The 112,594-nt window shown below is 71.2% G+C and carries 95 protein-coding genes, 10 tRNA genes, 6 pseudogenes and 1 riboswitch (2 of these 112 only partly in view); of the genes and pseudogenes, 54 read left to right on the top strand and 57 right to left on the bottom strand.

The window, feature by feature from the left end; translation table 11 throughout:
* Together ACH4SI_RS14615 and ACH4SI_RS14610 are read right to left on the bottom strand one after the other, a co-directional pair.
* Nucleotides 1-3,845: the 5' portion of a BTAD domain-containing putative transcriptional regulator gene (locus tag ACH4SI_RS14615; protein WP_398296066.1), read on the bottom strand. 397 nt of this gene lie to the left of the window's left edge; 3,845 of the gene's 4,242 nt are visible here — the first part of the coding sequence; it begins with the start codon at nt 3,843-3,845; the stop codon falls past the left edge of the window.
* Nucleotides 3,846-4,117: 272 nt separating this feature from the next.
* On the bottom strand, nt 4,118-6,205 hold the full coding sequence (locus tag ACH4SI_RS14610; RefSeq protein WP_398296040.1) for an asparagine synthase-related protein: 2,088 nt from the start codon (nt 6,203-6,205) through the stop codon (nt 4,118-4,120).
* Nucleotides 6,206-7,107: 902 nt separating this feature from the next.
* Here ACH4SI_RS14610 and ACH4SI_RS14605 point away from each other — a divergent pair.
* The 4 genes from ACH4SI_RS14605 (at nt 7,108) to ACH4SI_RS14590 (ending at nt 12,726) form a co-directional block, all read left to right on the top strand.
* Complete coding sequence (locus ACH4SI_RS14605; protein ID WP_398296039.1) at nt 7,108-8,568, top strand: MFS transporter; 1,461 nt, start codon at nt 7,108-7,110, stop codon at nt 8,566-8,568.
* A gap of 260 nt (nt 8,569-8,828) precedes the next feature.
* Nucleotides 8,829-10,034, top strand: a complete 1,206-nt coding sequence (gene lhgO / locus ACH4SI_RS14600) for an L-2-hydroxyglutarate oxidase (RefSeq protein WP_398296038.1) — start codon at nt 8,829-8,831, stop codon at nt 10,032-10,034.
* A 243-nt stretch (nt 10,035-10,277) separates the two neighbouring features.
* Nucleotides 10,278-11,087 carry a tRNA (guanosine(46)-N7)-methyltransferase TrmB gene (gene trmB / locus ACH4SI_RS14595; RefSeq protein ID WP_398296037.1) on the top strand — a complete coding sequence of 270 codons (810 nt, stop codon included), beginning with the start codon at nt 10,278-10,280 and terminating at the stop codon, nt 11,085-11,087.
* A gap of 64 nt (nt 11,088-11,151) precedes the next feature.
* Nucleotides 11,152-12,726: a PrsW family intramembrane metalloprotease gene (locus ACH4SI_RS14590; RefSeq protein ID WP_398296036.1), complete on the top strand. Its 1,575-nt coding sequence runs from the start codon at nt 11,152-11,154 to the stop codon at nt 12,724-12,726.
* A 40-nt stretch (nt 12,727-12,766) separates the two neighbouring features.
* On the opposite strand, the gene ACH4SI_RS14585 is transcribed toward ACH4SI_RS14590, so the two are convergent.
* Nucleotides 12,767-13,558: a hypothetical protein gene (locus ACH4SI_RS14585; protein ID WP_398296035.1), complete on the bottom strand. Its 792-nt coding sequence runs from the start codon at nt 13,556-13,558 to the stop codon at nt 12,767-12,769.
* Between the two features lie 201 nt (nt 13,559-13,759).
* Here ACH4SI_RS14585 and ACH4SI_RS14580 point away from each other — a divergent pair, with 201 nt between their 5' ends.
* Both ACH4SI_RS14580 and ACH4SI_RS14575 read left to right on the top strand, forming a co-directional pair.
* Nucleotides 13,760-14,755: a NaeI family type II restriction endonuclease gene (locus tag ACH4SI_RS14580; RefSeq protein ID WP_398296033.1), complete on the top strand. Its 996-nt coding sequence runs from the start codon at nt 13,760-13,762 to the stop codon at nt 14,753-14,755.
* 25 nt (nt 14,756-14,780) lie between these two features.
* On the top strand, nt 14,781-15,236 hold the full coding sequence (locus ACH4SI_RS14575; protein ID WP_398296032.1) for a very short patch repair endonuclease: 456 nt from the start codon (nt 14,781-14,783) through the stop codon (nt 15,234-15,236).
* Here the strand turns inward: ACH4SI_RS14575 and ACH4SI_RS14570 are convergent.
* Nucleotides 15,171-16,328 (bottom strand): DNA cytosine methyltransferase, encoded by a 1,158-nt coding sequence (locus tag ACH4SI_RS14570; RefSeq protein WP_398296030.1) that lies wholly within the window; start codon nt 16,326-16,328, stop codon nt 15,171-15,173. The two genes, ACH4SI_RS14575 and ACH4SI_RS14570, sit on opposite strands and share 66 nt — an antisense overlap.
* Before the next feature lie 174 nt (nt 16,329-16,502).
* On the opposite strand from ACH4SI_RS14570, the gene ACH4SI_RS14565 reads away from it, so the two are divergent.
* Nucleotides 16,503-17,240: an HNH endonuclease gene (locus ACH4SI_RS14565; protein ID WP_398296029.1), complete on the top strand. Its 738-nt coding sequence runs from the start codon at nt 16,503-16,505 to the stop codon at nt 17,238-17,240.
* Nucleotides 17,241-17,271: 31 nt separating this feature from the next.
* Here ACH4SI_RS14565 and ACH4SI_RS14560 read toward each other — a convergent pair whose 3' ends face one another.
* Nucleotides 17,272-17,784, bottom strand: coding sequence for an ATP-binding protein (locus ACH4SI_RS14560; protein ID WP_398296028.1), 513 nt, complete (start codon nt 17,782-17,784; stop codon nt 17,272-17,274).
* A gap of 347 nt (nt 17,785-18,131) precedes the next feature.
* On the opposite strand from ACH4SI_RS14560, the gene ACH4SI_RS14555 reads away from it, so the two are divergent.
* Both ACH4SI_RS14555 and ACH4SI_RS14550 read left to right on the top strand, forming a co-directional pair.
* The gene (locus ACH4SI_RS14555; RefSeq protein ID WP_398296027.1) at nt 18,132-18,977 is read left to right on the top strand and encodes a helix-turn-helix domain-containing protein; all 846 of its coding nucleotides are present in this window, start codon (nt 18,132-18,134) and stop codon (nt 18,975-18,977) included.
* Entirely contained in the window at nt 18,977-19,189 is a 213-nt protein-coding gene (locus tag ACH4SI_RS14550) for a DUF397 domain-containing protein (protein ID WP_398296026.1), read from the top strand. Before ACH4SI_RS14555 ends, ACH4SI_RS14550 begins: the two co-directional genes overlap by 1 nt.
* A 75-nt stretch (nt 19,190-19,264) precedes the next feature.
* On the opposite strand, the gene ACH4SI_RS14545 is transcribed toward ACH4SI_RS14550, so the two are convergent.
* The 3 genes from ACH4SI_RS14545 to ACH4SI_RS14535 form a co-directional block, all read right to left on the bottom strand.
* Nucleotides 19,265-21,112, bottom strand: a complete 1,848-nt coding sequence (locus tag ACH4SI_RS14545; RefSeq protein ID WP_398296025.1) for a DEAD/DEAH box helicase — start codon at nt 21,110-21,112, stop codon at nt 19,265-19,267.
* Nucleotides 21,109-22,524: a transcriptional regulator gene (locus tag ACH4SI_RS14540; RefSeq protein WP_398296024.1), complete on the bottom strand. Its 1,416-nt coding sequence runs from the start codon at nt 22,522-22,524 to the stop codon at nt 21,109-21,111. The genes ACH4SI_RS14545 and ACH4SI_RS14540 overlap by 4 nt, the downstream gene beginning before the upstream one ends.
* A gap of 90 nt (nt 22,525-22,614) precedes the next feature.
* Complete coding sequence (locus ACH4SI_RS14535; RefSeq protein WP_398296023.1) at nt 22,615-23,304, bottom strand: hypothetical protein; 690 nt, start codon at nt 23,302-23,304, stop codon at nt 22,615-22,617.
* Nucleotides 23,305-24,138: 834 nt separating this feature from the next.
* On the opposite strand from ACH4SI_RS14535, the gene ACH4SI_RS14530 reads away from it, so the two are divergent.
* From ACH4SI_RS14530 to ACH4SI_RS14520, 3 genes are all read left to right on the top strand, one after another.
* Nucleotides 24,139-24,339, top strand: a complete 201-nt coding sequence (locus ACH4SI_RS14530; protein WP_398296022.1) for a hypothetical protein — start codon at nt 24,139-24,141, stop codon at nt 24,337-24,339.
* A 140-nt stretch (nt 24,340-24,479) separates the two neighbouring features.
* Complete coding sequence (locus tag ACH4SI_RS14525; protein ID WP_398296021.1) at nt 24,480-24,647, top strand: hypothetical protein; 168 nt, start codon at nt 24,480-24,482, stop codon at nt 24,645-24,647.
* 15 nt (nt 24,648-24,662) lie between these two features.
* Nucleotides 24,663-24,836: a DUF397 domain-containing protein gene (locus ACH4SI_RS14520; RefSeq protein ID WP_398296020.1), complete on the top strand. Its 174-nt coding sequence runs from the start codon at nt 24,663-24,665 to the stop codon at nt 24,834-24,836.
* 67 nt (nt 24,837-24,903) lie between these two features.
* Here ACH4SI_RS14520 and ACH4SI_RS14515 read toward each other — a convergent pair whose 3' ends face one another.
* Entirely contained in the window at nt 24,904-25,419 is a 516-nt protein-coding gene (locus ACH4SI_RS14515) for a hypothetical protein (protein ID WP_398296019.1), read from the bottom strand.
* Nucleotides 25,420-25,566: 147 nt separating this feature from the next.
* Here ACH4SI_RS14515 and ACH4SI_RS14510 point away from each other — a divergent pair.
* Together ACH4SI_RS14510 and ACH4SI_RS14505 are read left to right on the top strand one after the other, a co-directional pair.
* Nucleotides 25,567-25,873: pseudogene (locus tag ACH4SI_RS14510) on the top strand (hypothetical protein).
* Between the two features lie 306 nt (nt 25,874-26,179).
* Nucleotides 26,180-26,440 (top strand): hypothetical protein, encoded by a 261-nt coding sequence (locus ACH4SI_RS14505; RefSeq protein ID WP_398296018.1) that lies wholly within the window; start codon nt 26,180-26,182, stop codon nt 26,438-26,440.
* 141 nt (nt 26,441-26,581) lie between these two features.
* On the opposite strand, the gene ACH4SI_RS14500 is transcribed toward ACH4SI_RS14505, so the two are convergent.
* The 5 genes from ACH4SI_RS14500 to ACH4SI_RS14480 form a co-directional block, all read right to left on the bottom strand.
* Nucleotides 26,582-27,526 (bottom strand): aldo/keto reductase, encoded by a 945-nt coding sequence (locus ACH4SI_RS14500; RefSeq protein ID WP_398296017.1) that lies wholly within the window; start codon nt 27,524-27,526, stop codon nt 26,582-26,584.
* A gap of 187 nt (nt 27,527-27,713) precedes the next feature.
* Nucleotides 27,714-28,892 carry a M23 family metallopeptidase gene (locus ACH4SI_RS14495; protein ID WP_398296016.1) on the bottom strand — a complete coding sequence of 393 codons (1,179 nt, stop codon included), beginning with the start codon at nt 28,890-28,892 and terminating at the stop codon, nt 27,714-27,716.
* Nucleotides 28,893-28,903: 11 nt separating this feature from the next.
* Nucleotides 28,904-29,034: riboswitch (cyclic di-AMP (ydaO/yuaA leader) on the bottom strand.
* Nucleotides 29,035-29,306: 272 nt separating this feature from the next.
* On the bottom strand, nt 29,307-30,539 hold the full coding sequence (locus ACH4SI_RS14490; RefSeq protein WP_398296015.1) for a PP2C family protein-serine/threonine phosphatase: 1,233 nt from the start codon (nt 30,537-30,539) through the stop codon (nt 29,307-29,309).
* A gap of 200 nt (nt 30,540-30,739) precedes the next feature.
* Nucleotides 30,740-31,102 carry a hypothetical protein gene (locus ACH4SI_RS14485; protein WP_398296014.1) on the bottom strand — a complete coding sequence of 121 codons (363 nt, stop codon included), beginning with the start codon at nt 31,100-31,102 and terminating at the stop codon, nt 30,740-30,742.
* A gap of 120 nt (nt 31,103-31,222) precedes the next feature.
* Entirely contained in the window at nt 31,223-31,993 is a 771-nt protein-coding gene (locus ACH4SI_RS14480; RefSeq protein WP_398296013.1) for a DUF6227 family protein, read from the bottom strand.
* Between the two features lie 485 nt (nt 31,994-32,478).
* Between ACH4SI_RS14480 and ACH4SI_RS14475 the strand changes: the two genes are divergently transcribed.
* The 3 genes from ACH4SI_RS14475 to ACH4SI_RS14465 all read left to right on the top strand — a co-directional run bounded on the left by ACH4SI_RS14475 (nt 32,479) and on the right by ACH4SI_RS14465 (nt 34,284).
* Entirely contained in the window at nt 32,479-32,832 is a 354-nt protein-coding gene (locus ACH4SI_RS14475; protein ID WP_398296012.1) for a hypothetical protein, read from the top strand.
* A 182-nt stretch (nt 32,833-33,014) separates the two neighbouring features.
* Complete coding sequence (locus tag ACH4SI_RS14470; RefSeq protein WP_398296011.1) at nt 33,015-33,524, top strand: hypothetical protein; 510 nt, start codon at nt 33,015-33,017, stop codon at nt 33,522-33,524.
* A 268-nt stretch (nt 33,525-33,792) separates the two neighbouring features.
* Nucleotides 33,793-34,284: a hypothetical protein gene (locus tag ACH4SI_RS14465; RefSeq protein ID WP_398296010.1), complete on the top strand. Its 492-nt coding sequence runs from the start codon at nt 33,793-33,795 to the stop codon at nt 34,282-34,284.
* Between the two features lie 78 nt (nt 34,285-34,362).
* Here the strand turns inward: ACH4SI_RS14465 and ACH4SI_RS14460 are convergent, their stop codons facing one another.
* The 5 genes from ACH4SI_RS14460 to ACH4SI_RS14440 all read right to left on the bottom strand — a co-directional run bounded on the left by ACH4SI_RS14460 (nt 34,363) and on the right by ACH4SI_RS14440 (nt 39,401).
* Nucleotides 34,363-35,403, bottom strand: a complete 1,041-nt coding sequence (locus ACH4SI_RS14460; RefSeq protein ID WP_398296009.1) for a right-handed parallel beta-helix repeat-containing protein — start codon at nt 35,401-35,403, stop codon at nt 34,363-34,365.
* Between the two features lie 229 nt (nt 35,404-35,632).
* Nucleotides 35,633-35,705: transfer RNA gene (locus ACH4SI_RS14455), tRNA-Lys, on the bottom strand.
* Nucleotides 35,706-35,812: 107 nt separating this feature from the next.
* Nucleotides 35,813-38,059 carry a DEAD/DEAH box helicase gene (locus ACH4SI_RS14450; protein WP_398296008.1) on the bottom strand — a complete coding sequence of 749 codons (2,247 nt, stop codon included), beginning with the start codon at nt 38,057-38,059 and terminating at the stop codon, nt 35,813-35,815.
* A gap of 273 nt (nt 38,060-38,332) precedes the next feature.
* Nucleotides 38,333-38,920 (bottom strand): hypothetical protein, encoded by a 588-nt coding sequence (locus ACH4SI_RS14445; protein ID WP_398296007.1) that lies wholly within the window; start codon nt 38,918-38,920, stop codon nt 38,333-38,335.
* A gap of 130 nt (nt 38,921-39,050) precedes the next feature.
* Complete coding sequence (locus ACH4SI_RS14440; RefSeq protein ID WP_055545487.1) at nt 39,051-39,401, bottom strand: metallopeptidase family protein; 351 nt, start codon at nt 39,399-39,401, stop codon at nt 39,051-39,053.
* A 118-nt stretch (nt 39,402-39,519) separates the two neighbouring features.
* On the opposite strand from ACH4SI_RS14440, the gene ACH4SI_RS14435 reads away from it, so the two are divergent.
* The 6 genes from ACH4SI_RS14435 (at nt 39,520) to ACH4SI_RS14410 (ending at nt 44,002) form a co-directional block, all read left to right on the top strand.
* The gene (locus ACH4SI_RS14435) at nt 39,520-41,010 is read left to right on the top strand and encodes a metallophosphoesterase (RefSeq protein ID WP_398296006.1); all 1,491 of its coding nucleotides are present in this window, start codon (nt 39,520-39,522) and stop codon (nt 41,008-41,010) included.
* A gap of 81 nt (nt 41,011-41,091) precedes the next feature.
* Nucleotides 41,092-41,164, top strand: a tRNA-Glu gene (locus ACH4SI_RS14430).
* Nucleotides 41,165-41,323: 159 nt separating this feature from the next.
* The gene (locus ACH4SI_RS14425) at nt 41,324-42,568 is read left to right on the top strand and encodes a glucarate dehydratase family protein (protein ID WP_398296005.1); all 1,245 of its coding nucleotides are present in this window, start codon (nt 41,324-41,326) and stop codon (nt 42,566-42,568) included.
* Nucleotides 42,562-43,713, top strand: coding sequence for a hypothetical protein (locus ACH4SI_RS14420; protein ID WP_398296004.1), 1,152 nt, complete (start codon nt 42,562-42,564; stop codon nt 43,711-43,713). Before ACH4SI_RS14425 ends, ACH4SI_RS14420 begins: the two co-directional genes overlap by 7 nt.
* Before the next feature lie 136 nt (nt 43,714-43,849).
* Nucleotides 43,850-43,924: transfer RNA gene (locus ACH4SI_RS14415), tRNA-Asp, on the top strand.
* Nucleotides 43,925-43,928: 4 nt separating this feature from the next.
* Nucleotides 43,929-44,002, top strand: a tRNA-Phe gene (locus ACH4SI_RS14410).
* 84 nt (nt 44,003-44,086) lie between these two features.
* Here ACH4SI_RS14410 and ACH4SI_RS14405 read toward each other — a convergent pair.
* From ACH4SI_RS14405 to ACH4SI_RS14395, 3 genes are all read right to left on the bottom strand, one after another.
* Nucleotides 44,087-44,425 carry an XRE family transcriptional regulator gene (locus tag ACH4SI_RS14405; protein WP_398296003.1) on the bottom strand — a complete coding sequence of 113 codons (339 nt, stop codon included), beginning with the start codon at nt 44,423-44,425 and terminating at the stop codon, nt 44,087-44,089.
* Complete coding sequence (locus ACH4SI_RS14400; RefSeq protein WP_398296065.1) at nt 44,422-44,808, bottom strand: type II toxin-antitoxin system RelE/ParE family toxin; 387 nt, start codon at nt 44,806-44,808, stop codon at nt 44,422-44,424. Before ACH4SI_RS14400 ends, ACH4SI_RS14405 begins: the two co-directional genes overlap by 4 nt.
* A 157-nt stretch (nt 44,809-44,965) precedes the next feature.
* Nucleotides 44,966-45,568 carry a cadmium resistance transporter gene (locus tag ACH4SI_RS14395; protein ID WP_398296002.1) on the bottom strand — a complete coding sequence of 201 codons (603 nt, stop codon included), beginning with the start codon at nt 45,566-45,568 and terminating at the stop codon, nt 44,966-44,968.
* Between the two features lie 146 nt (nt 45,569-45,714).
* Between ACH4SI_RS14395 and ACH4SI_RS14390 the strand changes: the two genes are divergently transcribed.
* Nucleotides 45,715-46,068, top strand: a complete 354-nt coding sequence (locus tag ACH4SI_RS14390; protein ID WP_398296001.1) for a VOC family protein — start codon at nt 45,715-45,717, stop codon at nt 46,066-46,068.
* A 21-nt stretch (nt 46,069-46,089) separates the two neighbouring features.
* Here the strand turns inward: ACH4SI_RS14390 and ACH4SI_RS14385 are convergent.
* Nucleotides 46,090-46,814 (bottom strand): annotated as a pseudogene (locus tag ACH4SI_RS14385) (ferritin-like domain-containing protein).
* A 153-nt stretch (nt 46,815-46,967) separates the two neighbouring features.
* Entirely contained in the window at nt 46,968-47,522 is a 555-nt protein-coding gene (locus tag ACH4SI_RS14380) for a hypothetical protein (RefSeq protein WP_398296000.1), read from the bottom strand.
* A gap of 201 nt (nt 47,523-47,723) precedes the next feature.
* Here ACH4SI_RS14380 and ACH4SI_RS14375 point away from each other — a divergent pair, with 201 nt between their 5' ends.
* The 5 genes and pseudogenes from ACH4SI_RS14375 to ACH4SI_RS14355 all read left to right on the top strand — a co-directional run bounded on the left by ACH4SI_RS14375 (nt 47,724) and on the right by ACH4SI_RS14355 (nt 50,415).
* Nucleotides 47,724-48,194 (top strand): GNAT family N-acetyltransferase, encoded by a 471-nt coding sequence (locus ACH4SI_RS14375; RefSeq protein WP_398295999.1) that lies wholly within the window; start codon nt 47,724-47,726, stop codon nt 48,192-48,194.
* A 156-nt stretch (nt 48,195-48,350) separates the two neighbouring features.
* Nucleotides 48,351-48,461 (top strand): annotated as a pseudogene (locus ACH4SI_RS14370) (LysE family translocator); the annotation flags it as partial.
* Between the two features lie 91 nt (nt 48,462-48,552).
* Nucleotides 48,553-48,846, top strand: a pseudogene (locus tag ACH4SI_RS14365) (MFS transporter); the annotation flags it as partial.
* Between the two features lie 354 nt (nt 48,847-49,200).
* A pseudogene (locus tag ACH4SI_RS14360) lies at nt 49,201-49,311 on the top strand (aldo/keto reductase); the annotation flags it as partial.
* Nucleotides 49,312-49,428: 117 nt separating this feature from the next.
* On the top strand, nt 49,429-50,415 hold the full coding sequence (locus ACH4SI_RS14355) for a sulfotransferase family protein (RefSeq protein WP_398295998.1): 987 nt from the start codon (nt 49,429-49,431) through the stop codon (nt 50,413-50,415).
* Between the two features lie 562 nt (nt 50,416-50,977).
* On the opposite strand, the gene ACH4SI_RS14350 is transcribed toward ACH4SI_RS14355, so the two are convergent.
* The 6 genes from ACH4SI_RS14350 to ACH4SI_RS14325 are packed head-to-tail and all read right to left on the bottom strand — an operon-like array spanning nt 50,978 to nt 58,471.
* On the bottom strand, nt 50,978-51,838 hold the full coding sequence (locus tag ACH4SI_RS14350; RefSeq protein ID WP_398295997.1) for a TauD/TfdA dioxygenase family protein: 861 nt from the start codon (nt 51,836-51,838) through the stop codon (nt 50,978-50,980).
* A 13-nt stretch (nt 51,839-51,851) separates the two neighbouring features.
* On the bottom strand, nt 51,852-53,138 hold the full coding sequence (locus ACH4SI_RS14345; protein ID WP_398295996.1) for an FAD-dependent oxidoreductase: 1,287 nt from the start codon (nt 53,136-53,138) through the stop codon (nt 51,852-51,854).
* Nucleotides 53,135-54,850, bottom strand: coding sequence for a prenyltransferase/squalene oxidase repeat-containing protein (locus tag ACH4SI_RS14340; protein WP_398295995.1), 1,716 nt, complete (start codon nt 54,848-54,850; stop codon nt 53,135-53,137). The genes ACH4SI_RS14345 and ACH4SI_RS14340 overlap by 4 nt, the downstream gene beginning before the upstream one ends.
* Nucleotides 54,844-56,361: a UbiA family prenyltransferase gene (locus ACH4SI_RS14335; RefSeq protein ID WP_398295994.1), complete on the bottom strand. Its 1,518-nt coding sequence runs from the start codon at nt 56,359-56,361 to the stop codon at nt 54,844-54,846. Before ACH4SI_RS14335 ends, ACH4SI_RS14340 begins: the two co-directional genes overlap by 7 nt.
* The gene (locus tag ACH4SI_RS14330) at nt 56,358-57,383 is read right to left on the bottom strand and encodes a polyprenyl synthetase family protein (protein WP_398295993.1); all 1,026 of its coding nucleotides are present in this window, start codon (nt 57,381-57,383) and stop codon (nt 56,358-56,360) included. Before ACH4SI_RS14330 ends, ACH4SI_RS14335 begins: the two co-directional genes overlap by 4 nt.
* Nucleotides 57,380-58,471: an aminotransferase class I/II-fold pyridoxal phosphate-dependent enzyme gene (locus ACH4SI_RS14325; RefSeq protein WP_398295992.1), complete on the bottom strand. Its 1,092-nt coding sequence runs from the start codon at nt 58,469-58,471 to the stop codon at nt 57,380-57,382. Before ACH4SI_RS14325 ends, ACH4SI_RS14330 begins: the two co-directional genes overlap by 4 nt.
* Before the next feature lie 244 nt (nt 58,472-58,715).
* Between ACH4SI_RS14325 and ACH4SI_RS14320 the strand changes: the two genes are divergently transcribed.
* Both ACH4SI_RS14320 and ACH4SI_RS14315 read left to right on the top strand, forming a co-directional pair.
* Complete coding sequence (locus ACH4SI_RS14320) at nt 58,716-59,708, top strand: LysR family transcriptional regulator (protein WP_398295991.1); 993 nt, start codon at nt 58,716-58,718, stop codon at nt 59,706-59,708.
* Nucleotides 59,694-59,765, top strand: a tRNA-OTHER gene (locus tag ACH4SI_RS14315). Before ACH4SI_RS14320 ends, ACH4SI_RS14315 begins: the two co-directional genes overlap by 15 nt.
* Nucleotides 59,766-59,814: 49 nt before the next feature.
* Here ACH4SI_RS14315 and ACH4SI_RS14310 read toward each other — a convergent pair.
* Nucleotides 59,815-60,222: an ATP-binding protein gene (locus tag ACH4SI_RS14310; protein ID WP_398295990.1), complete on the bottom strand. Its 408-nt coding sequence runs from the start codon at nt 60,220-60,222 to the stop codon at nt 59,815-59,817.
* A 428-nt stretch (nt 60,223-60,650) separates the two neighbouring features.
* Between ACH4SI_RS14310 and ACH4SI_RS14305 the strand changes: the two genes are divergently transcribed.
* The 5 genes from ACH4SI_RS14305 (at nt 60,651) to ACH4SI_RS14285 (ending at nt 65,916) form a co-directional block, all read left to right on the top strand.
* Nucleotides 60,651-61,028 (top strand): MerR family transcriptional regulator, encoded by a 378-nt coding sequence (locus tag ACH4SI_RS14305; RefSeq protein WP_398295989.1) that lies wholly within the window; start codon nt 60,651-60,653, stop codon nt 61,026-61,028.
* Nucleotides 61,029-61,068: 40 nt separating this feature from the next.
* Nucleotides 61,069-61,140 (top strand) — tRNA-OTHER (locus ACH4SI_RS14300).
* 311 nt (nt 61,141-61,451) lie between these two features.
* On the top strand, nt 61,452-65,402 hold the full coding sequence (gene hrpA, locus ACH4SI_RS14295; protein WP_398295988.1) for an ATP-dependent RNA helicase HrpA: 3,951 nt from the start codon (nt 61,452-61,454) through the stop codon (nt 65,400-65,402).
* Between the two features lie 134 nt (nt 65,403-65,536).
* Nucleotides 65,537-65,611 (top strand) — tRNA-Asp (locus tag ACH4SI_RS14290).
* A 122-nt stretch (nt 65,612-65,733) separates the two neighbouring features.
* The gene (locus ACH4SI_RS14285; RefSeq protein ID WP_398295987.1) at nt 65,734-65,916 is read left to right on the top strand and encodes a DUF6274 family protein; all 183 of its coding nucleotides are present in this window, start codon (nt 65,734-65,736) and stop codon (nt 65,914-65,916) included.
* A 414-nt stretch (nt 65,917-66,330) separates the two neighbouring features.
* Here ACH4SI_RS14285 and bldC read toward each other — a convergent pair whose 3' ends face one another.
* Both bldC and ACH4SI_RS14275 read right to left on the bottom strand, forming a co-directional pair.
* Entirely contained in the window at nt 66,331-66,537 is a 207-nt protein-coding gene (bldC, locus tag ACH4SI_RS14280; protein ID WP_003949541.1) for a developmental transcriptional regulator BldC, read from the bottom strand.
* A gap of 533 nt (nt 66,538-67,070) precedes the next feature.
* Nucleotides 67,071-67,907, bottom strand: coding sequence for a hypothetical protein (locus tag ACH4SI_RS14275; protein ID WP_398295986.1), 837 nt, complete (start codon nt 67,905-67,907; stop codon nt 67,071-67,073).
* 176 nt (nt 67,908-68,083) lie between these two features.
* Between ACH4SI_RS14275 and ACH4SI_RS14270 the strand changes: the two genes are divergently transcribed.
* Both ACH4SI_RS14270 and ACH4SI_RS14265 read left to right on the top strand, forming a co-directional pair.
* Entirely contained in the window at nt 68,084-69,241 is a 1,158-nt protein-coding gene (locus tag ACH4SI_RS14270; RefSeq protein WP_398295985.1) for a Leu/Phe/Val dehydrogenase, read from the top strand.
* A gap of 335 nt (nt 69,242-69,576) precedes the next feature.
* A complete protein-coding gene (locus ACH4SI_RS14265; protein ID WP_398295984.1) occupies nt 69,577-69,837 on the top strand; it encodes a DUF3073 domain-containing protein in 261 nt (86 codons plus the stop codon).
* 102 nt (nt 69,838-69,939) lie between these two features.
* On the opposite strand, the gene purM is transcribed toward ACH4SI_RS14265, so the two are convergent.
* The 3 genes and pseudogenes from purM to ACH4SI_RS14250 form a co-directional block, all read right to left on the bottom strand.
* Nucleotides 69,940-71,010 carry a phosphoribosylformylglycinamidine cyclo-ligase gene (gene purM, locus ACH4SI_RS14260; RefSeq protein ID WP_398295983.1) on the bottom strand — a complete coding sequence of 357 codons (1,071 nt, stop codon included), beginning with the start codon at nt 71,008-71,010 and terminating at the stop codon, nt 69,940-69,942.
* A gap of 72 nt (nt 71,011-71,082) precedes the next feature.
* The gene (gene purF, locus ACH4SI_RS14255; RefSeq protein ID WP_398295982.1) at nt 71,083-72,642 is read right to left on the bottom strand and encodes an amidophosphoribosyltransferase; all 1,560 of its coding nucleotides are present in this window, start codon (nt 72,640-72,642) and stop codon (nt 71,083-71,085) included.
* A gap of 164 nt (nt 72,643-72,806) precedes the next feature.
* A pseudogene (locus tag ACH4SI_RS14250) lies at nt 72,807-73,208 on the bottom strand (sterol carrier family protein); the annotation flags it as partial.
* A gap of 235 nt (nt 73,209-73,443) precedes the next feature.
* On the opposite strand from ACH4SI_RS14250, the gene ACH4SI_RS14245 reads away from it, so the two are divergent.
* Both ACH4SI_RS14245 and ACH4SI_RS14240 read left to right on the top strand, forming a co-directional pair.
* Nucleotides 73,444-73,845, top strand: a complete 402-nt coding sequence (locus ACH4SI_RS14245) for a nuclear transport factor 2 family protein (RefSeq protein WP_398295981.1) — start codon at nt 73,444-73,446, stop codon at nt 73,843-73,845.
* 4 nt (nt 73,846-73,849) lie between these two features.
* Nucleotides 73,850-74,251, top strand: coding sequence for a nuclear transport factor 2 family protein (locus ACH4SI_RS14240; protein ID WP_398295979.1), 402 nt, complete (start codon nt 73,850-73,852; stop codon nt 74,249-74,251).
* A 60-nt stretch (nt 74,252-74,311) separates the two neighbouring features.
* Here ACH4SI_RS14240 and purL read toward each other — a convergent pair whose 3' ends face one another.
* The 3 genes from purL to purS are packed head-to-tail and all read right to left on the bottom strand — an operon-like array spanning nt 74,312 to nt 77,513.
* A complete protein-coding gene (purL, locus tag ACH4SI_RS14235) occupies nt 74,312-76,561 on the bottom strand; it encodes a phosphoribosylformylglycinamidine synthase subunit PurL (RefSeq protein WP_398295978.1) in 2,250 nt (749 codons plus the stop codon).
* Nucleotides 76,558-77,238 carry a phosphoribosylformylglycinamidine synthase subunit PurQ gene (gene purQ, locus ACH4SI_RS14230; RefSeq protein WP_398295977.1) on the bottom strand — a complete coding sequence of 227 codons (681 nt, stop codon included), beginning with the start codon at nt 77,236-77,238 and terminating at the stop codon, nt 76,558-76,560. The genes purL and purQ overlap by 4 nt, the downstream gene beginning before the upstream one ends.
* Nucleotides 77,235-77,513, bottom strand: coding sequence for a phosphoribosylformylglycinamidine synthase subunit PurS (gene purS / locus ACH4SI_RS14225; protein ID WP_398295976.1), 279 nt, complete (start codon nt 77,511-77,513; stop codon nt 77,235-77,237). Before purS ends, purQ begins: the two co-directional genes overlap by 4 nt.
* Before the next feature lie 303 nt (nt 77,514-77,816).
* Between purS and ACH4SI_RS14220 the strand changes: the two genes are divergently transcribed.
* The 8 genes from ACH4SI_RS14220 (at nt 77,817) to ACH4SI_RS14185 (ending at nt 82,499) form a co-directional block, all read left to right on the top strand.
* The gene (locus ACH4SI_RS14220; protein ID WP_398295975.1) at nt 77,817-78,134 is read left to right on the top strand and encodes an Lsr2 family protein; all 318 of its coding nucleotides are present in this window, start codon (nt 77,817-77,819) and stop codon (nt 78,132-78,134) included.
* A 115-nt stretch (nt 78,135-78,249) separates the two neighbouring features.
* A tRNA-Gly gene (locus tag ACH4SI_RS14215) sits at nt 78,250-78,321 on the top strand.
* Between the two features lie 78 nt (nt 78,322-78,399).
* Nucleotides 78,400-78,475: transfer RNA gene (locus ACH4SI_RS14210), tRNA-Gly, on the top strand.
* 137 nt (nt 78,476-78,612) lie between these two features.
* Nucleotides 78,613-79,629, top strand: coding sequence for an ABC transporter ATP-binding protein (locus ACH4SI_RS14205; protein ID WP_398295974.1), 1,017 nt, complete (start codon nt 78,613-78,615; stop codon nt 79,627-79,629).
* Nucleotides 79,626-80,405, top strand: a complete 780-nt coding sequence (locus ACH4SI_RS14200) for an ABC transporter permease (protein WP_398295973.1) — start codon at nt 79,626-79,628, stop codon at nt 80,403-80,405. Before ACH4SI_RS14205 ends, ACH4SI_RS14200 begins: the two co-directional genes overlap by 4 nt.
* 36 nt (nt 80,406-80,441) lie before the next feature.
* Nucleotides 80,442-81,707: a sensor histidine kinase gene (locus ACH4SI_RS14195; protein WP_398295972.1), complete on the top strand. Its 1,266-nt coding sequence runs from the start codon at nt 80,442-80,444 to the stop codon at nt 81,705-81,707.
* Entirely contained in the window at nt 81,704-82,324 is a 621-nt protein-coding gene (locus ACH4SI_RS14190) for a response regulator (RefSeq protein WP_398295971.1), read from the top strand. The genes ACH4SI_RS14195 and ACH4SI_RS14190 overlap by 4 nt, the downstream gene beginning before the upstream one ends.
* Before the next feature lie 99 nt (nt 82,325-82,423).
* A tRNA-Gly gene (locus ACH4SI_RS14185) sits at nt 82,424-82,499 on the top strand.
* 48 nt (nt 82,500-82,547) lie between these two features.
* Here ACH4SI_RS14185 and ACH4SI_RS14180 read toward each other — a convergent pair.
* The 4 genes from ACH4SI_RS14180 to purD all read right to left on the bottom strand — a co-directional run bounded on the left by ACH4SI_RS14180 (nt 82,548) and on the right by purD (nt 88,759).
* Nucleotides 82,548-83,465 carry a phosphoribosylaminoimidazolesuccinocarboxamide synthase gene (locus ACH4SI_RS14180; RefSeq protein ID WP_398295970.1) on the bottom strand — a complete coding sequence of 306 codons (918 nt, stop codon included), beginning with the start codon at nt 83,463-83,465 and terminating at the stop codon, nt 82,548-82,550.
* Between the two features lie 84 nt (nt 83,466-83,549).
* Nucleotides 83,550-85,013 (bottom strand): N,N-dimethylformamidase beta subunit family domain-containing protein, encoded by a 1,464-nt coding sequence (locus tag ACH4SI_RS14175; RefSeq protein ID WP_398295969.1) that lies wholly within the window; start codon nt 85,011-85,013, stop codon nt 83,550-83,552.
* Between the two features lie 301 nt (nt 85,014-85,314).
* Entirely contained in the window at nt 85,315-87,165 is a 1,851-nt protein-coding gene (locus tag ACH4SI_RS14170) for a hypothetical protein (protein ID WP_398295968.1), read from the bottom strand.
* Nucleotides 87,166-87,487: 322 nt separating this feature from the next.
* Nucleotides 87,488-88,759: a phosphoribosylamine--glycine ligase gene (purD, locus tag ACH4SI_RS14165; RefSeq protein ID WP_398296064.1), complete on the bottom strand. Its 1,272-nt coding sequence runs from the start codon at nt 88,757-88,759 to the stop codon at nt 87,488-87,490.
* A gap of 253 nt (nt 88,760-89,012) precedes the next feature.
* Here purD and ACH4SI_RS14160 point away from each other — a divergent pair, with 253 nt between their 5' ends.
* A complete protein-coding gene (locus tag ACH4SI_RS14160; RefSeq protein WP_398295967.1) occupies nt 89,013-89,768 on the top strand; it encodes an SLATT domain-containing protein in 756 nt (251 codons plus the stop codon).
* A gap of 47 nt (nt 89,769-89,815) precedes the next feature.
* Here the strand turns inward: ACH4SI_RS14160 and ACH4SI_RS14155 are convergent, their stop codons facing one another.
* From ACH4SI_RS14155 to ACH4SI_RS14145, 3 genes are all read right to left on the bottom strand, one after another.
* A complete protein-coding gene (locus ACH4SI_RS14155; RefSeq protein WP_398295966.1) occupies nt 89,816-90,466 on the bottom strand; it encodes a hypothetical protein in 651 nt (216 codons plus the stop codon).
* A gap of 108 nt (nt 90,467-90,574) precedes the next feature.
* Nucleotides 90,575-91,261: a GntR family transcriptional regulator gene (locus ACH4SI_RS14150; RefSeq protein WP_398295965.1), complete on the bottom strand. Its 687-nt coding sequence runs from the start codon at nt 91,259-91,261 to the stop codon at nt 90,575-90,577.
* A 181-nt stretch (nt 91,262-91,442) separates the two neighbouring features.
* Nucleotides 91,443-92,813 (bottom strand): aspartate aminotransferase family protein, encoded by a 1,371-nt coding sequence (locus tag ACH4SI_RS14145; RefSeq protein ID WP_398295964.1) that lies wholly within the window; start codon nt 92,811-92,813, stop codon nt 91,443-91,445.
* A gap of 277 nt (nt 92,814-93,090) precedes the next feature.
* Here ACH4SI_RS14145 and ACH4SI_RS14140 point away from each other — a divergent pair, with 277 nt between their 5' ends.
* Both ACH4SI_RS14140 and ACH4SI_RS14135 read left to right on the top strand, forming a co-directional pair.
* Nucleotides 93,091-95,628, top strand: coding sequence for a protein kinase (locus ACH4SI_RS14140; protein WP_398295963.1), 2,538 nt, complete (start codon nt 93,091-93,093; stop codon nt 95,626-95,628).
* Between the two features lie 53 nt (nt 95,629-95,681).
* Nucleotides 95,682-97,496, top strand: a complete 1,815-nt coding sequence (locus ACH4SI_RS14135) for a DUF4328 domain-containing protein (protein WP_398295962.1) — start codon at nt 95,682-95,684, stop codon at nt 97,494-97,496.
* Nucleotides 97,497-97,625: 129 nt separating this feature from the next.
* On the opposite strand, the gene ACH4SI_RS14130 is transcribed toward ACH4SI_RS14135, so the two are convergent.
* The gene (locus tag ACH4SI_RS14130) at nt 97,626-98,909 is read right to left on the bottom strand and encodes an adenylosuccinate synthase (protein WP_398295961.1); all 1,284 of its coding nucleotides are present in this window, start codon (nt 98,907-98,909) and stop codon (nt 97,626-97,628) included.
* Between the two features lie 214 nt (nt 98,910-99,123).
* On the opposite strand from ACH4SI_RS14130, the gene ACH4SI_RS14125 reads away from it, so the two are divergent.
* Nucleotides 99,124-100,164, top strand: coding sequence for a hypothetical protein (locus ACH4SI_RS14125; RefSeq protein ID WP_398296063.1), 1,041 nt, complete (start codon nt 99,124-99,126; stop codon nt 100,162-100,164).
* A gap of 4 nt (nt 100,165-100,168) precedes the next feature.
* On the opposite strand, the gene ACH4SI_RS14120 is transcribed toward ACH4SI_RS14125, so the two are convergent.
* Nucleotides 100,169-100,717 (bottom strand): GbsR/MarR family transcriptional regulator, encoded by a 549-nt coding sequence (locus tag ACH4SI_RS14120; protein WP_398295960.1) that lies wholly within the window; start codon nt 100,715-100,717, stop codon nt 100,169-100,171.
* Nucleotides 100,718-100,785: 68 nt separating this feature from the next.
* On the opposite strand from ACH4SI_RS14120, the gene ACH4SI_RS14115 reads away from it, so the two are divergent.
* A complete protein-coding gene (locus tag ACH4SI_RS14115) occupies nt 100,786-101,742 on the top strand; it encodes an ATP-binding cassette domain-containing protein (RefSeq protein WP_398295959.1) in 957 nt (318 codons plus the stop codon).
* Entirely contained in the window at nt 101,739-103,388 is a 1,650-nt protein-coding gene (locus ACH4SI_RS14110; protein WP_398295958.1) for an ABC transporter permease, read from the top strand. Before ACH4SI_RS14115 ends, ACH4SI_RS14110 begins: the two co-directional genes overlap by 4 nt.
* 136 nt (nt 103,389-103,524) lie before the next feature.
* On the opposite strand, the gene ACH4SI_RS14105 is transcribed toward ACH4SI_RS14110, so the two are convergent.
* The 9 genes from ACH4SI_RS14105 to fbaA all read right to left on the bottom strand — a co-directional run.
* Nucleotides 103,525-104,742, bottom strand: coding sequence for a cytochrome P450 (locus tag ACH4SI_RS14105; protein ID WP_398295957.1), 1,218 nt, complete (start codon nt 104,740-104,742; stop codon nt 103,525-103,527).
* Nucleotides 104,743-104,834: 92 nt separating this feature from the next.
* A complete protein-coding gene (locus ACH4SI_RS14100; protein ID WP_398295956.1) occupies nt 104,835-105,515 on the bottom strand; it encodes a response regulator in 681 nt (226 codons plus the stop codon).
* Complete coding sequence (locus ACH4SI_RS14095; protein ID WP_398295955.1) at nt 105,512-106,849, bottom strand: sensor histidine kinase; 1,338 nt, start codon at nt 106,847-106,849, stop codon at nt 105,512-105,514. The genes ACH4SI_RS14100 and ACH4SI_RS14095 overlap by 4 nt, the downstream gene beginning before the upstream one ends.
* 102 nt (nt 106,850-106,951) lie before the next feature.
* On the bottom strand, nt 106,952-108,109 hold the full coding sequence (locus ACH4SI_RS14090) for an alpha/beta hydrolase (RefSeq protein WP_398295954.1): 1,158 nt from the start codon (nt 108,107-108,109) through the stop codon (nt 106,952-106,954).
* A gap of 3 nt (nt 108,110-108,112) precedes the next feature.
* Nucleotides 108,113-109,333 carry a kynureninase gene (kynU, locus tag ACH4SI_RS14085; protein WP_398295953.1) on the bottom strand — a complete coding sequence of 407 codons (1,221 nt, stop codon included), beginning with the start codon at nt 109,331-109,333 and terminating at the stop codon, nt 108,113-108,115.
* Entirely contained in the window at nt 109,326-110,189 is an 864-nt protein-coding gene (locus ACH4SI_RS14080; protein WP_398295952.1) for a tryptophan 2,3-dioxygenase family protein, read from the bottom strand. Before ACH4SI_RS14080 ends, kynU begins: the two co-directional genes overlap by 8 nt.
* 213 nt (nt 110,190-110,402) lie before the next feature.
* On the bottom strand, nt 110,403-110,816 hold the full coding sequence (locus ACH4SI_RS14075) for a DUF3151 domain-containing protein (RefSeq protein WP_063735524.1): 414 nt from the start codon (nt 110,814-110,816) through the stop codon (nt 110,403-110,405).
* A 70-nt stretch (nt 110,817-110,886) separates the two neighbouring features.
* Nucleotides 110,887-112,443, bottom strand: a complete 1,557-nt coding sequence (locus ACH4SI_RS14070; protein ID WP_398295951.1) for a DHA2 family efflux MFS transporter permease subunit — start codon at nt 112,441-112,443, stop codon at nt 110,887-110,889.
* 109 nt (nt 112,444-112,552) lie between these two features.
* On the bottom strand, nt 112,553-112,594 hold the 3' end of the coding sequence (gene fbaA, locus ACH4SI_RS14065) for a class II fructose-bisphosphate aldolase (RefSeq protein WP_398295950.1). Its footprint extends 981 nt past the window's final position; 42 of the gene's 1,023 nt are visible here — the last part of the coding sequence; its start codon lies off the right edge, out of view; its stop codon occupies nt 112,553-112,555.

Here is a 112,594-nt window from a genome sequence, read left to right as displayed (position 1 = left end):
ACGACCCAGAACAGCGGCGGCGGCGTCGCCTTCACCGCCCGCCGCCGGGCGTCCTCGCACCACGCCCGCGCCTTGGCCGGATCGCCCCGCAGCAGCTCGATGTGGCCGAACAGCAGTCGGTTGAAGCCCTGGACGTCCAGGACGCCCCAGCGCTCGGCCTCCCGCTCGGAGTCGTCCAGCAGCTTCACCGCGCCCTCGATGTCACCGGAGTTGAGGGCGAGGTCGGCCAGCCGGGTGATGAGGAACGGCACCTCGGTGTGCGCGCCGATCTCCCGGGCCAGCCGCCGCGCCTCCTCGAACGCGGCCCGCGCCTCGGTGAGCCGGCCGCGCAGCGTGGCCATCTCGCCCCCGGCGCTCTCCACCTGGGCGAGCATCCAGCGGTCGCCGACGCGTGCGCTCAGCTCGCGCAGTTCGGCGTGGTCGGCCTCGGCGCGCTCGATACCGCTCGAACTGTCGATGGCGAGATGCATGCGGAACATGAGCGCGACGCCGTGCGACCAGTCGTCGCCGTACTCGCGGCAGTTGGCCGCCGCCTTGCCCATCAGCGGGAGCACCGCGGTGGGGCCGTCGAGGATGTATCCGGCGAACGGCCACAGCAGACCGGGGAAGCGGGCGCTGCGCGGGCCCGGGTGGTTGCTGTAGGCGTCACGGATGCGACGGGCGATCAGCCTCGTCTTGGGGTCCTTCACGTCCGGGCTGTGGCCGGTGTCGGCGAGCATGAAGAACTCCAGCAGCCTCAGGTCCATGGCCTGCCAGTAGCGGGTGGCGGCGGGGTCGTCCCCGTCGGTGCCGCCGGGGGCAGTCGGGGGCGGGATGTCCACCGACCGGCCGCCGTCCGGTTCGTTGGCCCGTTCGCCATCCGGTTCGTCGTCCGGGCCGCTGTCGAGGGCCAGGGCCCGGTGGGCCCAGGCGGCGCCCTCGTCGCGGTAGTTGCGCAGCCACCAGAACCAGCCCATCGCGAGGGTGATCGCGAACGAGGTGTCCTCGTCGCGGGCGGTCAGGGAGCGGTGCAGGGCGGCCCGGATGTTGTCGAGGTCCGTCTCGACGCGGCGCAGCCAGGGCAGCTGTTCGGCGGAGCGCAGCCGGGGCTCGGCGGCGCGGGTGAAGTCCCGGAAGTGGGCGATGTGCCGGGCCGTGGCGGCGGCGTGGTCGGCCTGGGCGGCACCGTCCTCGGTGGCGCGCTCGCCGACGTACTCGTGGATCGTCTCCAGCATGCGGTAGCGGGCCTCGCCCGCCGGTCCATCTGCCGTCTCGGCTGGTTCCGCAGCGGACCGGACGCCCGGCGGGTGGTCGACGGCCAGGAGCGACTTGTCGACCAGCGCTCCCAGCAGGTCGAGCACATCCGGGGGCGCGATGGGCTCGCTGCCGTGTGCGGGGGTGTGCGTCGGGGCGCATGCCCCGGCGCGTATGGCCTCACGCCCCGGCGCGTCCGCACAGACCGCCTCCGCCGCGGCCAGGCTCCATCCGCCCGCGAAGACCGACGCCCGGCGCAGCACGGTGCGTTCCCGCTCGTCCAGCAGGTCCCAGGACCAGTCGACCACGGCCCGCAGGGTCTGCTGGCGCGGCAGGGCGGTCCTGCTGCCGTTGGTCAGCAGGTGGAACCGGTCGTCGAGACGGTCGGCGATCTGCCGTGGGGTCAGCAGCCGCAGCCGGGCCGCGGCCAGCTCGATCGCCAGCGGCAGTCCGTCGAGGCGGCGGCAGATCTCGGCGACCGCCGCCGCCGTGTCCGGGTCCCCGGCCGGGTCGAAGCCGGGCCGTACGGTCGCGGCGCGCTCGGCGAACAGCTGGTGGGCGGGGACGGGCGGCAGCGGCTCCACGGGCCGTATGGTCTCGCCGGGCACCCCCAGCGGCTCCCGGCTGGTGGCCAGCACGGTCACGCCCGGACAGCGCGCCAGCAGCGCCTCGGTGAGCCGGGCGACGGTGTCGATGACGTGCTCGCAGTTGTCGAGCAGGAGCAGCAGGCGGCGGTCGGCGCAGTACTCGACGAGGCGGGTGGCCGGGTCGACGGGGTCCGACCCGCCGGTCCGGCCCTCGATCCCGGAGGCGAGCAGCGTCGTCTCGCGGCGGCCGACGGCGCTCAGGGCGGCGCCGGGGACGGCGGAGGCGTCGTCCAGCGAGGCGAGTTCGACCACCCAGATGCCGTCCGGATAGGCGGCCGTCACGGTCGCGGCGGCCTCCTCGGACAGCCGCGTCTTGCCGGAACCACCTGGTCCGGTGAGCGTGACCAGCCGGGAGCCGTCCAGGTCCCTGCGGAGGGCGCCGATATCGCTCTGCCGGCCGACGAAGCTGGTGAGGCGGGCCCGGAGGTTGCCGGGCGGCGGCGGGGCCGGGTCGCGGTCGGGGCCCGGGCGGCGGCCCCGGCCACCGTCGCGGTCGCCATCCGCGTAACGGTCCCGGTCACCGCCCGGGGCGCGGTCGCTGCCCGGGGCCGCGCTGCCGTCGCCGTCGCGGTACCGGTCGCCGTCCGGGCGGGGGTCCCGGCCGTGGCCCCGGCTCGGGGCACGGTCACCGTCGCGGTCGCGGCCCGGGGAGCCGTCGCGGTCGCGAGCCCGACCCGAGGCGCCGTCGCCGTCGAAGGCGCGGTCCGCGTAGCGGCCCCGGTCACCACCCGAGACCGGGTACCGGTCGCCGTCCGGGCGGCGGTCCCGGCCACCGTCGCGGTCTACGTGGCGGTCGCGGTCGCGATTCCGGCCCGACGCGCGGTCGCCGTCGTTGTCACCGTCGCCCTCGGGGCCGTGGTACCGGTCGCCACCCGCGTAACGGTCCCGGTTGCCGTCAAGGCGGTAGTCGCGGTCGTCGTCCGGGCCGCGATCCCGGCCAGGGGCACGGTCGCCGCCGCCGTCGAGGGCGCGGTACGGGTCGCGGCCCGCGTAACCGTCCCGGCCACCGTAGCGGCCCCGGCCCGAGGCACGGTCGCCGCCACCATCGCCGTCGGAGGCGCGCTCCCGGTCACCGCCCGAGGCGCGGTACCGGTCGCCGTCGAAGGCACCGTCGTCGTCCGGGCGGCGGTCCGCGTAACGGTCCCGGGCACCGCCCGGCGCGCGGTGGTCGTCGCCGTCGCGCCCGGCGGGCGGTGGGCCCGGCCGGGGCGTGGGGACGGTCGGGGGCGCCGGCTCGCCCGACAGCAGCTGCCGGTGCAGCTCCCGTAGCTCCGTCCCCGGGTCGGTGCCGAGGCGGTCGGCGAGGAGGGTGCGGACCGCTTCGTACGCGGCGAGGGCGTCGGCCGAGTGCCCGGCGGCCCGCAGGGCGCGGATCAGCTGCGCATGGAACGTTTCGTCGAGCGGGTGGTCCGCGACCAGTTCGCGCAGCTCCGGAACGACGTCCGCCGGGCGGTCGCGGGCGAGGTCGGCGTCGATCCGGCAGTGCAGCGCGGCCAGCCGCAGCGCCTCGGCGCGGGCGGCGGCCGCGTCCCGCTCGGGCAGATCGGCGAGCGCCGGTCCGCGCCACAGCGCGAGCGCCCGCCGGAGCGTGGTGGCGGCCGTGTGCGGGTCACCGGCGTCGAGGGAGCGCATGCCGTCGGCGGCCAGCCGCTCGAAGCACAGCAGGTCGATGTCGTCCCGGGGCGCGGCGGTCGCGAGGCGGTAGCCGCCGGGCGAGGAGACCACGGCCTCCCGCCCGACCGCCCGCCGCAACCGGCCCACCAGCGCCTGCAGCGCGGCGGGCGCGTCCTGCGGCGGGTCGGCGGCCCACACCTCGTCGATGAGCACGTCGACGGGTATGGGCCCGGGACGCGCCGCGCGCAGGGCGAGCGCGGCGAGCAGCGCGCGGATCCGGGGGCCGCCGAGGGGCAGCGGGTTCCCGTGTTCGTCGCGCGCTTCGGTGGTGCCGAGGATGAGATACCGCACGGCGGTCATTCTCCTAGGTTTGCCGTGGAAGGGGACGTTCCACCTCGAGCGGGTCGCACACACGGACGACTGCCCGGCGGTCCGCACCCCGGCAGGTTGGGGGGCTGGCCGATCATGCCGGGCTCCCGACGCCGCTGTGACCTCAGCCGCTGCCGCGGCGGGCGGCACCCCGCGGCCCCGCGCTCGTCGCTCCCCCAGCTACCGCTGGGAGGTGCCCCCTGCGCCAGACGCCGCTCGCTGATCCGGCCTGATCGGCAAGACACCCCCGGCCGTCACAGGCTGGGTCGGGGCACCACTCCGCCCGCCACCGCGCGCTGGCGGGGGGCTGCCGTGCCGGTCCAGCAGGTGCCGCGGCGGGCCAGGAGGCGGCGTAGCCAGACCTCGGTGGAGACCAGTTCGGCCAGGCCGTCCAGGGGAAGCCGCTCGCCCTCGGCCGCCGCGCGCAGCGCCTTCCGCACGACGCGGGCCTCGATCAGCCCGGCGTCGGCCAGCAGCGGGGCGTCGAAGAGGCCGACGAGGTCGCCGAGCCAGGTGCGCATGCCGGCCCGTACGGAGGCCGCGTGGGCGGCGTGGGACGTGGCGCCCCAGCCGGTGGGGAGGTCGCGGATGCCCGCTCCGGCGAGGACCGTACGCAGGACGGAGGCGCGCGCTCCGGGCTGGACGCGCAGGGCTTCGGGGAGCGCACGGCAGGCCCGTACGACCTGGTTGTCGAGGAACGGCGCGTGCAGGCGCTGGCTGCGTACCTCCGCGGCCTGCTCGAAGACGCGGTGGTCGGCGGCGTAGCGCGCGAGGGCGGCGTCGGCGCGGCGTTCGCCGGGGCGGCGCAGGAGGACGGGCCGTAGCGCCGCCTCCTCGAGGCGGACGGACACCTCGGCGAGGGCCTCCCCGGTGAGCCAGCGGGCGGCGGGGCCGGGCCGGCACCAGGCCAGGGAGGCGAGGGAGGCGGAGACGGCACCGGCGCCGCCGCCCGCGCCGTCGTCGGTGAAGCGGCGCTCCAGGAGGGACGCGGCGGCCTCCTGGACGCCGTCCCGGTAGGAGGTGCGGGCCAGCCGGCGGGCGGCGCGGTAGACGGTGAAGGGGACGAAAAAGGAGTGGGCGCTCGGCCCGTCGGCCTTGGCGAGGGCGGTGGCGGGGCGCAGCAGATGGCGCCTGCGGCGGTCGAGCAGCAGGTCGGCGAGGCGCGCCGGGTGGGCGTCGAGCACCTGGCGGGCGCCGTGGCCGACGAAGTGGTCGGCGCTGCCCGCGGCGAGGCGTCGCCGGTGGCGTTCGGCGATGACGAGGGAGGGGCCGGGTTCGTCGGTGAGGGCGCCGATGTCGAGGGCGGCGTACGGGAGGGCTTCTTCGCCCCCGGCGACGACCACGTGGTGCAGCCGGGGATTGGCGGCGATGGCGCCCGCGCGCTCCAGTTCGGCTTCGCGGGTGCGGGCGCCGCCGGTGGTGGCGAGGTCGTTGAAGGTGACGGCGAGCAGGCGTTCCCCGGCCCCGGTGCCGTGGCCGAGGAGGGTGCCGGGCATGCCGGGGAGCCCGGCGGCGAGCAGGGCGAGCGTGGCGGAGGCGCTGCCTCCGGACAGGTCGGCGCCGATGCCGGGGGCCGGGGCGCCGCGGGCGGCCCGGCGTTCGGCGGGGCCCATGCCGGGGACGGGGCCGGGGTCGAGGCCGTCGGTGTCGGGGGCGTGGCGGGGTGCGGTGAGGCGGGCGCGTACGGCTTCGAGCAGGGCGTCCCGTACGCCCTCCACGGCCTTGTCCTGGTCGAGCGGGGGCGCGGCGACGGCGAGCGAGGCGGTGGGCTCGTAGCCGGTGATGTCGCGGGCGCCGTCGCGCAGGACGAGCGCATGTCCCGGCGGCACCCGTCTGACGCCCATGTAGGGCGTGCCGTCGCCGACGGCCTCCGGCGAGTCGGGGCAGGCGAGCAGCGCGCCGAGGTGGCTGACGTCGAGCTGCGCCTCGATGAGGTCGGCGAGCGGGAGCGCGGCGGTGGCGTACGCGGTGCCGCCGGACCAGTCGGTGTGGAAGACGGGCCGGGCGCCGGCCAGGTCACCGGCGATGGTGATGCGGCGGCCGACCTGGGCGACGGCCGTGTAGCTGCCGGGCCAGGCGGTGAGGTGGCGCAGGGCGCCGCCGCGGGCGGCGAACAGGCCGACCCGCAGCTCCTCATCGGTGGCGCCGCAGCAGCCGAAGACGGCGAGCCGGGTGAAGGGATCGGCCTGGACGACGCGCACCTCGTCGGGCCGCCAGTCGCCGACCGCCCACAGCGGATCGGGGTCGGACCACAGGAGTTGGGCACCGACCGGCTGGATCGCACGGCCTTCCGGGGGGACCGGGCCGGATGCGGTACTGCTCCACCCCACCAACCACCGCATCGCCGCCTCCACAGGCTGTGGGCATCCAGGGCATCCAAGAAGTAGGTGCCATCATGCACAGCATGTTGACCGTTTCGACATCGAACCGGACAACTACGTGGATCTCTTGGATCTCCCTTGACCGCAGATGACCGCGGGAATCCCCGGAGTTGATCACACCGTGCGGCCCCCGCAGGCGGGCGTTCACAGAAAGCCCAGGAGGGAACCGTCACCGGTCACGACGCACCGTTCCGCCGTGGCCCATGCTGCCACGACTGGGCCGTACAACAGCGCAAGGACGCCGACGCGCGTGCGAGGCGCCGCCGACACGTGCGCGGAGGACACCGACACGTGCGCGGAGGATGTGCGGAGTACGTGCGGGGGAAACGCCAACGCGCGTACGGGGAAAGGGCTTCCCGCGCCGGGCCTCCCCCTCCCCGGCCCGCCGCGGGAGCCCGGCACCGACAGGCGATATTCGGCCAAGTTCGCCGTGGCGCGCTCGGCGGTCTTGCGGATGCCCCGCCATCCTCCGGACCGCCGCGCGCCGTTCGCCTTCGCTCGCCGCCGCTCGCCTCCATGGCTTCCCAACACGACAGTCCGGGAGGCGGCTTCCGCCTCCCGGACCGTTCCGCCACCCGCGGGGAATGAGGCGGCGGCGTCCCCCAGCCCACCGGATCCAGTACAGCGGGCCGACCCACGCAGGTCCTATCGAAACGTTCTCGCCGGGACTGAGACAGAGCGCACACACGGGCGCACAGCCACACACACCGGGAGCACGCGTCACGCCCCGCACGCCCGTTCGTACAAGAATCTCGCCATCCGGGACACCACCTCTTAACGGTCGGGATGCGGCGAACTACGCTGGGTTTACGAATGCCCCGCGCCCATGCCGGGGCGGCCGTCGGTGCTGTCGAGGGGTGCGCATGTCCAGGGAGCCACGCGGGCCGAACGAGAAGCTCGGCACCGTTCTCGCCCTCGCGGGGATCAGCAATGCCGGGCTCGCGCGCAGAGTCAACGACCTCGGCGCCCAGCGCGGCCTGACCCTTCGCTACGACAAGACGTCCGTAGCGCGTTGGGTGTCCAAGGGCATGGTGCCCCAGGGCGCCGCGCCCCATCTGATTGCGGCCGCTATCGGGAGCAAACTCGGCCGTCCCGTTCCGCTCCACGAGATCGGGCTCGCCGACGCCGATCCGGCCCCCGAGGTCGGGCTCGCCTTCCCGCGCGACATCGGCCAGGCCGTCCGCTCCGCGACCGAGTTGTACCGGCTTGATCTCGCGGGTCGGCGCGGCGGAGTGGGTATCTGGCAGAGCCTGGCCGGATCCTTCGCGGTCAGCGCGTACGCCACCCCCGCCTCCCGCTGGCTCATAACCCCGGCCGACACCTCGGTCGCGCGCGGCCCCGAGGACGTCTCGCCCGAGGACGAGGACGCGAGCGGTACGGGCACCGGCGGTGCCGACGCCTTACCGCAGCGCGTCGGCCACAGCGACGTCACCAAACTGCGCGAGGCCGCCGAGGACGCGCGCCGCTGGGACTCCAAGTACGGCGGCGGCGACTGGCGTTCCTCCATGGTCCCCGAATGCCTCCGGGTCGACGCGGCACCGCTGCTGCTCGGCTCGTACAGCGACGAGGTCGGCCGCTCCCTCTTCGGCGCCACCGCCGAACTGACCCGGCTCGCCGGCTGGATGGCCTTCGACACCGGCCAGCAGGAGGCCGCCCAGCGCTACTACATCCAGGCGCTGCGCCTCGCCCGCGCCGCCGCCGACGTCCCGCTCGGCGGGTACGTACTGGCGTCGATGAGCCTCCAGGCCACCTACCGCGGCTTCGCCGACGAGGGCGTGGACCTCGCCCAGGCCGCCCTGGAGCGCAACCGCGGCCTGGCCACCGCCCGCACCATGAGCTTCTTCCGGCTGGTCGAGGCGCGCGCCCAGGCCAAGTCTGGGGACGGCCCGGCCTGCGGGGCGGCGCTGAAGTCCGCCGAGGGCTGGCTGGAGCGGTCCCGGGCGGGCGACCCCGACCCGTCCTGGCTCGACTTCTACAGCCACGAGCGGTTCGCGGCCGACGCCGCCGAGTGCTACCGCGACCTTCGGCTGCCGCGCCAGGTGCGGCGCTTCACCGAGCAGGCGCTGGCCCGGCCGACGGAGGAGTTCGTACGGTCCCACGGGCTGCGGCTCGTCGTCTCCGCCGTGGCCGAACTGGAGTCCGGCAACCTGGACGCGGCGTGCGCGGCGGGCGCCCGGGCCGTCGATGTCGCCAACCGCATCTCGTCCGCGCGTACTACGGAGTACGTACGCGATCTGATGCACCGCCTGGAGGCGTACCGCGACGAGCCGCGGGTGGCGGAGCTGCGCGAGCGGGCCCGGCCGCTGCTGGTGGCGCAGGCGTGAGGGGCGATTCTGTGGCGCTTTGCACGCCTCTGTCCGCGGCCTTTTTTGTATTGCTACTTGTCTTGCTGTTCGTGTTGCTGTTGGTGGCCCTGCTCGTGGCTCCCGCGTGAGCGCCGGGGAAAGCCCGCGTGATCTTCACGCACCCGACCGGATCCCAGGCGCCGCACGGGTTTCGGGCCGCTGTCAGTGGCGCAGGTCATGATAGGGATCGACGGTCGTGCGACCGGATGGCGGTTGTGGTGCGTGGGGAGGTGCATGGTGTGACGGCGGTGGACTGCGACGTGCTCGTGATCGGGGGCGGGATCGTCGGCCTGTCGACGGCGTATGCGATCACGCGCGCCGCGCCCGGCACCCGCGTGACCGTGCTGGAGAAGGAGGCGGGCCCGGCCCGCCACCAGACCGGGCGGAACAGCGGGGTGATCCACAGCGGGATCTACTACCGGCCGGGCTCGCTCAAGGCGCGGTTCGCGGTGCGCGGCGCGGCGGAGATGGTGAAGTTCTGCGCCGAGTACGGCATCGCCCACGAGGTGACGGGCAAGCTCATCGTCGCCACGGAGCGCTCCGAGCTGCCGCGGCTCCACGCCCTCGTCCAGCGCGGCCGGGAGAACGGGATCCCGGTCCGCGAGCTGGGCCCCGCCCAGATAGCTGAGTACGAGCCGTGGGTGCGCGGCCTCGCCGCGATCCACGTCGGCACGACGGGCGTGTGCGACTTCGGCGCGGTCGCGGCGCAACTGGCCCGGCTCGCGCGGGACGCGGGCGCGTCCGTGCGGTACGGGGCGGGCGTGACCCGCATCGGGCGGCGCCCGACTGCGGTCGCGGTCCGCACGGCGGACGGCACGGTGCTGCGGGCGCGGGCCCTGGTCAACTGCGCCGGGCTCCAGTGCGACGCGATCGCCCGGCTCGCCGGCGACGACCCCGGTATGCGGATCGTCCCCTTCCGCGGTGAGTACTACGAGCTGACGCCGTCCCGTACGTCGCTGGTCAACGGCCTGGTCTACCCGGTGCCCGACCCCGCGTTCCCCTTCCTCGGCGTCCATCTGACCCGCGGCATCGACGGCGGCGTCCACATCGGCCCCAACGCGGTGCCCGCCCTCGCCCGCGAGGGATACGCCTGGCGCACCGTGCGCCCCCGCGAGCTGGCCGGGACGCTGGCGTACCCGGGCTCCTGGCGGATAGCCCGCCGCCACTGGCGGTACGGGGCGGGCGAGCTGCGCCGGTCCCTCTCCAAGCGCGCCTTCACCGACGCCGTCCGCCGGCTGCTGCCGGACGTGACGCCCGACGACCTGATAGCCGCCCCGGCCGGAGTGCGCGCCCAGGCGGTGCTGCCGGACGGCACGCTCGTGGACGACTTCCTCATCTCGGAGTCCCCCCGCGTCGTCCACGTCCTCAACGCCCCCTCCCCCGCCGCCACCGCCTCCCTCCCGATCGGTCGGGAGGTGGCGCGGCGGGTGCTGGAGGCGCTGTGAGCGGCCTCACGCCCTCCGCCGCCGGGTAGCGGCGGCTGGGGCGACATTCCCGCCCTCGGGTCCCAGGCCCACACCGGGCAGACCGGCCACGACGGGTTGCCGCGCCCGCCTCGGCCCCGGCCGGGGCCCGGCACCGGCCGGGGCCCGGGGCGCAGCCCCAGCCCGTACGCCGGGGGCGGCCGCCCCGTCGCGGCCCCACGCCCGCGCCGGTGGCAGGCCCCCGCCCGTAGAATCGGAAGCACTGTGTCCGAGAACTCCACCGCCCCCGATTCCCACGCGGAGCGCGACCGCACCGTGCCCGGCCCCGCCCGCGACCGCTCCGAGCCGCGGTTCCCCGGCGGGCCCGCCGCCGATCCGGCCGGGTCCCACCACGAGCGCCGCATCCGCTCCTTCCGCCCCCGCCGCGGCCGGGTGACCGTCGGCCAGGACGAGGCGCTGCGCCGCCTGTGGCCGCAGTGGGGGCTGGACATCGACGGGCTGAACCCCCTCGACCTCGGCAAGCTCTTCGACGACCCCGACCTCCCCGTCGTCCTGGAGATCGGCTTCGGCATGGGCGAGGCCACCGCGCAGATGGCCGCCGCCGACCCCGGCACCGGCATCCTCGCCGTCGACGTCCACACCCCCGGCCAGGGCAATCTGCTCGCCCTCGCCGAGCGCGACGGACTGTCCAACGTCCGGGTGGCCAACGGCGACGCGATCATCCTGCTGCGCGAGATGCTGGCACCCGCCGCCCTCTCCGGGCTGCGCGTCTACTTCCCGGACCCCTGGCCCAAGAAGCGGCACCACAAACGCCGCCTCCTCCAGCCCGAGTTCGTCGAACTGGCCGCCACCCGGCTGCGCCCCGGCGCGCTGCTGCACTGCGCGACCGACTGGCAGCCGTACGCGGAACAGATGCTGGAGGTCCTGACCGCCAGCCCGTCCTTCGACAACACCCAGCCGGACGGCGGCTACACCCCGCGCCCGGAGTTCCGCCCGCTCACCAAGTTCGAGTCCCAGGGCCTGGACAAGGGGCATATCGTCCACGACCTGGTCTTCCGCCGCAACAAGGCATAACGCCCCTACGCGGATGGGAACAATCACGCAGTCGGCCACACCCCCGTTCGTTAAGGTCGGTTGAGTGCACCAGTCCCCGTCCCCCCACCAGCCGCCCGATCCCCCGGTCACGCCGTACGACCAGCAACCGTGGTTCGACGGCACGGCCGCTCCGGGAGGCTGGCCGCAGCCGGGATACCCGACGCATGCCGGGCACCCGGGACACCCGGGGCCATGGGGCAGGACCGGCCGTCTCAGCCGCCTCTGGGACAACAAGGCGCTGCGCGCCACCGCGCTCATCGGACTGCTGTCGCTCTCCGGCCTGGTCATCCTCGCCCTCGTACGCGAGCAGACCGGCACCAAGGGCTTCCTGGTGGGGCTCGGCCTCGCCGTACTGCCCGTACCGCTGATCATCTCGGTCTTCCGCTGGCTGGACCGCGTCGACCCGAAACCCTGGCGGAACCTGATCTTCGCCTTCGCCTGGGGCGCGTGCGCCGCGACGCTCGTCGCGCTCATCGCGAACGGCTTCGCGACCGAATGGCTCATGACGACCGTCGCCGACTCGTCGTCCCCGGGCGGCCGGGCCGACGCCGACACCTGGGGCGCCACGTTCGTCGCCCCGTTCGTGGAGGAGAGCGCCAAGGCGGCCGCCGTGCTCCTCCTCTTCGTGTTCCGACGACGCGACTTCAACGGGATCGTGGACGGCGTCGTCGTCGCCGGAATCACCGCCACCGGATTCGCCTTCACCGAGAACATCCTCTACCTCGGCTCCGCCTTCGTCAGCGACCAGGAGTTCGGCTACTCGGGCATTCAGTCCACCACCGCCGCGACCTTCTTCATCCGCGGCGTGATGTCCCCCTTCGCGCACCCCCTGTTCACCTCCATGACCGGCGTCGGCTTCGGCCTGGCCGCCGCGGCCGCCCAACACCAGCGCGCCCGCCGCATCCTGCTGCCCATCGCGGCGCTGCTGGCCGCGATGGTCCTGCACGGCCTCTGGAACGGCTCGTCCACCCTCGGCGGCTACGGCTTCATCATCGTCTACGCCGCGTTCATGGTCCCCGTCTTCGGCCTGCTGACCTGGCTCACCGTCTGGTCCCGCCACGTCGAGCTGCGCACCGTGCGCGAGCAGCTCACCACCTACCAGGCGGCCGGGTGGCTCACCCCGCCCGAGCCCATCGCGCTGTCCTCGATGCGCGCCCGCGGCATCGCCCGCGACCTCGCCCGCCGCACCCAGGGCGCGGCGGCGGCCCGCACGGTCGGCGAGTACATCGCCTCCGCGACCTCCCTCGCCTTCCTCCGCCGCCGCGCCCACCGGGGCACGGCGGGCCCGGACTTCACCACCCGCGAACGGGAGCTCCTCGACGCCCTGTGGGAACGCCGCGAAACCGCCCAGCCGGCCCTGGCCCACGCGGCCCTCTCCCTCCCCCTCCCCTACCCGGGCCCACCCCAGGGCCCGCTCCCCCCGCCGTACTGGTCCCCGCCGCCGTACGGGGGCTACGGGTACGGCTATGGCTACGGCTCCCCCTCCTACGGTTACGGCTACGGCGCCCCCCAGCCACCCCAGGCCCACCAGGCCCCGCACCCGACGTACGCCTTCCAACCGTCGTACGCCCCGGCTCCCATCCATTACGGCCCCGCCGACCCGCAGCATCGCGGATAACCCATCCCGGCATGCCGGGGCGGTTACCAACAGGGGAACGTCACGGTCCGGAGAGCCGTGCGGCAGCCCCTGCAATGTGCTCTGAAGACGGAAGATGTACAGCGCCGAACTTCGTCGCCGGAGAGAGTTCAATCGTGTCGAACTCGAAAGGTGGCAGTACGTCTGTGAGCAACCGCTCGGGAGGCATCTTCCGCCCCGCAGCGTCCCCTTGGCGGAACTTCTTGTTTCCAACGCGCAAGCTGACAACCTTGTCGTCCACCCACGCGTCTACGCGGAACAGAGCGTCGGCTAGAGGATGCACTCTCAGGTCGATGCCCATGCTGCGCAACTGCACAACGGTATAGACCTCCCGCAAGAAGCTGTAGTAGGCGTTACCGACTCGCCAGCGCATCGCATCCCGGACGAGTTGTTCGGAGATCCCTCGATCCGCGACCTCCCACACCTTGGCCTTGGCAGGGTCCCCCAGCATCTTCAGCCCCAGCGGATGGCTGTAGGCATACGCCCGGAAGTCCTGGTAGGCGGGCAAGCACTGCATCTGTTCCATGCATACGTGGAACATGTGCGTGAACGCGAAGTCGGGGTGCCAGTCCACTATGGCTGCGACCTTCTCACCGTCCGAGCGCTTCACCTGCCCCAGAGCATGCTCCGTGCGTCGGCACACCGCCTCGACTTCTGCTGTGGTCAGTTCATACACCAGCTTCGTCTGGTGCTTCATGACGATTGGTGCAACGTCCGCCCGCCGCGGATCACGCTCCCAATTGGCGTAGATTTCCTGAGTGCGCGGAGATACGCAGAACCGTTGCAGCACGTCATCAGAGGTCGTCCGAGCCATGCCCCCCCCACTCTCACGGCGAGTGAACAACTCACCTCGTCCGATCGTTAGTTGCCACATAGACAACCCTCGCGAACACTTCCAGTCAATCATCGGACACGACGAGCGACGTGGTCACGACAAGTAGGTAAGCATGTCCTTCTGGTAAACACAGGACTCGTGCATGACTCTGCTGTGCCGCCACATACAAGGAGACAACACGTGCAACTCTTTGACCTGCCCGGTCCTCAGCCTGGAGTATGCGACGACCCCGAGCTGATGCTCGTACGACAGCACCTGCTGGCCTGCGATCCTGACGGGCACCGGTTCGCGAGAGTGCTACGGGACACGATCGACCAGCTACTCGACGGTGAGCACACCGGCCGATTCGACTGGAGCGACCTGCACAAGACGGAGAAGACTCACGCGGGCACGCTCGTAGAGATCAATCTCCAGCGCGAGTTCCGCTTCGGCGACGGCCAGGACATGGACTACCTGATCGAAGGGATCGAGGTCGACTGCAAGTTCTCGCAGAAGCTGTACGGCTGGATGATCCCTCCCGAGGCCCTCGGAGAGATCTGCCTCGTCGTCTGGGCAAACGACCAGCAGAGCCAGTGGAGCGCGGGGCTGTTCCGCGCCGACCGGGAGAAGCTCACCATGAGTGGCACCGTTACGAAGAAGGGCAACCGTGACGGGAAGTTCAGCCTAACTAAGCAGCACCACTCCCTGGTCACCTGGCTATGGGACAGGAAGCCACTACAGGAAAACCTGCTTCTCCATATTCCCGCGGAGACCCAGCAAGCCATCCTCAACGCAGTTAACCGGTCCCGCAAGCCATCAGGCCAGGCGCGGGTGTCCGAACTCTTCCGGCTCATACAGCAACGCCCTGTGAGCCGAGCCGTCGTACGGACCCTGGCGCAGCAGAAGGACTACATGAAGCGTGTGCGCTACAACGGCGGTGCCCGCACCGTACTTCAACCCGAAGGCATCGTGATCTTCGGGGACTACCCCAACCATCAAACCGCGGCGGCCCAGCTCGGCATCCCCGTACCGCAGGAGGGGGAGTTCGTCAGCACACGGCTCTCGAAGGCTCAACCCCATCACGGGGACCGCCCCCGCGCTTTCATGGACGGCGACTACTGGGTAGTGGCAGACGACTCTGACCCCGAAGAGGCAGCTCCCCTACTCCCCGAGACGAAGAAGGCGTCTGAGGACTGAGTAGTGTCGAGGGTGGAGGCATGCGATGGCGACAGAGACACCTTGGACCCCACCGGACGGCTCATGGGCGTCGTCTGAATCCAGACGACGGAACATGCAGGCGATCCGGAGCCGCGACACGAAGCCGGAAAAGCTCATCCGGCGACTGGTCCATGCCCAAGGTCTTCGCTACCGCGTGTCAGCCAAGCCCCTCCCCGGCCTTCGCCGGACGGCTGACATGGTCTTCCGTCCGGCGAAGGTCGCAGTATTCATCGACGGCTGCTATTGGCACGGCTGCCCCGAGCACTACGTGCCGCCGAAAACCAACCCGGGCTACTGGTCCGGAAAGGTAGCGGGGAACGTCGCACGGGACAGAGATACTGATCAACGCCTCGCGGAGGCAGGCTGGACCGTGCTCCGCTTCTGGGAGCATGAGTCAGCTGACAGCTGCGCACTCGCGATCGCCGCTACCGTCACTGAGCTCCGAACCGAGCGGGGCTGACGGGGCCGGGATCTCGAACAGGGCGTCGCTCTGGGCCGCTGCCAGGGCTTTCGTGCCCTTCTCAAGTGCAGTGATGATCTGTTCGCCCACTGCCTGAGCAACGGGCGGCGGGAAGGCGTTGCCCACCTGCCGGTAGGCGGCCGTCTTGCGGCCCGCGAACTTCCAGTCCGTCGGGAACCCCTGAATAATCGCGGCTTGGCTCACCGTAAGCTTGGGGCCCCGATCCGCGAAGAGATCACGTTCGGGATCCTTAAGGTCTTCGGGCTCGTTCGCAACGCCCAGGCCGCACACCCCGAGCTTGCGCCAGGCTTCCTTGGCGCGGGTCGGCCCGAGATCAGCGCCACCATGCTTCTTGGATCCGCCCACGAGTGTCGGGGCGACGGATCCCTTCCGGGCCTCCCTGAGCCAGCGCTTATAGGCGCTCTTCCCACGGGGGTCGCCACTGCGGTCGTAGCGCTTACGCATGGAAGGTGCGAGGGCCTCCGCCATGGTGAGGAGCGGACGCGTCTCCGGCTCAGTCCACTCGAAGTATTCCGCGTACTCCTTGAGCATCGCGACAAGGATGGCGCGGGGACGGAGCTGCGGCACCCCGTAGTCGCGGGCTTCCAAGACCTTCCAGTAGCACTTCACGTAGCCCGCCTCGCGCAGACGGTGCTCGATGTCATCGCGATAGCGGCTGAACTTTTCGGGAGGTTCCAGCAGGCCCCGGACGTTCTCAATCATCACAGCCTTGGGGCGCAAGGTCTCCACCATACGCAGCATCTCAGGGAACAAGTCACGCTCGTCGTCCTCCCCCAGCTGCTTGCCTGCCGCAGAAAATGGTGGGCAGGGCACGCCTCCCGCCAGGAGGTCCAGCTCACCCTCCTTCAGACCCAGCTCGTCTACCTTGAACTTCGTAAGGTCTCGCTTGAGAACCTTGCAGCCGTCCCACTCCGGGTTGCCTGTCACGTTCAACTCAAGGGTGGCGCAGGCATAGTCATCGATCTCGATCAAGGCCAGGTGCTGGAACCCAGCCTTGTGTAGACCGACCGCCTGGCCTCCAGCACCGGCGCAGATCTCCACTGAGGTGAACTTTGACTCAGTGCGAGTCATGCACCCTCCTTCCAAAGCTTGCAACGACAGGCACCATATGCAACCTGTCCAACACAGAGGGTGACAGACCCCACTGACACTGTGACTCGCCAAGTGTGCCGGACAACCTCGCCCCACTCCGTCCGCCCCAAAAACATCACAGCGAACACTCATACGATATTGTCTATGTGCCCTATGCGAAGCCCTGCATGGACCCGGGACGAACTGCTTCTGGCCTGCGTACTCGTCGTCGAGAACGACTGGCACGAGCTGCGTGAAAGCGACCCGCGGACACAGGAGCTGTCCAGACTGCTCCGCTCGCTCCCCTTGCACGGCGACGCGGTCAAGAGCGTGCCCGCCTTCCGATCTGTCGGCAGCGTCAGCCGCAAGACCAGTGACCTGGCTACGAACCACCCCGCATACCAGGGAAAGTCCACCAGGTGTGGCCGTCTGGACCGAGAGGTGATCGCCGACTTCATCTCCCAGCCTTCGAGAATGGCCAACGCAGCCAGGGCAATCTCGGACGGCATGCGCTCTGGCGAACTCCAGGGGATCCCCAAGCAGGCAGATGAGGAAGCTGAGGACGGTACCGTCGGCGCCGAAGGCCGTCTCCTCGCGCGATGGACGATCTCGCGTGAGCGCGACCCCAAACTCCGCCAGCGCAAGATCGACAGCGTGCGGCGCCTCGGCCAGCCCTTGACGTGCGAGGTCTGCGACTTCCACTTCGGCCGCTTCTACGGAGTGATCGGCGAGGGCTACATAGAAGTGCACCATCTGCTGCCCCTCCACATATCCGGGCCGCGGGAAACCAAGCTGGACGACCTTGCTCTCCTGTGCTCCAACTGCCATCGCATGTGCCACAGGGGCCGACCCGGCGAATCATGGCGCACTCCCACCGCCCTCCGCACCGAGATCCGGAAAGCAGCCGGGTAAGCACGCTCGGTCGGCCCCGCGACTCTCGCGGCTATGCCGCCTGCGCCGCAGCCTCGAAGTGGGTCTGGGCTCGGTCGAGGATGTCGTCGAGGTCGAGGCCCTGTGCGGTCAACCAGTGCAGCAGGTCCAAGATCAGGCTGGTCGCCGAGTCCTCCAGTACGGGGCGGTGGGTGAGCCTCGCGGTCGGGCTGCCGACCGCGAGGCCGTACGTCTCCATCACGGTCGTCGCGCGCTGGATGCGGCGGCGGGTTTCGTCCGGGGGCAGCGGTAGCTCGCACCAGATCGCTTTGCCGGCCGTCGTGCGGATCGTGCCCCAAGAAGGGGACAGGGCCGCGAGGAGTTGCAGGCCGCGGCCGGATTCCTCGTCGCAGGTCGGACTGAGGCGCTGAGGTTCCTTGCCGCTCTTGTCGTGCAGCTCCACACGGAGCTGGTCCGCGCCGACGTCGAGGACGAGGGTGGCGGCGGAGCCCTGGCCCACGTGTTTGATCACGTTCGACGCCAGCTCCGTGGTGATCAGCTCCGCCTCGTCGGCCAGGGCTGACATTCCCCAAGCGGCGAATTCGGCTCTGACGGCCCAGCGGAGGCCCGCCAGTTGAGGGGCTTCGGCCGTGAGGGGGAGAACACATCGGCGTGGTGGGGGTTCGGTGACTGCGTAGCGGTACATGGCCACACTCCCTTGGGCGCTACGAACAGGGCTGCGCCAAGCCGTGTCCGTACGGCTGCGCTGCGTAGCCTCACTGCTGCGAGTATGGCACTGAGAAATCTCACTATGTAACTTCTCATGGAATCTCGAACGGGTGAATCCGGTGGTTCGCCAACTTCGCCCGGTCCTAGCCTTGTTGCCGCTGGCTTCGTCGTTCACCGCCAGCTCCAGAGGAAGAGGTAGCTGTCATGCCAGCGCGGACCACTACTCGTCGCCGTCAGCTCGGCGTCATGATGCGCAAGTTCCGGGCCCGCAAGGGGATGACGCTGGAGGAGGCCGGGCGGCTCGTCGGCGTATCGAAGGCGACCGTCAGCCGGTACGAGACGCAGGAAGGGCCCGTGAAGTGGCCCATCGTGGATGCACTGTGCCGGGAGTACGGGGCGAGCGAGGCGGAGCGGAAGGCTGTCGTCGCGATGGCCAAGGACACAAAGCGGCAGGGGTGGTGGACCTCGTTCGCGGACTCGCTTCCGGAGACTCTGAATCTGCTGTTCACGCTGGAGGACGAGGCGGTCCGCGAGGATCACTTCGCCTGCCTGTACGTGCCGGGGCTTCTGCAGACGCGTGGCTACACGGAAGCGGTGCAGCACGCTTCCGAGATGCGGTTGTCCGCGGAGGAGGTCGAGCGCCTCGTCGACATCCGCATGAAGCGGCAGGAGATCCTGAGCCGACCGAAGCCGCCCCACCTGTGGGCCATCCTCGACGAATCGGTGATCCGGCGGGCGGTCGGCTCGCGCGAGGTGATGCGGGAGCAGCTGGACTATCTGCTGCGGGCCAACGAGTCGCCCGACATCACGCTCCAGGTGCTGCCGTTCGCGAAGGGCGCGCACTCGGCAGCCATGGGGAGCTTCGTGGTCCTGGGTGGCGCGGAGCCCTCGCTGGACGTCGTGTACGTGGACATCCATGTCGGCTCGCTCTTCATGGAGAAGGACGAGGAACTGGAGCGCTACCGGCTCGCGTTCGACTACCTTCGCGCTCAGGCGCTGGACATGGCCTCGTCCTCTGCCCTCATCGAACGCGTCCGCGAGGAGATCTGATGCGCGAGCCCTGCATATCCGAGAGAGGTTGGTTCAAGTCCTCTTACAGCGGTGCTGGCAACACCGAGTGCGTGGAGACTACCTTCACGTCCGAATGCATCGCGGTGCGAGATTCCAAGGCCACAGACGGCCCTGTCCTGCGCTTCAGCCGCATAGCCTGGAGCACATTTCTCACTGCCGCACGCAAGGGCCATTGGGGTAAACCCGACTAGCGTATTCACCTTGTACCGCTATAACACCCGCCCCGCCGCTCCCCTCCAGGGAAACGTTGGAAGCACATCATCTTGCTAGAAAGTAGCCGAGGAGGAACTACTACCCAAATGCGACAGGAGAGCCCTTATGTCAGCCATGTCCATCCCCCATGACGCTTCGTCTTCCTCTGGGTCAGCCAGTTGACGGACTGACGGATCATCCAAAATCGTTCCCATGAAATCCAGCTTTGCCGCGAGACGGTCCTTTACAACTTCATCAATAGTGCCCTCGGCAACAAGTACAGTTATGCGGGTTTTCGTGTCAGGAGCAAGTCCAAGCCGATGGATCCTGTCCAGACTTTGCAAGAAACGTCCTGCCGCAAAGTCCCTATCCACGTAGATAGCGTCGTGACAGACATGATGCAGACTTATCCCCTCGCCCAACGTGGCCGGATTAGAAAGCAACACCATACAGTCCGCATCATGCCTGAAACGCTGGATCTGCTCTTCTCGGTCAGTGCTACCGCCATGGACGATCGCTGGCTGAAACCTACCAAGCGCACGCTCCAGCGAAGTCAGGTTGCGAACGAACGTTGACCACACGAGCGTCTTACGCCCAACCGCTGCATTATTCCTAACAGTCTCAAAGACCGCTTCATATTTCGGCGAGAGCTCATACCGCTGGAGCTCACGCATCAGCCTAAACAATGAGCCACCTTCGGGTGCCTCCAATGGAGGCACATAGAACGGCAACGGCTCGTATCGGGTACCTCCCTCAGCCAGCAAAGCGGGACTCGTACTTGCCATCATGAGGTAGACGAGCACCTTCCCCAGTTTGGCAAACTGCTCCTGTTCTACTGATCCGCGATCAGCAAGGCGGTCGGTAAGCGCGGTGTAGAGTTTTCGGTGTTCCGGCGGCAACTCGACGGATCTGAACCGGAAATCTACCGGGGGCAGTCCGAGTTCGCTCTTGGTTGTGCGAGTGAACAGGGGACGCAAGACCTGGCTGGCGTAGACGAGATCACCCCCTCCAACTGCTCGGTCAACTGCGCGTCGTCCGTGCCCTGGCCAGACAAACGAGAGCAGACTCTCCAGGTCCTTTGCTCCATTCGGCGCCGGCGTACCCGTCATAATGAGCCTGTGACGAGCCAGCGGGCCAAGCGCCATACAGGCCGCCCCGTATGTTCCGCGCACTCCCAACTTCATTCTGTGCGCCTCGTCCAATACCAGCAGGCTCGGAGCAGCACTCAACCAGTTTGCCAACGTCGTAAGCGAACGGTTTAGCCGCTCATAATTGACCAATAGCACCTCGGCGTCGAGATCCGATCCCTTCTCCATGACCTGGATTCTCAGCGGTTCCGAGAAGCACAGCGCGGACTCATCTTTCCACGCTTCGTAGGCCGATTTAGGACTGACAACCAGCAGCCGGCTCACGTGCCCGGACTCCCGAAGTGCGGAATACACCGCCATAGCCGTACGTGTCTTCCCAGCACCTGGGACGCTGAAATTTGCACCGTGCGTCAGAGACAACAGCTTGGCAACGTCACGAGCCTGAAAATCGGTCAACGGCGCATGCCAGTCGCCCCCCAGACGACCGTGGACATCCTCCGGGCGAACCTCACCATGCACCTCCTGTCCCTGTTCGCCTGCCTTTAGACGTTGCTCTACGGCCTGGGCATCCCGTACGGAACCCTCAGCGAGAGACTGGAGGTCGGGAGCAAACCTCACGCTTTGTGGCTCGGGCCAAGTGTTGAGCACCATGAGGTTTGCAAGAAATTCCTCAAGGTCTACTTCTGCGGCAAATTGACCGCGCTGGCTGCCACTGCCAAAACGGGCGGTCAGTCGGACCAGCTGCTCCTGGCAATCAGGAGTCGCTCTCAAGACCGCTTTGGTGCGCGTTTCGTCAAAGCCAATCTTGAGGACGGACCCGGCAGGGTGAGTCACGACTTCCTCCGAGAGACGGCCTCGGTCAGCCAAGTGACACCCTCTCCTGGACTGGCGTTGCCTCGAGATGCCTGTTGCGCGAGTTTCGCCAGACTTTCTCGCAATCGGACCACGGCTTCATCAAACCTCTCCTCATCGAGACTCCTTGTAGAACGAGCCTGCACCAAGTCTGAGACGCTCTGATTGATGGCCGCGCAGGCATCATCCAGTCGCTCTGCTGCGGTTTGTTGAACCTTTCGAAGCCGGTCATCACGGTCCGCAAGATCAAGCGCCCTTCGCATGCTCTTTCGTGCGCTCACCACTACCTTCCGCGCAGCCTCAACTTTTTCACTCGGCAAGTGGCCTGAAACCTCGACTGCCTTGGCCTTCAGGATTCGATCCGTGATCCCCTTTGCTGTGGCCACCGCGTCCGACGGTGCAGCAATTGTCACGTTGAGACCTGCGATTGCGACTGGCGAAGGCGATTCTGCCGCACTCGGCTTCAGTTCCACAGAAAGAGAATCTTCCAGATATTTACTTTGAAATTCGTCAGAAATGAGCCGAGTTCGCGTCTTGGCGAAATCTAGAATGATTGCAGAAATTCTATTCTCTTTGATTTTCTCCGCACTATCTTGACTTGCCGCTGCAGCTTTAACGTAATGGCGGTGAAGTTCCTTCAGGTTCTCTTGGTGCCCTTCGAAGTCCACCAACCTGAGTTGCGCACCTTCCGTCGTGCGACTCCTGTCGATCATCTCCCGGATCACTTCGATAATCCAACGCTCCTGGAAGAACGTCTTTTTATGGACATGGAAATCCCGGGCGATATCTTCAGGAGCACGCCCCATCAATGCCTGCTCTTCCATGGCAAGCAGCCGGTTAATATACGAGTAATCCCGACGCTTGTCCGGCCGCAGTTGCAGCGTGAGCTCGACGGCATTAATGTCGTCCCAAGTAAAAGAAGCAGGAAGTACACCCACTCGAATCGAGGTCCGCTTCAGTTCCTTTAGAGCAGCAGCCCTGGTATTCCCGTTAACAATGATTCCCTCACGGGTAATCAACCCGGGCTCCTGCTGTCCCACACTGTGGAGACTTTCCTTCAACGCGTCGAAGTCAGGATCATGCTCATCTGGGTTGGCTGGCTTGCCCAGCAAAAGGTAATGAAGATAATCCTGACTTTCCGGAGTCCAAGGGTCGGCACTCAACGCCTCTTCGCGGTCAGGCTTATGGCTACGCTGAGCCCTCACTCTGTGCGTAGCAGGGTTGTAGTAGAGGTCGCGCAGCGGAACCTCCACCACGCCAACGTGGAGAGGCTTATTGTTCCACTCAACGGTGACAGTTTCTGAAATGCCACCGGCTTCCTTTGCTTCATCAAGACGTCGGGTAATCAACTCCCGATTCCCATTAGCCCGGGGCGGCTGAGGATAGATACGCATCTATTTACCTCTCCTTCAACGGTCACAGAGGTTAGCTGAAAACTGCAACTGGTCGGACTTCACGCATTCCTCTATTGGAAGGCAGTCGCCTCACCTGTGTACATCAATTGCTTCTTGTACCGCTTGCCGAGATTCCGCCGGCAACATGCGGTACTCCCCCCAAAGACGCTCCATCGCACTGAAATCACGGTGATCATCTGCCACCCACTGGGCAAAATGCTCCTGTTCGATCAGGCTTAGTCGCGAGATCTCGCCGAGCAATCTTTCCAGATCAGTCTGGCCACCACGTCCCCCGACCCGGCACCTACGGCATTCGGTCACCAGCTGAACTTCGGTTCGCCCTCCGGGCATACGGACTTCGCGCCGGGCAATGTCGATCTGTGCCGTCTCCAGCCCTCCGTCGTACGACTCGCCCCCGGCGATGCCGCAGACCCGGCACAAGTAACTGTCTCCAGCGATGACTTCACGCCGGCGGTTTGCCGAGACGACCGAGTTCTTGAGTTTCGCTTGACCCGGCTTCCAGACCTCTGTCCCCATCTCAACAAACCGCTGCTCATTGGGGTTCAACGTGACATCGTCGCGATTGGTATCGATACGCCAGCCTCGGTCACGCAGGTCCCGCATACGGCGGTCGATCTGTGATGTCTCCGGAAAGGCCTCACGCAGCTCAGTCTTCGTGAAGATCTGACCCACACCGACTTCTGCGAGCAACCACAGCGCGCACCGCACCATGGTGCCCCTGCTCTCGTCCCGCCACGAAGGCAGTTGCTCAGCACTCACCTTGTCCACCTTCCGGTCTTGAGAGTCGAGGTTGACGAGCCGTCACCCGGCCCGGCCCTACTACCTCGAGTGCGCACCTCGTCTACACCACTGAGCCCGACCGTACGTCAGCGGGCGCGTCAGAAATGATCTTTGCGGCCAAGTGCAAACAGGTTTCACACCGCTCGGGGGTGTGAAGTGCAAACGCAACCAGCTCACTTGAGTCACATCGGTCTAGAGACCCCGAAGTGTCGGTCCCATGGATCAGACTGGTTCGACTGATTCCCAGGCGAGCAGGATCGAGCAGGAAGGTGACCGCCGATGCCGATAGCCGATCAAGTAAAGGGGGGGTTCTGGGATGGCAGCAGCCCTGCCAGACGCCGCTTCGCGACCAGTTTCAACAGCGTGATCGACTCACTGCCTGTCCAGAAGCAGTTGGCCAAGGCCTGTAGCGCTGGTCTCAGGCCCAGCACTCTCTCCTGTTATCGGCACGCTCGCAGGGTTCCGAGTGCGCAGAGGCTTGTCGAGATCTACGAGGCCGTCCAGCGTGCTGTCCCTTCGGGTTGCCTGCCAGTCACGCTCGCTGAGCTCGAGCACCTTCGCGTAGCTGCAGCCGCTCGGCACCAGGCAACATGCCAGCAAAATGATGGACCTGTCAGTCCGTCTACTCCAGTACGGGGAGCCGACAAGACGGCAGCGCGGAGCTCTGGGTCGCAGCGGTCCTGCGCCCCTGCGGCGCAGGACCGGCGCAACGTCGATAAGTCCGTCAGGCTGACGCTCGATGCCCTGGCCGCCCATGAAGCAGCCGGGCGGCGGCGAGACATGCTGAGCCTCGCATGGTCGGCAGGTACCACGATGGCACCGGCACAGGTCGCCGAGGTTATTTCCGAACTGGACTCTCTTGGGCAGCAAGACATCGCCGAAACCATCTTGCTCAGCGGCCGGAAGCACACAGACGCAGACGCCATGCGTCTTGCGCTGGCCTTGATGGCCATTGGCCTTCCTCGTTACGCCGAAGCGGCCATGCGAGCCGCGCTGCCGAAGGAACCTGTCTGAGCGTGGACAAATCAGCACTCGTTCATCACTGACACCCGCCGCCCAACGCCTGCACACCTGCGGAGCCTCGCCCGCAAGGTCAGTCAAGTGTGTCTGACTGCATGCCCGTTCAAATCGATATGCACGAGGAGTACAACCTCATGCCCAAGCCGCCTTTTAAGTGGATCGAGACCACCATCAGGATCGAACGCGTTGGAAGCAAGGAGACCAAAGAATATGAAGATGGTCACTGGACAACAGAGGAAGAGTTCGTTATCCACGTCCAGAGTTGCGGTGAACGCGAAAGCGTGCAGGCTGTCGGCGACTGAGACTTCACTCCTCATTTGACACAAGAGCAGTTACATGGAGCCGGGGGCAACTGCGTGGAGACGGCGAAGCTGCCGGACCGCAAGACCGCCGTACGCGACTCGAAGCGTCCCGATGGACCCGTGCTCGGGTTCTCCCATGGCGCGTGGGTCGACTTCGTCACGGCCGTGCGGGGCGGGCAGTTGGGCTGACTGCCCGGGATAGCACGGCGCGCCCGGCGGGGTGGAGGGTCCGCCGGGCGCGCGGGGTGCCTGAGGCTTACGGGTGATACTTCTCTTCGACCGTCTCGGCGGCGCCGGACTTGCGGTCCGTGGTGACGCGGACGGTCACGCTGTTGGTCTTCGCAGCCTTCTCCAGCTCGTCCACGGTGCACTTCGCGGTGCCGTAGCCGTCGTCGCCGATGCTCGCGCCGCCTGCGCCACCGTCGTCGGAGCAGATCGCGGCCGCGCCGAGGATCTTCGTGGCGTTGGAGACCAGGAACGCCTGCTCCGTGGCGCCGCCCTCGGGCTTGACGGTCAGCTTGCCGGGTGCGAGGTACGACATCGTGCCGACGAGTGTGTGGCGATTACCCGCGTTGGCGACGCCGCCACCGGCGGTGGACTTGCCGCCGTCCGAGGAGGAGCCGGCCGTGGACTGGGTCGACGAGCTTGAGGCGCCCGCCGTGTCGTCCGGGCCGCAGGCCGTGGCCCCCAGGCCCAGCGCCGCCGCGGCGACGATGGTGGCGGCGATGCGGCGGCCGGCGCGGCCGCGGAAGCGGTTGGTGGCGGTGTTCATGGTGGTCTCCCGTTGCACTGTTCTCTCGGCTCGTTCTCGGACCAAGATCAGTTTCGAAGCACGGGCTGGCGTTCCACTAACGGACAGCTAATGAAGTGCCTGCGTAGGGTCGGGACCAAGGAGACCGTTCAACAGGGAGGTAGCGGCATGGCTGGGGTACCGGCGGGGCTGGTGGCTGCGGGTGGGTTGATCGGGGGGGTACGGGGTGGCCCGGTGGACCCGGAAGCGGCCGCTCGGTGGGGTGGCGCTGGCGGCGGCCGGGGCCGTGGCCGCCAAGGGATGGCGGGACAAGACAGGGAACGGGACGGCGGCCGCGTTGAGCGGGTTGTACGTGGCCGCGTTCGCCGGGTCGCATCCGCTGGCGAAGAAGGTCGGGGCGTGGCCGTCCGTCTTCGGGGTCGCCGGTGGGGTCGCCGCCGCTTCGTGGGTGCTTGCCGATCGGCGCGGGGCGTAGGGGCGTCCTGATACGCGCTGACGGGCGGCGGGTGCGGTCAATCTGCTGCGGAAGCTCGAACCGGCCACCGGCTGGACAACGAGCTTCAGCCCGGCCGTCAAGGACCACCGCGTGTCGGCCCCGTCCACGATCACGGCGTACTCAGGGGGCACCGCGGGGGCGTCGCTGCGCCATTGGAGGTGACCCACGGTCAATCCTTGGGCCGTCTGGATCAACTCCGGCGTCTCGCTCAGGACTTTTTCACGATTTTCTCTCTTAAATCTGAAGTGACAGTCGACATCCGACTGCGTTTCACACGGAGGAATCATGCAGATCGCGAAGAAGGTGGCCTTCCTGGCCGCGACCGCCGGCAGCCTGGTGCTCCTCGGGACCGGCACGGCCTCCGCCCATGGCATGGAGCACGAGACTACGCCTCCCCCCGTCAGCGTCCAGTCGTGCAGCGTCGGCGACATCAGCCTCGCCAACGGTGGCATCACCACCGGGGACGTCGGGGACAACTCCCCGGTCGCCAACCAGACCGTCGTGATCAATATCAGCTGCTTCAACACCACCACCGACGACGACTGAGGCGGCTTAAGAAGTAAAAAAGCTGGGAGTCTCCGGGCGCGTGCATGTCGCCCCGGGACTCCCAGCGCACACGCGCAGCGATCGGCGCGGGGCGTCAACGCGGCGCGGACGCGGCGGCCCCGCCGCGACAAGCAGCGGGCGTCAGTCCGAGGCGGACGTCAGGAGGTCCAGCTCGGGGCGGGTGAGCTGGAGGTCGACGGAGGCCAGCAGGGCGGGGAGCTGGGCGGGGACGCGGGCGCTGGCCACGGGGGCGACGACGGTCGGCCGGGCGGCGAGCCAGGCCAGGGCGACGGTGGCGTGGTCGGCGTTGTGGTTGGCGGCCACGTCGTCCAGGGCGGCGAGGACCTTCTGGCCGCGCTCCGTCTCCAGGTGCTTGGCGGCGCCGGTGGAGCGGGCGCTGTCGACCGTGGTGCCGGGGCGGTACTTGCCGGTGAGGAAGCCGGACGCGAGGGCGTAGTACGGGAGCGTCGCCAGGCCGTGGCGGGCGGCGACGTCGGCCAGTTCGCCCTCGAAGGTGTCGCGCGAGACCAGGTTGTAGTGGGGCTGGAGGGCGACGTAGCGGGCCAGATTCTCCTGGGCGGAAAATGTCAGCGAGGCTTCGAGGCGCTCGGCGGAGATGTTGGAGGCGGCGATCTCGCGGATCTTGCCCGCCTTCACCAGCTCGTCCAGGGTGGAGATGATCTCCTCGACCGGCACCGACGGGTCGTCGTAGTGGGTGTAGTAGAGGTCGACGTAGTCGGTGCCCAGGCGCTGGAGGGACTCGTCCAGACCGGACTTGATGGCGGCGGAGGAGAGTCCGCGGGGCTCCGGGGAGCCCGCTCCGACCTTGGTGGCGAGGACGATGTCGTCGCGGTTGCCGCGGGAGGCGAACCACTTGCCGAGGACGGTCTCGGACTCGCCGCCCTGGTTGCCGGGGGCCCAGGCCGAGTAGACGTCGGCGGTGTCGATGAAGTTGCCGCCCGCCGCCACGTAGGCGTCGAGTACCTCGAAGGACTCGGCCTCGTCGGCCGTCCAGCCGAAGACATTGCCGCCCAGGGAGAGCGGGAAGACGGACAGATTGCCGATGGTCTTGCGGGTCTCAGTCATACGTTGCTCCAACGCCCGCGACGGAGGGGTGTATTCCGCCCTTGGGGGCAGAAAAGGAACCGGCGGCCCTGGCGTCAAGGGGGGAGAGAGCGCCAGAGCCGCCGGAGCGAGGGGGGCCGTCGTTACAGCCGGGCCATCAGGGCCCTGCGGATCGAGTGGATCACGCGGGTGACGTTCAGCGCGCCGATCACGGGTTCAGCCCCTTGTCGCGCAGCCAGGGCATCGGATCGATCGGGGAACCGCCGCCGGGCCGGACCTCCAGGTGGAGGTGGGGGCCGGTGACGTTGCCGGTGGCGCCGACGCGGCCGATGGTCTCGCCCGCGGACACCTTGCCCGAGGTGACGACCATGGACGACAGGTGGCAGAACCAGAGCTCGGTGCCGTCATCGAGCTTGAGCACGATGCGGTAGCCGTACGAACCGGCCCAGCCCGCCTGCGTGATGGTGCCGCTGTGCAGCGCCTTGACCGGGGTGCCGGTCGGGGCGGCGAAGTCCTGGCCGGTGTGGTCGGCGGACCACAGGTCGCCGGCCTGGCCGAAGCCCGCGGTCAAGGTGTACGAGGCGACGGGGAGGACCCACCCGCTGGCGGCCTTGGCGGCGGCGGCCTTCGCGGCTGCGGCCTTGGCGGCCGCGGCCTTCGCGGCGGCCTCCTTCTCGGCCTCCGCCTTCGCCTCGGCGGCCTTCTTCTTGGCGGCGGCCTCGGCCTTCTTCTGCGCCGCCAGGTCGCGGGCCTTGGCCGCGGCCTGCGCCGCGTCGTCGGCGGCGGCCTTGGCGGCGGCCCGCACCGCGGCGTCGCGTCTGTCGTCGTCGGCCGCGGTCTGCTGACTCTCGGCCTGCCGCAGGATGCGGGTGCGCAGCGCCTCGCCGGAGTCGGTGGTGCTGGTGGAGAGGGCGGTCGCGGTGGTCTGGGAGCCCTCGTCGTCCCCCGTCAGGGAGCCGATGCCGGGCAGGTCCTTGGCGGCGGGCAGCTGAGCCTTGACCTCGTCGGCGACGTGGGAGAGGTCCGGCATGGAGATCGGTATCGCGGGCCGGTCCTTGGCGCTGGCCATGCCGCCCGCGCCGACCGCCGCGATGACGCCGACGCCGAGGACGGCGCCGCTGCGGGCCATGGCCCCGCCGCGCTGCTTGCCGACGCGGTGCTTGCCGCGCAGCGGGGCGATGGACTCCTCTGTGGGGTTCCACTCGTCCCAGTCGTCCCAGACGGCTTCCTTGGCGAGGGAGGACTCATCCGGTCCTCCGTCGGCTCCGAGGCCGACCGCGGGCCGGGCGCCGGCGTCGAAGCCGACTCCGTACGTGGTCGCCGTGCCGAGGCCGGTACCCGCTGAGCGGTACGGGGCTTGGTCCAGTACGGACCTGTTGGACGCCACCGGGGCGCACTCCTTTCCTTCCTTCTCGCCTACCGGGTTAGCTGACGGGTTCGGAGCAGGAAGGTCTCCTACGGGTCAGGTTCGACCCGATTCACCCCAAGGTGGTGGTTCCCCGGTTCCCTGGTGCTGGCGGTGCTGCTGGTGTGCGTGGTGTCGAGGGTGGTGCTGGCGCTGCACGTACGGGATTCGGCGACGGCGCACGGTGCCGCCCCTGCGGCGGCTGTGTGACCGCGCTGCGTTATCGAACGTTAATAGAGAGCGCGACATGATTCCAAGCTCTTCTGAAGAATCCGCGTAGCTTTGGCATGAACTTAGTAAGCAACAGGGGACAGATGGGGTCGTTTCACCCCAGTTGAAAAGGGTTGGTAAAAACCTCCGGCGAGCTGATCGTGCGTCAATCGTTATGCGTCGTCGTCACGGTCGACTACGGTCCGTGTGCGGAGTGGGGGCCGTGGTTCCGTTCGGTCCGGGCGGGCGCCGGACCGCGAGGAGCGCCATGTCGTCCGAGGCCTCCCCTCCCGTATGGAGCGCCACGTCGTCCACGAGCGCGTCGAGCAGCCCGCCCGGTCCGGTGAAGCGGAGGCCGCGCAGCCGCTCCTCGGGGACGTAGAACGTGCCGTGCGGGTCGCGGGCCTCGGTCACCCCGTCCGTGAACAGCAGCAGCGTCGCGTCCTCGGGGAACCGCAGCTCCGTCACCCGGTCGGGCCAGCCGCCCAGTTCGCCCATCCCCAGCGGCAGCGCGGGCGACTCCGGCTCCAGCGGCCGTACCTCGCCGTCGCCGGGCAGCAGCAGCGGCGGGGGGTGACCGCGGTTGATGAGGCGGAGGGTGGAGTCGCCGCGCGGGATCTCACCGAGGACGGCGGTGGTGAACCCCTCGAACGCCTCCAGCTCGGCCCGCCGCGCGCCCTCGCGCCGCAGCGCCCGCTCCAGCCGCCCCGCGAGCCCCTCCAGCGTCGCCTCCTGCTCCGCGGCCTCCCGGAAGGCGCCGACGAGGACCGCGACGACCTCCACGGCCTGGAGCCCCTTGCCGCGGACGTCCCCGACGATGAGGCGTACGCCGTGCGGGGTGTCCTGCACCGCGTACAGGTCGCCGCCGATCGCGGCGTACCGCTCGGCCGCCACGTAGCGCGCCGCGACGTCCAGCCCGGCGATGCGGGCGGGCGGCACGGGCAGCACGGCCCGCTGCGCCGCCTCCGCGATACCGCGCGCCGAGGCCAGCCGCCGGTCGCTTCGGCGGACGACGCGGTTGATCACGAGCGCGAGCAGGGAGACGGTGGCCACCGTGGCGATCTCGGTCGCGGCCTGGGTGGGGTCCTTCACGCCGTGCAGCTCCGCCAGCAGGCATACGGCGGTGAGGGCGAGGACCGTCGTGAGGATGGTCTGCCGCAGCGGGAAGAGGGAGGCGGCGACCAGCGGGGCCGCGGCGAAGAAGGGGGAGGCGGTGTACGGGGCCGGGGTGGCGAGGTCGAAGGCGACGCCGCCGAGCAGGAGGACGGCGGGCGTCCAGCGGGCCAGCCGGCGACCCGAGGACACCTGGGCGGCCTCCTCGGCGGAGACGACTCCGGCGGCCGCGCCCGGGCCCGGGGGCTCGGCGACGGGCGTACGGGCGGGCGTACGGACGCCCGTACGAGCCCTGCTCCCTCGCACCCGCACGGCCTCTCTCGCTTTCGCTGGTCCATGACCCCGTCATCAGGCTTCCGGGTGCCGGGGCGCGGGGCGAGCCGGTGGCGGCCATGTGGGTGCGTACCGTGCCCGGACGCCGAGCGGCCCCGGATGGCAGGCATCCGGGGCCGCGGGGTGAGCCGTGGCGTCAGCCAGGGCTCGGAGAGCGTCAGCTGGCTGCGGCCTTAGCCGCCGTTGCCGAGGGCGATGTTGCTGCAGTTGTTGCCGACGGTGATGTCGCCCGTGGGAGCAGTCCCGGAGACAGCCGCGATGGCGCCGGTGGCCGTGTCGCAGTCATTGCTCTGGACGGCCGCGGTGCCTTGGGTGAAGTTGATGCAGTTGTTGGCGACCGAGATCTCACCCGTGGCGGCGGCCACAGAGGCCGCGGCGATGGGGCCGGTGGACACGTCGCACGTGTTGGTCTGGATCGTCCCGAAGGGGGCGAAACCTCCGCCACCGAAACCGTGGGCGGACGCTCCCGCCGCACTCCCCATGACCAGAGCGCCTGCCGCGACGGCCAGGACAGCTACCTTCTTTCCGATGTTCACTTAATTTCCTCCAGAAGAACCGAATCCGCGGAAAACCAGACGATTCGATTCAACGAAGGGACATCCCTGACATCGAGGAGGCGCGCGCACAGATCACCCGGTAGGCCCACTGTCGGACCATCAGAGATCGACACCGAGGGCGCGGGCGTGGCGGTCGGCCGCCAGCTCCGCCGACACCTCGTCGAGGTACACCTCGCACACGAGTCGCCCGTCCCGGGTGAGGTTGTGCTCCAGCTCCCACAGCACGATCTCGTCCCCGCCCGCGAGCAGGAAGGCGTGCTCGTAGAAGCGGCACCAAGTGGCGTCGGGGCCGCCGGAGCGGCGGCGCGGCTTGGGGGCCAACGCGATGTCATGGGCGAACGCGGTCGTCAGCAGCCGCTCGGTCTCCTCCCCCGGCCGGTCCGGGTTCTCCGCGCGGCGCAGGACGCGGCGGGCGTGGTCGGCCGAGTTGTCGGCGATGTACGCGCGCTGAACCTCCACGGACTCGGTCGCATGGAGCATCTGGTCCGGCAGCCACAGCTGTAACCCGTCCAGCTCCTCCCAGCGGGCGCCGCCGATGCACCGGTGGACGCGGCGCTCGGCGAGCGCCAGGGCGTCCTCGTCCGCGTACAGCTCGAAGAGCGGACGGTCGTCCGGGCCGGTGTTGTGCTCCAGCTCCCACAGCAGCAGGCTGCTGCCGTCGGGCAGCAGGAAGACGTGCCGATACGTCGTGTACCCGCGCGGACCTGACGGTTCGTTGCACTGCCGGCAGGAACGCAGCTCGGACTGGTGCATGAGGGCGCTCCGCGCCCGGCTCAGCACCGCCTCGCCGATCTCGAAGCCGTTCTGCGCACGGACCAGCAGCCCGTCCATCAGCTCGGCGGGGGTTCCCCCCGCTCCTGAGTGCCCCACGTCTCTCCTCCCGCCCCCGGGTGACTACCTCGCGTACTCAGCGTAGCGGTGCGAACACGCGCCGCGCCTGTGGTTCCGCGAAGCAGCCGGTCGGACTTGTGCCTCACTCACCTCTGCGTCGTGACGTCAGGATGTATCACTTGTTCGATAGGTCGAACAAGCTTGGCGGCAGGGGCAGTTGCCTTGGTCGGCCACCGCACGGCCGCCCAGGCGCTCCCCCGGCGTCGTCTCCTCGCCACCACCACCCGTGGTCGCTCCCGGGCCCGGGACCCTTTCGGCGCATTCGCATAAGGGGGATTCAGGGCTCCACTGCTCCAAATAGCTCTTGCGTCGGCTCTCGTTAGCGGGATTCCCGGAGACACGCAGCGGAAGAACCGCACTATGCCGGACGGGTGAAGCTGGTCGGCGGCCCGAAGCCTTAACTGGTGAGCTTCGTTGTGTCATGCGTCCGTGAATTCGCGGAGCAACCCCAGACGGAGGATCAAGTGAACATCGGCAAGAAGGCAATCTTTCTGACCGCGGCTGCCGGCGCCCTGGTGATCGGCGGTGCGGGCGGTGCCCTCGCCCACGGCAACGACGGGCTCGCTGTCCAGACCAACCACTGCGACACGGCCACCGGCGTCATCGCATCCGTCGGCGGGACGGCTCCGACCGGCGACATCAACATCGGCGCGGACTGCATCAACTACACCAACGGCGGTGCGGTCTTCCAGAGCAACGACTGCGACACGGCCACCGGCCTCATCGCCCCGGTCGGCGCGGCCGCTCCGACCGGCGACATCAACGTCGGAGCCAACTGCGCCAACATCGCGGTCGACGACGCGCCCTACCGTCACTGAGGCGCTGACCCTCTCACGGGGTTCCCGCTAAACGGGGGAACTCGTGAGGCATCCCCCCGTTGGGACCCGCGGCCCTGGAAGTCTTCCTTCCAGGGCCGCTGCCACGTAAAGGCTTTTCAGGAGCCTGTGACGACTGCACCGAACGGGCACGGCTGCCGCGTAGAACTCATTTGGAGGCTTTTATGCATACGCGCAAGAGGACGGCGATTCTGGTCGCAGCCGTCGGTGCGCTGCTCATCGGCGGTACGGCCGGAGCCGAGGCCGCCGACGGCGGCCCCTCGCACCGAGCCGCCCCGAACGACGGAGGACGTCAGTCGAATCGCTGCGATACGAGTTCCGTCATCGGCGGAGTCACCCTCGCGGTGTCCGACATCGAGACGGAAACGAACTGTGTCAACTACAGCGAGTCCGGCGTGAGGGAGCAGAAGAACCGCTGCCGGACCCATTCAGTGATCGGCCCCGTCACGGTCAGCCTGACCGGCGCCGACGTCACTCAGCGGACCAACTGTGTCAATATCAGTAAGTCCGGCGAGGTGACGAAGCAGACCAACAAGTGCGACACGACCTCCGTCATCGGCCCCATCACCATCGCTCCTGGATCCGAGGTCATTCAGGAGACGCAGTGCAGCAACGTGGCCGGCTCGAGCGGCACCGCCAAGAGCGGAGGTCAGGGAGGCCGCGGCACGCCCTGAACCATCGGGCGCCGACGGACAACTCTCACCGTGAACGCGGCTCCGGGGAATTACCCCCGGGGCCGCGTTCGCATATTTATGACTCAATATTTATTACTCATCGCCCGTCATGAGAAATATTCCACGGAATTCACAACCGACTGAATATACCTTTACTGTGGCAGACGGGTGACGCGCCGCATTATCCCGGATCCTCATCTGCCGTGACTTCGTTAATCGGGTGTCTGCGGATCATTCGCGGAGAACCCGATATGGAGGCACCAGCACAATGCAGATCAGCAAGAAGGTAGCTCTCATGGCCGCGGCGGCCGCGGGCACGATGGTCGTGGGTGGCGCGGGCAGCGCGAGTGCGTTCGGCCTCTTCCCGACCGGCGATGGGGTCCGCCAGTCCAACTCGTGTGACACCCGTGTGGGCGACGTCGTGCCCGTGAACGTGGCCGCCCCGACCGGGGACATCGACCTCAACCCGGACTGCGTCAACTTCACCAACAGCCACGCGGCCTACCAGAGCAACGACTGCGACACGGCCACCGGCATCATCGCCCCGGTCGGTGGAGCCGCCCCGACCAGCGACCTCGACATCGGCCCCAACTGCGCCAACATCGCGGTCGGCGGCGACCCGGTGGTCGTCGTGCACCAGGACCCGCCGAAGAAGCAGAAGGAAAAGGCCAAGCACAGCAAGGCCAAGAAGCACACCAAGGCCAAGAAGCACGGCAAGAGCACCAAGGTGAAGGTCAAGACGCACAAGACCAAGCACTGACGGTTCGCGACCACGCCGAACGCCGCAGCGCCCCTGAAGGGATCACTCTCAGGGGCGCTGCGGATTTCACGGGAAGCCTCACCCGCTGCAGCCCGCGAGCGCCGGGACGCAGTTGTTGGGGTTGTTGCCGGTCACGTTCGTCGCCATCAGCGACACCGAACCGCCGTCGGAGAAAATGCCACCGCCCTGGCCGCCATTGGCCGTATTGCCGGTGATGTTGGTACCGACGATTTCCGTGCTTCCGGCGTGGCTGAAGAGTCCGCCACCATTAAGCGTGGCGATATTTCCGGAAACCGTGGTTGCCTGCAATTTCAGCGCACTGCCGAAGTTCGCGATACCGGCGCCGTTGCTTCCCGCGGTATTTCCGGTGATGCGTCCCCCACTGAAGATCATATTACCGATGGACGTCCAGATACCGCCGCCCTCGAAATTGGTGGTGTGGTTGGTCTCCAGCGTCACGGCGCTCAGGACGGAATTTCCGAAGTTCGCGACGGCGCCGCCGGTGCTGTTGGCGGTGTTGTCGGCGAACGTGCTGCTGCTGGCGTTCAGCGTGGCCCCCGTCCCGACGTGAACGCCGCCGCCGTCGTTGGCGGTGTTGCCCGAGAGGCGACTCAGGGAGAAGGTGCCCGTGGCGCCCGGGGCGACCTGGACGCCGCCGCCGATGCCGCTCGCCGCATTGCCGCTGACGGTGCTCCGTTGCAGCGTCAGCTTGCCCGCGTCGAGGATGCCCGCCCCGTCCACGGCCTTCCCGTTGGACACCGTGATCCCGCTGAGGGTCAGGGTGCCGCCGGGCGCTACCTCCGCGATGCGGAAGTCCGGTGCCGAGGCGCTGCGTCTGATTGTCGCGTCGGTGCCGGTGATGGTCACGTTGCCCGTGATGATCGGGAGACCGTCGGGGCCGTTGGCGCCCGTCGCCGCCGCCGAGGTGAGCGTGTACACGCACCCGGTGGCGAGGGAGACGGTCCCGCCCGCGGCCGCCTGGCCCACCGCGGCGACCAGCGCCGCCGCGTCCCCACAGGGCACGGTGGCCCGGGGCGAGCCGCCACCGCCCGCCCCGGTCTCCCCTTCCTCGGCCGACGCCGGCGCGGAAGCGCCCCACGCCAAGAGCGCCAGCACCATGACGGGGAGGGTTCCGCGGATGGTAGTCACGAGTCGCACGAGAGTCTCCTAACGCGTTTTCCCGGGAGGGCTCCCTGGGGACAACAGGCTCAGCCTGTGTGGCCAGGAGGCGTTCGGCATCCGCTCGGGCGCCGGCCGTGTGACCGCCGATCGGCGGCGCGCGAGGCGGGCGATGCCCCGGAAAAACGACGAAACCGCAGGTCAGCGATGCTGCCTGCGGTTTCCCGAGTGGGTCATCAGGGGCTCGAACCCTGAACCAATGGATTAAAAGTCCACTGCTCTGCCAATTGAGCTAATGACCCGCACCCCCGCAGCATAGCCCGGCCAGGGGGTCCGCCCGGAGACAATATCCCCCCGGGTCGAAAGGCCGTGCAACCGCGGGGGGTTGCACGGCCCTCATCGGCTTCGGTCAGCCGTTGCGCTTCCAGCGCGGCTTGTCGGTGCGGCGGTCGTGGGAGCGGCCGCCGGCGTTGCCGCCGCGGTGGTCGTCACGGCGCGCCGGGCGGTCGTCGCGGCGGTCGCGGTTGAAGGGGCGGTCCCCGCCGCGGTGGTTGTGGTCGCGGCGCTCGAAGGAGCGGCCTCCACGGTCGTCACGGCGGTCGCGGTTGAAGCCACCACGGTCGTCGCGGCGCTCGAAGGAGCGGCCACCACGGTCGTTGTCCCGGCGGTCCCGGTTGAAGCCACCCCGGTCGTCCCGGCGGTCCCGGCCACCCGACGGACGGTCGTCACGACGGTCCCGGTTGAAGCCACCACGGTCGTCGCGGCGCTCGAACGAACGGCCACCACGGTCGTTGTCCCGGCGGTCCCGGTTGAAGCCACCCCGGTCGTCCCGGCGGTCCCGGCCACCCGACGGACGGTCGTCACGACGGTCCCGGTTGAAGCCACCACGGTCGTCGCGGCGCTCGAACGAACGGCCACCACGGTCGTTGTCCCGGCGGTCCCGGCGCTCGAAGTTGCCCCGGTCGTCCCGGCGGTCAGCCGCCGGGGCCGTGGCCTCGGCCGAGCGCTGTGCGGGCACGAACGGAACGGCGTCCCCGGCGGTCTCGCCCGCCGCCGCGCCCGGCGCCTCGGCACCGGCCGTGGACTCGGCGCCCGAGGCGCCCGGGGTGAAGGTCTCGCCGCGCTCGCGCGCCGCGCGGGCCGCCAGCCGGTCGGCCTCCTCGCGCAGCTCGGTCGCGCGCCGCTGCGCCTTCTCCAGCTCCCGGGTGAGGTCCTGCGCCTCGCGCTCGGCCTGCTTGGCGGAGTTCGCGGCCGCCTCGGCCTGCACCTCGGTGAGCGAACGGGCGCCGGTGATACGGGCCACGTCCTCGTCGAAGACGCCCGCCCCGCCGACGATGTGACGGGAGGCGTCGACGCCCGCGTCCTCCATCAGCCGGAAGATCTGCCGCCGCTGGTGCGGCAGGGCCAGCGACACGACGGTGCCGCTCTGGCCCGCCCGCGCCGTACGGCCGGAGCGGTGCAGGTAGTCCTTGTGGTCACCGGCCGGGTCCACGTTGAGCACCAGGTCGATGCCGTCGACGTGGATGCCACGGGCGGCGACGTCGGTGGCGACGAGCACGTTGACGTACCCGTCCTTGAAGTCGGCCAGCGTCCGGGTGCGGGCGCCCTGCGTCATGCCGCCGTGCAGCGCGTCGGCGCGCACGCCCGCGTCACACAGCTGCTCGGCGACCCGGTCGCAGCCCAGCTGGGTGCGGACGAAGATGATCGTGCGACCCTTGCGCGCCGCGATGGCGGCGGTGACCGGGGCCTTGTCCTTCGGCTTCACCACGAGCACGTGGTGGGTCATGGTCGAGACGGCGCCCTGGGACGGGTCGACCTCGTGGGTGACCGGGTCGACCAGGTAGCGCTTGACCAGGCTGTCGATCTCGTTCTCCAGCGTCGCGGAGAACAGCAGCCGCTGGCCGCCGCTGGGCACCAGGTCCAGGATCTCGGTGACCTCGGGCAGGAAGCCCATGTCGGCCATCTGGTCGGCCTCGTCGAGGACGGCGATCTGGACCTTGTCGAGGGACGCGGCGCCACGGTCGATGATGTCGCGCAGCCGGCCCGGGGTGGCGACCAGGATGTCCACGCCACGCTCCAGCGCGTAGATCTGATTGCCCATCGAGGTGCCGCCGCAGACCACCTTGAGCTTGAGGCCGAGGACGTCGCCGTACGGCTGGAGCGCGTCGCTCACCTGCATCGCCAGCTCGCGGGTCGGGGTCAGGATGAGGCCCCGGGGGCGCTTCTTCTCGGTGTGGCCGCCGGCCAGCGAGGTCAGCAGCGGAAGACCGAAGGAGAGGGTCTTGCCGGAGCCGGTACGGCCGCGGCCGAGGATGTCCTTCCCGGCCATGGCGTCGGGGATGGTCGCGGCCTGGATCGGGAACGGCGTGGTGACGCCGTTCTGCGCGAGCTTGCGGACGATCTGCTCGGGGAGGCCGAGTTCGGCGAAGGTGATGTCGGGGCCCTTGGAGGTCTCGGGGGTGCTCTGCGCGGCGTCTTCGGCGCCCTCGGTGTCGACCGCGTCGTCCGCGGACACGTCGGCGCCGCGCTCGGCGGGGGCGGTGGTGGACTCTGCGCGCTCTACCGGCTGGGACTGCTCGACCGGCTGCGGCTGGTCGCCGTGGTCGCCCTGCTCGTCGATGGCGGGCATGACGGCGTGATCAGTGGAAACGGACATGCGAAATGCGAAACCTTCCGGAGTCTCGGCACGCGCCCAAACTCCGTGTTTTCGCAAACGACCGCCTCTATGCGGTCAGCCACGGGATGGCAAGGAACGCGCCTCGCGGCGCACTTCGATGAGGCGCCGGGCAAATGGGATCAAACGATCTACCACCATACGCACCTCCACCCCCCGAGAGCAAATTCGCTACGCCAACCGTCAATCCATGCCCCCGGCGCCCCGCATCATGCCGCCCGCCACGCCGTGCGTGACACCGCCCGTTAGCCCGCGCTACCCCGCGGGCTCGTCGGGTGCCGAAGCGGGCGGGGACGCCGGTTCCGAGGGGGTGGGCTTGGGGTCCGGCGCGCTCGGCTGCGGGCTCGACGGACGCGGCTCCGGGGCGGCCTCGGAGCCGGGCACGGGTGCGCCCGGCTCCGGCGGCGGGGAGGGCGCCGGGCGGTGCGCCCCGGAGCCGTGCTTCCCCGCCGACGGCGAGGGCTCGGCGCCGGGCTCGGCCTCGGCGGACGCCGTCGGTGAGCGGTGTTCGCCGCCCTTGCGCTGGTGGCCCTTGGCGTCCCGCGGCATGACCGTGTACGTATGCCCCTGGCCGTCCGTACGCACCACCACGCCGCCGCCGGGCTCCGCCGCCCCGCGGCCCTTGCCGGAGCCGCCGCGGTGCCGGTCGGGCTTCCCGGGGTCGTCGGAAATGCTCATGCAGCCGCCCAGGGCCAGGGCCCCGGCCACCAGGGCCACCACCACGGCGCTCCGCGCCGAGACGCGGGGGGCGCGCGAGGCGCCGGGCGCGTCAGGCCCGTCGGTCGCGTCGGTCGCGTCGGTCCGGGGGGAACGATCGGAGCGTGGAGCGGGGGTTCCAGACATGCGTGGGACACCTCCAGGCCGCAGGGCTGTGACGCAGTACCCAACTGGCCCCGCACCCCTTAGGACACGCGTGCGGCGTAACCCGCGCGCGGGAGGTGGCGCGTATCACTCGTGACCGCTTACCCGACGCTCACCCGTAGCCGAGCGCGTGCAGCCGCTCGTCGTCGATGCCGAAGTGGTGCGCGATCTCATGGACCACGGTCACCTCGGTCTCCTGGACCACGTCCTCCCGGGTCTCGCTCATGCGCAGCGTCGGCCCCCGGTAGACGGTGATCCGGTCGGGCAGGACGCCTGCGTACCACTCACCACGGTCGGTGAGCGGCGTCCCCTCGTAGAGCCCCAGCAGCTCGGGGTCGTGGGACGGCGGCTCGTCCTCCACGAACACCGCGACGTTGTCCATCAGCCGCGTCAGCTCCGGCGGGATCCGGTCCAGCGCCTCGGCCACCAGTTCCTCGAACTCCTCGCGCGTCATCTCCAGCACGTGGCCATTGTCGGACAGCCGACGCCGGAACGGGACGGTCCGCGCCCGGAAATGGCGCGGACCGTGCATGGCCGTACGCCCGGGAATGGCGGGCCGCGCGGCCGGGCATACGGGACCAATGGCCCGCGACCGCGCCCCTCTCCCCCTCGCCTCCGCCTCCATCGCCGTCGCCGCCGAGCGGCCGCGGCCGGTCGTCCGGGCCCTCGGGCTGGCCGCGGTGACCGTCCTCGGGGCCTGGATGGGGCTGCTGGTCGTCGGGAGCGTCCACGAGTCGGTGGGCCCGATGGACACCCGGATGACGCTCAGGCCGTCCCTCACCGGCGGCACCAAGATCAACGTCTCGCCGCTCGGCGCCCTCGAACTCCGCAGCCACCACGCCCCGCTCCGCCTCGACGTCGATGTGGACCGGCTCGACCCCATCCGGTCCGCCGCGCTGGTCGACCACCCCGAGCGGCTGTCGGGGCTGCAGGAGGAGGTGGCGGGCGACGTCGTCCGCGGCACCCGGGACCTGGCGGTGCGTTCCTGCGCGGCCGTCGTCTTCGGCGCCACCGCGCTGGGCCTGGCCGTCTACCGCCGCCCGCGCCGGGCGCTGGCCGCGGGCGGCCTCGCGCTGGGGCTGCTGGCCGCGTCCGGCGGCGCCGCGTACGCGACCTGGAACCCGAAGTCGGTGCTGGAGCCGCGCTATTCGGGGCTGCTGTCCAGCGCCCCGTCGGTGGTCGGCAACGCGCGCAGCATCGTCACCGACTTCGACGTGTACCAGCGGGAGCTGGCCCGGCTGGTGACCAATGTCACGCGCCTGTACGACGCGACCTCGACCCTGCCCGCCTACCGGCCCGACCCCACGACGATGCGCGTGCTGCACGTATCGGACATCCACCTCAACCCGGCCGCCTGGCACATCATCCAGTCGCTGGTCGAGCAGTACAAGATCGACGTGATCATCGACACGGGCGACACGATGGACCACGGCACCGCCGCCGAGAACGGCTTCCTCGAACCGGTCTCCGACCTCGGCGCCCCCTACGTATGGGTACGCGGCAATCACGACTCGGCGACGACGCAGCGCCATCTGTCCGGCCGCAAGGGCGTCCACGTCGTCGACGACGGCCGGACGGTAACCGTCGGGGGCCTGCGGATCGCGGGCATCGGCGACCCGCAATTCACCCCGGACCGCTCCGCCGCCGTGGCCGGTGACGCCGCCGAGCACCGGGCGGGCCGGGTGCTGGCCGAGGCGATCCGGGAGCGGAAGGCGGCGGGCGGGCGCGTGGACATCGCCGTCGCCCACAACCCCCTCGCCGCCCGGGAGATCGACGGGACCGTCCCCCTCGCCCTCACCGGCCATGTCCACCACCGCCGGACGGAGGTGCTGCCCGGCGGCACCCGGCTGATGACGGAGGGCTCGACGGGCGGCAGCGGGCTGCGCGCGGTGGACGACGCCGAGCCCGACAAGGTGCAGGCGTCGGTCCTCTACCTGGACCGGGACACCCGCCGGCTACAGGCCTGGGACGAGATAGATCTGGGTGGGCTCGGGCTCGCCAAGGCCGAGGTCAGCCGCCATCTGCCGGCCGAGAACCGGCCCGGCGCGACGCCGTCGCCGACCGCTCCGTAAACCGTTTTGGCGAACCCCACCGGCATCCCATATGCTTCTCGCGTCCCCGAAAGCGCCGTGAGGCGCCCAGGTGGGCCATCGGCCCTCATCGTCTAGTGGCCCAGGACGCCGCCCTTTCAAGGCGGTAGCACGGGTTCGAATCCCGTTGGGGGCACCCACATCATTTTGGCGCGTAGGCCGCGTCTCGCTGAGCGAGACGCGGCCTACGCGCGTTCGGCATGCATTGACAGCCACCCCGGGGCGTTTTAGCGTCCCCACATCTGGTTCGTAACCATAACCAGCGTTCATCTATACGAACGAATACCGAGCAGGTGTGAGCACACGTATGCGCATCAAGGACCTGGTGATCACCCCGATCGCCTTCCGCGACCCTCCCCTGCTCAACGCGGACGGCGTCCACGAGCCATGGGCGCTGCGCAGCATCGTCCAGCTGGTGACCGAGGACGGGGTGACCGGCCTGGGCGAGACGTTCGGCGACACCCTGCACCTGGACCGGCTCGCGGCGCTGCGCCCCCATCTGACGGGCCTGAGCGTGTACGCGCTGGGCGAGCTGTACGAGAAGGCGGCGGCCCTCTTCGACCACGCGGGCGGCAAGATCTCCTCGTTCGACCTCGGCAGGGTGCACGCGGCCGTCGAGGTCGCCTGCCTGGACGTCCAGGGCAAGCTGGCCGACCGCCCGGTGAGCGACCTGCTCGGCGGCGCGGTCCGGGAGGCGGTCCCGTACAGCGCGTACCTCTTCTACAAGTGGGCCGGGCACCCGGGCGCGGACGAGGACGAGTGGGGCGCGGCGCTCGACCCCGACGGCGTCGTGGCGCAGGCCCGCCGCATGATCGACCGGTACGGCTTCGGCTCGATCAAGCTCAAGGGCGGCGTCTTCCCGCCCGACCAGGAGATCGCCGCCATCCACGCCCTCCGCGAGGCGTTCCCCGGCCACCCGCTGCGGCTCGATCCGAACATCGCCTGGACGCCGGAGACCTCGCTGGAGGTCGCCCGCGCCCTGGACGGCGTCCTCGAATACCTGGAGGACCCGACCGGCGGCATCCCCGGCATGGCGCGGGTCGCCGCCGAATCGCCGCTCCCGCTGGCCACCAACATGTGCGTGGTCGCCTTCGACCACATCCCGCCGGCCGTCGCGCAGGGCGCGGTGCAGGTCGTCCTCGGCGACCACCACTACTGGGGCGGGCTTACCCGCACCCGCCACCTGGGCACCCTCTGCGACACCTTCGGCCTCGGCATGTCCATGCACTCCAACTCCCACCTGGGCATCAGCCTCGCCGCCATGACCCACCTCGCCGCCGCGACCCCCAACCTGACGTACGCGTGCGACACCCACTACCCGTGGAGCGCCCAGGACGACGTGGTGCGGCCGGGCGCGCTGGCCTTCGTGGACGGCGCGATCCCGGTGCCCACCGGCCCGGGCCTCGGCGTCGAGCTGGACGAGGACGCCCTCGCCCGGCTGCACGAGAACTACCTGACCTGTGGGCTGCGGAAACGGGACGACACGGGTTACATGCGGCGGGTGAACCCGGACTTCAAGGCGGGTCTGCCGCGGTGGTGACGGCGACGGCGTACCTGTACCCCTGGGACGTGGTCGGCGACCCGTCCGCAGCCGAGCGGATCGCGGCCCTCGGGGTGGACGCGGTGGCCCTGGCCGCCGCGTACCACTCCGTACGGGCCGCCACCCCGTTCCACCCCGCGCACCGGGTGGTCGACGCGCACCACGCCGCGCTGTACCTCCCGGTGCGGGACGCGGCGTGGTCCGGCTCCCGCCTGGTCCCGGGCACCCCGTCGTGGATGCCGGGCCCGGACGCGTTCCTGGAGGCCCGCGACGCGCTGCGCGCCGTGGGCCTGCCGGTCCACGCCTGGACGGTCCTCACCCACAACACCCGCCTCGGCCGCGCCCACCCCGACCTGGCCGTACGCAACGCCTTCGGCGACCCGTACCCGTACGCCCTGTGCCCCTCGTCCGCCGAGGTCCGGGCGTACTGCGCCACGCTGGTGCGGGAGGTCCTGGCGCTGGGCGAGCCGGACGGCCTGGTCCTGGAGGCGTGCGGGCCCCTGGGGCTGGGGCACGGCGGCCACCACGAGAAGACGGAGGGCGCGGACTGGGACGCGTCCGTGGACCGCCTGCTGTCGTGGTGCTTCTGCGGCGCCTGCCTGGCCCGCTACGAGGCGGCCGACCTGGACCCCCACGGCCTCCGCCGCCAGGTGGCCGACGCGGTGGACGGTGCGGCTCTCGCCCCGGCCCTGATGTCCACGATGCGCAAGATCCGCACCACCCTCACCGCGGACCTGCGCCGCGAGGTGCTGGACGCCGCCTCCGGCCCCCTGCCCCTGACCCTGCACGCGAGCGCGGACCCCTGGGCCACGGGCCCCTTCGCGACCATCGCCGACGCCGCCGCCCCACCCGTGGACACCCTGGTCGCCTCCGCCTGGACCGACGCCGACCAGGGCGCCGCCAACCTCGCCGCCCTCCGCCCCCTGGCCGCCCCGACCACGCGTCTCGCCGCCTACGTCCCGGCCCTCCCGCCCCGCCCGGCGGACCCTTCGGTCCTGGCCGCCGAATGGACCACCTGCCTGGCGGCAGGCGCGGACGAGCTGCACCTGTACCACGCGGGCCTCGCCTCCCCGGCCCGCCTGACCGCCGTCCGCACGGCCCTCAGCACGGCCCTCGACGCGGTCAGGACAGGGCCTGAGGTCTGATACGCTGATCCAGCGACATCGACGCGGGGAAAGCCAAAATCTCCGCCGAGAAGATCGCAGGCAGTACGACCCCCCGACGGAAACTCGTTAGGCCCGTACGCCGCCCTGTGCGAGACTCGTTCTCGCACACACGCAAGGTCCTGTGGAGCAGTTTGGAGTGCTCGCCACCCTGTCAAGGTGGAGGCCGCGGGTTCAAATCCCGTCAGGACCGCTGCGGCTGGGTAGCTCAGTTGGTACGAGCGTCCGCCTGAAAAGCGGAAGGTCGCCGGTTCGACCCCGGCCCCAGCCACCGCCGAGGAAGCCCCCGACGAGATCACTCGCCGGGGGCTTTGTCGTTGAGGACGACAGCCCGGGCATCTGGGCAGGGACAGCCTCAGGCGACGGTGTACTCAGCGTCCCCAAAGTCCGCGACCACCCGCAGTCGGCCTCCGAGCGCTTCCACGTAGGAGCGGATGGTGGCCAATTCGGCGCGGTCCAGTTCGCCATGCTCGATTGCCGAGACTCGAGGCGTGGAGACCCCCATGGACGCGGCAACTTGGCGCTGGGTAAGCGCCTGCTCACGCCGCACCTCCGCAAGGCGGTGAGCGCGCACCTCCGCGGTCAGTCGCTCCATCGCCGCCTGCTTCTCCTGCGCCGACCGCACCGGCAGCCCAGCGGCCTCACGCCGCTCCCGCGCCTTGCGCTTGGTCTCCTCCCAGCTCACCGCACTCATTCGTACTCCCTGGTTTCAAGATCGGCCAGATGCGCTTGGTAGCGCTTTTCAGCGATCGGGATGTTGGCCTCGTACCAGCCCTGCCAGTTTCCGGCCTTATCACCGGCCACGAGCAGCACTGCCCGGCGCACCGGATCGAACACGAAGAGGATCCGAATCTCGCTGCTCCCGGACGACCCTGGTCTCAGCTCCTTCAAGTGATGGTTCTCGGCACCTTTGATGCGGTCGACCAACGGACGGCCAAGCGTCGGGCCCGTTGCCGCCAACACGTCAATGGCGTCTTCTACCTGTTCGGCGCTGTCCCAGTCTTCCTCCGCCAGCGCCTCGAACCACGCCGCGACCTCCGCAACGAGGATCACTTCCCATTGAGCCACGCGGGCGATGTTAACGCAAGTGTTAACCCACGCCTACGCTGGCCGTCCATCGCGCGCCACGGCTCGGGGTGGGCGCCCGGGGCTGATCCACGAGCCTGTTCGCCAGTTTGGGAGGCGCCCGGTGTCGTGAGGAATACGGGCTGGTCCGGTGATGTGCCACCCAGGGTCACAGGCCGAAGGCACCGCCCTCGATGAGGATGAGCAGGCCGATGGCGATCAGGACCAGAGGCAGCACGATGTGGCCCCAGCGGGCGAGCGCCTTGGCGATGACGGGCCGGGTGGCGAAGAACTTGCCCGCGAAGCACCACACGGCAACGAGCACGAGGAACACCGCGGCGTACACGCTCATCCCGCCGATGCCGGCGGTGGCGAATACGGGCACGTAGACGCCGATGTTGTCGCCGCCGTTGGCGAAGGTGACCGCGGCGACCTCCAGCGGGCTCGGCCCGCCCTCCCGGGACTGTTCCTCCTCCTCGTCACCGCCGTCGTGGTGGTCTTTCCACGCCTGCCAGGCGGCCTTGAGGCCCAGCGCGAGCGGCAGCAGACCGAGGTAGGGGACGGCGGACTCGGGCAGGAAGGTAGCGCCGAACGCGGCGGCCACCGCCACGGCCAGGATCGCGGCGAAGCCCAGGTACTGGCCGAGCACGATCCGGCGAGTGGAGCCGCGGTGGCCGGCGCCCTGGGCGAAGAACAGCGCCAGGATCAGGATGTCGTCGATGTTGGTGACGGCGAACAGGCCGGCTGCCTGCCCGATGATGCCGATGTCCACGCGTACGTGCTTTCCTTCGAAGCGGGTATCGCGGTGACGCTACCGGGAGCCAGTTCCGCAGCGGTCGCGGGGCCAAGCTCGGTGCTGTCCCTTCCCGGCGCTTCACACTCTGGCTCGCGAAGCCCCGTTGGGCCTAGGCTCGGCTGATGACCTTGGAATGGCGACATGTCATCGTTCATTCGGCAGATCCGGCGGCCCTGGGGCAGTGGTGGGCCGAGGCTCTTGGTTGGGTTGTGGTCCACTCCTCCGATGTGGAGTTCGCGATCCGGCCGGAGCCTGATCGCTCGCCGGGGTTGGAGTTCGTCCTGCTCGATGAGCCCAAGAAGGGCAAGAGCCGACTGCATCTCGACTTCGTTCCTGATGATCAGGACGCCGAGGTGGCTCGCCTTGAGGCTCTTGGCGCACAGCGTGTTGATATTGGTCAGGGTGACCAGTCGTGGATTGTCATGGCAGACCCCGAAGGCAACGAGTTCTGTGTGCTTGGCCGACGGCCTCAGTGAGCACCCCTGAGCTGCTCTGCCTCAGGCACCGGCAGGATGCGGCTGGGGCGCCAGCACCGCGGAGACCACCGCGTGGGACGAGGTCATGACATCGGCCACGAATCGCAGCCGCCCGGTGTCGAGTTGGCGCAGTGCGCGGCCGTGGTCCGCGGCGACGACAAGAGCGGCCGCGAGCAGAAGAAGACGCCACAGGGCCATCACCGGGCGGCGCATCGCGCGGGGCAGTTCCGCCAGGGAGGCGTGCAGTCGCTCGCAGTGAAACGGGACATGGCGCTGCTCGTCGGACAGGATCCGCCCCGCCACGTCCGCGGTGAGCGAGTCGTCGGTGCCCTCGCGCAGGGCACGGTAATACCGCAGCGCCACCACTTCCGCGATCATCAGCACCAGCAGTTCCATACGCAGGCCCAGGAGACGCCGGAGCCGTACGAAGAGCACGTCGCTCCAGTGCCCGGGCAGAGTCGGCATGCCCCCGCAGCCAGCAGCCGAGCGAGGAGACGGGCGTGATTCCGTTCCTCGGCGATGAAGAGCCGGACCGCCTGCCCGTAGTCGGCGTCGCCGGCCTGGTCCGCTTTGCCGACGAGGTTGGCCCCGTCACCGTCCTCGCCGACCTGGAAGCGCTGGATGCCGGCCCACACCGCCGGATGCAGCGTCGCGCCCTGCTCCCAGTCCGGATCACCCTGGGCGTCCCTGTACGCGCGCTCGTCCTCGAACCGCCTTGTCCACTTGGCGAAGTCGCCCGTGTGCACCCGGTCTCCCGTCTCCTGGGCACAGCCACCGTGCCCCGGAGAGGGACGACGCACGCGGACGCCAAAGCGTTCCAGGCGGAAGGTCGCCGCGGAGAGGCCCCGATGGGGTTGGCCATCGGGGCCTTCGTATGCGCGGAGACCAAGCCGGGGCGGTCAGACCTTGGCGCAGATCGCGAAGACGCTGATGCCCACGTTGTCGGCATCGGTCTGGCGGCCCAGTCCGATCCAGCCCCTGTGGTCATCGGTGGGGAAGCTGCCGACGAGGATGGCGGTGTTGCCGCGTGCCTCGGCGCCGCCGCCGAGGACCTTCTTGCCCTTGGGGCAGTTCACGGTGCGCCGCTGGAAGTTCGGGACGTTCTCGTTGGGCAGCGTGACCACCTGGTACCCGGGCACTCCCTTGCCCTGGTGGGAGTGTCCATGCTTGCCGTGGTGGCCGTGCTCACGCTTGCCGTGGTGGCCGTGCCCGTGCTTGCTCTGGTGGCCGTGTTCACCGTTGCCGTGGTGCGAGTGTTCACGCTTGCCGTGGTCGCCGTACCCATGCTTGTCGTGGTCGCCGTACCCATGCTTGTCGTGCTGGGAGTGCCCATAGGAAGCGGACTTCTTGGCGCCGTGGTCACCCGCCTGGTAGTCGCCGTCTGCCGCCCACGCGACGCCCGGCGTCAGGGCCATGGCCAATACACCGGCGGCGATGACGAGCCTTCCGCGCATGTGTCTTCCTTTCATCGCGGGTCCCTGGAACGGGACCGACACGTGGGAATGGTGACCGGGCACAACAGGAAGTAAGTCGCAAAAAGACGTAAATCCTACTAATGAGGGATGGGTCGTCAGCGTATGGGTGCACTGCCTCTCGTACGGTCCATGGACGACAGCATTCGGGTTCGCGCGACCTCTTCCGGGGAGGCGGGGGCGATGGCGGACATTCACACCCGTGCTCGTTCCGCCTACTACTTGGCGGGGGGAGCGGCTGAAGAGGTCTCGGACAGCCCGGCCGTCTACGCGGAACGGGAGGCCGCGTGGGCTCGGGCCATCGCTTCGCCCGGGCTGGCCGCCCTGTGCGCCGAGGTCCGGGGCGAGGGGGTGGTCGGTGTGCTGGCGATGGGGCCGCCCAAAGACGCGGATGTCGATGCGTCGCTCTACCGGCAGCTGTTCCAGATTCATGTCCATCCGGACTTCTGGGGACGTGGGGTGGGCGGGGCCTTGCACGACGCGTTCACCGGGCACCTGGCGGCGGGCGGGTTCACCGGCGGTGTGCTGGAGCGGTGGGAGGCCAACGCGCAGGCCGGGAGGTTCTACGCCAAGCGTGGCTGGCACGAGGACGGCCAGCGGCGGGCCGGGCCCCGGGGCACTGACTACGTACGGATGCGGTTGAGCATCGGCTGATTGACGGGGCAACCCGGCGGTGTCTTCAGGGCGTCCTTGGGGCCATGGCCATTGCTTTTGCCCTCATCCAGAAGCTGCTGCGCTTCGCCCGGTTGCAGACGCGCAGCTGTGCGTTCGCCGTGGCCCTGCCTTCCGGGGCCGCGGCGTCCGCTGCCGGCCAAGGCCCGCGGCTTCTTCGAACGGCCCGCCGTGCGGCGCGCCTTGGACCGGGTGACCGGTGTCGTCCTGATCGCGTTCGGGGTCAAGGTCGCGGCGACGAAGCCCTGACGTCCCGGTGGGCGGAACGCCTTCGTTCCCGCGGGGGAAGCCGCGGCGAACAATCTCCGCCCAAAGCCGAGCGCGACATTGAGGAGTCGGCATGGCAGACGAGACGGGCGCCGCGCGCGAAGTACGCAAGGCAGTGATCGCAAGCTTGTTCGACAACGCATTGGAGTGGTACGACTTCTTCCTTTACGGCACGGCCGCCGCGCTTGTGTTCAACACCCTGTTCTTCCCCACCTTCAACCCGCTCGTGGGCACGCTCGCCGCCTTCGGCACCAACGCGGTCGGCTTCCTCGCCAGGCCGCTCGGCGGCATCATCTTCGGGCACTTCGGTGACCGGCTCGGCCGCAAGTCGATGCTGGTGATCACCTTGGTGATCATGGGCGTCGCGGGGCGGGGGCGTCCTGGCCGATCGCGCTGTCCCTCATCGGCATGGGCGCGATCACCGTGATCTCGGGGGCGGCCGCCCCCGAGACCAACCCGAACGTCCGCAAGGACCGCGAGGCCCCGGCGGCCCAGGACGCCGAGTCCGCGGAAACGCAGGCCGTCTGACCGGCCGTCCCGGCCGCCAGCGGTCGCGGCGATGATGAGGTCCACCGCCGAAGCACTGCGATGCTCGCCGGCCTGCGCCATGCGGTGCTGTACGGCGCCGACCCAGCGGCCTGCGTTCTTCGGCACGGACGCGTCGGGGTACAGGTCCGTGAACATCTCCACGATCTCGTCCTACTCGCGCCGGTTCCCAGCGCCGGAGCAGATGGCGAAGCTCGACGCGGCGAGGGGCGGGACGGCCCCGTACCCGTACTTCCCCTACCAGCGACAGGAAGGTTTCGCCCGGCTCAACCCGCCAGTGTGGTGATCGCCTTGGTATGGGACGAGGACAGGGGTACGGGAGGCGCGGGTGGGTAAGGGGCGCGCAGGCACCCGGGGCCGATCATGGCCGGTTCCGGCGTCCCCTCAACGCTCCGGGAGAGACATGGCAGCACGGCCGTTGACCTTCGTCGTCGGAACCGGGCGGTGCGGCTCCACCGCTCTGTCGGAGGTGCTGCGTCTGCACCCCCACATCCTCAGCCTGAGTGAACTGATGGCCTCCCTGGAGCCGAGCGCGCTGCCCGAAGGGCAGCTGTCAGGGGAGGAGTTCTGGGAGGTGCTGGCGAGCCCGCCCGCCTTCGCCAACCGGCTCATCCGGGAGGGCCTCGGGCTGCCGGAGCACACCTACCCCGGCTCGGCGCAGGGAGGGCGGTTCTCGGCGGAAGGGGGTGGGATCCCGGCGGTGGCGATGACGACGCTGCCGCATCTGAGCGACGAGCCGGACGCGCTGTTCGACGCGCTGCGGCCCGTGGTGTGCGCGCGGCCCCGGGGGCCGGTCGGGGACCATCACCGGGCCCTGTTCGACGCGCTGGCCGAGCGGTTCGGCAGCCGGTCCGTGGTGGAACGGTCCGGGTTCTCGCTGCGGCTGGTGCCCCGGCTGCGGGAGGTGTTCCCCGAGGCGCGGTTCGTCCATCTGTACCGGGACGGGGCCGACTGCGCGCTGTCGATGAGCCGCCACCCGGGCTTCCGGATGATCCAGCTGATGCGGGAGGACGGCGATGTCCCGGGCGAGCTGGCCGCGTTGATGAGCGACGAAAGCGCCGAGGTCAAGACCCTGCTGACGCGGCCCGTGCCGCTGACCGCCTTCGGGCGGCTGTGGTCGGACACCGTGATCGAGGGGCTGGCGCACCTCGACGCGCTGCCGGGCGGGCTGGTGCTGCCGCTGTCGTACGACGCGCTGCTCGACGCCCCCGACGCCGAACTCACCCGCCTGGCGGCCCACCTCGGCGTCGAGCCGCTGTCCGGGTGGCTGGCCGGGGCGCGCGTGCTGCTGGACGGCGGGCGGCGGGGCAGCGCCGAGCGGCTGCCGCCGGCGGAGCTGGCCGCGCTGCGGGAGAGCTGCGCGGCGGGGGCGCGGGCGCTGGGGGCGTAGGGCGGCCTACGGCACCCCCAGGGTGGCCGCGGGGGTGCCGCGCCGGTGTGCGGCGGCGGGGCGGGGACCGTGCCGGTGCCCGGCGCATGGCCGGTGGCTGGCGCACGGCCGGTGCCCGACGCAGGGCCAGTGCCCACCCCGTGCCCGCCACGAAGCCAGTGCCCGACGCACGGTCAGTGCCTGGCGCAGGGCCGGTGCACGGCCAGTGCCCGGCACGAAGCCGGTGCCCGGCACGAAGCCGGTGCCCGGCGCAGGGCCGGTGCCCGGCGCACGGCCAGTGCCCGGCACAGGCCCAGTTCCCGGCGCACGGCCGGTGGCCAGCACAGGGCGGTGCCCGACGCACGGCCGACGCCCGGCACACGGCCAGTGCCCGGCGCACGGCCGGTGCCCGTCCCGGGCCGGGGCCGCGGTCCGTCCTCGGGGGCCCCGGCCCGTACGGCCCTCGGGGCCCGGGGCGTGCCCGGGGATCCAGCCCCTCCGGCGATTGAGGAGCGGGGCCCGGGGCGGAGCGCCGGATTCGGGAAGGGGCGGGGTGGGCAGCGGACCTTCGCCGGACGCGCCGTCAGTAGCCCGCCTTGGCGTTGACGCGGCGCGGATAGTAGCGCTCGTCGCCGCGGCGCTCGTAGTTCTTCCAACGGGGGGCGTCGCCTGTCGGGTGGTCGCCGAGGATGGTGACGCGCTGGCCCTTGCGGTAGGCGGAGTAGTCGTTGATGGCCAGGTGCTGGGTCGCCCTGTTGTCCCACATGGCCACCGCGCCGGGCTGCCAGCGGTAGCGGCAGTTGAAGATGGGCTGCTCGGAGTGCTCGAAGAGGAACTGGAGCACCGTGTCGCTCTCGTGCCTGCTGAGCTGCGGAATGTGGGACGACCACATGCGGGTGACGTACAGCGAGCGGCGCCCGGTCTCCGGGTGGACCCGCACCACCGGGTGCTCGGCCTTCATCTCGCCGACTTCGGGCGCCTTGAGGACGTGGACGGCGGTCAGCCCGTCGAGCATCTCGCGGTACGGCTCGGACAGCGTCTCGTACGCCAGGTACTGGTTGCTCCACATCGTGTCGCCGCCGGACTCCGGGCAGGTGACCAGGTGGAGGATCGAGGCGACCGGCGGGTTGGGGCTGAAGGTGACGTCGATGTGCCATTCGTCGGCCTTGCCGCCCTTGTCGGACTCGATCAGGGCCAGCTCCGGATGGCCCTCGACCTTCGGCAGGAACGGATGCACCTCCACCTCGCCGAAGCGCTTGCCGAGGGCGATGTGGGCCTCCGGGGTGAGGTGGGACTGGTCCGGGAAGAAGATCACCAGGTAGCGCAGCAGCAGTTCGCGGATCCGCTCGAAGTCGGCGTCGCCGATGTCCGTCAGATCCATCCCGAAGATCTCCGCGCCGAGGGCGCCGGACACCGGGCGTACGACTGCTTCCTGTTTCCGCATGAACACGGTCCTTTCAGGTCTGGGGGACGCGGTGGGCGCGGGGGTCGGGCAGGACGCCGAGCTGGTGGAGGCGGTCCAGAAACGTCATCGGCCGGGGGCCCAGGCCGGACATGTTGTACGTGACGGTGTGCAGCAGCCGGGGATTGCGGCCCGTGAAGCGGACCGCCCGGCGCCCCACGACCCGGCCGCGCCAGGTCAGGTCGGTGACCATGCGGGCCGCGTTGTCGCTGGTGGTGGCGGCCTGGGCGAGGATCGGCCGCCGCTCGGCCTGGTAGGCGCGAAGGGCCGCGTCCACGGTGGTGGGGGACGGAGGGAGTCCGTCGAGGTGGTCGGCGAGTTGGTCGGCCAGGGATGCCGCGCAGGTGATCGCGGTGTTCATGCCCTGGGCGGCCATCGGGTGCACGGCGTACGCGGCCTCGCCGACGAAGGCCATCCCGGGGACGGCCAGCCGGGGTGAGAGGAAGCGGGACACCGGCAGCATCTGCCTGCTGTCCAGACCGGCCAGCAGCGGCCCGGCCAGCGGCTCCAGCGCGGGCACCTCCGCCACCACGCCCTCGGCCCAGGCGGCCAGGGCCGCGCGGTCGCGGGCGCCGCGCAGTTCGTCGGGCGCGGTCTGTACGTACAGCCGCACCCGGTCGCCGGGCAGCGCGTACACCAGCCTCAGCCCGCGCGGGCTCAGGTACGCCGAGAAGTCGTCCGGGCGGGGCGCGCCCGCGAGGTCGAACGACACCAGGCGGTGCGGGTAGTCCACGCGCCGGGCGCCGATGCCCGCCGCGCGGCGCAGCCGGGACGAGATGCCGTCCGCGGCGACCGTCAGCGGCGCGCGGACCTCGTACCGCCGTCCGCCCTCGGTGACGGCCACGCCGCTGACGCGGCCGCCCGGGCCATCGCGCAGGGCCTCCTCGACCAGGGCGCCCCGGCGCACCTCCACGGTCGGGCCGAGGCCCTCGGCGAGCGCGTCCAGGATGGTGAGGTGGTCGTGGGAGAGCAGCCACCGGTCGCCCTCGGGAAGTTGGCCGTAGTCCAGCGCCATCAGCGGCGTTCCGGCCGGGTCCCGGACCACCAGGTGGCCCAGCCGCACCCCCGCCCGTTGCTCCAGCAGCCGCTCGGTCCCCCAGCGGCGCAGGACGCGCAGCGCGCCCGGCTGGAGCACCTCGCCCTTGGCGACCGGGCGCAGCCGGGGCTGCTTGTCGACGAGGAGGACGCGCAGCCCCAGTGCGCCCAGGGCATGCGCGGAGGCGAGTCCGCCGGCGCCCGCGCCGCACACGACGGCGTCGTACCGCGTACTCGTCCCGCTCATGCGGAGCCCTCCGCCGGTCGATCCACCGGTCGCAGGGACGCGGTGCGCAGCCCGGCCAGGGCGCGGAGCGCGAGCCCGGAGGCGATCAGGTCGTCCGCGTAGCGGTAGCAGAAGCGGATGTACTCGTTCACCGGCGATCCGGCCCAGCCGCCGTCCGGCCGCTGGGCATCCGTCAGATGGTGCGCGGCGGCCGTCACGGGCCGCGAGCCGGGGTCGTGGCCCGCGGCGAGCAGGGCGTACAGCGCCCAGGCCGTGTCCTCCACCGTGCCCGGCGCCGCGCCGTCCTCGCCCGCGGAGGCGCCGCCCCAGGAGCCGTCGTCGTGCTGGGCGCGCAGCAGCCACGCGCTCGCCCTGGCGGCCGCCGGGTGCGCGGCACCGACCGTGCGGCACAGGGTTTCCAGCACCACCGACGTGCCCGCCGTACGGCCCCGGTACCACAGGGCCTCGTACGAACCGTCCGCCCGCTGCTGGGCGATGAGCCAGCGCACGGCCTTCGCCACGCGCCGGTCACCGGCGCCCGCGCCGTGGTCCAGCAGCGCGCGGACCGCCTTGGCCGTCATCTGCGGGCAGGGGCCGAAGCCGCCCGGCTTGCTGTTCCGTACGGCCAGGCTCCAGGAGCCCGCGGAGTCCTGCGTACGGGTCAGCCAGTCGATGCCGCGCCGTACGTGCGGGTCGTCATCGCCGCCGGGGAGGCGGAGCAGCACCGAGCTGATCTCCGCGGTCTCCAGCGCCATGGGCCAGCTGTGCGCGCTGGAGAAGCCCCAGTAGCCGGGCGGGCAGCCGAGGGCGGCGAATGGGGTGTTCTGCTGGCGCCCGTGGAACATCGCGCGGGTCGGCGTCAGCCGGGGGTCCTGTGCGTACCCCGCCTCCAGGAGGGCGGAGGCGGCGAAGCTCGACCAGGTGACGTCCAGCGGCATCAGCTCCCACCCGCCGTCCGCGTCGGCCGCCGACCGCAGCCACCCGGCGGCGGCCCGCACGATGTCCGGGGCGAGACCGGAGCGGGCGGTGCCGACGCAGATGAGGCCGGTCAGCCAGGGGTCGGTGCTGAACGCCCCGCTCCCGCCCTCCCGTTCGTACGCCTCGCGGACTATGGCCAGCGCGGCGGGCCGGGCCAGGGCGTTGAACCGCCGCCGCACCAGCCCCTGGGTGCGGCGGCGCACCGTGGCCTGGCCGAGCGCCATGCTCGCGAGGATCGGCAGCCGCAGGCTGAGCAGCCGCCGCGCGGGCCCGGGCAGCAGCAGCAACTCCAGCGGGAGGCGCGGCAGCGCCGCCTCGTCCAGCCGGCCCGCGAGGGCGCCGAACTGCCGGATCAGCCCCGCCATCACCGGCTCCGGCAGCGCCTCGGGGCCGCCCAGCTGGGTCAGCCGCTGCCGCCCGGCGCGTACGGCGGGGTCCGCGCGGCCGGGGGCGACCAGGTCGAGCGCGTCGGTGACGACGGCGGTGGTCAGCACCTCGTCGGGCACGCCGCGCATGGCCCATCCGCCGCTGTCGCGCTGCGCCTTGACGAGCCGGTCGACGCCGCGGGCGGTCTCGGGGCCTGTGGCCTGGGCGAGGTGGAGGGCGATGAGGGCGAGGGCGGTGTTCGCCGGGGAGAACCGGTCTTCCGTCGCGTCGGGGGAGAACACCCCGTCCGGCCGCCGCCGGGCGAAGAGCGCCTCGGCCCCGGCCGCGACGGCGGCGTCGATCCGGTCGGTCGACAGGGGGGTCACCATGGGCTCGGACGGTCCTTCCGTAGTGCGGCGCGGAGGGGCTGCTGCGGATCGTCGGCACCGGAGGAGCGGTCGCGCGGTGCGCCACGTTCGGGGTCGGGCCCGGCCGTATCCGGCGCCGGGTCGGTGTGCGGGTGCGGCAGCGGGGCGGGGTGCGGGTGCGGGTGCGTGCGCCGGTCCGGGCGTGGATGCGGGTCCGCAGGCCGGTCCGAGTGCGGGTCCGGGCCCCTGTCCCGGTGCGGGTCCGGGGCCGGATCCAGACGCCGGTCCGAGTGCCGATCCGGGGCCGGGTGCGGTTTTTGGGCCAGGTGCGAGTCCGGCAGCGAGCCGGGAGACCGTTCCGAGCGCGAGTCCGGCAGCGGGTCCGGAGACCAGTCCGGGATCGGGGTCAGGTGCCGTTCCGCGCCCCGGCTCAGGTGCCGTTCCGCGCCCCGGGCCGGGAGTTCCGGGTCCGGGAGGGCACTCAGACGTCCCGGAGTCGCGTCCGGGCGCGCGTCGGAGCGGATGCGGGGCTCCTCGGGCCGGGGGGTGTCCGGGGGGAATTCGTGGCGGGCCCGCAGGCGGGCCTGGGTCAGGAGGCTGAGGGCGAGGAGTGGGATCAGCAGCGCCAGGGCCGGGGGCAGGCCCCAGCCGCCGGACAGCACCGCGGCCGCCAGGATCAGGCGTTCGGCGACCAGGACCTCGTGGGCCCGTAGCGCCCGCCCGGGGGTCAGCGGGGCCGCGCCGCGCAGGAGCGGGGTGAAGGCGCTGATGCCGCAGGCCGCCGCGACGGCCAGGAGGGTGCCGAAGGCGGCCCGGCCGCCGGGGGCGGTGAGCGGTACGCAGGACGCGGCGATGACGAGCGCGGCCGCGTACAGCAGGGCGGCGGTGCGCGCCGCGTAGCGGACGCCGCGGAGGACGGGGAGCGTGCGGTAGCCGCCGCTGCGGTCGCCGTCGACGTCGCGGAGGGTGCCGACCAGGTTGGACGCCGTGTCGTGGGCCCAGAAGGCGACGGCGGAGAGCAGCACCGCGGGCCACCGCGGCTCCGTTCCGGCCGTCATCGCCCCGAAGACGACCGTGAGGGCCGTCAGCGCGCCCCGCACCGCGTTGCCGGACAGCCCGCGGCCCTTGAACACCTTGCTGTACGCGACGATGCCCGCCATGCCGCCCGCGACCAGCAGCAGCGCGGGCCAGGCGGCCAGGGCGGTGACGACGGCGGCCGCGACGGCGCACAGGACACCGGAGGCCACGGCCGTGCGGGGGCTCAGCCGCCCCGAGGGGATCGGGCGCTGAGGTTTGCCGATGGCGTCCAGGTCGCGGTCGAAGTAGTCGCCGAGGTAGTGCCCGGCGATCCAGCTCAGGGTGGGCACGGCCCAGGCGGCCCACAGGTGCGCCGACGAGGGTGAGCCGTCGGCCAGGGCGGCACCGGCCAGGCCGACCAGGCCGGGGTAGGAGAGGGTGTACGGCCTCCAGGTCTGCAGATGCGCCCCGCAGCCGGTGACGAGCGCGGTGGCGAGCGCCCCGGACACGGTCATCGCTCCCGGTCGGCGGAGAAGTCCGCGATGGCGGCGAGCGCGGCGGAGCCCTCGGTCGGCGGGAGTTCGGCGAGGCGGTTCTTGGCGTGGGCGACCTCCGCGCGGGTGCGCTCGCGGGCGGCCGCCAGCGCGCCGGTGGAGTCCAGGACGCGGCGTACGGCGTCGTGGGCGTCCGGCGCGGGGAGCGTGCCCCGCAGCGCGGTCCGCAGGGCTTCGCGGTCGGCGGCGTCGGCGCGCTCGTACGCCAGGAGGACCGGGAAGGTGGGGCGTCCGTTGGCGGTGTCGCTCAAGCCGGACTTGCCGGTGGCGGCCGTTTCGCTGGTGTACGGCAGCAGGTCGTCGTGCATCTGGAAGGCGAGCCCGAGGTGTTCGGCGTAACCGGTGAGGGCCCGCTGCGCGGTGGCGTCGCCGCCGCCGAGGAGGGCCCCGGCGTGGCAGGCGCCACGGAAGAGCGCACCGGTCTTGAGCGAGATCATCATGAGATAGGGGTCGAGCCCGCACCGCACGTCCCCGCACAGTTCGGCCTCCATCGCCTGGCCGCGGCACAGGTCGACCCCCGCGCGGGCCAGGACCCGTACGGCCTCCAGCAGCCGCTCGGCGGGCAGGCCCTGGTCGGCGCACTCGGTGACTGCGGCGAACATGCCCATGATCAGGGCGTCGCCGGTGACGACGGCGTCGGCGACCCCGTACCGCGCCACGACCGTGGGACGGCCGCGGCGCAGCGCGTCGCCGTCGATGACGTCGTCGTGGACGAGCGACCCGGCGTGCAGGTACTCGACGCCGAGCGCGGCGGGCAGGCTCTCCTCGTAGCTCCCGCCCACGGCCCCGGCCGACTCCACGACCAGCAGCGGGCGCAGCAGTTTGCCCGCGGGCAGCAGGGCGTAGCGGGATATCCGGTGGACGCGCTCGCCGCCGGACGGCCAGCGGGATTCGAGGTCGCGCAGCAGGCGGGCGAGGGTCGGGTGGGCGGCGGAGAGCGGATCCGCGGGGGCGGTCACCGTGGTGTGCGGGGCGCCGGTCACGGCGCCTCCTCGCCGGCGCGGGCCGCCCCTCCGGTGTGCCCCTCCGTGTCGCGCAACTTGGCGGCCAGCAGCGCGAACGCGTCGTTCGCCGCGGGCTCGGCGATGGTCACCCGTACGCCCTCGCCCGGCTTTCCGCACACCAGCACGCCGTGGTCCGCGCAGAACTGGGTGAACCGCTCGACGCCGGACTCCATCGGCAGCCACAGGAAGTTGGCCTGGCTGGGCGTCACGTGCCAGCCCTGTTCGGTCAGGACGCCGTACAGCCGCTCCCGCTCGCGGGCGGTGTCCTCGCACTGGCGGCGGATCGCGGCGGACTCGGCGAGCGCCGCGACCGCCGCGGCCTGGGCGGCAGCGCCGACCCGGTGGAACATCAGGGCGCCGCGCAGCGGGGCGAGGGCGCGCTCGTGCCCCACGAGGTAGCCGACGCGCAGGCTGAGCAGGCCGTACGACTTGGAGAAGGTGCGCACCACGCACACCCGCTCGTCCTCCCGGTACAGCTCGATGCCGTGGGCGACGGCGGCGGCGTCCGTGTCGGCGAAGTCGATGTACGCCTCGTCGATCAGCACGGTGACGTGGGAGGGCAGCAGGCCGAGGAAGCGCCGCAGCGCCGCCTCGCCGACGGCGGTGCCGGTGGGGTTGTTGGGGTTGCAGACGATGACCAGGCGCGTCTGGTCGGTGACGGCGGCCGCCATCGCCTCCAGGTCGTGGGTCTCGTCCCGCAGCGGCACCCGAACGGTGCCGGAGGCGGCGTTGGCCGCCATCATCGGGTACGCCTCCCAGGACGGCCAGGCGTGCACGGTGTGGGTGTCCGGTCCGGTGTGGCCGGAGAACAGCAGCTGGAGCAGCGCGCCGGAGCCGGGGCCCACGGCGACGTCCCCGACCGGCACCCCCAGGTGCTCGGCGATGGTCCGGGACAGGCCGAATCCCAGTGCGTCCAGGGTGCGATGCGCCTCGGCGGCGGTTTCGGATACGGCCCGCAAGACGGCTGGAAGGGGTGGGTGGGAGGTCTCGTTCAGCGACATCTGATGCTGTACGGCGCCCTGCGCGAGCACCGGTTGCATTCTGTTCCAGCCGTCTTTGTCAGACATGTTCCATTCCAATCCGCGGAAATTCTAGGGAAATCCCGCAAGGTTTGGATCGGCAGCGCACCGAATGATGGGGGTGGTCGGTGGTGGAGGCGGCGGCGGCGAATACGAAAATCAGCCCGGCAGACCCGGCGAACCAGGTGACCAGCGGCCGCCACGGCGTCGCTTCCACGAGTGTGGGGGCGCCGGGACCATACGTCCAATAAGGATCTTCCCGGCATCCATAAACACCTTTTACAGTGTTCATGTGCTCGACATCCATCAGTTGGCGGTCATAGCAGGCGTGGCGCGCGCGGGTTCCTACACCGCCGCCGCCGAATTACTGGGTTACACCCAGCCCGCCGTCAGTTACCGCATGCGCGCGCTGGAACGCACCATCGGCGTCCAGCTCGCGGTCCGGTCCGGGCGCGGGGTGCGGCTCACCCCGGCGGGCCACCGGCTGGCCCAGCACGCCGAGTCGGTGCTGTCCGCGCTGGGGGCCGTCGAGGACGAGTTCCGTACGTACGCCGCCCACGCGCGCGGCATGGTGCGGGTGTCCGCGATCCACAGCGCCTGCGCCTCACTGCTGCCCGGCGCGGTGGCCCGGATGCGGTCGGCCCGGCCCGATGTGCAGATCGTCCTGGAGCGGGCCACCTCCCCGGACGCGTACCGCTCGCTCCAGGACGGGACGACCGACGTGGCCCTGGTGAGCGTCCGCGACGGCGCCCGCCCGGACGAACCGGACGGCGGCACCGCCCCCGAGGCCGATGTGGTGGACCTCCCGCTGATCAGCGATCCGCGGTGTGTGCTGCTCCCGGTCGACCACCCGCTGGCCGGCCTGCGGACGATCCCCCTCAGCGCGCTCGCCGACGAGTCCTGGGTGCTGGACGAGGACCGCGACGAGTTCACCGCCGCCTGCGCCCGGGCGGGCTTCGAGCCACGCACCGTCGCCCTCACCAACGACCCCTCCACCGCCCACGACCTGGTCGCCCACGGCGTGGGCGCGGCCGTCGCGGAGGGCCTGGCGCTGCCGCCGCACCCCGACCCGCGGGTGGTGGCCCGCCCCCTCCGCGACTGGCCGCCGCGCCGGGTACACGCCCTGCTGCGGGCGGAGTCGACGCGGGCCCCCGCGGTGGAGGCGCTGCTCACGGCCCTGCGGGAGGTGGTGGAGGAGACGGGTGCCGGCAGGGTGACGGGATGGGGTAGAGTAGATCTTGCAACACCGCCCCGAGGGGCGGAAGTTGATGCGTCGGTCGTCTAAGGCAAGATACTCGTCTCCAAACGAGGGATGTAGGTGCAAGGCCTGCTCGGCGCTCCATAAGAGATCCCCCTTCTGGTTCCAGGAGGGGGATCTTTCGTGCGGGCGGTCAACGGAGAAGGCTTGCGTAGATCGTCTTGCCCCGGCCGCGGGTGATGGTCACTTCCCGGGACAGACGGCGGACCATGTGCCAGCCGAAGCCGCCGGTGCCGGTGCTCAGGTCGGGCGGGCGGGCCCGGGGAACCGCCGGGTTCGGGTCGCTGACGGCGACGGTCACCGTGTCGGGGCCGGCGGAGAGTTCGAGGGTGTACCGCCCGCCCCCGTGGCGCAGCGCGTTGGTGGCGAGTTCGGACACCACCAGGAGGATGGCGTCGGCCACGTCCGGGTGCGGGGGCGGGTTGAGCCCCCTGGTGAATGCCCTGGTGACGGCACGGGTGCGCTGAATACCGCCAGGACTGTCACCCCGCACCACGGTCGAGGCCGTGGGCCGAGCGTTGGCGATCTTCGTGCCGTTCATACACGTACACCCCACGTCGGATCGGATATGCCGCTTGCAGAGGCTCGTGTGCCCGCTGTTCCGCTCCGCACGCTTGACTGGCTCCGGCACTCCAGCTCTTCGATCTTCTCCGTCGATGAAAATCTGTCGTGGTGACTGTAGACATCAGCGGATCGCGAGAGTTAGATTTCCTGTCGTAGTCACGGCGCCCCGATGAGGGCGCGGCAGACGGACGACGACTAAGGAGGCCGACATCATCAGGATCGCCCGGGCGAGGAGTTGAGTCCGCTCGGGTACCGCACGCCCCGGAAGGGAAGGTGGTCCCCGGTCAGATATCCGCGATCCCCGCATACCTGTCGCCTCAGACAGGTTCGCGGACAATGGTGTTGAACCCCTCGGGGCCCTGGAGCCGATTCGGCGCCAGGGCCCCTCGACGCGCGACCGACGACATGAAGACGAGGTGTCCATTGGCCGAAGACAGGCAGCACAGCCGGCTGGACGATGACGACTACCCCGCGTACACCATGGGCCGTGCCGCCGATCTGCTCGGCACCACAGCGGCCTTCCTGCGGGCCATCGGCGAAGCCGGTCTCATCGCGCCGCCGCGCTCGGAGGGCGGCCACCGCCGCTACTCGCGCCACCAGCTGCGCATCGCCGCCCGCGCCCGTGAGCTCGTCGATCAGGGCACCCCGATCGAGGCCGCGTGCCGCATCGTCGCCCTGGAGGACCAGCTCGAAGAGGCCCGGCGCACGAACGACGAACTGCGGCACGACATCCCGGCGCCCCGGCGCGACGGCGATTGCGCGGCGGGCCCCCGGATGGGGTAACGTAGATCTTGCAACGCCGCCCCGAGGGGCGGAAGTTGATGCGTCGGTCGTCTAAGGCAAGATACTCGTCTCCAAACGAGGGATGTAGGTGCAAGGCCTGCTCGGCGCTCCATAAGAGATCCCCCTTCTGGTTCCAGGAGGGGGATCTCTTCGTCTGCGCACTCACCGCACCGGCGTCGCCCGGGTGCCGACGCCGGCGCCCGCGGCGGAGGACAGGTCCAGCTCGACGCCGCGGCCGCGCATCCGCAGGATCCCGAAGACCTGCTGCTCCTCGACGGCCGGCGCGGCGGCGGGGCCGCGCCCCGGTGGTTGGTCACGACGGCGAGGGGGATCCGGCGCGGGGTGGGGTTCGACGTGGCCCGGACAACACCCGGCGGAAATGGTTCGCCAGTCGTTTTGCCGAGGTGAGATCCTGGGATCCGTATGTCCACGACTCCTGCCCCCGCCCTGTCCGCCCTCCTGGAGCGGCTCCCCGAGCTGATGCTGCGCGACCAGCAGCGGCTGGGGCGCCGGCTCGACGGCGCCCGCCGGATCCGCAAGCCCGAGGCCCGCGCGGCCGTGCTCGGCGAGATCGCCGAGGACGTCGAGCGGGCGGAAGCGCGGGTCGCGAACCGCCGCGCCGCCGTACCGGACGTCACCTATCCGGAAGAGCTGCCGGTCAGCCAGAAGAAGGACGACATCCTCGCGGCCGTCCGCGACCACCAGGTGGTGATCGTCGCGGGCGAGACCGGCTCCGGGAAGACGACGCAGATCCCCAAGATCTGCCTGGAGCTGGGCCGTGGCGTCAAGGGGCTGATCGGTCATACGCAGCCCCGCCGGATCGCGGCCCGCACCGTGGCCGAGCGCATCGCGGACGAGATCGGGACGCCGCTCGGCGAGTCGGTCGGCTGGAAGGTCCGCTTCACCGATCAGGTGAGCCCGGACACCCACATCAAGCTGATGACGGACGGCATCCTGCTCGCCGAGATCCAGACCGACCGCGAGCTGCGCCAGTACGACACGATCATCATCGACGAGGCCCATGAGCGCAGCCTCAACATCGACTTCCTGCTCGGCTATCTGGCCCAGCTCCTCCCCCGCCGCCCCGACCTCAAGGTCGTGATCACCTCCGCGACCATCGACCCGGAGCGCTTCTCCCGCCACTTCGGCGACGCGCCGATCGTCGAGGTCAGCGGGCGTACGTACCCGGTCGAGGTGCGCTACCGGCCGCTGCTGGAGGAGGGCGGCGAGGACAGCGACCGCGACCAGATCACCGCGATCTGCGACGCCGTGGACGAGCTGCAGGCCGAGGGCCCTGGCGACGTCCTGGTCTTCCTCTCCGGCGAGCGGGAGATCCGGGACACGGCCGACGCGCTGAACAAGAAGCAGCTCAAGTCCACCGAGGTGCTGCCGCTGTACGCCCGGCTCTCGCACGCCGAGCAGCACCGGGTCTTCCAGAGACACACCGGCCGCCGGATCGTGCTCGCGACGAACGTCGCGGAGACCTCGCTGACCGTCCCCGGCATCCGGTACGTGATCGACCCGGGCACGGCCAGGATCTCCCGCTACAGCCATCGCACCAAGGTCCAGCGGCTGCCCATCGAGCCGGTCTCGCAGGCCAGCGCCAACCAGCGCAAGGGCCGCTGCGGCCGGACCAGCGACGGCATCTGCGTCCGGCTGTACTCCGAGGACGACTTCCTCACCCGCCCGGAGTTCACGGACGCCGAGATCCTCCGTACCAACCTGGCCTCCGTCATCCTCCAGATGACCGCGGCGGGGCTCGGCGACATTGAGAAGTTCCCGTTCATCGACCCGCCGGACCGGCGCAACGTCAAGGACGGCGTCCAGCTCCTGGAGGAGCTGCACGCGCTGGACGGCAAGCAGAAGGACCCGCGCAAGCGGCTCACCCAGACCGGCCGGAAGCTGGCCCAGCTGCCGGTGGACCCGAGGCTGGCCCGCATGGTGCTGGAGGCGGACCGCAACGGCTGCGTCCGCGAGGTCATGGTGATCGCGGCGGCGCTGTCCATCCAGGACCCGCGCGAGCGCCCCTCCGACAAGCAGCAGCAGGCGGATCAGCAGCACGCCCGGTTCAAGGACGAGTCGAGCGACTTCCTGGCCTTCCTCAACCTGTGGAAGTACATCCGGGAGCGGCAGAAAGAGCTGTCCTCGTCCGCGTTCCGCCGCATGTGCCGCAATGAGTACCTCAACTACCTGCGGATACGCGAGTGGCAGGACATCTACAGCCAGCTGCGCACGGTCGCCAAGACCATGGACATCCAGCTGTCCGAGCAGGACGCGGCGCCGGACCACATCCATCAGTCGCTGCTGTCGGGGCTGCTGTCGCACGTCGGCTTGAAAAACGCCGGGGGGGAGGGCGGGAAGGACAGCGCGAAGAACGAGTACGTGGGCGCGCGCAGCGCCAAGTTCGCGGTCTTCCCCGGTTCGGCGCTGTTCAAGAAGCCGCCGCGCTGGGTGATGTCGGCGGAGCTGGTCGAGACGTCCCGGCTGTGGGCGCGGGTCAACGCGAAGATCGAGCCGGAGTGGATCGAGCCGCTGGCCCAGCACCTGGTCAAGCGCACCTACAGCGAGCCGCACTGGGAGCAGAAGCAGGCGGCGGTGATGGCGTACGAGCGGGTCACGCTGTACGGCGTCCCGATCGTCGCCCAGCGGAAGGTCAACTACGGCCGGTTCGACCCGGAGACCAGCCGGGACCTGTTCATCCGCAACGCGCTGGTCGAGGGCGACTGGCGCACCCACCACCAGTTCTTCCACGACAACCGGAAGCTGCTGGGCGAGGTGGAGGAGCTGGAGCACCGCGCCCGGCGCCGCGACATCCTCGTCGACGACGAGACGCTGTTCGACTTCTACGACCAGCGGATCCCGGAGCACGTGGTGTCCGGGGCGCACTTCGACTCGTGGTGGAAGCACAAGCGCCGCGACGAGCCCGAGCTTCTCAACTTCGAGAAGTCGATGCTCATCAACGAGCGGGCGCAGGGCATCTCCAAGGACGCGTATCCGGACTCCTGGCGTCAGGGGAAGCTCAAGTTCAGGGTGACGTACCAGTTCGAGCCGGGGGCGGACGCGGACGGCGTGACCGTCCACATCCCGCTCCAGGTGCTCAACCAGGTCACCCCGGACGGCTTCGACTGGCAGATCCCGGGGCTGCGCGAGGACCTGGTCACCGAGCTGATCCGGTCGCTGCCCAAACCGGTGCGCCGCCACTACGTCCCGGCGCCCAACTACGCCAGGCGCTTCCTGGACGGCGCCGTGCCGCTCCAGGAGCCGCTGACGGCCGCGCTGGGCCGGGAACTGCACCGGATGGTGGGGGTGCGGATCGAGCCGGAGGACTGGGACCCGGACAAGGTCCCCGACCATCTGAAGATCACCTTCCGGGTGGTCGACGAGCGGCGCCGCAAGCTCGCCGAGGACAAGGACCTGGAGGCGCTGAAGCAGCGGCTGCGGCCGAAGACCCGGGCCGCGATCTCCAAGGCGTTCGAGTCCTCGAAGGAGTCCGCCGGCATCGAGCAGCGCGGCGGGCTGACCTCGTGGACGGTCGGCACGCTGCCGCGCACCTTCGAGACCCGCCGCGGCGGCCAGCCGGTCAAGGCGTATCCGGCGCTGGTGGACGAGGGCGCGTCGGTGGCACTGCGGCTCTTCGACACCGAGCCGGAGCAGCGGCAGGCGATGTGGCGGGGCACCCGCCGGCTGATCCTGCTCCAGCTGCCGTCCAACCCGGCGAAGTTCGCGCAGGGGAAGCTGACCAACCAGGCCAAGCTGGCGCTCTCCAGCAGCCCGCACGGCAGCATCGCGGCCCTCTTCGAGGACTGTGTGTCCGCCGCCGCCGACCGGCTCATCGCGGCCCGTGGCGGCCCGGCGTGGGACGAGGAATCGTTCCGCAAGCTCTTCGACGCGGTCCGGGCCGACATCGCGGACGCCACGCTGGACACCGTCCGGAAGGTCCAGGAGGTGCTGGCGGCCTGGCAGTCGTGTGAGCGCCGGCTGAAGGGCATCAAGAGCCCGGTGCTGCTGCCGTCCCTCGCGGACGTCAGGGAACAGCTCTCGGAGCTGATGAAGCCGGGCTTCGTGACCGCGCACGGGGTACGCCGCCTCCCGGACCTCATGCGCTATCTGGTGGCCGTGGACCGACGGCTCCAGCAGCTCCCCACCAACGCCGAGCGGGACCGCACCCGGATGGCGAAGGTCAAGGAGATGCGGGACGAGTACGCCTGGCTGCTGGAGCAGTTCCCGGCGGGCCGCCCGGTGCCCGCGGAGGCGCTGGAGATCCGCTGGATGATCGAGGAGCTGCGGGTCAGCTACTTCGCGCATGCCCTGGGCACGGCCTATCCGGTCTCCGACAAGCGCATCGTGAAGGCCATCGACGCGGTGGCGCCGTAGGGGGTGTCCGCGGCCCGCGACACCGCCGGACGGGCCGGGCGGGCGCGAGTTCGACCGCACCCCCTGACCTGCTGTAGAGTCTGTGACGCACACCAGCGAGGCACACAGCGCACAGGCTGTGGGGCGTCACTGATGGTCCTGTGGAGCAGTTTGGAGTGCTCGCCACCCTGTCAAGGTGGAGGCCGCGGGTTCAAATCCCGTCAGGACCGCACAGCACACCGAAGGCCCGGATCCGTACAAGGATCCGGGCCTTCGGTCGTCTTGACGGCGGCCCGCGCCCGGCGGTACCCAGACGAGTAGGTGACGTGGGGGTGGCCGGGAGGTGCGGCACATGACGACGACCGCGAAACATGAGACCAGGGCGCTTCTGCGGGCCCATCTGGCGGCCGCCTCGGGCTACCGCCACTTCACCCGGCACTGCGCGGTCTGCCATCGGCTGCTGCGGCTGGCCATGGAGCCCGCGCCGTCCGCGGAGACCGCGCCGGCTCCGTCCGACGGGCCATCAACTCAGTAAGCCCTTACCGCAGTTCCGCGGAAATCGACAAGTGTTGAACTGTGTGACGGGAGTCACCAGCCACGATCCGAGAGCGGGGGACCTTACACCCGTCCCACAACGGGTCAATTTAATATGTGCAATTGCACCCTCTGTCCGGGGCGCTTCACGTCCCCCCTCGCCACCGCCTACCCCAAACCCCCCGCGGGCCGTCAAGACGCTCCTCGGCCCCGTCCCGAAGTACCCGGAATCCTCGGCGGATCACCCGCCAGGCGGGCATAAAAAAGATCGCGCTGGACCCGGCGGAGTCCAGCGCGATCGACGACGCACCCATGTCGAGCGGTGATGGCCTGTTGGGGCAGGCACCCGTCGTAGTGGAGCGATACAGGCGAAAGCCGGGCTGGGGGGCCCGGATATGCCCGGTTATGCGGTTGTTCAGGCCTCGCTGCGCTGCTGCGGGATGCCCGCGAGAAGTGCACGGACCTCCGCTTCGCGGTAGCGCCGGTGCCCTCCGAGCGTGCGGATGGACGTGAGCTTGCCTGCCTTGGCCCAGCGTGTGACCGTCTTCGGGTCCACACGGAACATGGTGGCAACCTCAGCCGGGGTCAGCAGCGGCTCGGCATCAGGGGTGCGAGCGGTCATGAGCGGCCTCCTCGGGAGAACCGAACCATCACGGTTCTTTCCTCTAAATTCTGCACCTTGACCCACGTTGCCCGAAATGGCGGACGCGGGCCGAGTCGGTTATAGGACGAACGGCTTGTCCTCGGCACTACAACTACACCATCTGTCCAGCCCCGTCGGCCAAACCGATGGAATTGCCCTCTCAGGTGCCCAACCTCGACGGAAGCCGATGGACCATGCCATAACGGACAGTCACGCGACTGTGACGATCAGTCACAACAGGATCAGGGGTATCAGATCCGCCAAGGAGTGCAATACCGATTAATCCGCCCATAGTTGGGCGGAAGGAGAACTTCCCGGACTCCTTGTCCTATTTTGACACGAGGATGGGGGATTGCCGCAAGGCCCGCAGTCAGTGCTTTAGATCACGATTGACGTATTGGCCCGGATCGGGACCTACGTCCCCACCACTGACGGCTCTGACGTACCCGGCCGCCCGATGGATCCGTTTTCCCATGATCCTTTCCTCCGGATCCGATGCGCCCCGATCCGTCTCAGCTGGCGTTCTGCCGGCCCCGGACCTCGGTCCACCGGTCGGTCAGCCGCTCGTACGCACTACCCGCACGTTCCCCGTCCCCGTCCTTCAGTGCCGCAAGCCCTTCCGCCACATCCGCCGCCGAGCGGTCGTCCTCCAGCTGCCCGGCCGGCACCACGTGCACCAGACCGCCGTAGTCCAGTTCGACCAGCGACCGCGGGTGGAATTCCTCCAGCCAGCGGCCCACGTCGACCAGGCCGTCGATCAGCGGCCCCTCGCCGAGAGCTTCCTTGAGCACCTTAAGCCCGCGCGCGACCCGCCGCCTGGCCTGGACCATCGGAGTGCGGTAACGCAGGATGGGACCCTCGTCACCCTTGGTGTACTCACGCTCCTCGTCCGCGAAGAGCACGAACCAGCGGACCGGGACATGCCAGGTCGCCGAGCGGATCCACGGACGGGCGTCCGGGTTGCGCTCCAGCCACTGCTCGTAGTCCGAGGCGGCCTGCCGGCGCACCACGGGGGGCAGTGCGGCGTCCAGGAGGGGGCCGGGAAGGCGCTCGGGCAGCTCTTCCAGGGCCAACCAGCCGCGCAGCCGTGTCCGCCACGGACAGACGCACGTGACGCCGTCCACGACCGCCACAAAGGCGTCCGCGCTCTCGTGCACCGGAACCGGCACCGGCGGCACCGGCAGCAGGTCGGCCAGCGAGCGCCGCAGCTCGTCCTGCGCGCCCGGGAGGTCGTCGCGCTTGGCATAGGTCGCCCAGTGCGCGCGCTCCGGCTCGGGAAAAGCGGCCAATGGCTCATAGACACGGAGATACGCCGCATACGGGACAATCACCGAAGACGCCAAGGTCACACCGCTCCCTCAAGGCCGATACCACCGCCAGGAGTTGCCTACCCCCCTGCTCACCGCATCGTCCCATGACCATCATGCGGACTCGGCGGGGACATGGCCGCTCCCGCGCCCTTCCAGGGCTTACGCTCGTGCCCACCGGCCCTCCCCACCAGCACGGAGGGCACCTCACCCGACCTATGGGAGTCACCACCGTGACCGACGTACGTCACACCGTCAGCGTCGACGGTCCGACGGAGAGTCGCGTGCCGAACCCTCTCTCACCTCTCTCAATACTGTTCCGCACCGATCTGGGCGGCCATGAGCAGGTCCTGCTGTGCCAGGACCGGGAGAGCGGTCTGAAGGCCGTCGTCGCGATCCACTCGACCGCCCTGGGCCCCGCGCTCGGCGGCACCCGTTTCCACGCCTACAGCGCCGAGGAGCACCCCGAGGAGGCGGCGGTCCTCGACGCGCTCAACCTCGCCCGCGGCATGTCCTACAAGAACGCGCTGGCGGGGCTCGACCACGGCGGCGGCAAGGCCGTGATCCTCGGCGATCCCGAAGAGATCAAGACCGAAGCGCTGCTGCTCGCCTACGGCCGTTTCGTGGCCTCCCTGGGCGGCCGCTACGTCACCGCCTGCGATGTGGGCACCTACGTCGCCGACATGGACGTCATCGCCCGCGAGTGCCCCTGGACCACCGGGCGCTCCCCCGAGAACGGCGGCGCCGGCGACTCCTCGGTGCTGACCGCCTACGGCGTCTTCCAGGGCATGCGGGCCAGCGCCCGGGCCTCCTGGGGCGCGCCCACGCTGCGCGGCCGCAGGGTGGGCATCGCGGGCGTCGGCAAGGTCGGCCACCACCTGGTGGAGCACCTGCTGGAGGACGGCGCCGAGGTCGTCGTCACCGATGTGCGCGCCGAGTCGGTCGACCGGGTGCTGACCCGCCACCCCCGGATCGAGGCGGTCCGGGACACCGATGCGCTGATCCGCGCCGACCTGGACGTGTACGCGCCGTGCGCGCTCGGCGGCGCGCTGGACGACGACACGGTGCCCGCCCTGACGGCGAAGGTGGTGTGCGGCGCGGCCAACAACCAGCTCGCCCACCCGGGTGTCGAGAAGGACCTCGCCGACCGCGGGATCCTCTACGCGCCGGACTACGTGGTGAACGCGGGCGGTGTGATCCAGGTCGCGGACGAGCTGCACGGGTTCGACTTCGAGCGGGCCAAGGCCAAGGCGTCAAAGATCTTTGACACCACTTTGGCCATTTTTGATCGGGCCCGGACCGACGGCATTCCGCCCGCGGCCGCGGCCGACCGGCTCGCCGAACACCGGATGGCGGAGGGCCACGGCGCCACGTGAGTGTCGCCTGAGCACTGCCTGAGCGACGCCCGGGGGACACCCGGGCGTCGCTCGGGTGTGACGGGAAAGGCCCCTCGGCGAGAGATCCCTCACCACCCCTCGGCGGGTCGGCTCCCGAGACAGGCTAAAATCGCAGCTGACCAGCGGGGACAGGGCGCCCCGAGGGTTCTGCCCCGTGGCACGTCGTGTGGGCGACGTACCGTATGGCCACAGAAGCAGGTACCGTTGAAGCCCTACGGACCGGTCTCTCTTTGGGGAGTCCGCTCCGATTCATGAACGTGAACGCGTGTCAAGACTCTGGGGCCGTCGAGCCCCGTCGTTGAGGGGGTCGAGCCATGGGGCGCGGCCGGGCCAAGGCCAAGCAGACGAAGGTCGCCCGCCAGCTGAAGTACAACAGCGGTGGGACGGACCTCTCACGCCTGGCCGAGGAGCTGGGCGCATCGCCGACGACGAACCAACCGCCGAATGGCGAGCCGTTCGAGGACGACGATGAGCTGGACGACGACCCGTACGCACAGTACGCGGATCTGTACAACGACGATGACGACGAGGACGACGAACGGTCCGATCCGTCCGCGCAGCGTCGCCGCGCCTGAACCACCCGTCCAGGCGCTCGGCTTTTTGCCGCACCTCCGCCGGTCCGGGGCAGCCGCCTCGGACCGGCTTCTGTGCTGTCCGCGCGCCGGGGCGCGGCCGGCTCAGCTCGCGTAGTCACCGGTCAGCGTCACCGCTTCCGTGTCACCGGCCGTCCGGTCGGTGATCTCACCACTCACCCAGGCGTGCACCCCGCGGTCCTCGAGGGTCGCGAGCGCGGCGTCCACCGACGCGCCCGGCACGACGGCCATCATGCCGACGCCCATGTTGAGGGTCTTCTCCAGCTCCAGCCGCTCGACCGAGCCGAGCCGCCCCACCAGGTCGAAGATCGCGCCGGGGGTCCAGGTCGAGCGGTCCACGACCGCGCGCAGGCCCTCCGGGACGACCCGGGCCAGGTTGTTGGCGAGCCCGCCGCCGGTGATGTGCGAGAAGGCGTGCACCTCGGTCGTCCGGGTGAGGGCGAGGCAGTCCAGCGAGTAGATCCGGGTCGGCTCCAGCAGCTCCTCCCCCACCGTCCGGCCCAGCTCCGGCACCTCGCGGTCCAGCGCCCAGCCGGCCCGGTCGAAGAGCACATGGCGGACGAGTGAGTACCCGTTCGAGTGAAGTCCGGACGAGGCCATGGCGATCACCGCGTCCCCCGTACGGATGCGATCCGCGCCCAGCACCGCGTCCGCCTCGACCACGCCCGTACCGGCGCCTGCGACGTCGAAGTCGTCGGCGCCCAGCAGCCCCGGGTGCTCGGCGGTCTCGCCGCCCACCAGCGCGCAGCCCGCGAGGGCGCAGCCCTCGGCGATGCCCTTGACGAGGGCGGCGACCCGCTCCGGGTGGACCTTGCCGACGCAGATGTAGTCGGTCATGAACAACGGCTCGGCGCCGCACACCACCAGGTCGTCCACGACCATGCCGACCAGGTCGTGGCCGACCGTGTCGTACACGCCCATCCGCCGCGCGATGTCCACCTTGGTGCCCACGCCGTCGGTCGCGGACGCCAGCAGCGGGCGCCGGTAGCGGGCGAGCGCGGAGGCGTCGAAGAGGCCCGCGAAGCCGCCGAGGCCGCCCACGACCTCCGGCCTGCTCGCCTTCTTGACCCACTCCTTCATCAGCTCGACCGCGCGGTCGCCCGCCTCGATGTCGACGCCCGCGGCGGCGTAGCTGGCACCAGTGGACTCAGACATGACCTTGAGTTCTTTCGTTTCGGAAAAGCGACATACGAGGGCCGGGTGCCCGGGTGCCCGAGGGCTACGGACCTACGGGCGGCGGAGCGCGTCGGCACCGCCGACACCGGCGGTCAGCGTCCGCACGCCGTCGGCGTCGGCGCTGCTCGAGGTGTGCGTCTCCGACTCCAGCAGATGCTTGCCCAGCAGCTCCGGGTCCGGCAGATCCATCGGGTACTCGCCGTCGAAGCACGCGCGGCACAGATTCGGCTTGGCGATCGTGGTCGCCTCGATCATGCCGTCGGTGGAGATGTACGCGAGGGAGTCGGCACCCAGCGACTTGCCGATCTCCTCGGTCGACAGACCGTTGGCGATCAGCTCGGCGCGGGTCGCGAAGTCGATGCCGAAGAAGCAGGGCCACTTGATGGGCGGGCTGCTGATCCGGATGTGCACTTCCAGCGCACCGGCCTCGCGGAGCATCCGCACCAGGGCGCGCTGGGTGTTGCCGCGGACGATCGAGTCGTCCACGACCACCAGCCGCTTGCCCCGGATGACCTCCTTGAGGGGGTTCAGCTTCAGCCGGATGCCGAGCTGCCGGATGGTCTGCGAGGGCTGGATGAAGGTCCGGCCGACGTAGCTGTTCTTGACCAGCCCGGAGCCGTACGGAATCCCGCTCGCCTCGGCGTACCCGACGGCGGCCGGGGTGCCGGACTCCGGCGTCGCTATGACGAGGTCCGCGTCGGCCGGGGACTCCTTGGCCAGCCGGCGGCCCATCTCGACGCGGGAGAGGTAGACGTTGCGGCCCGCGATGTCGGTGTCGGGGCGCGCCAGGTACACGTACTCGAAGACGCAGCCCTTGGGCCGGGCCGGGGCGAAGGTCACCGAGCGCAGGCCGTTCTCGTCGATCGCGACCATCTCGCCGGGCTCGATCTCCCGGATGAAGGACGCGCCCACGATGTCGAGGGCCGCCGTCTCCGACGCCACCACCCAGCCGCGCTCCAGGCGGCCGAGCACCAGCGGGCGGACGCCCTGGGGGTCGCGGGCGGCGTACAGCGTGTGCTCGTCCATGAAGCAGAGGCTGAAAGCGCCCTTGACCTTCGGCAGCACGATCGGCGCGGCCTGCTCGACCGTCAGCGCCTTGCCGTCCTCGTCGACCTGCCCCGCGAGGAGGGCGGTGATCAGATCGGTGTCGTTGGTCGCCGCGACCTGGGTGGCGCGGCCCTTGTCCCTGGGCAGGGCCTCGACCAGCTCCGCCAGCTCGGCGGTGTTGACCAGGTTCCCGTTGTGGCCCAGCGCGATCGAGCCGTGGGCGGTCGCCCGGAACGTCGGCTGCGCGTTCTCCCACACCGAGGCTCCGGTGGTGGAGTAGCGGGCATGACCGACCGCGATGTGGCCCAGCAGGGAGCCGAGGGAGGTCTCGTCGAAGACTTGTGAGACCAGGCCCATGTCCTTGAAGACGAGGATCTGGGAGCCGTTGCTCACTGCGATGCCCGCGGACTCCTGACCGCGGTGCTGCAGCGCGTACAGCCCGAAATAGGTGAGTTTGGCGACCTCTTCACCCGGCGCCCAGACTCCGAAGACGCCGCAAGCGTCCTGGGGGCCCTTCTCACCGGGGAGCAGGTCGTGGCTGAGTCGTCCGTCACCACGTGGCACGGCATCGAGTCTAGGCCAGTTCCGCTGTGCGTCCGAACGAGGGACCCGATGGGGGGCGTATGTCACATCTGCGAAAGGCTCGCTCCCGGCCTCCCCCGGCCCGGATCCGGCCTGCGTACAGCGGCATCCGGGCGTGTGAAGGACATCCGTGGCCGGGGCGAGGATCACACCTGGCGCGGCGCCGTGTCGCCACCGCTCCCGGCGGCCACGGGGAGGTGTGCGGCGAGGTCGGCGCGCTCGCCGCTCGCCGTCACGTCTCCGGCCTCCAGCGCCTCGGCCCAGCCGATCCGGCCGGTGGCCAGCCGGACCCAGGTCAGCGGGTCCGTCTCGACGACGTTCGGCGGCGTGCCGCGGGTGTGCCGGGGCCCCGCCACGCACTGCACGACGGCGAACGGCGGGACGCGCAGCTCGACCGACCCGCCGGGCGCCTTCGCCGCGAGGCCGTCGGCCAGCCACCGGGTGGCGGTGGCCAGCGCCTGGCGGTCGTACGGGATCTCCAGGCCCATCGCCGTCGTCAGCTCGTCGGTGAGGAGGACCAGCTCCACACAGCGCGCGACGAGGGCGTCCTCCGGCAGCTCGTCCCCCGCGGCCTCGATCAGGGCCCGGGCCGACGCGTCCGCCCGCCCCTCCCCCGGCCCGCCCACCGCCTCCCGCAGGTTCCTCGCCTGCGCGCTCACGGCGGCACGGGTCCTGGCGGGGTCGTAACGGCGGGCACGGGCGCGAGGCGGCATGGAGCCGAGCCTATAAGCGAGCGACTATGGAAGAGAACGGCATATATCGCCATGAAAGGTGTGAACCACTATGAACGAGCACCCGGATTGCGCGCTCGTGCGCCGTGCCTACCAGCTCTTCACGGCGGGTGACCTCGACGCCCTGTCGGCGCTCATGACCGCTGACGTCACCCACCACGTGCCCGGCGACAATCAGCGGTCCGGGCACTACAAGGGCCTGGACGAGTGCGTACGCCTGTACCGCGACTGGGGCCGGCCCGACGGCAGCTCGAAGAGCATCGACCTCGAAACGCTGATCACCGACGGCCGCGGCCGTGTGGTCTCCGTCCACCGCTACACCGCGAGGAACGCGGACGGCAGCCGCAGCTTCAGCATGAAGGCCGGGAACATCTTCACCCTCGTCGGCGGCAAGATCAGCGACATCGACGAATGCGTCGAGGACCTGGAGGCCTTCGACGCCTACTGGAGGTGACGTCATGGGTGAGCACCCGGACGCGGCCGTGGTGCGCCGCGCCGCCACCGCGTTCCAGCAAGGCGACCTGGACACCCTCGCCACAACGCTGACGGCGGACGTCGTCCAGCACGTGCCCGGTGACCACATGCTCTCCGGGCACCACAAGGGCCGGGACGCGTGTCTGCGGCTGTACCGCACCGAGTACGAGGAGACCGGCGGCACGCTGCGGGTCGACGTGGAGACGGTGATGCCCGACGGGCGCGGGCACGTGATCTCCGGACAGCACCTCCGCGCCGAGCGGGGCAACCGCACGCTGGACATGAAGACCGGGCTGTTCTTCACCATCGTCGGCGGGAAGATCAGCGACATCGACTACTGCGTCGAGGACATCGACGCCGCCAACGCCTTCTGGGCGAAGGGATGACGGAGCCCTGCGCGTGGCCCCGCCGCGAAAGGGCGGGGCCACGCGTCGTCGGGCGGGCGCTCAGGCCAGCAGGCCCGGGATGGTCGCCTCGTAGGGCTCCCGCAGCTCCGCCAGCGGGATCGAGAACTGGCCCTGGACGTCGATCGTCTCGCCGTCCACGACACCGATCCGGGTCGCGGGCAGCCCGCGCGCCCCGCACATGTCGTTGAAGCGGATCTCCTCGCTGCGCGGGACGGACACGACGGCCCGGCCGGCGGACTCGGAGAACAGCAGCACGAAGGGGTCCACGCCGTCGGGGACGACGATCCGGGCACCCTTGCCGCCGCGCAGGCACGACTCGGTCACGGCCTGGATCAGGCCGCCGTCGGACAGGTCGTGCGCCGCGTCGACCATGCCGTCGCGGGAGGCCGAGATCAGGATCTCGGCGAGCAGCCGCTCGCGCTCCAGGTCCACCTTCGGCGGCAGCCCGCCCAGGTGGTCGTGGATCACCTGCGACCAGGCCGAGCCGCCCAGTTCCTCGGCGGTGTCGCCGAGCAGGTAGAGCAGCTGGCCCTCCTCCGCGAACGCCATCGGCGTGCGCCGCGCGACGTCGTCGATCACGCCGAGGACGGCGACGACCGGCGTCGGGTGGATGGCGGTCTCCCCGGTCTGGTTGTAGAGGGAGACGTTGCCGCCGGTGACCGGGGTGCCCAGGGTCAGGCAGCCGTCCGCCAGACCGCGGGTGGCCTCCGCGAACTGCCACATGACCGCGGGGTCCTCCGGCGAGCCGAAGTTGAGGCAGTTGGAGATCGCGAGCGGCTTGGCGCCGGACGCGGCGACGTTGCGGTAGGACTCGGCGAGGGCGAGCTGCGCGCCCGCGTACGGGTCGAGCTTGGCGTAGCGGCCGTTGCCGTCCGTGGCGACGGCGACGCCGAGCCCGGTCTCCTCGTCGACCCGGACCATGCCGGAGTCCTCGGGCTGGGCGAGGACCGTGTTGCCCTGCACGAAGCGGTCGTACTGGTCGGTGACCCAGGACTTGGACGCCTGGTTCGGGGCGGAGATCACGCGCAGCACCTGCTCGCGCAGCTCGTCGCCGGTGGCCGGGCGGGGCAGCTTGCCCGCGTCGTCGGACTGGAGGGTGTCCTGCCAGTCGGGGCGGGCGTAGGGGCGCTCGTACACCGGGCCCTCGTGGGCGACGGTGCGCGGCGGCACGTCCACGATCTGCTCGCCGTGCCAGAAGATCTCCAGCCGCTCGCCGTCGGTGACCTCACCGATCACGGTGGCGATGACGTCCCACTTCTCGCAGATCTCCAGGAAGCGGTCGGCCTTCTCCGGCGTCACGATCGCGCACATGCGCTCCTGCGACTCGCTCATCAGGATCTCCTCGGGGGAGAGCGAGGAGTCGCGCAGCGGCACGGTGTCCAGCTCGACGCGCATGCCGCCGGAGCCGGCGCTGGCCAGCTCGCTGGTGGCGCAGGAGAGCCCCGCGCCGCCGAGGTCCTGAATGCCCTCGACCAGGTCTTCCTTGAAGATCTCCAGGGTGCACTCGATGAGCAGCTTCTCCTGGAACGGGTCGCCGACCTGGACGGCGGGGCGCTTGGTGGGCTTGCTCTCGTCGAAGGTCTCGGAGGCGAGCACGGAGACGCCGCCGATGCCGTCGCCGCCGGTGCGGGCGCCATAGAGGATGACCTTGTTGCCCGTGCCGGACGCCTTGGCCAGGTGGATGTCCTCGTGCTTCATCACGCCGACGCACAGGGCGTTGACCAGCGGGTTCCCCTGGTAGCAGGGGTCGAAGACGACCTCGCCGCCGATGTTGGGCAGGCCCAGGCAGTTGCCGTAGCCGCCGATGCCCGCGACGACACCGGGCAGCACCCGCTTGGTGTCGGGGTGGTCGGCGGCGCCGAAGCGCAGCGGGTCCATGACGGCGACCGGGCGGGCCCCCATGGCGAGGATGTCGCGGACGATGCCGCCGACGCCGGTGGCCGCGCCCTGGTAGGGCTCGACGTACGAGGGGTGGTTGTGCGACTCGACCTTGAAGGTGACCGCGTACCCCTGGCCGACGTCGACCACGCCCGCGTTCTCGCCTATGCCGACGAGCAGGGCGTCGGTCTCCGGGGCCTTCTCGCCGAACTGCCGCAGATGGACCTTGCTCGACTTGTACGAGCAGTGCTCGGACCACATGACGGAGTACATGGCCAGCTCGGCACCGGTGGGCCGGCGGCCCAGGATGGCGCGGATGCGCTCGTACTCGTCCTGCTTCAGCCCCAGCTCGGCCCAGGGCTGCGCGGTGTCCGGGGTCTGGGCGGCGTGCTTTGTGGTGTCCAGGGTCATGCGCTGACCAGCCTCTTGAGGATCGAGGTGAAGAAGCCGAGCCCATCGGTGCGACCGGTGCCGATCAGCGGCTCGACGGCGTGCTCGGGGTGCGGCATGAGGCCGACGACATTGCCCTCCGCATTGGAGATCCCGGCGATGTCGCGCAGCGAGCCGTTCGGGTTCAGCTCCTGATAGCGGAAGACGACGCGGCCCTCGGCCTCGAGTTCATCGAGGACGCGCTCGTCGGCGACATAGCGGCCGTCGATGTTCTTCAGCGGGATGTTGATCTCCTGGCCCTGCTCGTACGAGCGGGTCCAGGCCGTCTCCGCGTTTTCCACTCGCAACTTCTGGTCGCGGCAGATGAAGTGCAGATGGTTGTTGCGCAGCATCGCACCGGGCAGCAGATGGGTCTCGGTGAGAACCTGGAACCCATTGCAGATGCCAAGCACCGGCATACCCGCCTTCGCCTGGGCGATGACGGTCTCCATTACCGGGGAGAACCGGGAGATCGCCCCGGCTCGCAGATAGTCGCCGTAGGAGAAGCCGCCCGGCAGGATCACCGCGTCGACCTGCCCCAGGTCCTTGTCGCGGTGCCACAGCGGTACGGCTTCGAGACCGGCGGCGCGGACCGCGCGCTGAGTGTCGCGGTCGTCGAGGGTTCCGGGGAAAGTGACGACTCCGACGCGTGCGGTCACGACTCCGCCTTTGCGGCGGCGCCGGCCTCGGCGGTCTCCACCTTCACATCGAAGTCCTCGATCACGGTGTTCGCGAGGAAGGTTTCGGCGATCTCGTGGATACGGGCGAGGGCGGCGTCGTCGAGCGGGCCCTCCACTTCGAGTTCGAAGCGCTTGCCCTGACGGACGTCGGCGATGCCCTCGAAACCGAGGCGGGGCAGTGCGCGCTGCACCGCCTGGCCCTGGGGGTCGAGGATCTCCGGCTTGAGCATGACGTCGACTACGACGCGTGCCACTGGCACTCCCGATGGTGTGGTGCTGGTGCGTAAGGCGGTGGCCCAAGCCTACCCCGAGCAAAAATCTACGCGGGTAGATATCCCTTCCGGGTCACGCTCCCGCATCATCCTCGACAACCACGAGGGGAAGATCCAGCAAAAACGCATCGTCCGGATTGCGGTGTGACACGCTGACGGAATTACCGGGGCTTCACAATGCAATGCCGGTCACTGTACAAATGAAAAAGCATTGTTCGCTAACAACTGGACAGCTGACATCTTTGCACGTCAACGCAACGATGCAGCCCGAAAGGACCGATATCCGTGGCACAGCGCGTAGTAGTCACGCTCTCCGACGACCTCGACGGAGGGGAAGCGGAGGAGACGGTCACGTTCGGTCTGGACGGCAAGTCGTACGAGATCGACCTCACCGCCGCCAATGCATCGAAACTTCGCGACGCCCTCGCCCCGTTTGTGGAGGCGGGCCGCAAGCGGGCCCGCTCCGGCAAGACCTACCGCCGCACCTCCGTGGCGCCTGACCCGGCCGCGGTGCGCGCCTGGGCGCGGTCGCACGGCATGGAGGTGCCGCCGCGCGGGCGTATCCCCAAGAAGGTCTACGAAGCCTTCAACGAGGGCCGCTGAACCACTCGTTCAGGCGGCGTTCAGCCGAGTTGCACAACACCCCGGGTGGTCCGCTAGAGTCTGGAGCACGCCGAGGGGCGAGGCCGGAAGGCCAAATCCCCGAGGAACACACCATGCGGGTGTAGCTCAGTAGTAGAGCGCCCCCTTTCCAAGGGGGAGGCGCAGTGTGCGATCCCTGTCACCCGCTCTCATCACTCATCGTTCACCTCCGGGAGATCCGGTAGAGTGATGCGCGCGCCGATCGGTGAAAGCCGGTCGGAGGCATGCGGACGTAGCTCAGTTGGTAGAGCGCAACCTTGCCAAGGTTGAGGTCGCGAGTTCGAGCCTCGTCGTCCGCTCCACACGGGTCTGAGGCGCCAGTCGATGCGACTGACGCCTCAGACCTTTTTGGTGTGCGTACCACTCCGATGACATTTGTCATCGGGGCCGATGACAGCGCGCACTACAAGGCTCCCCCGGGCGGCGAAAGCCTGGAGCCATGGATGTGACAGAGAGCGCGATCGCGGTCGACGAGCTGTGGCGGAGATACGGACCGAGCGGGTCCCGGGGGTTCGACGCCGTGCGGGGCATCTCGTTCTCGGTGGCGCGCGGAGAGCTGTTCGCGTTGCTGGGCACGAACGGCGCGGGCAAGACCTCCACCATCGAACTGCTGGAAGGGCACGCCGCCCCGACCGGCGGCACGGTGCGGATCCTCGGCCACGACCCGTACCGGGAGCGGGCGAAGGTGCGGCCACGGATCGGGATGATGCTCCAGGAAGGCGGCCTCCCGCCCGAGCTGACGGTCGCCGAGACCGCGCGGATGTGGGCGGGCTGCACCAGCGGCGCCCGGCCCGTCCGGGAGGGCCTGGAACTGGTGGGGCTGGCGCGGCGGGCGGACGTACGGGTCAAGATGCTCTCCGGCGGCGAGCGGCGCCGGCTGGACCTGGCCCTCGCCCTGCTCGGCCGCCCCGAGGTGCTGTTCCTCGACGAGCCGACGACCGGTCTGGACGCGGAGGGCCGGCGGGACACCTGGGAGCTGGTGCGGACGCTGCGCGACCAGGGCACCACGGTGCTGCTGACCACCCATTACCTGGAGGAGGCCGAGGCGCTGGCCGACCGGCTCGCGATCATGCACGCGGGGCGGATCGCCACCTCCGGCCGGGTCGCGGACATCGTGGCCGCACGGCCCTCGCGCCTCTCCTTCACCCTTCCCGACGGCATCTCCCCGGGCGACCTGCCCCCGCCCGCCGCGCTGGGCGCCGTCGAACGGGACTCGCTGGGCCAGGCCGTACGGCTGCGCACCCGCGACCTCCAGCTCACCTCCACCGAGGTGCTGCTGTGGGCGCGGGAGCGGCGGATCGCGCTGAGCGGGCTCGACGCCCGGTCGGCCTCGCTGGAGGAGGCGTTCCTGCACATCGCGGGCACCGTCGACGGGGCACAAGGAGGCACGGCCCAGGGCGACTTGGCCCAGGTCGGCACGGAACAGGTCGGCATGGCACAGGGGGTAGCGCAGTGAGTACGACGGCACCGACCGCCGCACGGGGGCGGGTGTTCGCACTCGCCCGCGGCGAACTGACCCTGCTGGCCCGCAACAAGGCCGCGCTGGCGTACGCGCTGGTGCTGCCCGGCATGCTCACGTACAGCATGAAGACGGCCGTCGAGGGCGTCGACCTGGCGGGCACCGGGCTGGACCTGGGCACGATGCTGCTGTCCGGTTCGATCGGCATGGCCCTGGTGCTGGCCGTCTACATGAACCTCGTCGGCGTCTATGTGATCCGCCGTGAGGGCCTGGTCCTCAAGCGGCTGCGCGCCGGGGAGCTGACCGATCCGGAGATCCTGTCCGGGGCCGCGCTCCCCGCCGTCCTCCTCGGGCTCGTGCAATGCGTGCTGCTGGTGGGCTCGGTGAGCGCCGCGCTCGACGTGTCCGCGCCGGAGGCGCCGTATCTGGCCGTCGTCGGGATCGCGGTCGGCGTGGTGCAGATGGTGATGCTGGCCGCCGCGACCGCCGCGTTCACCAAGACCGCGGAGTCCGCGCAGCTGACCCCGGTGCCGATGATGATGCTCTCGATGGTCGGCTCCGGTCTGTTCGTGCCGCTGGACGTGATGCCGGACCAGGTGGCGTCGGTGTGCGAACTGTTGCCGCTGACGCCGGTGGTCGACCTCGTACGGGCCGGCTGGACCGGGGACATGAGCGCGGTCGACGTCCTGGGCAACCTCGCGACGGCGCTGGCCTGGACGGTGCTGGCAGGGTGGGCCGTGCGGAAGCGGTTCCCCTGGGAACCGCGGCGCTGACCGGGCGGGGCGAGGCGAGCGAGGGGTACGGGGTTCGTGATACGGCGATGGCGCGGAGCGGCGCGGCTGAAGCGGGTGGAACTGTTCACCCGGTGGATGCTGTACACGCTGCCGTGGTTCTACCAGCTCAGCATGTGTGCACCGCTGGCCGTGGGGCTACGGGGCACAGCACCCGCGCTGCAGTGGTCGCTGCTGGTCCTGTCCACGGTGCAGAGCGCGCTCGCCCTCCCGCTGTTGCGGCGCGGGCTCGACCACTATCTGCACGGCCGCCCGGTGGACCGCCGGTTGCCCGGGCTCGCCACCGTCCTGGCCGCTGCGGGGCTGGGGGTCGGGCTGGTGCTCCAGGCGACCGTCGAGCTGCACCAGCCGGGGGCGGCCGCCCGGACCGTCACGCTCACCCTGCTGCCGCTCGCCACCCCGTACGCGCTGCTGCTGCCGATGCGTACCTTCGCCGCCGTGCACACGGGGATCGCGGTGGCGCTGGCCGTGGCGGAGGCGGTGATCCGGCCGGGGGTCGCCGCCCCGCTGGGGGCCGTTCTCGGGGTCGCCGGGACCGGTGCGCTGTGTCTGTTCACGGTCCGCTGCTCGGGGTGGATGGTGCAGGTGATGTACGAGGTGGACGCCAACCGGGAGGTGCAGGCGCGGCTGGCGGTCGCGGAGGAGCGGCTGCGGTTCGGCCGGGACCTGCACGATGTGATGGGACGGAACCTGGCGGTGATCGCCCTCAAGAGCGAGCTGGCGGTGCAACTGGCGCGGCGGGAGCGGCCCGAGGCGGTGGACCAGATGGTGGAGGTGCAGCGGATCGCGCACGAGACCCAGATGGAGGTCCGGGGCGTGGTGCGCGGCTATCGGGAGGCGGATCTCCAGGTGGAGCTGGCCGGGGCGCGCTCGGTGCTGCGGGCGGCCCGGGTCGACTGCCGCGTGGACTGCCCGTCCGAGGACGGCGGCGGGGCGCCGCTGCCCGAGGCGGTGCGGTCCGCGCTGGGGTGGGTGGTCCGGGAGGGGACGACGAACGTGCTGCGGCACGCGGACGCCGGGTGGTGCGCGGTCCGGGTGCGGGTGCGCGCGGGGACGGCGGTGCTGGAGATGGAGAACGACGGGGTGCCCACGGACATGGAGACTCGGACCGGTACGGGGGCCGGTACCGGGGCGGGAGCCGGGACCGGATCAGGGGAGGGCAGCGGGCTGAAGGGGCTGCGGGAGAGGCTCGCGGCGCTCGGCGGCACGCTGGAGTCCGGTCCCGGCGACGGCGTCGGGACGTACCGGCTGCGGGCCGAACTCCCGCTGGAGGGCACCGCATGAACGACGGTGGGGTGATCCGGGTGCTGCTCGCCGACGACGAGCATCTGATCCGCGGCGCGCTCGCCGCGCTGCTGGCCCTGGAGGACGATCTGCTGGTGGTCGCCGAGGCCGCCTCCGGCCCGGAGGCGCTGGCGATGGCGCGGGCGCACCGGCCCGATGTGGCGGTGCTGGACCTCCAGATGCCGGGCACGGACGGGGTCGGGGTCGCGGCGGCGCTGCGGTCCGAGCTGCCGGACTGCCGCACCATGATCGTGACCAGTCATGGCAAGCCGGGGCACCTCAAGCGGGCGCTGGAGGCGGGGGCGCGGGGGTTCGTACCGAAGACCGCCTCGGCGCAGCGGCTCGCCGAGATCATCCGGGCGGTGCACGGCGGCAGCCGGTACGTGGACCCCGACCTGGCCGCCGACGCGATCAGCGCGGGCGACTCCCCGCTCACCGCGCGCGAGACGGAGCTGCTGGATCTGGCGGCGGACGGCGCTTCCATCGCGGAGATCGCCCGGCGGGCGGCGCTGTCCCCGGGGACGGTGCGGAACTATCTGTCGGCGGCGGCGGCGAAGCTGCACGCCGAGAACCGTCACGCGGCGGTCCGTAGGGCGCGCGAGCGGGGCTGGCTGTAGTTATGGCATGGCTTGCGGTGGTTTGTTTCCGGCGGTGGTGGCGGCGGCCGGAGGTTTGGTTATAGTGGAGGCGCGCCGAACGGGAAACCGGCGGTGCAGGCGGACGTAGCTCAGTTGGTAGAGCGCAACCTTGCCAAGGTTGAGGTCGCGAGTTCGAGCCTCGTCGTCCGCTCCAGATCAAGGGCCCCGGTCGATGCGACCGGGGCCCTTGTCGTGCTGTGGTTCACCAGCTGATGCCGGTCAGGCGCTCGTACGCCTCCACGTACTTCGCCCGCGTCTGCGCCACGACCTCCGCCGGGAGCGGCGGCGGGGGCTGCTCGCCGTGGCGGTCCCAGCCGGAGGCAGGGGAGGTCAGCCAGTCGCGGACGTACTGCTTGTCGAACGACGGCTGGGCGCGGCCGGGCTGCCAGGTGTCGGCGGGCCAGAAGCGGGACGAGTCGGGGGTCAGCACCTCGTCGGCGAGGACCAGCTCGGCGCCCTTCGCGTCCGCGGTCGCCTCCGCGTAGCCGAACTCGAACTTGGTGTCGGCCAGGATGATGCCCCGCTCCCGGGCGATGTCGCGGGCCCGGGCGTACACGGCGAGGGTGGTCTGGCGGAGGGTGGCGGCGGGTTCGGCGCCGATCCGGCGGGCGACCTCCTCGTAACTCACGTTCTCGTCGTGCTCGCCGACCTCGGCCTTGGTCGCCGGGGTGAAGATCGGGGTGGGCAGCTCGGAGCCGTCGGTCAGTCCGTCGGGCAGGGCGAGGCCGCAGACCGTGCGGTCGCGCTCGTACTCGGCGAGGCCGGAGCCGGTGAGGTAGCCGCGGGCCACGGCCTCGACCGGGATCATTTGCAGCGACCGGCACACCAGGGTGCGGCCCTGCCAGTCGGCGGGGGCGCCGGGGGGCAGCTCGGTGGACAGGACGTGGTGCGGGACGAGGTCGGCGAGCAGGTCGAACCACCACAGGGAGAGCTGGGTGAGGACCCGGCCCTTGTCGGGGATCTCGGTGGGCAGCACCCAGTCGTACGCGGACATCCGGTCGCTGGCGACCATGACGAGGTCGCCCCGCTCGGTCCGGTAGAGGTCGCGCACCTTGCCGGTGTGCAGGTGCTCAAGCCCCGGAACCTGCACCGGTTCGGGCTTTTCGACGAATCCGGACACGCTTCCTCCTGGTGGTTCTGTCCAAGCCACCACGATTCTCCCCCACGTCCTCCCGGCGGTGCCGACAGCCCCGCCCACCCCTGCTCACGCCCGCTTGCAGATGCGGTCCAGCAGATTCGCCGTCGCCCGCTGCACCCGCTCGTCCCGGTGCCCCGGCCGGTCCAGCGCCGGCGACCACGCGAAGGTGCCCGACGCGAACACCAGGGCACCACTGGGGGCGCGGTAGAGGGAGGTGTCCTGGTGGCGGGTGGTGCCCTCGCCGTCCTCGTACGGGGAGTGGGCGAGCAGGATGCGGCGCAGGTGCTCGGGCAGCGGGGTGCGCGGGAAGTAGCGGTCGGCCTCGCCCGCGACCAGGCCGGGCAGCTCGTCGCCCTCGGCCGCCCCGGTGGCCTCCCACAGCCAGTGGCCGCCGTTGCGCACGATCAGCGGCCGCGGCTCGGGCACCCGGCCCGCGTACTGGATGCCGATCAGCTGCTGCTCGGGCGCCGACTCGCGCCACAGCGCGGCGCGGCCGGGGCCGCGTCGCTTGCGGCAGGTCAGCAGGCGGTCCGGGCCGGACGGCGAGGGGGCCAGCTCGACCTGCCAGTACATGGTGTTCGCGGAGAGGAAGACCAGCGAGGTGCCGCTGTCCCGGGCCCGCTCGACGGTGCGCCGCATCGCGGCCGACCAGTACTCGTCGTGGCCGGGGAAGACCAGGCCGCGGTAGCGGGTGGGATCGACGCCGCCGGCGTGCAGATCGCGGGTCTCGGCGTAGGCGAGGTCGTAGCCGTAGCGCTCGGCCCAGCGGATGAAGTCGTACGCGTGGCCCACGTGGAGCGGCAGCCCCGCGCCCGCGTACGGCCGGTCGAAGGAGACCGTGACGGCCGCCTCGGACTCGCCGAGCAGCCGCCCCTGCTCGTCCCAGGCGTGGTAGAGGCTGGCGCCGGTGCGGCCGTCCTCCGGGTAGAGGTTGTACGCCTGCCAGGTGAAGTCGGGGAGCACCAGGAGCAGATCGGCGGGGCGGGTGTCGCGGACCGTGAACGGGATGTGGCTGCGGTAGCCGTCCACGGTGGTGAGCACGGCCACGTACGCCCCGAGCTTCCAGTACGAGGGGATCTGCAGCCGCCAGGACAGCCACCAGTGGTGGCAGGAGACGGTGCGGTCGGCGGTGAGCGGCGGCGGCTGCACGATGCCGGACAGCCGCGGGCTGGTGGTGATCTTCGACGCGCCGTCGCCGCCGTAGTGGCCGATGCGGTAGATGTCCACGCCGAACTGCTGCGGCGGGTCGACCGTGATGCGGAAGTCGATGGCCTCGCCGGGGGCGGCGGCGGAGGTCGAGGCGAAGCCCTTGATCTGGCGGCGCACATCGTCGGCGGTGCGCGGGCCGGGGATTCTGACGGCGGTCCCGGGGGCGTGGACATGATCCACGTACCAGGGGACCACATGGCCCGTGTCGTCGAAGTAGTTCTCGCTGGTGCGCAGCCAGGGCAGCGGACCCTGGCCGAAAGGATCCGTCACCGCGTGGGCCAGCGCCCCGGACTCCCAGCGCCGGATCTGGTCCGTCCCCATCCTCGTTCCCCTCCCTGCGTGCCCCGGCGGCGTCTCGTCGCCTCGCTGCCGTGCGTGCCCGTCCCGCCGGTCCGGGCCTTGTGGGTCCGGGTCGGCGGGTCCGGTCGGTGGGCCGGGCTGGTAGCCCCGTCCACTGGGCCGGGTGGCAGCGACCGGCCCAAGCACATCACATTACGCACCCACTCCGTCACCGATCGTCGTGAATTTTCCTCACGGAAACCATCCGTAAGCCATGATTCCGCGCCGGGCCGGACGATTCAGGGACGAATCAGGGACACCTGGGGGACGGGACAGGTACGAATCAGACGAGCCGCACCGGCTTCTCGGGGCGGACGCCGACCTCGGCGAGCCAGCTGCGCAGCGGGGCCGCGTCGCCGTCCTCCACCAGCGTGAGCACCGGGTGGGACAGATCGGCGCGGCGGCGGCCGGCCACGAGGAGCGCCGGGCCGTCGAGCCAGTCCAGGCCGGGGGCCGCGCCCGCGGTGTCCACGGCGGCGCAGCAGACCATCGCCGTCACATGGTCGGCGAGCAGCTCACGGCCGGTGCGGGGCGGCTGGAGCGGGAGCAGCGGCGCGAAACCGTCGATCCAGGGGTCGCCGCCCGCGCCCTCCGCCGTACGGGCCTGGCGGGCCTGTGCGGTGGCCCGGTGGGCGGCGGCCTCCTCGCGGGCCAGCTCCACGGTGAGCCGGGCCGCCAGGTCCTCGCCGAGGCCGTCGGCGCCGGTGCCGGTGCCTTCGGGGGTGGTGAGCCGCTCCATGACCCGGGCCAGGGTCGGCGGGGTGGGGGTGCTCGCGGGGGTCGGCGGCGGTCCTGACGGGTCCGGGCGCTCGTCGAGGACGCGGTGGAGGCGGGCCGCCTCCTGGCGCCATTTGCGGTCCACGACCTCTTCCGGATACTGCCCCCAGTCGACCGGGGCCCAGTCGGGGCACGGCTCCGGGGGGCCGCCGTGGAAGAGCCGCGCGGCCAGCAGCGACGTGGCCTCGTCGATCAGGCCGGGCTCCTCCAGCAGATCGCAGGCGGGCCGCTCGCTGAGCCGGGAGGCGAACCCCTCGGCGAGCCGGTCCCGGCGGGACAGCTCGGTCAGCGCCGACACCACGCCCGCGTCGAGCCGGGACGGCCAGCGGCCCATCCGCCAGGCGGGCAGCGCGACCCGGGTCAGCAGCCGGTCCCAGCCCGCGTAGGCGAGGCCCACCTGCTCCTGGGCGACGATCCGCAGCCCGTAGTCGACCGCCTGGGCCCGCTCGGAGGCGGCCGCGGCGACCGCGCGCTCCATCTGGGCGGCGTGGTCACGGCAGGCGCGCAGCAGCAGCCGGGCGGTCCAGCCGACGAAGGCGAGGGCGGGGCGGCGGACGGCCCGGCCGAGCGGGCTGCCGGTGCCGGCCCCGCCCGCCGGGTCGTCGTCACTGTCCGCGGCGACCGCCACGGCGGCGTCCAGCCCGCGCACGAAGCGGCGGGCGGCGGCTATGTCCGGGTGGACGGAGGGTCCGGTGCCGGCCACCACGGGCGCCAGCAGCGCGCGCAGCTCGGCGACCCGCATCCACCACAGGAACGGCGATCCGATCACCAGGACCGGGGCCCGGGGCGCGCGGCGCTCCCGCCGGTCGGCCCGGGAGCGGCCGCTCCGGAGACGGTCCGCCCGGTCCGCGCCCGGCGGTCCCACCGTGTGCACCGCGCGGGACTCCTCGGGCGGATGCCGGTCCTTGCCGCCACTGCCGCCTTCGCCGTGCGCCGGATGCGCGCGGTCCTCCAGCCAGCTGTCGCAGTCCGGGGTGAGCGCTATGGCGGACGGCGCGGGCACCTCCAGCCGCTGCGCCAGGTCGCGGACCAGCCGGTACAGATCCGGGGCCGTCTCCTCGGCGATGGGCACCGTGGGCGTCAGGGCCGGTCTCGCCCGTACGACCACGGCGGCCACCCCCGCCGCCAGCACCAGGACGAGCAGGGCACCGCCGATCACCGCCCAGCGCAGCGCGGTCCAGCCCTCGTCGTGCGAACCGCCGCCGATGCGGCCGGTGGCGCTGCCCGTCAGCAGCACGACCGCCACCGCGGCCGGAAGGAGGGCGACCGCGAGCGCGGCGCCCCGGATACGCAGTACGGCGAGGGCACGGGCGCGTGCCGCCAGTGCACCTGCTTCCGGACCTGCCACGGTTCTCATCACCCCCTCCTGTCCGGCCGGTGGTTGAACAGCGGACGACGGCGGCGTTGTCTATCCCCCACTGTGGCACCGGCCGCCCGCTCCGCAATGCCGATGGGCCAGTTGCCGCACCTCGCCTGAGCGGCACAGTAGTTGGAGGCGGGGCGTGCGTCAGCAGGATGCGGAAGCCCTCACCCGATGGAATGGCCTTGGGGAGAACCGGGAACCTGGTGGAGTTCGGCTGGAAGCACCGTGACTCGGGCGCTGTCAGCGCTGTCAGCGCTGTCAGCACTGTCAGCCGCTGACATCACTGACAGCGGCGTCCACGCCATTTCAGCAGCCGTCAGCCGCCGGCCGCGCCGTTCGCGGCCGCCTTCGCCGCGATGTCGGTCCGGTGGTGGGAGCCGTCGAGCCCGATCCGGGACACCGCCCGGTACACCCGCTCCCGGGCCTTGGCCAGGTCGGAGCCGGAGGCGGTGACGGACAGCACCCTGCCGCCAGCGCTCACCACCTCGCCGGACGCGCCGTCCCGCTTGGTGCCCGCGTGCAGCACGTACGCCTTGGGCCCGTCCTCCGCGGCCACCTCGTCAAGACCGGTGATCGGGTCGCCGGTGCGCGGCGTGCCGGGGTAGTTGTGCGAGGCGATGACCACGGTCACGGCGGCGCCGTCGCTCCAGCGCAGCGGCGGCTCGGCGGCCAGCGCCCCGGTCGCGGCGGCCTTCAGCAGACCGGCGAGGGGGGTCTTCAGCCGGGCCAGCACGACCTGGGTCTCCGGGTCGCCGAAGCGCGCGTTGAACTCGATGACCCGCACCCCGCGCGAGGTGATCGCGAGCCCCGCGTACAGCAGCCCGGAGAAGGGCGTGCCGCGGCGGCGCAGCTCGTCGACGGTGGGCTGGCAGACCGTGGCCACGATCTCGTCCACCAGGGCGGGGTCGGCCCAGGGCAGCGGGGAGTAGGCGCCCATGCCGCCGGTGTTCGGGCCCTCGTCGGCGTCGTACGCCCGCTTGAAGTCCTGCGCGGGCTGGAGCGGCACCACGGTCTCGCCGTCGGTCACCGCGAACAGCGACACCTCGGGGCCGTCCAGGAACTCCTCGATCACCACGCGGCCGCAGGCCAGCGCGTGCTCGCGGGCCTCCGCCAGATCGCCGGTCACCACGACGCCCTTGCCCGCGGCGAGACCGTCGTCCTTGACGACGTACGGCGGGCCGAAGGCGTCGAGGGCCTCGTCGACCTCGGCGGGGGTGGTGCAGACGTAGGCGCGGGCGGTGGGCACGTTCGCCGAGGCCATGACGTCCTTCGCGAACGCCTTCGACCCCTCCAGCCGCGCCGCCTCGGCGGACGGCCCGAAGGCCGGGATCCCCCGCGCGCGCACGGCGTCGGCGACGCCCGCGACGAGCGGCGCCTCCGGGCCGACGACCACCAGCTCCGCGTCCAGCGCGGCGGCCAGGTCGGCGACGGCCGCGCCGTCGAGGACATCGACGGCGTGCAGCTCGGCGACCTCCGCGATACCGGCGTTGCCGGGCGCGCAGTGCAGTGCGGTGACGTCGGGATCGAGGGAGAGGGAGCGGCACAGGGCGTGTTCGCGGGCGCCGCCGCCGATGACGAGGACCTTCACGGTAGGCACCCTACGACCTCCCCGGTCCGGACGGCCCGGCCGGGTCAGTACGCGGGACGAGCGGGTCAGGACGCGGCCCGGGCGGCTGGGCACTCTTTCGGGTGAGCGGGAATGGGGCCCTATATCCGATGTCCACCACTAATGGGCGGAATACCCGTGATCGTGGCCGCGTGGCCAGCCGTTCGGCGGTAGGAATGGTCGTCGCGCATCAGCCGCGCGCCAGGAGAGACACCGCCGCAGAGGGAGTGCACGGGTGAGTCAGCCGGAGATGCAGCCCGAGGAACTCCCTCGGCAGGAGGGTGCGAGGAGCAGGCCGCCGCGGGAGGACCTGCTCGGCCGGCCTTTCCCGCATGGCGACTGGGGGGAGCCCGCGGAGCGCCTCGACGAGCTGTACCAGTGGGTCGAGGAGGGCGCGCTGCGGGTGGGCGCCTGGTACCTGGCCGACCGGTGGTGGAAGCGGCGGGCCGCCCGGGGCTTACGGGCGGGGGCCGCGGCCGGGGCGGTGGCGGGGACCGTGCTGCCGCTGCTGGAGCTGGTCGGGGTGGTGGGCGGCGGGGCCGGCTGGGGCGCGCTGGCGCTGCTGCTGGCCGTCGCGTGCGTGGGCTGCGACCGGTATTTCGGGCTGACGTCCGGCTGGATGCGGGACGTGGCCACGGCGCAGGCGGTCCAGCGGCGGCTGGAGTCGCTGCAGTTCGACTGGGCGTCGGAGAGCGTCCGGGAGGTGCTGGGCCCGACCGAGGGCACCGCTTCCGAGGCCGTGGAGCGGTGTCTGGCGGTGCTACGGAGGTTCTGCGAGGACGTGTCGGAGCTGGTGCGGACCGAGACCGCGGGCTGGATGCTGGACTTCGGCTCGGGATCGGTGCCGATGTTCACCCATTCGCCGTTCACCCGGTCACTGGTGGCCCAGGACTCCCGCCCGGACGGCGGGAGCCCCGCGCACCGCTTTCCGCTGCCGCCGGGCGCCCGGCCCAATATGCCGCGGCAGCGTCCCCCCGAGCCGCCCCGCTGACAGCGGGCAGCCCGGCCGATGCAGCCGAATCAGCCGAATCAGCCGATTCAGCTGAAGAGGATCATCGACCCTTGGCCCAGGCTGCGGGTCGCGGCCGCGTGCAGGCCCAGCCAGACATGGCGTTCGCGGGCGAACGGGCTGTCCTCGTACGGCCCGGGCACGGCCGGCTCCTCCAGGCTGGTCGGCCGGGAGGGGGGCGTGGGGGCGGCCGGTGGGTTGGACGGGTCGATGCCGAGCGCCGGGGCGACCGCCTCCAGCTCGCGCAGCAGCCCATGGCTGGACCCCAGGGGGCCGCCGCCCTCCATGAGTTCGTCGTTGGCCAGCGGGCTCGGGAAGTCGACGGGGACGTAGGCGCCCGCGTGGTCGTAGTGCCACACCAGGTGCGACTGCTTGGCCGTGGACTCGAACATCTCCAGCAACTGCTCGTAGTCGCCGCCGAGTTCGTCGACCGGGGCGACCTCGAGCCCGCACAGCTGGAGGAGGTAGGCGCGGCGCAGGAAGTGGAGTGCGTCGTAGTCGAATCCGGCTACCGGGGCGACGTCCCCGGACAGGCCCGGCATGTAGCCGAGGACGGGCACCGGCGGCAGACCGGCGTCACCGAGGGCCTTGTCGTAGGTTGCGATCTCGTCGGCGAAGGGATTGTCGGGGCTGTGGCACAGCACGTCGACAAGGGGGACCAGCCAGAGGTCACAGGCCACGCGATCTCACTCTCGTATCCGTATGGTCGCTGGTCGGTTCAGCGTAGTGCCCCGGATACGCGGCGCGAAGAGCGCCGACGGCAGCTCTCACCCTCACGGGGAGCGCTCTCAGGGGGTGTCGGTCACCAACCGCTCGATCAGCGCACGGAAGTGCGCGTTGTACGCCGATATGAGCCGCTCGGAGGTCGTGGGATCACCGCGGGTGACGGCCGCGGTCAGCTCGCAGTGGCCCGCCCACAGCTCGCCGCGCAGATCGGGGACCCGGCGCAGATACGGCACGGTGAAGACCCACGTCTGCATCCGCAGCCGCTGGAGGAAGTCGGTGATGTAGGGGTTGCCGACCAGCCCGCATATCTCGCGCCAGAACCGCAGGTCGTAGCCGATGAGGATGTCGAGGTCGCCGCCGCGGGCGGCCCGCTCGGCGGCCTCGGCCCGGCGCCGCACCGAGGCCAGGGACTGCGGGTCCATGGTCCTCAGCGTCTGCTCGACGGCGTGCCGGAACAGCCCCTCGACGACCATGTTGCGGGCGTCGACCATGTGCCGGAAGTCCTTGATGGTGAACTCGTGCACCTTGAAACCACGGTGTTCCTCGACGTCCAGCAGCCCCTGGGAGCACAGGTCGAGCAGGGCCTCGCGGACCGGGGTGGCGGAGACGCCGTAGTGGTCGGCCATCTCCTTGACCGTGAACTGCCGCCCCGCCGGCAGTCTGCCCGCCAGCACCTCGTCACACAGCGCGTCGGCGATCTGCTGCCGCAAGGTGTTCCGCTTGACCGGGCTGGTGCCGGGCACGGGCATCGAGGACCGTCTCCTTCCGCGGCCGTCGTGTCATGTCATCCGGAAGGAAGCGGACGGCCCTCGCATCACGATATGCGAGGGCCGTTGCGCAAAGTACGCAGAGTCAGGTGGTGGCCCACACCGGACGGCTATATGTGGCTATGGGGTGTGAAGAGGACGTGACGCCGCGGTGAGGGATCGGCTACACGGTGTGGGCGTCCGCCGCGCTCAGCGCCTCGTCCAGAATCGCCAGACCCTCCTTGGCCTCGGACTCGGTGACCGTGCACGGCGGCACCACGTGCGTCCGGTTCATGTTCACGAACGGCCACAGCCCGCCGCGCTTGCAGGCGGCCGCGAAGTCGGCCATGGGCTGATTGGCGGGGCCGCTCGCGTTGTACGGGACGAGCGGTTCGCGCGTCTCCTTGTTCTTGACCAGATCGAGCGCCCAGAAGACGCCCAGACCGCGCACCTCGCCGACCGAGGGGTGGCGCTCGGCGATCTCCTTGAGGGCCGGGCCGATCACGTTCTCCCCGATCGCGGCCGCGTTCTCCACGATGCCCTCCTCCGCCATCGCGTTGATGGTGGCGACGGCGGACGCGCAGGCCAGCGGATGCCCGGAGTAGGTGAGGCCGCCGGGGTAGGGCCGCTGGTCGAAGGTGGCCGCGATCTCGGCGGAGATGGCGACGCCGCCGAGCGGTACGTAGCCGGAGTTGACGCCCTTGGCGAAGGTCAGGAGATCCGGGGTGACGCCGAAGTGGTCGGCCGCGAACCAGTGGCCGGTGCGGCCGAAGCCCGCCATGACCTCGTCCAGGATGAAGACGATCCCGTACCGGTCGCAGATCTCCCGGACCCCGGCCAGATAGCCGGGCGGCGGCACCATGATCCCTGCGGTGCCGGGGATGGTCTCCAGGATGATCGCGGCGATACCGGCCGGGCCCTCGTACGCGATGGTGTCTTCCAGGTGGCGCAGCGCGCGCTCGCACTCCTGCGCCTCGTTCTCGGCGTGGAACGGCGAGCGGTAGAGGAACGGCGCCCAGAAGTGGACGACACCGGCCGAGGCGGTGTCGGAGGGCCAGCGGCGCGGGTCACCGGTCAGGTTGATCGCGGCGGCGGTGGCGCCGTGGTACGAGCGGTAGGCGGAGAGCACCTTGGACCGGCCGGTGTGCAGCCGGGCCATGCGGACCGCGTTCTCGACGGCCTCGGCGCCGCCGTTGGTGAAGAAGATCTTGTCCAGGTCGCCGGGGGTGCGCTCGGCGACCAGCCGCGCCGCCTCGGACCGCGTGTCCACCGCGAAGCCCGGCGCGATCGTGCACATCTTCGCCGCCTGCTCCTGGATGGCGGCGACGACCTTGGGGTGCTGGTGGCCGATGTTGGTGTTGACCAGCTGACAGCTGAAGTCGAGGTAGCGGTTGCCGTCGTAGTCCCAGAAGTACGAGCCGTCGGCGCCCGCGATCGCGAGCGGGTCGATCAGCCCCTGCGCGGACCAGGAGTGGAAGACGTGTGCGCGGTCGGCAGCCTTCACAGCGGCGCCGGCGGCGGGATCGGGGCTGGGGTGCGTGGACTGCACGGACACGTTCGCTACCTCGGATCGCTCGCGGGTCTGGGGCGCCCCCCAGCGTACGGAGCCGCCGGACCGGCCGCACACCGCCAAGGTGTACGGCTTCGGGCGTGCGGCCCGGCACTGTGTCGGGGGCCGCGTTCCCGGCGTCTTTCCGCGCCGGGGAGCCGTGCGCGCGTCCCGCGCATACGGAACCGATAACGGATCGCCCGCGTCGTCCACTTCGCTCTCGGCCGCCTTTATTCTCTCCGGGGGGCTGATCAGGGGGATCAGGGAAGGGACGTTCGTCAGCATGGAAGACCTGGGGGCGGAAGACCCACGCTGGATCGGCGAGTACCGACTGCTCAGGCGGCTGGGTGCGGGCGGAATGGGCCGGGTGTTCCTGGCGTACTCGGCGCGGGGGCGTACGGTCGCGGTGAAACTCGTCCAGGCCGAATTGGCGCGGCAAACCGAATTCCGGCGGCGCTTCACCCAGGAAGTGCGGGCCGCCCAGCGCGTGGGCGGCGAATGGACGGCCCCGGTCCTGGACGCCGACACCGAGGCCGCCACCCCGTGGGTCGCCACCGGCTACATCGCCGGACCCTCGCTGCACGCCATCGTCGCCGAGTCCGGTCCCCTGCCCGAACGGACCGTGCGCATCCTCGGCAACGGCCTCACCCGCGCCCTGCGGTCCATCCACGGCGCCGGTCTCGTGCACCGCGACCTCAAGCCGTCCAACGTCCTCATCACCATCGACGGGCCGCGCGTCATCGACTTCGGCATCGCCCGCGCCCTGGAGACCGTCACCGACGGCATCCTCACGCGCAGCGGCGCGGTCGTCGGCTCCCCGGGCTTCATGTCGCCCGAGCAGGTGCGCGGCGAACGCGTCACCCCCGCCAGCGACGTCTTCTGCCTCGGCTCGGTACTCGCCTTCGCCGCCACCGGCCGCCAGCCGTTCGGCACCGCCGACAGCGGTGTGCACGCGGTGATGTACCGCATCGCCCAGGAGGAGCCCGACCTGACCGGGCTCCCGGAGGGGCTGCGCGAGCTGGTCACCGACTGCCTGCGGAAGGTCCCGGAGGAACGCCCCGGCCTGGATGAGCTGCTGGCCAGTACGGCCGGTCCGGAGGACGAGGCGGGCGCGGGCGCCGAACCCTGGCTGCCGGGCGGCCTCGTTGCCCAACTCGGCCGCCATGCGGTGCAGCTGCTGGACGTGGAGACGCCCGCCGCGTCGCCGGTACGGCCCGCCGTGCCCGCCCCACCGCCGCTCCCGCCGACGGCGGGCGCCGTCCCGCCGCCGCCCGCGGCCCCGCCGTCCGCGACGTCGTACCCCCTGGCCCCGCCGCCGCCCAGCGCCCCGCCCCCGCGGCCCCCGGCCGCCCCGCCGAAGCCTGCGGCCCAGCCGGAGGAGGCACCTGGTGCCCCGGGGTCGCGTCCCGGCCAGGAAGCGGGCCCGCGCGGGGAAGCGCGGCCCGCTGACCGGCCCGCCGCCACGCCACCCCGGGGAGAGCCCCGGGCCGCCGCCGAGCAGCACGCCGCGGGCCCGTACGCCACCGGGGCGCAGGGCCCCGCCGGACCGCACGCCGCCACACCGCCACACGGCGGGCAGCAGGCCGCGGAGCCGCATGGCTCAGGGCAGGCCGCCACGCCGTCGCGAGGCGGGCAGGAGGCTGCCGGGCCCTATGCCGCTGGAGGTGCGGCCGCAGGCCCGCAGGGCGAGCCGGCCGCCGCCGGACCCCACGCCGCAGGGCCACAGGGCCCCGCCGAGGCGCAAGGTGCCGCACGGCCGGCCGCCACGCCGCCGCAGGGGGCGGCGCAGGCGTTCGGGCCGCCCGAGGTCACGTCGTTCGGACCGCCGACGCCGCCCAACGGACCCGGCGGACCCAACGGGCCCGGGGCGCAGGGTGCCGGGAAGGGGCGGCACAAGAGGGTCGTCTTCGCCTCGGCCGCCCTGGTCACGCTGCTCATCGCCTCGGCGGCGGTCGTCGCGGTCGTCAAGTCCAACAGCGACAGCGGCGGCAAGGGCGAGCAGGCCACCGACTACGACAAGATGACCCACACCCCGCCCGGCACCGGTCCGGGGAAGTCGAAGGCGCCCGGCGGGGGTTCGGGGTCGCCGGGGCCCTCGGCCACCAAGCTGGGCTCGGCCGGCGATGTGCCGCAGAGCTATCTGGGGGCCTGGGAGGGCGAGATCAAGCAGGACGGCGACGCCACCGGCAAGATCCGCCGGATCGTCCTCTCGCAGGGCGCGATCGGCTCGTCGGTGGCGGACACGATGATGTCCGAGCCGGACAAGTACTGCCAGAGTTCGGCGACCCTCAAGTCGGCGGACAGCCTGCTGGTGATCGAGGACGAGGACGTGTCGGTCAGCGTGCCGGACGAGGCGTGCAGCGCCGTCGGGGAGCAGACCCTGCGGCTGGGGGACGACGGCTCGCTGGCGTGGAGCACCACGGACGGCTCCGCGGAGGCGACGCTGCGCCCCTCGACGACCGGGGACAAGGCCGTACCGGCGGCCTACCAGGGCACCTGGCTGGCCAAGGACGCGTTCGGGGAGAAGGGCGCCACCCGGAAGTTGACGATCAGTCAGGGAGCCATCGGCGCCGCGGTGGCCGAGCAGATCGGCGACAGCAGCAAGTACCACTGCGAGGGCAAGCGGATGCTGGCCTCGGTCGAGAAGGGCCTGGTGCTGAGCCCCATCAAGGTCACGAAGGCCACACCGGAGGATCTGTGCGAGACGGGAACCTCGCTCACTTTCACGGCGTCTGGAAAGGACAAGCTCCGGGTCGTGTATGAAGACCCGGACAGCTTCAGCGATGAGACGATGACCCAGACCTTCACCCGTCTTAACTGATCGGCCGATCGGCGTACGGGGACCATCGGCACACGGACAGGAGCCACACCGCGATGGAGAACCTCGGGGCCCAGGACCCGCGGTGGATCGGCGAGTACCAACTGCTCGGCAGGCTCGGCGAGGGCGGAATGGGCAAGGTGTACCTCGCCCGTTCGGCCCGTGGCCGTACCGTCGCCGTGAAGCTGGTGCAGGCCGAACTCGCCCGGCAAGCGGATTTCCGGGGCCGCTTCAAGCGCGAGGTGGAGGCGGCGAGACGGGTGGGCGGTCAGTGGACCGCGCCCGTGCTCGACGCCGACACCGAGGCGGCGGTGCCGTGGGTGGCCACGGGGTACATCGGCGGACCGTCCCTGCACGCGGTGGTGGCGGAGGACTTCGGGGCGCTGCCCGAGCAGTCGGTGCGGGTGCTGGCGCACGGTCTGTCGCTGGCGCTGCGCGACATCCACGGTGCGGGGCTGATCCACCGCGACCTCAAGCCGTCCAACATCCTGATCACGATCGACGGCCCGCGGGTCATCGACTTCGGCATCGCCCGCGCCCTGGACGCGGTGGGCGGCGGCAACAGCAATCTGACCGTGACGGGTGCGGTCGTCGGCTCGCCGGGGTTCATGTCGCCGGAGCAGGTGCGCGGCGAGACCGTGACCGTGGCGAGCGATGTGTTCTGCCTGGGGTCGGTGCTCGCGTTCGCGGCCACCGGGCGGCAGCCGTTCGGCCGGGTGGACAGCGGCATACACGCCCTGATGTACCGAATAGCCCAGGAGGAGCCCGACCTGGACGGGCTGCCCGAGGGGCTGCTGGGCCTGGTCAGCGCCTGTCTGAGCAAGGACCCGGCGCAGCGTCCTTCGGTGCCGGACCTGATCGCGTACACCGAGGCCGCCGCGCCCGATCCCGCCGAGCCCTGGCTGCCGGGCGGCCTGCTGGCCCGGCTCGGCCGGGACGCGCTCCAGCTGCTGGAGGCCGAGAACCCGCATCAGCAGGCGCCGGCCCCCGCGCCCACACCGCCGCAGAGCGCGTACGCGAATCCGAGCCCTTCACCGTCCGCGTACGCCACTCCGCCCACCCCCTCCGCGTACGCCACTCCGGGCGGCCCGGCGGCGCCCGCGTACCCGATGGCGCAGCAGCCGGCACAGCCGTGGCCGCAGCAGGGCGGCTACCGGACCCCGGCCGGCTCGCCGGGGCAGGGCGGGACGGTGCGCTCGGTGCGGGCGCTGGGGAACACCCTGGTCGGCGTGTTCAGCCTGTGGATGCTGATGACGATCAGCGACCTGTATCTGCGGATGTCGCAGTTCGGCGCGCTCCGCGACCTGGCCGCGCACGAGGGATCCCGCGCCGCGGTCGGCCGCAGGACGACGGCGATCACCTCGCTGGACGGCGCCCTGGGCATGTGTGTGGTGGCGCTGGTCGTGCTGTGGCTGGTCTGGTTCCGGCGTACGTACGTCAACGCCACGGTGCTGTCCCCCGGCCGGCTGCGGTTCGGCAGCGGCTACGCCGTCGGCGCGTGGTTCATCCCGGTCGCGCTGCTGTGGATCCCCAAGCAGATCGCGAACGACATCTGGACCGGCAGCACTCCCCCGGGCCCCGGACGGGTGTCCCGGGCGGCGCTGCACTGGTGGTGGATGGCGTTCGTGGTGATGTGCTTCTCCGCCCCGACCGCCGGTCTCCTGGAGGTGACCGTCGACGCCGAGGACCTGGACGAACGGATCTCGACCGCCGGTCACATCGTGGACGACGGCATCTCGCTGCTGGCCGCGGCGCTGGCCCTCGTCGTGGTGGTGAAGCTGACCGGGATGCAGGAGAGGCGGCGGGCGGCGCAGCGACAGCAGCAGCAACAGCCCGTGCCCGCCGGGGTCTTCGGCCCGCCCGCGGCCTGACGTACGCCCTGGCCCGGCACCCGCAGCCCGACGCACCACAGTCCGCACGCACCACGGCCCGCACGCACCACGGCCCGCACGCGGCGCGAGGACGCCGGGGTGCGGGCCGTAGCAGCGGGCAGAGGGACCTCAGAGGAACGAGTTGATCTGGATCGTCTCGTCGCGGCCCGGGCCGACGCCGATCGCCGAGATGGGCGCGCCCGACATGTCCTCCAGCGCCTGCACGTACTTCTGCGCGTTCTTCGGCAGGTCGTCGAAGGTCTTGGCCTGGGTGATGTCCTCCGACCAGCCCGGCAGCGTCTCGTAGATCGGCTTGGCGTGGTGGAAGTCGGTCTGGCTGTACGGCAGCTCCTCGACCCGCTTCCCGTCGATCTCGTACGCCACGCACACCGGGATCCGCTCCCATCCGGTGAGCACGTCGAGCTTGGTGAGGAAGAAGTCGGTGAGCCCGTTGACCCGGGTCGCGTAGCGCGCGATGACCGCGTCGAACCAGCCGCAGCGCCGGTCGCGGCCGGTGGTCACACCGCGCTCGCCGCCGATGGTGCGCAGCTTCTCGCCGTCCTCGTCCAGCAGCTCGGTCGGGAAGGGGCCCGCGCCGACGCGCGTGGTGTAGGCCTTCAGGATCCCGATCACCCGGTTGATCTTCGTCGGGCCGACCCCGGAGCCGGTGCAGGCACCGCCCGCGGTCGGGTTGGAGGAGGTGACGAAGGGGTACGTGCCGTGATCGACGTCGAGCAGGGTGCCCTGGCCGCCCTCGAAGAGCACGACCCGGCCCTGGTCGACGGCCTGGTTGAGGATCAGGGTGGTGTCGGCGACGTAGCCGCTGAGCTGGTCCGCGTACCCGAGCAGCTCCTCGACCACCTGGTCCACGGCGATGGCGCGGCGGTTGTAGAGCTTGGCGAGCACCTGGTTCTTGAAGTCGAGCGCGGCCTCGACCTTCTGCCGCAGGATCGACTCGTCGAAGATGTCCTGGACCCGGATGCCGACCCGGTTGATCTTGTCGGCGTAGGACGGGCCGATGCCACGGCCGGTGGTGCCGATCTTCCGCTTCCCGAGGAAGCGTTCCGTCACCTTGTCGATGGTGGTGTGATACGGCGTGATCAGGTGCGCGTTACCGCTGATCAGCAGCTTGGACGTGTCGACGCCGCGCTCGTTCAGCCCGCTCAGCTCGGAGAGCAGGACCGCGGGGTCGACGACGACGCCGTTGCCGATCACGGGGGTACAGCCGGGCGAGAGGATGCCGGACGGGAGCAGGTGCAGGGCGTACTTCTGGTCGCCGACCACCACCGTGTGGCCCGCGTTGTTGCCGCCCTGGTAACGGACCACATAGTCAACCGAGCCACCGAGCAGGTCGGTGGCCTTTCCCTTGCCCTCGTCACCCCACTGAGCACCGAGCAGCACAAGTGCGGGCACAGGCGTACACCCCTTCCGGGCGGGGCATGTCCAACGTGCGTAATGGCGCGCGCCACCACAAGAGCCGTCGAACCGGTGCCCCGGATAGACGAAGCCCCTGGCGCAACAGCGACAGGGGCTCTTGCACCGAGAGATTACCTGAGGAAGGACCGAGGTGTCGGCTCCAGACCCATGGCACTCTCCGCCGGACACCGTCCGGGGGCGCCGCCTGCTCATGGTCATCGACCCCACCGCCCGGCAAACGGACGGGGAGTCGGTGCGGATCGCGAAGGATGTGCTGTGTGCGGGCGCGCAAACGAAAATCTGCCTGCCGGACGGCCCCGAGGAAGTCGAGCGGGCGCTGGCCCGGCGCGGCGGCCGGCGGCCGGTCGTGGTGGGCGACGACCGGGCCCTGCTGCGCGTCGTGGAGCTGCTGCACCGGCAGCGGGAGCTGGCCGACGCGGCGCTGTCGGTCGTCCCCGTGGGCGGGGCGGCCACGGTCGCCCTCGCCCACGCCCTCGGCGTGCCGACGGACGCGGTGGCGGCGGCGCGCACGGTGCTCGACGGGGCGGCCCGCCCGCGTGACCTGCTGGTGGACGAGAGCGGCGGGGTGGTCCTCGGGGGCCTGCGCATCCCCGGCGACGGCACGGCCGGTACGGCGCCGCCGGGCCCGGCCGGGCCCTCCCGTACGGGGCCGGGCGCCGCGGACGGCGGCGTGACCGGCGCCGCGGGCGGCGCGGTGGCGGGCGGCTGCGACTGCGGGTGCGATCCGTACGCCGAGGACCCCGGCGCGGCCGGTCCTGGCCCCTGGGCCGGGCCCGGCGGCGAGGCGGGGCCCGGGCGCGCGGGCGGCTGTGCCGCCGGCGGCCACCACTCCTGGTGGACCCCGGCGGCGCGCACCGCGCGCACGGCGCTGACCCTGCTGTCGCTGCCGGTCATGGGGCTCGGCGGGAGCGGCCGGGGGCGCCGGGCGCAGCCGCCGCCGCAGCGGCTGCGGGTCGAGGCGGACGGGGTGCTGCTGACCGATCTGGACCGGCGGGTCGAGGGGGTCTCGGTGTCGACGGCCGCGCCGGGCGGCGGGCTGGCCGAGGTGGTGGTCCATCCGCACGCGGGCGACGGCGCCGAGGAGCCGGTACGGGCGCGGGCCCGTGCCGTGACCGTCTCCGGCCAGGACTTCCGCTACCACTCGGACGCGCTGGTCCGCGGCCCGGTGCGCAGCCGGACCTGGACGGTGCTGGCCGGGGCGTGGAGCCTCACCCTGCCGCACCGCCGGTGAACGGTTACTGCTCCTCGCCCTTGCCGCGCGCCGCCTGGTGGGCGCGCCAGCGCTCCAGCATGACGTGCAGCTCCTCCTGCATGAACTCGAAGAACTCGGCGGTCTCGGAGGCCCGCTGCCCGGCCGGGCTGTCGGGGCCGAGGACCTTCGCCCCGTCCCGCATGGTGCTCTCCCAGCGGGCGAGCACCTGGTCGCGGCGGGTCATCGTCTCGTACCAGACCTCGTTGTAGAGCCGGTAGCGCTCGCGCCGGGAGCCCGGTTCGCGCTCCCGCGCGACCAGGTCGACCTGGGCGAGGTAGCGGATCGCGCCGGAGACCGCGGCCGGGCTGATCTGGAGCTGCTCGGCGAGCTCGGCGGAGGTGAGCGCGCCGGCGTCGGAGGCGAGCAGCGCGGCGAGGACGCGGGCGCCCATCCGCTGCATCCCGGCCTCGACGAGGTCGGCTGCGAACCGCTCGACGAACCGGGACACCGCCTCGTCGTCGCGTACGTCTTCTGCTGCGTCGATCTCTGCTGTGTCGATCTCCCTCACCGGCTCATCATCTCCCCTCGTCATCACATCATCATAAGTTTATACGATTCCTTAACTTCACAAATTTGTGAAAGTAGCGTAGCTTCGCAACCATGAAGACGGCAATCTCCGCGTCCGGCCTGCACAAGTCCTTCGGCCGGACCCACGCGCTGGACGGCCTCGACCTCGAAGTCGAGGCAGGTGAGGTCCACGGCTTCCTCGGCCCCAACGGCGCCGGGAAATCCACCAGCATCCGGGTCCTGCTCGGGCTGCTGCGCGCCGACTCCGGTGCGGTCCAGCTCCTCGGCAAGGACCCCTGGCACGATGCGGTCGACCTCCATCGGCACATCGCGTACGTCCCCGGAGACGTCACCCTGTGGCGCAGCCTGAGCGGTGGCGAGGTCATCGACCTGTACGGGCGGCTCCGCGGCGGTCTCGACCAGACCCGGCGGGCCCGGCTGCTGGAGCGGTTCGAGTTGGACCCGACCAAGAAGGGCCACACCTACTCCAAGGGCAACCGCCAGAAGGTCGCGCTGGTCGCCGCCTTCGCCTCCGAGGTCGAACTGCTGATCCTCGACGAGCCGACCTCCGGGCTCGACCCGCTGATGGAGGAGATCTTCCGCGAGTGCGTGGCCGAGGAGCGCGACCGCGGCCGCACCGTGCTGCTCTCCAGCCACATCCTCAGCGAGGTCGAGGCGCTGTGCGACCGGGTCAGCATCATCCGCAAGGGCCGGCGGGTCGAGTCCGGCTCGCTCGCCGAGCTGCGCCATCTGACCCGTACGTCGGTGGCCGCCGAGCTGGCCGCCGCGCCCACCGGGCTGTCCGGGCTGCCCGGCGTCCACGGCCTCGACGTCCAGGACCGCCACGTCAAGCTCCAGGTCGACTCCGACAAGCTGGACGCGGTGCTGCGGCGGCTCACCGAGGCGGGCGTGCGCAGCCTCACCTCCACCCCGCCCACCCTGGAAGAGCTGTTCCTGCGCCACTACCAGGACGACATCACCCGGGCCGGCGCCGAGGCCGGTGTCGGCACGGGCGCCGGCACCGGCACCGAAGAGGCGGTCGTCCGATGACCGCCGTAGCCGACGCGCGGGTCACCGGCCGGGCCCGCGGTTCGTCCCGCGATCTGACCGGCACCGGCACACTGCTGCGGCTCGCGCTGCGCCGTGACCGGATCATGATGCCGGTGTGGGTGCTGTGCCTGGGGCTGACGGCCTCCAGCACCGTCAGCCGCCTCGACAGCGCCTACGACACCCCCGCCAGGCGCGCCCGGCTCGTCGAGGACATGAACGGCAACGGGGCGACCCGCGCGCTGTTCGGCACCGCCTTCGGCGACTCGCTCGGTGCGCTCACCGTGTGGCGGGTGGGCGCCTTCCTCGCCGTGTTCGCCGCGATCATGAGCCTGCTCATCGTCATCCGGCACACCCGTGAGGAGGAGGAGACCGGCCGCCAGGAGGCGCTGTCGTCCTGCGTGGTCGGCCGCCGCGCGGGCCTCACCGCGGCCCTGCTCACCGTGGCCATCGCCAACGGTGCCGTCACCCTGCTCGTCGCGGGCGGTCTCGCGAACCAGGGCGGCAGCGGGGCGATCGCGCTGGGGCTGGCCGTCGGCCTGTCCGGGATGGCCTTCGGCGGTCTGGCCGCCGTAGCCGCCCAGCTCACCGAGAGCGCGCGGCTCGCCCGGGGGCTCTCCGCGGCCGCCGTCGGCGTGGCGTTCGTGCTGCGCATGGCGGGCGACGCCGCCGAGGACGGCTCCAAGGGCTCAGGGCATGTGCTGACGTGGCTCTCGCCGCTGGGCTGGGCCGAGTACGCCCGGCCGTTCGCGGCCGAGCGCTGGTGGCCCCTGCTGCTGATCGCGGTGCTGGCCGCCGCGTCCATCTCCGTCGCGTACTCCCTCGCCGGCCGCCGCGACGTGGGCGCCAGCTTCTACGCGACCCGCCCGGGCCCGCGCGCCGCGGGGCCGTTCCTGCGGGGCGTCTTCGGCCTGGGCTGGCGCCTCCAGCGCGGCGCCCTGGCCGGCTGGGCCGCCGGGTTCGTCTTCGCGGGCGCCATCTTCGGCGCCATCTCGGACGGCGCCGACGACTTCCTCGGCGACAGCGACCAGACCCGCGAGATCATCGAGCGCATGGGCGGCGCCCAGGGGCTCAACGACGCCTTCCTGGCCTCCATGGTCGGCGTCCTCGGCACCATCCTCACCGTCTACACCACCAGTTCCGTGCTGCGGCTGCGCAGCGAGGAGACCGACCAGCGGGCCGAACCGCTGCTGTCCAACGCGGTCAGCAGGCTGCGCTGGGCCGCAAGCCACCTGGTCATCTCCTACCTCGGCCCGGTCGCCGTGCTCGCCGTCGGTGGCCTCGCGCTGGGCCTCGGCTACGGGCTGGCGGCGGGCGACGTGAGCGGCTCGCTGCCGCGCGTCCTGGGCGCCGCGCTCGCCCAGACCCCCGCGGTGTGGCTGGTCACCAGCCTGACCGTGCTGCTCATCGGGGTGCTGCCGAAGTACTCGGCCGCCGCCTGGGGCGTGGTCGGCTGGGTGGTCGCCCTCGGCTGGATGGGCCCGGCGCTCAAGGTGTCGCAGTCCGTCATGAACACCTCGCCGTTCAGCCATCTGCCCAAGCTGCCCGGGGAGCACGTCACCGCGGCGCCGTTTGTGTGGATGGTGCTGCTCTCGGCCGTCCTGACCGCCGGGGGGCTGGTGGCCCTGCGCCGCCGCGACATCGGCTGACCCTTCCCCTCCCTGCTCTCGGCGCCGGGCCCGCACTCCCCCTGTGGCGGGCCCGGCGCCGAGTCATGTGCTCGTTGGCCCACCCGGCTGCGGCGGCCGGGGAAGACCTCAGACCCCGGACTTCAGACCTCAGACTTCAGACCTCCACCAGCAGCTCCGTCAGCCCGCGGATCACGTACCCGGGCCGCCACTCCGGCTCCCGCACCAGCCGCAGCCCCGGCGCGGCGCGCAGCAGCGCGCCGAAGGACGCGGCGAGTTCGATACGGGCCAGCGGGGCGCCCAGGCAGTAGTGGATACCGGCGCCGAAGCTGAGGTGGGGGTTGTCGGTGCGGGCGAGGTCGAGCGTGTCGGGCCGCTCGAAGCGGGCCGGGTCGCGGTTGGCCGAGCCGAAGAGCAGGGCGACCTCACTGCCGCGCGGGATGAGGGTGTCGCCGACCCGGATGTCCTCCAGCGCCCAGCGCTCGAACAGCTGTAGCGGGGTGTCGTAGCGCAGCAGCTCGTCCACAGCTGTGGACAGCAGCGCGTCCGGGGCCTCCCGCAGCCGGGCCAGCTGGTCGGGGTGGCGGAAGAGCGTCCACCAGCCGTTGCCGGTGGTGTTGACGGTGGCCTCGTGGCCCGCGTTCAGCAGCAGCACACACGTGGACACCATCTCCTGCTCGGAGAGCCGGTCCCCCTCGTCGTGCGCGGCGATCAGCGCGCTGATCAGATCCTCGCCCGGGTCTTTGCGGCGGGCGGCGATCAGCCCGCGCAGATACTCGGAGAACTCCAGCGACGCCCGCACCGCGCGGCGCGCCGTCTCCTCCCCCGGATTCAGCTCGAACATCCCGCAGATGTCCGCCGACCAGGGGCGCAGCGCCGGGCGGTCGGCGGGCGGAATGCCCAGCATCTCGGCGATGACCTCGACCGGCAGCGGTTCGGCGACCGCCGCGATGAGATCGCCGCCGCCGGAGGCGGCGAACGAGTCCGCCAGCCCGGTCGCCAGCCGCCGGATCGTCGGCACCAGCCCCTGGACCGTGCGCGGGGTGAACGCCTTGGAGACGAGCCGCCGCAGCCGGGTGTGGTCCGGCGCCTCCAGGTCCAGCATGCCGTGGTCGTTGAGGGTGTGGAACGGCTCGTGCTCGGGCGGAGGGGCGGTGCGGCCGAACTCCTCGTGGGTGAAGCGGTGCAGATACGTACGGCCCAGCCGCCGGTCGGTCAGCAGGGCGCGCACATCCTCGAAGTGCGGGATCAGCCACTGGTGGGAGGGCGCGAACCAGTGCGCCCTGCCGCGCTCGCGCAGGCCGGCGTAGACCGGGTAGGGGTCGGCGACGAACGACGGCTGCCATGGGTCGAAGGCAGGGGCTTCGCTGCTCATTACCGGACCGTATCGCCGGACCGGCCCGTCCTCCAGAGGGCTTCGGGTGGTGTCAGTGGTGGTGTCGGCGCGTCAGTGGTGGTGTCAGCGCGTCAGCCTCCCGGGGTCACGAGCCGCGCCTCGTACGCGAAGACCGCGGCCTGGGTGCGGTCCCGCAGGCCGAGCTTCACCAGGATCCGGCTCACATGGGTCTTCACCGTCGACTCGGCCACCACCAGATGCTCCGCGATCTCCGCGTTGGACCGGCCCTGGGCGACCAGCACCAGCACCTCGTTCTCCCGCTCGGTCAGCTCGTCCAGCCGCTCCTGCGGGCCCGGCCGCGGCGCCCCGAGCAGAGTGGTCCCGTCGCCCTGCGAGAACGTCGCGATGAGCCGCTTGGTGACGGTGGGCGCCAGCAGCGCCTCCCCCGCCGCCACCACCCGCACCGCCTCGCCCAGCTGACGTGCCGACGCGTCCTTGAGCAGAAAGCCGCTCGCCCCGGCCCGCAGCGCCTGGTAGACGTACTCGTCCAGGTCGAAGGTGGTCAGCACCAGGACCTTGGCGTCGGCGTCCGCCGCCACGATCTCCCGCGTCGCCTCCAGCCCGTTCAGCACGGGCATCCGGATGTCCATCAGGACCACATCCGGGCGCAGCGCCGTGACCTGGGCGACCGCCTCACGGCCGTCGACCGCCTCACCGACGACCTCGATGTCCGGCTGGGCACCCAGCAGCACGGAGAAGCCCTCGCGGACCATCATCTGGTCGTCCACGATCAGCACGCGGATGGTCGTCATGCCTCCGGCTCCGCCGCCGTCTCGGGGGCCGGGATGAAGACGGTGACCTCATAGCCGCCGTTTTCCTCCCGCGCCCCCGCCCGTATCTCGCCGTCCAGCATCGTGACCCGCTCCCGCATGCCGAGCAGCCCATGGCCCATGCCCGGCGAGGGCGACACCGCCTTGGTGGGCGGGCCGTTGACGATGCGCAGCCCGAGGCCGCCGAGCACATACGCCACCTCGACGCGCGCGGTGGACCCCGGGGCGTGGCGCAGCGCGTTGCTCAGCGCCTCCTGCACGATGCGGTACGCCGACAGCTCCACGCCCTGCGGCAGCGGGCGCACCGCGCCCGTCGTGACGTGGTCGACCGCCAGGCCCGCCGCCCTGACCCCCGCGAAGAGGCCGTCGAGGGCGGCCAGCGTGGGCTGGGGCGCCTCCGGGTCGGCGTCCGTATCGATGTCGTCCGCCCGCACCACCCCGAGGACCCGGCGCAGTTCGGTGAGCGCGATCACCGCGTTCTCCCGGATGGTCGCGAAGCTCCTGGTCAGCTCCTCGGGCGGGTTCTCCACCCGGTACGGGGCCGCCTCCGCCTGGATGGCGATGACGGACATGTGGTGCGCGACGACGTCGTGCAGCTCGCGGGCTATCGTCGCGCGCTCCTCCAGGGTCGTGCGGCGGGACCGCTCCTCGACGGTGGCCGACTCCTGCACCGCGATCGCCTGCTTGCTCTCGCGCAGACTGCGCCCGGTGACGACGGCGCAGAGCAGCAACCCGGAGACGAACAGCAGGGTGAAGGTGTCCGAGTGGATGTACGGGGTGTCGTTGACGTACTCGGCGACACTCGCGAGAAGGGCCGTGAGCAGCCATATCTCGATGGCCGCCCGGGGACGCGACCGGGCCGCCACCACCACCATCACCAGGACGTGGGAGATGGCCAGCGGAACGGGCCACGGCCAGCCCACCCACGGTTCCAGAGGCAGCAGCTCCAGCCCCGCCACGGCGCTCGCCCCGAACGACAGCCACCAGGCGCCGACCGGCCGGAACAGCGTCAGAAGCAGCGGCACCCCGCTCAGCAGTGCCAGCACCGGGCCCATGTCGCTGGACGTGCCCATGTTGTCGTTCACGATGAAGACCGACTGGGCCATGACGTAGAACGCGCAGGCCGTGAGCGCGGCATGCGGCAGCCAGCCCACATAGTGCCGGACCCGCTCCGGGGCCCGGCGCATCAGCGGATGCCCGGAACCCAGCGGCGGCAGGGGGCGGATGGCGAACGCGCCGGTGATCAAGTCCTGCCGCAGGTCGGACAACGCGCTGCGGGCGATGCGGAGTTCGGTCCGCGGGATCGTTTGGGTCACGCCTCATACGGTAGGGAGCGGGCGGGCCCGCGGCGTCCCCATCGATGGTGATTGTCCGGCGTCCCCCTCAAGTACTACGGGTACGACGAGTCCTCCGCGGCCCTACGCGTCCTGCTCGGCGAGCCGGGCGATCTCGTCGGCGACCGTGCGGGCGGCGGCGGTGGCCGGGTCGATCAGCGGGAAGTGCCCGACGGCGGCGATGCGCACCACCCGCGGCGGCTGCCCCGCGACGGCCCCGGCCGCCGCGAAGGAATCCGCGACCTGCGGCGGAACGTCGACGTCCGTGCCGCCCTGCACGAGGACCGTGGGCACGCCGGTGGGCAGCAGCGCGGCGGGATCGGCGTAGGGAAGCCGCGCCGCGAGCCGGTCACCGAGCAGTTCGTCGACGGCGTCGGAGCACACCCGCAGGGCGCGGGCGGCGGTGAGGTCCGCGATCGGGGCGAGCGCGACGACGCCGCGGAGCGGGGGAGGCGCGGGCAGATGCCACCGGGCGCCCGGCGGCAGCCGGTGCCGGGCCGCCGCCCACAGCGCGGCGTGCCCGCCCGCCGAGTGCCCGGCGAGCACGATCCGACCGGCGTCCACCCCGCCGAGCCCCAGCTCCCGCACCAACCGCGGTACCCGGTCCACGACGGCGGCGATGTCGTCGAAGGTCTCCGGCCACCGGCCCGCCAAGTGCCGGCCCGCCAGATGCTGCGCCCCTGGCGGGTGTTCACGGTGAGGTTCACCGGCGGGTGAGGCGTGCGGCCCGCCGCCACCGCGAGGCTCGGCGGCCTGCGGCCCCTGCGCGGCGCGTGAGGCGTCGGCGTCGCCGCGCCCGGCTCCCCGCGCGTGTGCGGCGTCCCGGCCGACCCCGGCCTCGCCGCCCGGTGCGGGGCCGCGCCGGGCGGTGGCCTGCGGCTCCTGCGCGGTCTCCGCCGCCCCCGCCGAAGGCGTCTCCGTGCCGCCGCGCCCAGCGGCCGACGTGCTCGCGTCGGCCGCCTCACCGCCCGCCCCCGCGCCTCGGCGGTATTCCGCCAGAGCTACCGCCAGGCCGCGGTGCGCCAGGTGGGCGGCGAGCGGGGAGAGGTGGTGGCGGTCGTAGGGGGCTCGCCAGGCGCCGCCGTGGAAGAGGACGACCAGCGGGGCGGGGGCCGCCGGGTCGCGGGGGAGGTGGAAGTCCACCACCTGGTCCGGGTGTTCCCCGTACGCGGCCGACGCGTCGGGCGCCACCGGGGCGTGACCGAACAGCGACGCCTCCTCGGCGGCCGCGTCCAGGGGCATCGGTCAGTCCACCTCGCCCAGTACGTCGGCCAGCACCCGCGCCGCCCGCTCCACCTCGGCGAAGCCCGTATACAGCGGGGTGAAGCCGAAGCGCAGCACGTCGGGGCGGCGGAAGTCGCCGACGACACCGCGCCGTACCAGTTCCGCCATCGCCGGGCCCGCGTCCGCGCAGCGCAGCGCGACCTGGCTGCCGCGTTCCGCGTGGACGGCCGGGGTGACGGACTGGACGCGGCCAGCCGGTACGTACCGCTGGACGCACCGCAGGAAGAAGTCCGTCAGGGCCAGGCTCTTCGCCCGTACGGCCTCGATCCGGACGTCGTCCCACACCTCCAGCGCGGCCTCCAGCGCGAGCATCGAGAGGATGTCGGGGGTGCCGACGCGGCCGCGGACCGCGCCGTCGGCGGGGGCGTAGGCGGGGGCCATGCCGAACGGGTCGGCGTGGGAGTTCCAGCCCGGGAGCGGGGAGTCGAAGCGCGGCTGGTGCTCGTGCGCCACGTACAGATAGGCGGGCGAACCGGGCCCCCCGTTGAGGTACTTGTACGTGCAGCCGACGGCGAGGTCGACCCCGTGCGCGTCGAGCCCCACCGGCAGCGCGCCGGCGCTGTGGCACAGGTCCCACACGACGAGGGCCCCGGCCGCGTGCACGGCGGCCGTCGTGCCGGGCAGGTCGTGGAGGCGGCCGGTCCGGTAGTCGACGTGGTTGACGAGCGCGACGGCGGTGCGCGGCCCGACCGCGGTCGGCACGTCGCCCGCCGCCACGGCCCGCACGGTGCAGCCGGTCATACGGGCGGCGGATTCGGCGATGTAGCCGTCGGTGGGGAACGTGGCCTCGTCCACCACGATCTGGTCGCGGTGGGCGCCGCGCTCCTGGGCGATGCGTACCGCGGCGACGACGGCCTTGAAGACGTTCACGCTGGTCGAGTCGCCGACCACCACCTGGCCCGGGGCGGCCCCGACGATCCGCCCCACGCGGTCGCCGATCCGCTCGGGGGCACTCCACCAGCCGCTCTCCTCCCAGGAGCGGATGCGCAGCTGTCCCCATTCGCGGGCCACGACATCGGCCAGCCGGGCGGGGACGGCGCGGGGCAGCGCGCCGAGCGAGTTGCCGTCGAGGTACACGACGTCGTCGAGAGTGAAGGCGTCGCGCAGGCCGCGCAGTTCATCGGCCGCGTCGAGCGCGGCGGCCTCGTCGGTCAGTTCCGCGGGGATGGTCGTCTCAGACATGGCTACGGGCCGTCCACAGCTCGGGGAAGACGTTCTTGGTGGCACGCTTCTCCAGCCAGGCCACCCCGGCGGAGCCACCGGTTCCGGTCTTGGCGCCCATCGCCCGCCGGGTGGCCACCAGATGGTCGTTGCGCCAGCGCCACACCAGCTCGGCGACCTCGGTCAGCGCCTCGCCGAGCCGGATCAGCTCGCCCTCGCGCGGGCCGGAGTAGATCTCCTGCCACACCCGTTCCACCGCCGGATCCGGTTCGTACCGGCGGGTGGGGTCGCGGTCCAGTACGGCCGCGGGTACGGCCTGGCCGCGCCGGGCCAGGAAGCGCAGCACCTCGTCGTACAGGCTGGGTTCGGTCAGCGCCTTCTCCAGCTCCACGTACTCGCGCGGCGCGCCCCGGTGCGGTACCAGCATGGACGCCGACTTCTCGCCGAGCAGGAACTCCATCCGCCGGTACATCGCGGACTGGAACCCGGAGCCGTCGCCGAGCGCGGAGCGGTACGCGTTGAACTGGCCGGGCGTGAGGTGCGCGAGCGGCTTCCAGGACGCGTTCAGGGACTCCAGCTCGTAGGTGGAGCGCCGCAGTGCCGCCAGCGCGGTCGGCAGGTCGTCCTCGCGCAGCGCCTGCGCGGCGGTGTGCCACTCGTGGACGATGACGGTGAACCACAGCTCCATGACCTGGGTGGTGACCAGGAAGACCATCTCGCCGGGGTCGTCGGAGAGCGGGTGCTGGAGGTGGGTGAGGACCGACGCCCGGACGTAGTCCTCGTACGGGGTCGTGCCCTGGAAGTCCAAGTGGGGCGCTTCCGGCTCGCCGTCGGGGACGGCTTCGGGGGCGGATTTCGGGGCAGGCTGCTGCGACATCGCATCTCCTGAGGTACTGCTCGCCACCGGGTAGCGGTCCGCCCCATCCCTTCGGTCTCGGAGCCCCGGTCCCCTCAGAGGCCACTTGAGTGGTCCCTGCCCGCATCATGCGTGCCGCGCGCGCCGCCCGCAAGTGCGGGCGGCACGTTCGGGACGGCGCGAAACGGGCCTGCCGGGGCGATCCGCCCCGGCAGGCCCACGCCTCGCGGGACGTCAGGAAAGCGTGTCCGCCGCGGTCGGGGAGCTGTCGCGCAGGAACGTCGAGCAGCGCTCGTACTCCTCCTGCTCACCGATCGACTGCGCGGCGCGGGCGAGCGCGTGCAGGGCGCGCAGGAAGCCGCGGTTCGGCTCGTGCTCGAACGGCACCGGGCCGTGGCCCTTCCAGCCGCTGCGCCGCAGTGCGTCCAGTCCGCGGTGGTAGCCGGTGCGGGCGTACGCGTACGACTCGACCACCCGGCCGTTCTCGAACGCCTCGTCGGCGAGCTGGGCCCAGGCGAGCGAGGAGGCCGGGTACTTCGCGGCGACCTCCGAGGGAGCCGCGCCGGACGCGAGCAGCTCCCGGGGCTCGGGGTCGTCGGGCAGATGGGTCGGGGGCGGTCCCCCGAGCAGGTTCTCGTGAATGGCCATGGGTTCCAGTCTGCCGGACCACCCGCCCTGCCCGCCGCCCCACGCCCGGCTTCGGTCGCCGGCCCGGGGGTCAGGCAGGTGGGCCGCCGCGGCGGCGCGGCTTTTCGCCCGGGTCCAGGGGCGGGGCGCCCACCCCGCAGTGGTACGCGCACTCGGGGCGGCAGGGGCGCTCCTCCGCCTCGACCTTCCCGGGCTCCGCCTCGGCCTCCGCGCCCCCGACCCGCTCCAGCGCGTCCGCCCGTACCGTGCGCCAGGCGATGAGCGCCCCCACCACCAGCACCGCCGCGCAGATCGGCATCGCCCGCCGGAAGGACTCCGAGAACCGGTCCGCCGACCGGTACGCCTCCGAGCCCATGCCCGCCAGCAGCGGCAGCGCCGCCACCGCGACCAGGCCCGCCGCCCGCGCCGCCGCGTTGTTGATGCCGCTGGCCAGGCCCGCCCGTCCGACGTCCACCGAGGCCAGGACGGTCGCGGTGAGCGGGGCGACGAGCACCACCATGCCCAGCCCCATCACCACCAGCGCGGGCAGCACGTCCCGCCAGTAGACGGCCCCCACCCCGGCCCGGGTCATCAGCAGCATTCCCGCCGCGCACAGCAGCGGGCCGACGGTCAGCGGGATCCGCGGGCCGATGCGCTTGCCCAGCTCGCCGGAACGGGCCGACAGCAGCAGCATCAGCAGGGTCGTCGGCAGCAGCGCGGTCCCGGCGACCAGCGCGGAGTAGCCGACGACCACCTGGAGGTTCAGTACGACCAGGAAGAAGAAGCCGCCGAAGGCCGCGTACACGCACAGCGTCACCGCGTTCACGGCGGTGAACTGGCGCGACGAGAAGAGGCTGAGCGGCAGCATCGGCTCGGGGCGGACCCGCTCCACGTACACGAAGGCCACCCCCGCCAGCAGCCCGGCCACGGCCGGCAGCACCACGGAGAGCGCCGCGCCCCGCTGCGGCGCGGCGATCAGCGCGTAGGTCACCAGGCCGAGCGCGAACGCGCCGAGCACCGCGCCCAGGACGTCGAACCGGCCGTGCGCCCGTGGATCCCGCGACTCCGGTACGTGCCGCAGCGCGACCGGTACGCATACGGCCGCCAGCGGCACGTTGAGGAAGAACACCCAGCGCCAGCCCGGACCGTCCACCAGCCAGCCCCCGAGGAACGGCCCGATCGCCGCCCCCACCCCGCCGAACCCGGACCACAGCCCGACCGCCCGGGCCCGGTCGTCGGGGTGGATGACCGACTGGATCAGCGCCAGCGAGCCGGGGGTGAGCAGCGCCCCGCCGATGCCCTGGAGCGCGCGGGCGGCGATGAGCACCCCGGCGTTCGGCGCCATTCCGCACAGCAGCGACGCGAGCGCGAACCACACGACGCCGACGACGAACACCCGCCGCCGCCCGAAGCGGTCGCCGAGCGCCCCGCCGAGGAGGATGAGCCCGGCGAGGGTGAGCATGTAGGCGTTGACGGTCCACTGGAGGACGGCGAGATCGGCGCCGAGGTCGAGGCCGATGCGCGGCAGGGCGACGTTGACCACGGTGCTGTCGAGGAGCGCCATCGCGGAGCCCAGCACGGTGGTGAACACGATCCACCGCCCGGCGGCCGTGGAGAGCCGCACCGCGGCGGAGGCGTTGTCGGCCATACCTGGATCATCCCCGCGCCGCCCGCCCGGGGCCAGCCCACGGACGCGGCGGGCCCGGGGGCTCGTCGCGGTGACGAGGCCCCCGGGCCCGAAACGGGACCGGCGCCGGTTACTTCAGCTTGGTGCCGGTGGAGCGCAGGTTCGCGCAGGC

The sequence above is a fragment of the Streptomyces sp. NPDC021212 genome, assembly GCF_044332925.1.
In the GTDB taxonomy this organism is placed as follows: domain Bacteria; phylum Actinomycetota; class Actinomycetes; order Streptomycetales; family Streptomycetaceae; genus Streptomyces.
Note: the sequence above shows the minus strand (reverse complement) of the source record. Positions and strands in the feature narration are given on the sequence as shown.

Bases quoted from the DNA above. Each gene is read 5' to 3' on its own strand.
- ACH4SI_RS14340 (WP_398295995.1), bottom strand. From the start codon at position 54,850: ATGGTGACCCCCCTGTCGACCGACCGGATCGACGCCGCCGTCGCGGCC.
- ACH4SI_RS14150 (WP_398295965.1), bottom strand. From the start codon at position 91,261: ATGCCCGTGCCCGGCACCAGCCCGGTCAAGCGGAACACCTTGCGGCAG.
- ACH4SI_RS14380 (WP_398296000.1), bottom strand. From the start codon at position 47,522: ATGCGCGGAAGGCTCGTCATCGCCGCCGGTGTATTGGCCATGGCCCTG.
- ACH4SI_RS14505 (WP_398296018.1), top strand. From the start codon at position 26,180: ATGCAGATCGCGAAGAAGGTGGCCTTCCTGGCCGCGACCGCCGGCAGC.
- kynU (WP_398295953.1), bottom strand. From the start codon at position 109,333: ATGTCTGAGACGACCATCCCCGCGGAACTGACCGACGAGGCCGCCGCG.
- ACH4SI_RS14575 (WP_398296032.1), top strand. From the start codon at position 14,781: ATGGCGACAGAGACACCTTGGACCCCACCGGACGGCTCATGGGCGTCG.
- ACH4SI_RS14245 (WP_398295981.1), top strand. From the start codon at position 73,444: ATGAACGAGCACCCGGATTGCGCGCTCGTGCGCCGTGCCTACCAGCTC.
- ACH4SI_RS14100 (WP_398295956.1), bottom strand. From the start codon at position 105,515: ATGACGACCATCCGCGTGCTGATCGTGGACGACCAGATGATGGTCCGC.
- ACH4SI_RS14335 (WP_398295994.1), bottom strand. From the start codon at position 56,361: ATGACCGTGTCCGGGGCGCTCGCCACCGCGCTCGTCACCGGCTGCGGG.
- ACH4SI_RS14460 (WP_398296009.1), bottom strand. From the start codon at position 35,403: ATGGTGCTGGCGCTCTTGGCGTGGGGCGCTTCCGCGCCGGCGTCGGCC.
- ACH4SI_RS14375 (WP_398295999.1), top strand. From the start codon at position 47,724: ATGGCGGACATTCACACCCGTGCTCGTTCCGCCTACTACTTGGCGGGG.
- purL (WP_398295978.1), bottom strand. From the start codon at position 76,561: ATGACCCTGGACACCACAAAGCACGCCGCCCAGACCCCGGACACCGCG.
- ACH4SI_RS14125 (WP_398296063.1), top strand. From the start codon at position 99,124: ATGGTCATCGACCCCACCGCCCGGCAAACGGACGGGGAGTCGGTGCGG.
- ACH4SI_RS14355 (WP_398295998.1), top strand. From the start codon at position 49,429: ATGGCAGCACGGCCGTTGACCTTCGTCGTCGGAACCGGGCGGTGCGGC.
- ACH4SI_RS14540 (WP_398296024.1), bottom strand. From the start codon at position 22,524: ATGCGTATCTATCCTCAGCCGCCCCGGGCTAATGGGAATCGGGAGTTG.
- ACH4SI_RS14115 (WP_398295959.1), top strand. From the start codon at position 100,786: ATGAAGACGGCAATCTCCGCGTCCGGCCTGCACAAGTCCTTCGGCCGG.
- ACH4SI_RS14345 (WP_398295996.1), bottom strand. From the start codon at position 53,138: ATGAGCGGGACGAGTACGCGGTACGACGCCGTCGTGTGCGGCGCGGGC.
- ACH4SI_RS14105 (WP_398295957.1), bottom strand. From the start codon at position 104,742: ATGAGCAGCGAAGCCCCTGCCTTCGACCCATGGCAGCCGTCGTTCGTC.
- ACH4SI_RS14325 (WP_398295992.1), bottom strand. From the start codon at position 58,471: ATGTCTGACAAAGACGGCTGGAACAGAATGCAACCGGTGCTCGCGCAG.
- ACH4SI_RS14350 (WP_398295997.1), bottom strand. From the start codon at position 51,838: ATGCGGAAACAGGAAGCAGTCGTACGCCCGGTGTCCGGCGCCCTCGGC.
- ACH4SI_RS14305 (WP_398295989.1), top strand. From the start codon at position 60,651: ATGAAGACGAGGTGTCCATTGGCCGAAGACAGGCAGCACAGCCGGCTG.
- ACH4SI_RS14135 (WP_398295962.1), top strand. From the start codon at position 95,682: ATGGAGAACCTCGGGGCCCAGGACCCGCGGTGGATCGGCGAGTACCAA.
- ACH4SI_RS14560 (WP_398296028.1), bottom strand. From the start codon at position 17,784: ATGTCAGCCCTGGCCGACGAGGCGGAGCTGATCACCACGGAGCTGGCG.
- ACH4SI_RS14515 (WP_398296019.1), bottom strand. From the start codon at position 25,419: ATGAACACCGCCACCAACCGCTTCCGCGGCCGCGCCGGCCGCCGCATC.
- ACH4SI_RS14435 (WP_398296006.1), top strand. From the start codon at position 39,520: ATGGCCCGCGACCGCGCCCCTCTCCCCCTCGCCTCCGCCTCCATCGCC.
- ACH4SI_RS14175 (WP_398295969.1), bottom strand. From the start codon at position 85,013: ATGGGGACGGACCAGATCCGGCGCTGGGAGTCCGGGGCGCTGGCCCAC.
- ACH4SI_RS14500 (WP_398296017.1), bottom strand. From the start codon at position 27,526: ATGACTGAGACCCGCAAGACCATCGGCAATCTGTCCGTCTTCCCGCTC.
- ACH4SI_RS14190 (WP_398295971.1), top strand. From the start codon at position 81,704: ATGAACGACGGTGGGGTGATCCGGGTGCTGCTCGCCGACGACGAGCAT.
- ACH4SI_RS14120 (WP_398295960.1), bottom strand. From the start codon at position 100,717: ATGACGAGGGGAGATGATGAGCCGGTGAGGGAGATCGACACAGCAGAG.
- hrpA (WP_398295988.1), top strand. From the start codon at position 61,452: ATGTCCACGACTCCTGCCCCCGCCCTGTCCGCCCTCCTGGAGCGGCTC.
- ACH4SI_RS14310 (WP_398295990.1), bottom strand. From the start codon at position 60,222: ATGAACGGCACGAAGATCGCCAACGCTCGGCCCACGGCCTCGACCGTG.
- ACH4SI_RS14465 (WP_398296010.1), top strand. From the start codon at position 33,793: ATGCAGATCAGCAAGAAGGTAGCTCTCATGGCCGCGGCGGCCGCGGGC.
- ACH4SI_RS14080 (WP_398295952.1), bottom strand. From the start codon at position 110,189: ATGTCGCAGCAGCCTGCCCCGAAATCCGCCCCCGAAGCCGTCCCCGAC.
- ACH4SI_RS14240 (WP_398295979.1), top strand. From the start codon at position 73,850: ATGGGTGAGCACCCGGACGCGGCCGTGGTGCGCCGCGCCGCCACCGCG.
- ACH4SI_RS14265 (WP_398295984.1), top strand. From the start codon at position 69,577: ATGGGGCGCGGCCGGGCCAAGGCCAAGCAGACGAAGGTCGCCCGCCAG.
- ACH4SI_RS14270 (WP_398295985.1), top strand. From the start codon at position 68,084: ATGGGAGTCACCACCGTGACCGACGTACGTCACACCGTCAGCGTCGAC.
- bldC (WP_003949541.1), bottom strand. From the start codon at position 66,537: ATGACCGCTCGCACCCCTGATGCCGAGCCGCTGCTGACCCCGGCTGAG.
- ACH4SI_RS14285 (WP_398295987.1), top strand. From the start codon at position 65,734: ATGACGACGACCGCGAAACATGAGACCAGGGCGCTTCTGCGGGCCCAT.
- ACH4SI_RS14610 (WP_398296040.1), bottom strand. From the start codon at position 6,205: ATGCGGTGGTTGGTGGGGTGGAGCAGTACCGCATCCGGCCCGGTCCCC.
- ACH4SI_RS14525 (WP_398296021.1), top strand. From the start codon at position 24,480: ATGCCCAAGCCGCCTTTTAAGTGGATCGAGACCACCATCAGGATCGAA.
- ACH4SI_RS14585 (WP_398296035.1), bottom strand. From the start codon at position 13,558: ATGGCTCGGACGACCTCTGATGACGTGCTGCAACGGTTCTGCGTATCT.
- ACH4SI_RS14555 (WP_398296027.1), top strand. From the start codon at position 18,132: ATGCCAGCGCGGACCACTACTCGTCGCCGTCAGCTCGGCGTCATGATG.
- ACH4SI_RS14090 (WP_398295954.1), bottom strand. From the start codon at position 108,109: ATGCCCCTGGACGCGGCCGCCGAGGAGGCGTCGCTGTTCGGTCACGCC.
- ACH4SI_RS14390 (WP_398296001.1), top strand. From the start codon at position 45,715: ATGACCTTGGAATGGCGACATGTCATCGTTCATTCGGCAGATCCGGCG.
- ACH4SI_RS14075 (WP_063735524.1), bottom strand. From the start codon at position 110,816: ATGGCCATTCACGAGAACCTGCTCGGGGGACCGCCCCCGACCCATCTG.
- ACH4SI_RS14470 (WP_398296011.1), top strand. From the start codon at position 33,015: ATGCATACGCGCAAGAGGACGGCGATTCTGGTCGCAGCCGTCGGTGCG.
- ACH4SI_RS14570 (WP_398296030.1), bottom strand. From the start codon at position 16,328: ATGACTCGCACTGAGTCAAAGTTCACCTCAGTGGAGATCTGCGCCGGT.
- ACH4SI_RS14550 (WP_398296026.1), top strand. From the start codon at position 18,977: ATGCGCGAGCCCTGCATATCCGAGAGAGGTTGGTTCAAGTCCTCTTAC.
- ACH4SI_RS14070 (WP_398295951.1), bottom strand. From the start codon at position 112,443: ATGGCCGACAACGCCTCCGCCGCGGTGCGGCTCTCCACGGCCGCCGGG.
- ACH4SI_RS14170 (WP_398295968.1), bottom strand. From the start codon at position 87,165: ATGAGAACCGTGGCAGGTCCGGAAGCAGGTGCACTGGCGGCACGCGCC.
- ACH4SI_RS14445 (WP_398296007.1), bottom strand. From the start codon at position 38,920: ATGTCTGGAACCCCCGCTCCACGCTCCGATCGTTCCCCCCGGACCGAC.
- ACH4SI_RS14605 (WP_398296039.1), top strand. From the start codon at position 7,108: ATGTCCAGGGAGCCACGCGGGCCGAACGAGAAGCTCGGCACCGTTCTC.
- ACH4SI_RS14110 (WP_398295958.1), top strand. From the start codon at position 101,739: ATGACCGCCGTAGCCGACGCGCGGGTCACCGGCCGGGCCCGCGGTTCG.
- ACH4SI_RS14405 (WP_398296003.1), bottom strand. From the start codon at position 44,425: ATGAGTGCGGTGAGCTGGGAGGAGACCAAGCGCAAGGCGCGGGAGCGG.
- ACH4SI_RS14530 (WP_398296022.1), top strand. From the start codon at position 24,139: ATGGCACCGGCACAGGTCGCCGAGGTTATTTCCGAACTGGACTCTCTT.
- ACH4SI_RS14140 (WP_398295963.1), top strand. From the start codon at position 93,091: ATGGAAGACCTGGGGGCGGAAGACCCACGCTGGATCGGCGAGTACCGA.
- ACH4SI_RS14450 (WP_398296008.1), bottom strand. From the start codon at position 38,059: ATGTCCGTTTCCACTGATCACGCCGTCATGCCCGCCATCGACGAGCAG.
- ACH4SI_RS14205 (WP_398295974.1), top strand. From the start codon at position 78,613: ATGGATGTGACAGAGAGCGCGATCGCGGTCGACGAGCTGTGGCGGAGA.
- purM (WP_398295983.1), bottom strand. From the start codon at position 71,010: ATGTCTGAGTCCACTGGTGCCAGCTACGCCGCCGCGGGCGTCGACATC.
- ACH4SI_RS14565 (WP_398296029.1), top strand. From the start codon at position 16,503: ATGCGAAGCCCTGCATGGACCCGGGACGAACTGCTTCTGGCCTGCGTA.